At 66.0% G+C, this 111,840-nt stretch carries 110 protein-coding genes and 1 riboswitch (1 of these 111 only partly in view); of the genes, 45 read left to right on the top strand and 65 right to left on the bottom strand.

Annotation, left to right across the window (positions count from 1 at the left end; genetic code table 11):
- The 6 genes from A8950_RS00550 to A8950_RS00525 all read right to left on the bottom strand — a co-directional run.
- A protein-coding gene (locus tag A8950_RS00550; RefSeq protein WP_133611533.1) for an ASCH domain-containing protein crosses the window boundary here: on the bottom strand, positions 1–170 show its beginning. Its footprint begins 394 nt before the window's first position; the window shows 170 of its 564 coding nt (coding positions 1–170); its start codon is at positions 168–170; the stop codon falls past the left edge of the window.
- A 9-nt stretch (positions 171–179) separates the two neighbouring features.
- Entirely contained in the window at positions 180–1,010 is an 831-nt protein-coding gene (locus A8950_RS00545; RefSeq protein WP_133611532.1) for an ABC transporter permease, read from the bottom strand.
- Positions 1,010–1,882, bottom strand: coding sequence for an ABC transporter permease (locus A8950_RS00540; protein WP_133611531.1), 873 nt, complete (start codon positions 1,880–1,882; stop codon positions 1,010–1,012). The genes A8950_RS00545 and A8950_RS00540 overlap by 1 nt, the downstream gene beginning before the upstream one ends.
- Positions 1,879–2,988: an ABC transporter ATP-binding protein gene (locus A8950_RS00535; RefSeq protein WP_133611530.1), complete on the bottom strand. Its 1,110-nt coding sequence runs from the start codon at positions 2,986–2,988 to the stop codon at positions 1,879–1,881. Before A8950_RS00535 ends, A8950_RS00540 begins: the two co-directional genes overlap by 4 nt.
- Positions 2,989–3,202: 214 nt before the next feature.
- Positions 3,203–4,390: an ABC transporter substrate-binding protein gene (locus tag A8950_RS00530; RefSeq protein WP_166644919.1), complete on the bottom strand. Its 1,188-nt coding sequence runs from the start codon at positions 4,388–4,390 to the stop codon at positions 3,203–3,205.
- Positions 4,391–4,535: 145 nt separating this feature from the next.
- The gene (locus A8950_RS00525; protein ID WP_133611528.1) at positions 4,536–5,303 is read right to left on the bottom strand and encodes a helix-turn-helix transcriptional regulator; all 768 of its coding nucleotides are present in this window, start codon (positions 5,301–5,303) and stop codon (positions 4,536–4,538) included.
- A gap of 236 nt (positions 5,304–5,539) precedes the next feature.
- Here A8950_RS00525 and A8950_RS00520 point away from each other — a divergent pair, with 236 nt between their 5' ends.
- On the top strand, positions 5,540–6,562 hold the full coding sequence (locus A8950_RS00520) for a zinc-dependent alcohol dehydrogenase (protein ID WP_456073071.1): 1,023 nt from the start codon (positions 5,540–5,542) through the stop codon (positions 6,560–6,562).
- A gap of 23 nt (positions 6,563–6,585) precedes the next feature.
- Here the strand turns inward: A8950_RS00520 and A8950_RS00515 are convergent, their stop codons facing one another.
- The 5 genes from A8950_RS00515 to cobU all read right to left on the bottom strand — a co-directional run bounded on the left by A8950_RS00515 (position 6,586) and on the right by cobU (position 14,205).
- Positions 6,586–8,049 carry a cobyric acid synthase gene (locus tag A8950_RS00515; RefSeq protein ID WP_133611526.1) on the bottom strand — a complete coding sequence of 488 codons (1,464 nt, stop codon included), beginning with the start codon at positions 8,047–8,049 and terminating at the stop codon, positions 6,586–6,588.
- A gap of 171 nt (positions 8,050–8,220) precedes the next feature.
- Positions 8,221–8,835 (bottom strand): cob(I)yrinic acid a,c-diamide adenosyltransferase, encoded by a 615-nt coding sequence (gene cobO, locus A8950_RS00510; protein ID WP_133611525.1) that lies wholly within the window; start codon positions 8,833–8,835, stop codon positions 8,221–8,223.
- Entirely contained in the window at positions 8,832–12,572 is a 3,741-nt protein-coding gene (gene cobN, locus A8950_RS00505) for a cobaltochelatase subunit CobN (protein ID WP_133611524.1), read from the bottom strand. Before cobN ends, cobO begins: the two co-directional genes overlap by 4 nt.
- A 4-nt stretch (positions 12,573–12,576) precedes the next feature.
- Entirely contained in the window at positions 12,577–13,617 is a 1,041-nt protein-coding gene (gene cobW / locus A8950_RS00500) for a cobalamin biosynthesis protein CobW (protein ID WP_133611523.1), read from the bottom strand.
- 24 nt (positions 13,618–13,641) lie between these two features.
- Positions 13,642–14,205 carry a bifunctional adenosylcobinamide kinase/adenosylcobinamide-phosphate guanylyltransferase gene (cobU, locus tag A8950_RS00495; RefSeq protein WP_133611522.1) on the bottom strand — a complete coding sequence of 188 codons (564 nt, stop codon included), beginning with the start codon at positions 14,203–14,205 and terminating at the stop codon, positions 13,642–13,644.
- 34 nt (positions 14,206–14,239) lie between these two features.
- Positions 14,240–14,459: riboswitch (cobalamin riboswitch) on the bottom strand.
- 141 nt (positions 14,460–14,600) lie between these two features.
- Here cobU and A8950_RS00490 point away from each other — a divergent pair.
- On the top strand, positions 14,601–15,890 hold the full coding sequence (locus A8950_RS00490; protein ID WP_133611521.1) for a sensor histidine kinase: 1,290 nt from the start codon (positions 14,601–14,603) through the stop codon (positions 15,888–15,890).
- Here A8950_RS00490 and arsC read toward each other — a convergent pair.
- Positions 15,887–16,234, bottom strand: coding sequence for an arsenate reductase (glutaredoxin) (arsC, locus tag A8950_RS00485; protein WP_133611520.1), 348 nt, complete (start codon positions 16,232–16,234; stop codon positions 15,887–15,889). The genes A8950_RS00490 and arsC overlap by 4 nt on opposite strands.
- Before the next feature lie 86 nt (positions 16,235–16,320).
- Here arsC and A8950_RS00480 point away from each other — a divergent pair, with 86 nt between their 5' ends.
- The 3 genes from A8950_RS00480 to A8950_RS00470 are packed head-to-tail and all read left to right on the top strand — an operon-like array spanning position 16,321 to position 17,668.
- Positions 16,321–16,857, top strand: coding sequence for a PAS domain-containing protein (locus A8950_RS00480; protein ID WP_166644918.1), 537 nt, complete (start codon positions 16,321–16,323; stop codon positions 16,855–16,857).
- A 48-nt stretch (positions 16,858–16,905) separates the two neighbouring features.
- A complete protein-coding gene (gene moaD, locus A8950_RS00475) occupies positions 16,906–17,160 on the top strand; it encodes a molybdopterin converting factor subunit 1 (RefSeq protein ID WP_133611518.1) in 255 nt (84 codons plus the stop codon).
- 28 nt (positions 17,161–17,188) lie between these two features.
- Entirely contained in the window at positions 17,189–17,668 is a 480-nt protein-coding gene (locus tag A8950_RS00470; protein WP_133611615.1) for a molybdenum cofactor biosynthesis protein MoaE, read from the top strand.
- A 19-nt stretch (positions 17,669–17,687) separates the two neighbouring features.
- Here A8950_RS00470 and A8950_RS00465 read toward each other — a convergent pair whose 3' ends face one another.
- Both A8950_RS00465 and A8950_RS00460 read right to left on the bottom strand, forming a co-directional pair.
- Positions 17,688–18,023: a hypothetical protein gene (locus A8950_RS00465; RefSeq protein ID WP_133611517.1), complete on the bottom strand. Its 336-nt coding sequence runs from the start codon at positions 18,021–18,023 to the stop codon at positions 17,688–17,690.
- Between the two features lie 261 nt (positions 18,024–18,284).
- The gene (locus A8950_RS00460) at positions 18,285–18,494 is read right to left on the bottom strand and encodes a cold-shock protein (protein WP_133611516.1); all 210 of its coding nucleotides are present in this window, start codon (positions 18,492–18,494) and stop codon (positions 18,285–18,287) included.
- A gap of 453 nt (positions 18,495–18,947) precedes the next feature.
- Here A8950_RS00460 and A8950_RS00455 point away from each other — a divergent pair, with 453 nt between their 5' ends.
- The gene (locus tag A8950_RS00455) at positions 18,948–21,206 is read left to right on the top strand and encodes an esterase-like activity of phytase family protein (protein ID WP_133611515.1); all 2,259 of its coding nucleotides are present in this window, start codon (positions 18,948–18,950) and stop codon (positions 21,204–21,206) included.
- Between the two features lie 59 nt (positions 21,207–21,265).
- Here the strand turns inward: A8950_RS00455 and A8950_RS00450 are convergent, their stop codons facing one another.
- The 3 genes from A8950_RS00450 to A8950_RS00440 form a co-directional block, all read right to left on the bottom strand.
- On the bottom strand, positions 21,266–22,372 hold the full coding sequence (locus tag A8950_RS00450) for a DNA alkylation repair protein (RefSeq protein ID WP_133611514.1): 1,107 nt from the start codon (positions 22,370–22,372) through the stop codon (positions 21,266–21,268).
- A 105-nt stretch (positions 22,373–22,477) separates the two neighbouring features.
- Complete coding sequence (locus tag A8950_RS00445) at positions 22,478–23,254, bottom strand: enoyl-CoA hydratase (protein ID WP_133611513.1); 777 nt, start codon at positions 23,252–23,254, stop codon at positions 22,478–22,480.
- Positions 23,255–23,290: 36 nt separating this feature from the next.
- A complete protein-coding gene (locus A8950_RS00440; protein WP_133611512.1) occupies positions 23,291–23,656 on the bottom strand; it encodes a hypothetical protein in 366 nt (121 codons plus the stop codon).
- A 238-nt stretch (positions 23,657–23,894) separates the two neighbouring features.
- On the opposite strand from A8950_RS00440, the gene A8950_RS00435 reads away from it, so the two are divergent.
- The 7 genes from A8950_RS00435 to A8950_RS00405 all read left to right on the top strand — a co-directional run bounded on the left by A8950_RS00435 (position 23,895) and on the right by A8950_RS00405 (position 30,344).
- Complete coding sequence (locus tag A8950_RS00435) at positions 23,895–24,098, top strand: DUF1127 domain-containing protein (RefSeq protein WP_133611511.1); 204 nt, start codon at positions 23,895–23,897, stop codon at positions 24,096–24,098.
- Positions 24,099–24,183: 85 nt separating this feature from the next.
- A complete protein-coding gene (locus A8950_RS00430) occupies positions 24,184–24,795 on the top strand; it encodes an OsmC family protein (protein WP_133611510.1) in 612 nt (203 codons plus the stop codon).
- Positions 24,796–25,289: 494 nt separating this feature from the next.
- On the top strand, positions 25,290–26,225 hold the full coding sequence (locus tag A8950_RS00425; RefSeq protein WP_133611614.1) for a ribose-phosphate pyrophosphokinase: 936 nt from the start codon (positions 25,290–25,292) through the stop codon (positions 26,223–26,225).
- A 102-nt stretch (positions 26,226–26,327) separates the two neighbouring features.
- Positions 26,328–27,029 carry a 50S ribosomal protein L25/general stress protein Ctc gene (locus tag A8950_RS00420; protein ID WP_133611509.1) on the top strand — a complete coding sequence of 234 codons (702 nt, stop codon included), beginning with the start codon at positions 26,328–26,330 and terminating at the stop codon, positions 27,027–27,029.
- A gap of 30 nt (positions 27,030–27,059) precedes the next feature.
- Positions 27,060–27,695 (top strand): aminoacyl-tRNA hydrolase, encoded by a 636-nt coding sequence (pth, locus tag A8950_RS00415; RefSeq protein WP_133611508.1) that lies wholly within the window; start codon positions 27,060–27,062, stop codon positions 27,693–27,695.
- A gap of 13 nt (positions 27,696–27,708) precedes the next feature.
- A complete protein-coding gene (gene ychF, locus A8950_RS00410) occupies positions 27,709–28,812 on the top strand; it encodes a redox-regulated ATPase YchF (protein WP_133611507.1) in 1,104 nt (367 codons plus the stop codon).
- A 227-nt stretch (positions 28,813–29,039) separates the two neighbouring features.
- Complete coding sequence (locus A8950_RS00405; RefSeq protein ID WP_133611613.1) at positions 29,040–30,344, top strand: DUF3422 family protein; 1,305 nt, start codon at positions 29,040–29,042, stop codon at positions 30,342–30,344.
- A 6-nt stretch (positions 30,345–30,350) separates the two neighbouring features.
- Here A8950_RS00405 and A8950_RS00400 read toward each other — a convergent pair whose 3' ends face one another.
- The 5 genes from A8950_RS00400 to petA form a co-directional block, all read right to left on the bottom strand.
- Positions 30,351–31,118 carry a class I SAM-dependent methyltransferase gene (locus A8950_RS00400; protein WP_133611506.1) on the bottom strand — a complete coding sequence of 256 codons (768 nt, stop codon included), beginning with the start codon at positions 31,116–31,118 and terminating at the stop codon, positions 30,351–30,353.
- Positions 31,115–32,008, bottom strand: coding sequence for a VOC family protein (locus A8950_RS00395; RefSeq protein ID WP_166644917.1), 894 nt, complete (start codon positions 32,006–32,008; stop codon positions 31,115–31,117). Before A8950_RS00395 ends, A8950_RS00400 begins: the two co-directional genes overlap by 4 nt.
- Positions 32,009–32,169: 161 nt before the next feature.
- Complete coding sequence (locus tag A8950_RS00390) at positions 32,170–32,967, bottom strand: cytochrome c1 (RefSeq protein WP_133611504.1); 798 nt, start codon at positions 32,965–32,967, stop codon at positions 32,170–32,172.
- A complete protein-coding gene (locus tag A8950_RS00385; RefSeq protein WP_133611503.1) occupies positions 32,967–34,280 on the bottom strand; it encodes a cytochrome b in 1,314 nt (437 codons plus the stop codon). Before A8950_RS00385 ends, A8950_RS00390 begins: the two co-directional genes overlap by 1 nt.
- A gap of 17 nt (positions 34,281–34,297) precedes the next feature.
- Positions 34,298–34,858, bottom strand: a complete 561-nt coding sequence (petA, locus tag A8950_RS00380; protein ID WP_133611502.1) for a ubiquinol-cytochrome c reductase iron-sulfur subunit — start codon at positions 34,856–34,858, stop codon at positions 34,298–34,300.
- 320 nt (positions 34,859–35,178) lie between these two features.
- Between petA and A8950_RS00375 the strand changes: the two genes are divergently transcribed.
- A complete protein-coding gene (locus A8950_RS00375) occupies positions 35,179–35,649 on the top strand; it encodes a tRNA (cytidine(34)-2'-O)-methyltransferase (RefSeq protein ID WP_133611501.1) in 471 nt (156 codons plus the stop codon).
- Positions 35,646–36,524, top strand: coding sequence for an oxygen-dependent coproporphyrinogen oxidase (hemF, locus tag A8950_RS00370; protein ID WP_133611500.1), 879 nt, complete (start codon positions 35,646–35,648; stop codon positions 36,522–36,524). Before A8950_RS00375 ends, hemF begins: the two co-directional genes overlap by 4 nt.
- 24 nt (positions 36,525–36,548) lie before the next feature.
- Here hemF and A8950_RS00365 read toward each other — a convergent pair whose 3' ends face one another.
- On the bottom strand, positions 36,549–37,766 hold the full coding sequence (locus tag A8950_RS00365; RefSeq protein WP_166644916.1) for a CCA tRNA nucleotidyltransferase: 1,218 nt from the start codon (positions 37,764–37,766) through the stop codon (positions 36,549–36,551).
- Between the two features lie 111 nt (positions 37,767–37,877).
- On the opposite strand from A8950_RS00365, the gene A8950_RS00360 reads away from it, so the two are divergent.
- A complete protein-coding gene (locus A8950_RS00360) occupies positions 37,878–39,086 on the top strand; it encodes an acetate/propionate family kinase (protein WP_322090917.1) in 1,209 nt (402 codons plus the stop codon).
- Here A8950_RS00360 and A8950_RS00355 read toward each other — a convergent pair.
- The 3 genes from A8950_RS00355 to A8950_RS00345 all read right to left on the bottom strand — a co-directional run bounded on the left by A8950_RS00355 (position 39,083) and on the right by A8950_RS00345 (position 42,021).
- Positions 39,083–40,123 carry a glycosyltransferase family 4 protein gene (locus A8950_RS00355; RefSeq protein WP_133611497.1) on the bottom strand — a complete coding sequence of 347 codons (1,041 nt, stop codon included), beginning with the start codon at positions 40,121–40,123 and terminating at the stop codon, positions 39,083–39,085. The genes A8950_RS00360 and A8950_RS00355 overlap by 4 nt on opposite strands.
- Positions 40,120–40,968: a UDP-2,3-diacylglucosamine diphosphatase gene (locus A8950_RS00350; protein ID WP_208109682.1), complete on the bottom strand. Its 849-nt coding sequence runs from the start codon at positions 40,966–40,968 to the stop codon at positions 40,120–40,122. Before A8950_RS00350 ends, A8950_RS00355 begins: the two co-directional genes overlap by 4 nt.
- Positions 40,969–41,127: 159 nt before the next feature.
- The gene (locus A8950_RS00345; protein ID WP_133611495.1) at positions 41,128–42,021 is read right to left on the bottom strand and encodes a LysR family transcriptional regulator; all 894 of its coding nucleotides are present in this window, start codon (positions 42,019–42,021) and stop codon (positions 41,128–41,130) included.
- 166 nt (positions 42,022–42,187) lie between these two features.
- Here A8950_RS00345 and A8950_RS00340 point away from each other — a divergent pair, with 166 nt between their 5' ends.
- Together A8950_RS00340 and A8950_RS00335 are read left to right on the top strand one after the other, a co-directional pair.
- Positions 42,188–42,799 carry a glutathione S-transferase family protein gene (locus tag A8950_RS00340; protein WP_133611494.1) on the top strand — a complete coding sequence of 204 codons (612 nt, stop codon included), beginning with the start codon at positions 42,188–42,190 and terminating at the stop codon, positions 42,797–42,799.
- Between the two features lie 60 nt (positions 42,800–42,859).
- The gene (locus A8950_RS00335; RefSeq protein WP_133611493.1) at positions 42,860–43,840 is read left to right on the top strand and encodes a pyridoxamine 5'-phosphate oxidase family protein; all 981 of its coding nucleotides are present in this window, start codon (positions 42,860–42,862) and stop codon (positions 43,838–43,840) included.
- A 4-nt stretch (positions 43,841–43,844) separates the two neighbouring features.
- Here the strand turns inward: A8950_RS00335 and mutM are convergent, their stop codons facing one another.
- Positions 43,845–44,669: a bifunctional DNA-formamidopyrimidine glycosylase/DNA-(apurinic or apyrimidinic site) lyase gene (gene mutM, locus A8950_RS00330; RefSeq protein WP_133611492.1), complete on the bottom strand. Its 825-nt coding sequence runs from the start codon at positions 44,667–44,669 to the stop codon at positions 43,845–43,847.
- 124 nt (positions 44,670–44,793) lie between these two features.
- On the opposite strand from mutM, the gene ubiE reads away from it, so the two are divergent.
- The 9 genes from ubiE (at position 44,794) to moeB (ending at position 52,163) form a co-directional block, all read left to right on the top strand.
- Positions 44,794–45,573 (top strand): bifunctional demethylmenaquinone methyltransferase/2-methoxy-6-polyprenyl-1,4-benzoquinol methylase UbiE, encoded by a 780-nt coding sequence (gene ubiE / locus A8950_RS00325; protein WP_133611491.1) that lies wholly within the window; start codon positions 44,794–44,796, stop codon positions 45,571–45,573.
- Between the two features lie 2 nt (positions 45,574–45,575).
- The gene (ubiB, locus tag A8950_RS00320; protein ID WP_133611490.1) at positions 45,576–47,129 is read left to right on the top strand and encodes a 2-polyprenylphenol 6-hydroxylase; all 1,554 of its coding nucleotides are present in this window, start codon (positions 45,576–45,578) and stop codon (positions 47,127–47,129) included.
- 91 nt (positions 47,130–47,220) lie between these two features.
- Complete coding sequence (locus A8950_RS00315) at positions 47,221–47,577, top strand: hypothetical protein (RefSeq protein ID WP_133611489.1); 357 nt, start codon at positions 47,221–47,223, stop codon at positions 47,575–47,577.
- A 33-nt stretch (positions 47,578–47,610) separates the two neighbouring features.
- Positions 47,611–48,054: a YqaA family protein gene (locus tag A8950_RS00310; protein WP_133611488.1), complete on the top strand. Its 444-nt coding sequence runs from the start codon at positions 47,611–47,613 to the stop codon at positions 48,052–48,054.
- Positions 48,055–48,146: 92 nt separating this feature from the next.
- A complete protein-coding gene (gene coaBC / locus A8950_RS00305; protein WP_133611487.1) occupies positions 48,147–49,355 on the top strand; it encodes a bifunctional phosphopantothenoylcysteine decarboxylase/phosphopantothenate--cysteine ligase CoaBC in 1,209 nt (402 codons plus the stop codon).
- On the top strand, positions 49,352–49,834 hold the full coding sequence (gene dut, locus A8950_RS00300; RefSeq protein WP_133611486.1) for a dUTP diphosphatase: 483 nt from the start codon (positions 49,352–49,354) through the stop codon (positions 49,832–49,834). Before coaBC ends, dut begins: the two co-directional genes overlap by 4 nt.
- Positions 49,835–49,865: 31 nt before the next feature.
- Positions 49,866–50,321: an RrF2 family transcriptional regulator gene (locus A8950_RS00295; RefSeq protein WP_133611485.1), complete on the top strand. Its 456-nt coding sequence runs from the start codon at positions 49,866–49,868 to the stop codon at positions 50,319–50,321.
- A gap of 31 nt (positions 50,322–50,352) precedes the next feature.
- Positions 50,353–51,315 (top strand): cysteine synthase A, encoded by a 963-nt coding sequence (gene cysK / locus A8950_RS00290; protein ID WP_133611484.1) that lies wholly within the window; start codon positions 50,353–50,355, stop codon positions 51,313–51,315.
- Positions 51,316–51,401: 86 nt separating this feature from the next.
- On the top strand, positions 51,402–52,163 hold the full coding sequence (gene moeB / locus A8950_RS00285) for a molybdopterin-synthase adenylyltransferase MoeB (RefSeq protein WP_133611483.1): 762 nt from the start codon (positions 51,402–51,404) through the stop codon (positions 52,161–52,163).
- A gap of 37 nt (positions 52,164–52,200) precedes the next feature.
- Here moeB and A8950_RS00280 read toward each other — a convergent pair whose 3' ends face one another.
- Positions 52,201–53,187, bottom strand: a complete 987-nt coding sequence (locus A8950_RS00280; RefSeq protein ID WP_133611612.1) for a 2-hydroxyacid dehydrogenase — start codon at positions 53,185–53,187, stop codon at positions 52,201–52,203.
- 305 nt (positions 53,188–53,492) lie between these two features.
- Between A8950_RS00280 and A8950_RS00275 the strand changes: the two genes are divergently transcribed.
- Positions 53,493–54,041: an SH3 domain-containing protein gene (locus A8950_RS00275; protein WP_133611482.1), complete on the top strand. Its 549-nt coding sequence runs from the start codon at positions 53,493–53,495 to the stop codon at positions 54,039–54,041.
- A gap of 7 nt (positions 54,042–54,048) precedes the next feature.
- Here A8950_RS00275 and A8950_RS00270 read toward each other — a convergent pair whose 3' ends face one another.
- The 4 genes from A8950_RS00270 to irrA all read right to left on the bottom strand — a co-directional run bounded on the left by A8950_RS00270 (position 54,049) and on the right by irrA (position 57,202).
- On the bottom strand, positions 54,049–54,645 hold the full coding sequence (locus A8950_RS00270; protein ID WP_133611481.1) for a DUF3501 family protein: 597 nt from the start codon (positions 54,643–54,645) through the stop codon (positions 54,049–54,051).
- A 74-nt stretch (positions 54,646–54,719) separates the two neighbouring features.
- Positions 54,720–56,051 (bottom strand): (Fe-S)-binding protein, encoded by a 1,332-nt coding sequence (locus A8950_RS00265; protein ID WP_133611480.1) that lies wholly within the window; start codon positions 56,049–56,051, stop codon positions 54,720–54,722.
- Positions 56,052–56,157: 106 nt separating this feature from the next.
- On the bottom strand, positions 56,158–56,577 hold the full coding sequence (locus tag A8950_RS00260; RefSeq protein WP_133611479.1) for a rubrerythrin family protein: 420 nt from the start codon (positions 56,575–56,577) through the stop codon (positions 56,158–56,160).
- 205 nt (positions 56,578–56,782) lie between these two features.
- A complete protein-coding gene (gene irrA, locus A8950_RS00255) occupies positions 56,783–57,202 on the bottom strand; it encodes an iron response transcriptional regulator IrrA (protein WP_133611478.1) in 420 nt (139 codons plus the stop codon).
- Between the two features lie 238 nt (positions 57,203–57,440).
- Here irrA and A8950_RS00250 point away from each other — a divergent pair, with 238 nt between their 5' ends.
- The gene (locus A8950_RS00250) at positions 57,441–58,385 is read left to right on the top strand and encodes a DMT family transporter (RefSeq protein ID WP_133611477.1); all 945 of its coding nucleotides are present in this window, start codon (positions 57,441–57,443) and stop codon (positions 58,383–58,385) included.
- A gap of 110 nt (positions 58,386–58,495) precedes the next feature.
- Here A8950_RS00250 and gshB read toward each other — a convergent pair whose 3' ends face one another.
- From gshB to rsmI, 5 genes are all read right to left on the bottom strand, one after another.
- Positions 58,496–59,434, bottom strand: a complete 939-nt coding sequence (gene gshB / locus A8950_RS00245) for a glutathione synthase (protein ID WP_133611476.1) — start codon at positions 59,432–59,434, stop codon at positions 58,496–58,498.
- A 60-nt stretch (positions 59,435–59,494) separates the two neighbouring features.
- Entirely contained in the window at positions 59,495–60,346 is an 852-nt protein-coding gene (locus A8950_RS00240) for a SirB1 family protein (RefSeq protein WP_133611475.1), read from the bottom strand.
- Positions 60,347–60,365: 19 nt separating this feature from the next.
- Positions 60,366–61,352, bottom strand: coding sequence for a BON domain-containing protein (locus A8950_RS00235; protein ID WP_133611474.1), 987 nt, complete (start codon positions 61,350–61,352; stop codon positions 60,366–60,368).
- 71 nt (positions 61,353–61,423) lie between these two features.
- Positions 61,424–61,819 (bottom strand): YraN family protein, encoded by a 396-nt coding sequence (locus tag A8950_RS00230; RefSeq protein WP_133611473.1) that lies wholly within the window; start codon positions 61,817–61,819, stop codon positions 61,424–61,426.
- Positions 61,816–62,724, bottom strand: a complete 909-nt coding sequence (gene rsmI / locus A8950_RS00225; RefSeq protein WP_133611472.1) for a 16S rRNA (cytidine(1402)-2'-O)-methyltransferase — start codon at positions 62,722–62,724, stop codon at positions 61,816–61,818. Before rsmI ends, A8950_RS00230 begins: the two co-directional genes overlap by 4 nt.
- A gap of 27 nt (positions 62,725–62,751) precedes the next feature.
- Here rsmI and A8950_RS00220 point away from each other — a divergent pair, with 27 nt between their 5' ends.
- Both A8950_RS00220 and A8950_RS00215 read left to right on the top strand, forming a co-directional pair.
- Positions 62,752–63,969, top strand: a complete 1,218-nt coding sequence (locus tag A8950_RS00220) for a penicillin-binding protein activator (protein ID WP_133611471.1) — start codon at positions 62,752–62,754, stop codon at positions 63,967–63,969.
- 210 nt (positions 63,970–64,179) lie between these two features.
- Positions 64,180–65,856 carry a methyl-accepting chemotaxis protein gene (locus A8950_RS00215; RefSeq protein WP_166644915.1) on the top strand — a complete coding sequence of 559 codons (1,677 nt, stop codon included), beginning with the start codon at positions 64,180–64,182 and terminating at the stop codon, positions 65,854–65,856.
- A 3-nt stretch (positions 65,857–65,859) separates the two neighbouring features.
- Here A8950_RS00215 and hemW read toward each other — a convergent pair whose 3' ends face one another.
- The 7 genes from hemW to A8950_RS00180 form a co-directional block, all read right to left on the bottom strand.
- Entirely contained in the window at positions 65,860–67,035 is a 1,176-nt protein-coding gene (gene hemW, locus A8950_RS00210; RefSeq protein ID WP_243735479.1) for a radical SAM family heme chaperone HemW, read from the bottom strand.
- A 1-nt stretch (position 67,036) separates the two neighbouring features.
- Complete coding sequence (locus A8950_RS00205) at positions 67,037–69,097, bottom strand: ASKHA domain-containing protein (protein ID WP_133611468.1); 2,061 nt, start codon at positions 69,095–69,097, stop codon at positions 67,037–67,039.
- A gap of 149 nt (positions 69,098–69,246) precedes the next feature.
- Positions 69,247–70,185 carry a methyltetrahydrofolate cobalamin methyltransferase gene (locus A8950_RS00200; RefSeq protein ID WP_133611467.1) on the bottom strand — a complete coding sequence of 313 codons (939 nt, stop codon included), beginning with the start codon at positions 70,183–70,185 and terminating at the stop codon, positions 69,247–69,249.
- Positions 70,186–70,223: 38 nt separating this feature from the next.
- Positions 70,224–71,234 carry a methylenetetrahydrofolate reductase gene (locus A8950_RS00195; protein WP_133611466.1) on the bottom strand — a complete coding sequence of 337 codons (1,011 nt, stop codon included), beginning with the start codon at positions 71,232–71,234 and terminating at the stop codon, positions 70,224–70,226.
- The gene (locus A8950_RS00190; protein ID WP_133611465.1) at positions 71,231–71,773 is read right to left on the bottom strand and encodes a methylenetetrahydrofolate reductase C-terminal domain-containing protein; all 543 of its coding nucleotides are present in this window, start codon (positions 71,771–71,773) and stop codon (positions 71,231–71,233) included. Before A8950_RS00190 ends, A8950_RS00195 begins: the two co-directional genes overlap by 4 nt.
- 6 nt (positions 71,774–71,779) lie before the next feature.
- Positions 71,780–72,094, bottom strand: coding sequence for a virulence factor (locus A8950_RS00185; protein WP_133611464.1), 315 nt, complete (start codon positions 72,092–72,094; stop codon positions 71,780–71,782).
- Between the two features lie 7 nt (positions 72,095–72,101).
- Complete coding sequence (locus A8950_RS00180) at positions 72,102–72,725, bottom strand: DUF1638 domain-containing protein (protein WP_208109680.1); 624 nt, start codon at positions 72,723–72,725, stop codon at positions 72,102–72,104.
- 374 nt (positions 72,726–73,099) lie between these two features.
- Between A8950_RS00180 and A8950_RS00175 the strand changes: the two genes are divergently transcribed.
- Positions 73,100–73,309, top strand: coding sequence for a hypothetical protein (locus A8950_RS00175; RefSeq protein WP_133611462.1), 210 nt, complete (start codon positions 73,100–73,102; stop codon positions 73,307–73,309).
- A gap of 178 nt (positions 73,310–73,487) precedes the next feature.
- Positions 73,488–73,697, top strand: a complete 210-nt coding sequence (locus A8950_RS00170; RefSeq protein ID WP_133611461.1) for a hypothetical protein — start codon at positions 73,488–73,490, stop codon at positions 73,695–73,697.
- A gap of 167 nt (positions 73,698–73,864) precedes the next feature.
- Here A8950_RS00170 and A8950_RS00165 read toward each other — a convergent pair whose 3' ends face one another.
- The gene (locus tag A8950_RS00165) at positions 73,865–77,332 is read right to left on the bottom strand and encodes an FAD-dependent oxidoreductase (RefSeq protein ID WP_133611460.1); all 3,468 of its coding nucleotides are present in this window, start codon (positions 77,330–77,332) and stop codon (positions 73,865–73,867) included.
- 337 nt (positions 77,333–77,669) lie between these two features.
- On the opposite strand from A8950_RS00165, the gene A8950_RS00160 reads away from it, so the two are divergent.
- The gene (locus tag A8950_RS00160; RefSeq protein WP_166644914.1) at positions 77,670–78,149 is read left to right on the top strand and encodes a tetratricopeptide repeat protein; all 480 of its coding nucleotides are present in this window, start codon (positions 77,670–77,672) and stop codon (positions 78,147–78,149) included.
- A 6-nt stretch (positions 78,150–78,155) separates the two neighbouring features.
- Here A8950_RS00160 and A8950_RS00155 read toward each other — a convergent pair whose 3' ends face one another.
- Positions 78,156–78,842 (bottom strand): phytochelatin synthase family protein, encoded by a 687-nt coding sequence (locus A8950_RS00155; RefSeq protein ID WP_133611458.1) that lies wholly within the window; start codon positions 78,840–78,842, stop codon positions 78,156–78,158.
- 14 nt (positions 78,843–78,856) lie between these two features.
- Complete coding sequence (locus A8950_RS00150) at positions 78,857–80,620, bottom strand: adenylate/guanylate cyclase domain-containing protein (protein ID WP_166644913.1); 1,764 nt, start codon at positions 80,618–80,620, stop codon at positions 78,857–78,859.
- 88 nt (positions 80,621–80,708) lie between these two features.
- Between A8950_RS00150 and A8950_RS00145 the strand changes: the two genes are divergently transcribed.
- From A8950_RS00145 to A8950_RS00125, 5 genes are read left to right on the top strand one after another with little or no spacing between them, the layout of a single operon-like run.
- Positions 80,709–81,941, top strand: coding sequence for a diaminopropionate ammonia-lyase (locus A8950_RS00145; RefSeq protein WP_133611456.1), 1,233 nt, complete (start codon positions 80,709–80,711; stop codon positions 81,939–81,941).
- A complete protein-coding gene (locus tag A8950_RS00140; protein WP_243735478.1) occupies positions 81,938–82,213 on the top strand; it encodes a DUF1289 domain-containing protein in 276 nt (91 codons plus the stop codon). Before A8950_RS00145 ends, A8950_RS00140 begins: the two co-directional genes overlap by 4 nt.
- Complete coding sequence (locus A8950_RS00135) at positions 82,210–83,181, top strand: DMT family transporter (RefSeq protein WP_133611455.1); 972 nt, start codon at positions 82,210–82,212, stop codon at positions 83,179–83,181. Before A8950_RS00140 ends, A8950_RS00135 begins: the two co-directional genes overlap by 4 nt.
- On the top strand, positions 83,178–83,885 hold the full coding sequence (locus A8950_RS00130; protein ID WP_133611454.1) for a DUF599 domain-containing protein: 708 nt from the start codon (positions 83,178–83,180) through the stop codon (positions 83,883–83,885). The genes A8950_RS00135 and A8950_RS00130 overlap by 4 nt, the downstream gene beginning before the upstream one ends.
- Positions 83,882–84,514, top strand: coding sequence for a glutathione S-transferase family protein (locus tag A8950_RS00125; protein WP_133611453.1), 633 nt, complete (start codon positions 83,882–83,884; stop codon positions 84,512–84,514). Before A8950_RS00130 ends, A8950_RS00125 begins: the two co-directional genes overlap by 4 nt.
- Here A8950_RS00125 and A8950_RS00120 read toward each other — a convergent pair.
- The 13 genes from A8950_RS00120 to A8950_RS00060 form a co-directional block, all read right to left on the bottom strand.
- Positions 84,511–85,326 (bottom strand): ferritin family protein, encoded by an 816-nt coding sequence (locus A8950_RS00120; protein ID WP_208109679.1) that lies wholly within the window; start codon positions 85,324–85,326, stop codon positions 84,511–84,513. The two genes, A8950_RS00125 and A8950_RS00120, sit on opposite strands and share 4 nt — an antisense overlap.
- Before the next feature lie 77 nt (positions 85,327–85,403).
- Positions 85,404–85,820: a F0F1 ATP synthase subunit epsilon gene (locus A8950_RS00115; RefSeq protein ID WP_133611451.1), complete on the bottom strand. Its 417-nt coding sequence runs from the start codon at positions 85,818–85,820 to the stop codon at positions 85,404–85,406.
- Positions 85,821–85,838: 18 nt separating this feature from the next.
- Positions 85,839–86,273, bottom strand: coding sequence for an NUDIX hydrolase (locus A8950_RS00110; RefSeq protein WP_133611450.1), 435 nt, complete (start codon positions 86,271–86,273; stop codon positions 85,839–85,841).
- A 19-nt stretch (positions 86,274–86,292) separates the two neighbouring features.
- Entirely contained in the window at positions 86,293–87,714 is a 1,422-nt protein-coding gene (gene atpD, locus A8950_RS00105) for a F0F1 ATP synthase subunit beta (RefSeq protein WP_133611449.1), read from the bottom strand.
- Positions 87,715–87,753: 39 nt separating this feature from the next.
- Positions 87,754–88,635: a F0F1 ATP synthase subunit gamma gene (locus A8950_RS00100; protein ID WP_133611448.1), complete on the bottom strand. Its 882-nt coding sequence runs from the start codon at positions 88,633–88,635 to the stop codon at positions 87,754–87,756.
- A 38-nt stretch (positions 88,636–88,673) separates the two neighbouring features.
- Complete coding sequence (gene atpA / locus A8950_RS00095; protein WP_133611447.1) at positions 88,674–90,203, bottom strand: F0F1 ATP synthase subunit alpha; 1,530 nt, start codon at positions 90,201–90,203, stop codon at positions 88,674–88,676.
- A complete protein-coding gene (locus A8950_RS00090) occupies positions 90,203–90,763 on the bottom strand; it encodes a F0F1 ATP synthase subunit delta (protein ID WP_133611446.1) in 561 nt (186 codons plus the stop codon). The genes atpA and A8950_RS00090 overlap by 1 nt, the downstream gene beginning before the upstream one ends.
- Before the next feature lie 278 nt (positions 90,764–91,041).
- On the bottom strand, positions 91,042–91,728 hold the full coding sequence (locus tag A8950_RS00085; RefSeq protein WP_133611445.1) for a glutathione S-transferase family protein: 687 nt from the start codon (positions 91,726–91,728) through the stop codon (positions 91,042–91,044).
- 113 nt (positions 91,729–91,841) lie between these two features.
- On the bottom strand, positions 91,842–92,936 hold the full coding sequence (locus tag A8950_RS00080) for a GGDEF domain-containing protein (protein WP_133611444.1): 1,095 nt from the start codon (positions 92,934–92,936) through the stop codon (positions 91,842–91,844).
- 178 nt (positions 92,937–93,114) lie between these two features.
- Positions 93,115–93,951 carry a glycosyltransferase family 2 protein gene (locus tag A8950_RS00075; RefSeq protein ID WP_133611443.1) on the bottom strand — a complete coding sequence of 279 codons (837 nt, stop codon included), beginning with the start codon at positions 93,949–93,951 and terminating at the stop codon, positions 93,115–93,117.
- Between the two features lie 15 nt (positions 93,952–93,966).
- A complete protein-coding gene (gene ypfJ / locus A8950_RS00070) occupies positions 93,967–94,947 on the bottom strand; it encodes a KPN_02809 family neutral zinc metallopeptidase (RefSeq protein WP_133611442.1) in 981 nt (326 codons plus the stop codon).
- A 116-nt stretch (positions 94,948–95,063) separates the two neighbouring features.
- The gene (locus A8950_RS00065; RefSeq protein WP_133611441.1) at positions 95,064–97,322 is read right to left on the bottom strand and encodes a methyl-accepting chemotaxis protein; all 2,259 of its coding nucleotides are present in this window, start codon (positions 97,320–97,322) and stop codon (positions 95,064–95,066) included.
- A gap of 172 nt (positions 97,323–97,494) precedes the next feature.
- Positions 97,495–99,759, bottom strand: a complete 2,265-nt coding sequence (locus A8950_RS00060; RefSeq protein WP_133611440.1) for a primosomal protein N' — start codon at positions 99,757–99,759, stop codon at positions 97,495–97,497.
- Positions 99,760–99,880: 121 nt separating this feature from the next.
- On the opposite strand from A8950_RS00060, the gene fsa reads away from it, so the two are divergent.
- The 3 genes from fsa to A8950_RS00045 all read left to right on the top strand — a co-directional run bounded on the left by fsa (position 99,881) and on the right by A8950_RS00045 (position 102,377).
- Entirely contained in the window at positions 99,881–100,537 is a 657-nt protein-coding gene (gene fsa, locus A8950_RS00055; protein ID WP_133611439.1) for a fructose-6-phosphate aldolase, read from the top strand.
- Positions 100,538–100,623: 86 nt separating this feature from the next.
- Entirely contained in the window at positions 100,624–101,355 is a 732-nt protein-coding gene (locus A8950_RS00050; RefSeq protein ID WP_133611438.1) for a DUF484 family protein, read from the top strand.
- Complete coding sequence (locus tag A8950_RS00045) at positions 101,331–102,377, top strand: tyrosine recombinase XerC (protein ID WP_243735477.1); 1,047 nt, start codon at positions 101,331–101,333, stop codon at positions 102,375–102,377. Before A8950_RS00050 ends, A8950_RS00045 begins: the two co-directional genes overlap by 25 nt.
- Positions 102,378–102,486: 109 nt before the next feature.
- Here A8950_RS00045 and A8950_RS00040 read toward each other — a convergent pair whose 3' ends face one another.
- Together A8950_RS00040 and A8950_RS00035 are read right to left on the bottom strand one after the other, a co-directional pair.
- The gene (locus A8950_RS00040) at positions 102,487–103,509 is read right to left on the bottom strand and encodes a PstS family phosphate ABC transporter substrate-binding protein (protein WP_133611436.1); all 1,023 of its coding nucleotides are present in this window, start codon (positions 103,507–103,509) and stop codon (positions 102,487–102,489) included.
- A gap of 242 nt (positions 103,510–103,751) precedes the next feature.
- The gene (locus A8950_RS00035; protein ID WP_166644912.1) at positions 103,752–105,098 is read right to left on the bottom strand and encodes an ATP-binding protein; all 1,347 of its coding nucleotides are present in this window, start codon (positions 105,096–105,098) and stop codon (positions 103,752–103,754) included.
- A 103-nt stretch (positions 105,099–105,201) separates the two neighbouring features.
- Between A8950_RS00035 and A8950_RS00030 the strand changes: the two genes are divergently transcribed.
- A complete protein-coding gene (locus A8950_RS00030) occupies positions 105,202–106,191 on the top strand; it encodes a hypothetical protein (protein ID WP_166644911.1) in 990 nt (329 codons plus the stop codon).
- On the opposite strand, the gene A8950_RS00025 is transcribed toward A8950_RS00030, so the two are convergent.
- The 3 genes from A8950_RS00025 to ribA all read right to left on the bottom strand — a co-directional run bounded on the left by A8950_RS00025 (position 106,188) and on the right by ribA (position 109,596).
- Complete coding sequence (locus A8950_RS00025; protein WP_133611433.1) at positions 106,188–107,054, bottom strand: class I SAM-dependent methyltransferase; 867 nt, start codon at positions 107,052–107,054, stop codon at positions 106,188–106,190. The genes A8950_RS00030 and A8950_RS00025 overlap by 4 nt on opposite strands.
- A 126-nt stretch (positions 107,055–107,180) precedes the next feature.
- Positions 107,181–108,266: a hypothetical protein gene (locus A8950_RS00020; RefSeq protein ID WP_133611432.1), complete on the bottom strand. Its 1,086-nt coding sequence runs from the start codon at positions 108,264–108,266 to the stop codon at positions 107,181–107,183.
- Positions 108,267–108,369: 103 nt separating this feature from the next.
- Positions 108,370–109,596, bottom strand: a complete 1,227-nt coding sequence (gene ribA, locus A8950_RS00015; RefSeq protein WP_243735476.1) for a GTP cyclohydrolase II — start codon at positions 109,594–109,596, stop codon at positions 108,370–108,372.
- 291 nt (positions 109,597–109,887) lie between these two features.
- Between ribA and A8950_RS00010 the strand changes: the two genes are divergently transcribed.
- Positions 109,888–110,619 carry a response regulator transcription factor gene (locus A8950_RS00010; protein WP_243735475.1) on the top strand — a complete coding sequence of 244 codons (732 nt, stop codon included), beginning with the start codon at positions 109,888–109,890 and terminating at the stop codon, positions 110,617–110,619.
- Between the two features lie 325 nt (positions 110,620–110,944).
- On the top strand, positions 110,945–111,840 hold an 896-nt coding region (locus tag A8950_RS00005), incomplete at its 3' end, for a caspase family protein (RefSeq protein WP_208109678.1).

The following is a 111,840-nucleotide window of genomic DNA, read 5'->3' as shown; positions in this document are numbered from 1 at the left end:
CGGGGCGTCAATGCCGCCAGCGTGGTCTCCTCGATGGCGGTGACCTGCACGCGCCCTAGCGCCGTCATGATCTCGCCGCCCGCTTTGGCGCCCGGCTTCCGCCAGCGCCGGAAGGCGAGCGTGATCCTGCCTGCCTTGATGCCTTCCAGCGCGGCGCGCTTGAAAAGCATTGGGGTGTTCTACGCTGCCTTGCGCCGCATCCGGTCGGCCAGGATGACCAGCAGGATGCCGGGAATGAAGACCACGGTGGCGATGGCAGGATAAAGCGGCGAGGAACCGGTGGCGATGCCCGAGAAGACGAAGGTGGGCAGTGTCCGGGTCGAGCCGGCGAGGCTGTAGGTCAGGTAGAAATTGCCCCAGGACAGCAGGAAGGAGAAGATCGCCGCCGAAAAGATGCCGGGCCAGAGCAGCGGCAGGGTGACGTAGCGATAGACCTCCCAGGTGGAAGCGCCGCAATCCCGGGCGGCATCCTCCAGCGTGGCGTCGAAATTGAACACCTGCACCGCCACGATCACCATGGCGAAGGGGGCGATATAGACGACATGGCCGATGATGGCGGTGACAAGGCCGGTATTGAAGTTGAACTGCCGCCCCAGCACCGAGAACCACAGCAGCAGCACGATGCCCAGCAGCAATTGCGGGAAGGCCAGCGGCGCCGCGGCAAGGCCGGTGAAGGGAATGCGCAAGCGGAAGCGATAGCGCACGGCGACGATGGCGGCGAGTGTGCCGATCAGCGTCGCAAAGACCATGGCAAAGAGCGCGATCAGGGTCGAGTTCCACAGCGCATTGGCGGCATTGCTGTTGCGGAACAATTCGCCATACCAGCGCAGCGAGAAACCCTCGAAGGGCAGCGTCAGGAAGCGCCCTTCCTGGAACGAGAAGGCGATCAGGGTGAAGATCGGGACATAGAAGAAGACCAGCACCAGCGCCACCGACCCATAGAGGATCAGATTGGCAAGCCGCGCCTCGGCGGCGGCATTGAGCCAGGGTTTGACCGAAGGATACGCCATCAAGCCGGCCCCATGTGACGCTTCAGGCTGTAGACCCGGTTGAACAGCAGCACGACGAAGACCGCGACCGTCATCAGCACCATAGTCAGCGCCGCCCCCAGCGGCCAGTTCACCCGCGTCTCGAAGGTCTGGCGGATCAGCTCGGCCGACATCGGCGACTTGCCGCCACCCAGCACCTTGGGCTCGAGGAACACACCCACTGCCAGGAGGAAGATCAGCACGGCGCCCGCCCAGATGCCGGGCCGCGCCAGCGGCAGGGTCACCTCCCAGAAGGCGCGGAATTTCGAGGCGCCGGCATCATAGGCCGCGAGTATGAGCGAGCGGTCGATCTCGTCGATCGAGAGGTAGATGGTGAAGATGGCGAAGGCCAGCAGGTTGTAGACCATGCCCAGCATGGTCGCCCAATCAGTGAACAGGATATTGACCAGCTCACCCTCGAAGCCCAGCCCCTGCGCCAGGTAGTTGGCGGCGCCGTTCTTGTCGAGGAAGAGGACCCAACCGAAGGTCTTCAGCGTCGCATCGGTCAGGAATGCGAAGGTGATCAGCACCTTCACATGGTTCTGGAAGGAACGCAGCCTGGTCGCCAGGGCATAGGCCACGGGAAAGGCGATGGCCAGGCACAGCGCCACGCAGAGGATCGCCATGAACAGCGTGTGCCCCAGGATGGTCCAGTAATGCGGCTTGGTGAAGACATCGGTCCAGGTATAGAGCGACCAGGTCCAGTTGAGCTGGAAGTCGCGCGTGCGCTGGAAAGTGAGCGCAATGGTCATCAGCAGCGGCGCCAGGAAGCAGGTGGTCTGCAGCAGCACGGCCGGCAGGGCCTTCGCCAGCAATTCCGGATCGCGCCAGGACCGGTCGATCACGGCGCTCATCGGGATTGCCCGCCCGGGAACAGATAGATATCGCGGTTGGCGAAACCGAGGCGGATCACGTCGCCGATCTGGGCGGGCTGCGTCGACGAACCAGCCAGTTCGAAGATGAGCGGGCTGCCATCGGCAAGGATCGAACGATATTGCACCGTGCCGCCCTTGGAGAAGATCTCGCTGACCCGGGCCTCGAGCTCGAATTCGGCGCGCTGCCCGGCGGCGAGCGGCGCCAGCAATTCCGGCCGCACCATCAGATGCGCGGGACCTGCGGCGAGGCTGGGCGCCACCAGCGGGACCGGCAGGCGTGCCCGATCGAACAGTCCGGGCGCCGAGATGGCGGCACCGGCGCCGTCAACGCCTGTCACGGTGACCGGCAGCAGGTTGGTGTCACCGATGAAGCCGGCGACGAAGGCATCGGCCGGACGGTAATAGATGTCGTTGGGCTGGCCCACCTGCAGGATCTCGCCGGCGCGCATGACGCAGATGCGGTCCGCCAGCATCATCGCCTCCTCGAGGTCGTGGGTCACATGGACGAAGGTGACGCCGACGCTGCGGTGGAGGCGCTTCAGTTCCGCCTGCAGCACCTTTTTGAGCTTCACGTCGAGGGCCGAGAGCGGCTCGTCGAGCAGGAGCAGTTTCGGTTCAGAGATCATCGAGCGGGCCAGGGCCACGCGCTGCTGCTCGCCGCCCGAGAGCTGGCGGGGATAGCGCGCCAGAAATTCCGGCTTCAACTGCATCAGCTCGATCATGTCACGCACGCGCCGGGCGATGACGTCCGCCGCCACCTTCCGCAGCTTCAGCGGAAAGCCGATATTGTCGGCGACCGTCATGTGCGGAAAGAGGGCGAGTTTCTGGAACACCATCGAGGTCGGCCTGGCCGCCGCCGGGACGCCCAGCATGTCCTGGCCGTCGATCGACAGGCTGCCGGAATCCGGTGTCTCGAAGCCGGCGATCTGCTTCAGCAGCGTGGTCTTGCCGCAGCCGGAAGGCCCTACCAGCGCAATGAACTCGCCCTGCGCCACGGATAGCGAAACCCCCTTCAGGGCCTGATAGGCGCCGAAATTCTTCCGGATGTCGCGGATGTCGAGGATGGTGGCGGCCTGGCCGGTCATGCGTCAGATTTTCCGATGTCGCTTTACCGTGTCATCCCCCGCTTCAGGCGGGGAATCCAAAAGTTACTTTCTTCAGTATCGAATGAACTCGTGGATGGCCCGCCTTCGCGGGCCATGACAGCTAGATAAAAAATTCTCAAAAGATATTCACCCCCGGACCCCAGCCGGACAAGCGTGTTCTGCCGGGGTCGCGGAGGCGATGTATAGCGACCGCTTAGCCGGCGTTGGCCAGTTCTTCCTGCCAGATCGCCAGCATCTCGTCGATATTGGGGGCGATGCGGTGCATCTGGGAATTATCCCAGGCATGCCACATGTAATCGACCTGGAGGATGTCCTTCTCCTCCTGGGTATAGAGTTCCTCCACCGCCTTGTTGGTCACCACGTTGCAGGTGGTGTCCAGCAGCGAGAGGATGTGGCCGGATTCCTTCGAGACCACATGCTTCAGGAGCTTCTGCGCCAGTTCGGGCTGGTCGGTCTCCTTGAGGATCGCGGTGGCCTCGACCCAGATGATGCCCTGCTTGAGGCCGTTCTTCGGATCGGGCACCAGGCCGACGATGTTCTTGTGGCCCTGCTTGCGGACCGCCGAGGTAAGATAGGAACCGGCGCCGATGCAACCCACCAGCGAACCGTCCAGCAGGCCTTTCTGCGCCTGGGTCAGATCGGCCACCAGGGTACGGGTGTTCTTGAACATGGCGCGCAGCACTTTGCGTATTTCCTCGAGCTGCGCGGCATCCAGCTCCTGATAGGGATCGATGCCGGCATGCAGCGCCATGGGCAGGATCGGCCAGTCGCCCCAATCCATGACGCAGACCTTGTCCTTGTTCTTGGCGTCGAAGACCGGGTCATAGGACTTCCACTCGTCAGGATCGGTCATGTCGGTGTTGACGCAGGGACCGACCCAGCCCCAGCGCGTGGCGACGCCGATGGTCTTGCCGTCATGCAGCAGGGGCTCGAAAGGCGGCTTGAACTGGTCGTAGAAGCTGGCATAGACGTCGGCATAGTCGTCGGGGTTGAGTTCCATGGCGATGCCGGCCGGGCCCATGCGGGTGATCCAGGGCATGTCGGATGAAACCAGATCGACCTCGCGCGAGGCGCCGGCCTGCAGCTTGGCGAAGCCGCCCGGCGAGTCGACGATGAGGTCAAAGGCGATATCGGTGTCGTTGACCTGGTTGAAGGGATCGATGATGCGGGGGTCGTTGTAGCCCTCCCAGCACATATAGCTCATCGAGGTGGCGGCCCGCGCCGGCTTGCCGAAGGAAAGCCCACTAACTGCGGCGACACCCGCCGCGGCACCGGCCGCCTTGAGCATGCGGCGGCGGCTCATGCCGGCGTCATCGAGGCCCATCGCCGCAATCTGGCGCTGGTAGTATTTCGGTAGATCGCTGTACCAGGATTTCGACATCTCCCAAACCTCCCTCGGGTTTTGGCGGCCACCCGATCGGGGCGCGAAGTCGCGTCCCGCGGCCGCAGGATCAGAGGCTGCAATCATGGCGCAAGGATTTGCCGCTTGGCGATATCCCCGGGGTGATAGGGGGCGGATGCAGAAATCAGCCCACGAAACTGAGGAAGGCGGCGAACAGCTCCGCCTGGGTGGAGAGATTCAATTTCCGATAGATGTTTTTGCGGTGCACCTTCACCGTGCCGGGGCTGATGTCCAGGAGATGCGCCACCGAGCCGGTGGAATGGCCCTGGAGAATGAGCGAGACGATCTGGCGCTCCCGCTCCGAGAGATGCCCGGCGCCGAATTCCTGATAGGCGGCCTTTACCTGCGCCGCATCGCGGCCGCGCTGGACCTCTGCCTGATCGGCCTGCAGCACGGCGCCATAATGGCGCGCGCAGAGTCCGCCTACTGCCGGGGCGAGGGCCAGCAGCAGGTCCATATCGCCGCGGCCGAGGGCCGGGGCGCTCTCCCAGCGCGCGAAGGAGAGGACACCTGTCATCGGCGCCCCCGTAAGTGATCCCGCTTTCCGGGAAATGTCGATCGGGAAATAGAAGCCCACTTCCTCGCGGATGCCGGTAAGGCGGTAATGGCTGCGGAAATACTCCGATTGCCGGAACCGGTCGGGTGCTATGTCCCGCAGGCGGTAGCAGCCCTGCTGCACGCCCGCCGCCACGCGCTGGTAGAAGGGATCGAGCACATAGGGTGCCGCGCAATAGGCACGAATCACCACTTCGCGGCTCGCCTCGGGCAGCGTATCGCCGAGCGCCAGCGGCCGGGCGTCGCCCTGATAGGCAAAGGCCATGATGAAATCGAAATCGATGAGCCGCCGGACCGAGCGCAGCAGAACCGGCCCGAATGCCTCCTCGCCCAGCACCGCCAGCAGATCGGCCAGACCCCGGTTCCACTGCTCGAGGATCTGCGTCGAGCGCGTGAGCGGAATCTGCCGCGCCCGGTCCTTCGCAGAATCGGTCGCTATCGCTTTGGAGATATGGGGTCGGGCGATGTTCAGGGTCTATACTCCGGCAATCCTCGGCCCATACCTGTCAAAAGGCATGCGGCCTGTCAAATCGACGTGCTCCAGCAGACGAGGCTTGAAAAATGGAAGGCAAGATGAAGGCCGCCATCGTGCGGAAAACCGGGACCCCGCTGAAGATCGAGACGCTGCCTATTCCGCAGCCCAAGGCCGGCGAAATCCTGATCAAGGTGGCCGCCTGCGGCATCTGCCATTCCGACGTGCATGCGGTCGATGGCGACTGGAATCCGGGGCCCAACCTGCCCCTCATTCCGGGCCACGAAGTGGCCGGCCATGTGGCGGCGGTGGGCGCCGGCGTCAAGGGCTTCCGCCTCGGCGACGCCGTGGGCGTTCCCTGGATGTACAGCGCCTGCGGCCATTGCGAGTTCTGCCAGGCCGGCATGGAGACGATCTGCAAGGCGGCCGAGGCGACCGGCTACAGCAAGCCCGGCGGCTATGCCGAATACATGGTGGCCGATGCTGCCTTCGTTGCCCGCCTGCCGAAGAAGGCCGATCTCTACCAGATCGCGCCGATCCTCTGCGCCGGTGTCACCACTTATCGCGGCCTGAAGCGCACCAAGGTGCGACCCGGCCAGTGGATGGCGGTGGTCGGCATCGGCGGCCTCGGGCACATTGCCGTGCAATATGCCGTCGCCATGGGCATGCGCGTGGCGGCGGTCGATGTCGATGACGAGAAGCTGAAACTGGCGAAGAAGCTCGGCGCCGAATTCACCGTCAATGCGAAGAAGGCCGATCCGGTGGCCGAGATCCAGGCCAAGCTGAGCGGCACCCATGGTGCCGTCGTCACCGCCGTCGCCACCCAGGCCTTCGAGCAGGCGATCGGCATGCTGCGCCCCGCCGGCACGGTCGCCTATATCGGCCTGCCCGGCGGCAAGGCCGACCAGATCCGCACCTCGATCTCGGCCATCACCAATTGGGAGTTGACGGTGACTGGTTCCAATGTGGGGACGCGGCTCGACCTCAACGAGGCGGTCGATTTCGCCCTGCGCGGCGCGGTGAAGGCCAAGATCCAGAAGGTGCGGATAGGCCAGGTCAACAGCGTCTTCAACGCCATGCGCCGCGGCAAGATCGTCGGCCGCATGGTGCTGGACATGGCGTAACGCGACTGGCCCGCGCGCGCCATTCAGCGCGCGCGGGCCATTTCCAGAATCCGGTCGAGATCGGCGTATTGCTCGAGATGCGCGGCGAGGTCGTCGAGGGCCTGCTCGACACCGGCCTCATAGGCGACGCCGCTCTCCCCCCGCGCCTTCAGGGCATTCAGAAACGCGTGCCGAAACGGATCGGCGGCGAAAAGGCCGTGGACATAGCAGCCCAGCACGCGACCATCGGCCGAGATGGCGCCGTCGAAACGGTTGCCGAGTTTCAGCAGGGGCCGCGCGGTATCGGCGCCCTCGCTCTGCCCGACATGCATCTCGTAGCCCCTGATCGCGGCGGCGAATGACGGCGCCTCGCCGCTCACCTCGACCAGGGTCTTCGCGGGCGTGAGCGTGGTGACGATGTCGAGCAGGCCGAGGCCATCGATGCCGCCCTTCGGCCCCTCGATGCCGGTGGGGTCCTCGATGCGTTTCCCCAGCATCTGGTAGCCGCCGCACAGGCCCAGCACCTTGCCGCCGCGCCGGAGATGCGCGCGGATGTCGATGTCCCAGCCGGCCTCGTAGAGCACGCGAAGATCGGCGATGGTCGCCTTCGAGCCCGGCAGCAGGACGAGGTCGACGTCACCCGGCAGCGCCTGGCCCGGCCGCAGCAACTCGATGGTCACATCGGGTTCCGCGCGCAAGGGGTCGAGATCGTCGAAATTTGAGATGCGCGGCAAGTGCAGCACCGCGATCCTGATCGCCCGGCCATGCGCCGCCCGGAAATTGTCGAGGGCGACGCCGTCTTCCGGCGGCAAGCGCTCGGCACCCGCGAACCAGGGCACGAGGCCCAGGGACGGCTTGCCGCTCTTTTCCGCGATCAATTTCAGGCCCTCGGCAAACAGCACCGGGTCGCCGCGGAACTTGTTGATGAGGAAGCCCTTGATGCGCGCGGCTTCATTCGCCGGCAACAAGGCCAGCGTGCCGATGATGGAGGCAATGACGCCGCCCCGGTCGATATCGCCCACCAGCACCACCGGCAGATCGGCCGCCTCGGCAAAGCCCATATTGGCGATGTCGCCGGCCCGCAGGTTGATCTCGGCAGGGGAGCCCGCCCCTTCCACCAGGACCAGATCGGATTCCGCCTCCAGCCGGTGGAAGGAATCCAACACCGCCTGCATCAATCTCGGCTTGAGCGCGTGATAGTCCCGAGCCCGCGCATTGCCGTGGATGCGGCCCTGCACGATCACCTGCGACCCCACATCGCTCTGCGGCTTCAGGAGCACCGGGTTCATATGCACCGACAGCGGCACCCGCGCCGCGCGGGCCTGCAAGGCCTGCGCGCGCCCGATCTCGCCGCCATCCGCTGTCACCGCCGCGTTGTTCGACATGTTCTGCGGCTTGAACGGCCGCACCTTGAGACCCCGCGCCGTGAAGGCGCGGGCGAGCCCGGCCACGATCAGCGACTTCCCCACATCCGAGCCGGTGCCCTGGAACATGATGGCGGGGATCATCAGTGGTTCCCCCCCACCCTGACCCTCTCCCGCAAGGGGAGAGGGACGGAGGCTTCGACGGCGACGATCATCAAAACTGATGAATGTTGCACCCCACGCTCGTAGCCCCTCTCCCCTCGCGGGAGAGGGGTTGGGGTGAGGGGGTGCGGCAGCCCAAGAGGTTGCACGAGTTTAGAACTCCACCCCCGCCTGGGCCTTCACCCCGTCGCGGAAGGGGTGCTTCACCATCTCCATCTCGGTGACCAGATCGGCGATGGCGATGATCTCGTCCTTGGCATTGCGGCCGGTGAGGACGACATGGAGCGAGGGGCGCTTGGCCTTGAGGAATTCGACCACCTCCTCGACCGGCAGGTAGTCATAGCGCAGGGCGATGTTGATCTCGTCCAGCAGAACGAAATCGAAGCTGTCGTCATTCATCATGCGCTTCGATTCGTCCCAGGCGGCGCGGGCGAAGGCAATGTCGCGGGCTCGGTCCTGGGTTTCCCAGGTGAAGCCCTCGCCCAGCGCCTTGATCTCGATGAGATCGGGGAATTTTTCCAGGATGGTGCGCTCGCCGGTATCCCACTTGCCCTTGATGTACTGCACCACGCCCACCTTCAGCCCGTGGCCGAGGCAGCGCAGCACCATGCCGAAGGCTGCGGTCGACTTGCCCTTGCCCTTGCCGGTATGGACGATGACGAGGCCCTTCTCCTGGGTCTTCGAGGCCATCATGCGGTCACGCGCTTCCTTGCGGCGGGCGGCCTTTTCATTGGCCTTGGCGTTCAGGTCTTCGCTTTCGGTATTCATGCTGCTGCACTCCCTTCCGCCCAGGCCGCAAGATTGCGCCCGGCCGAGTTCGACCGTGCCTGCCAGAGGCCCCGGCTTTGCGCTTCCAGCAGCCTGGCTGCGATCTCGCGCAGGGCTGCCGGGTTGTGATCTTCCAGAAAGCCGCGCACCTCGTCGTCCTCGAGATAGGCGGCATAGACGGCATCGAAATGATGGGCGGCGACACAATTCGCCGTCGCCGCATAGGCAAAGAGATAGTCGACCGTCGCCGCCATTTCTGAGCCGCCCTTGTAGCCGTGGCGCATGACGCCGCCGATCCATTTCGGGTTGACGACGCGGGCGCGCACGACGCGCGCGATCTCCTCGTCGAGAGCGCGCACGCGCAGGGCCTCGGGCCGCGCATGGTCATTGTGCCAGACCACCGCCCTCTTGCCGCTCAGATGCGTCACCGCGGCGGCAAGCCCACCCTCGAACTGCCAGTAATTGTCGGAATCGAGCAGGTCATGCTCGGCATTGTCCTGGTTGTGGAGGACGGCCTCGACGCCGCCGAGACGGCGGGCAAAGCCCTGCTGCTCGGCCACCCCTGCCACCCCGGCGCCATAGGCATAGCCGCCCCAGGCGAGATAGGCGCGGGCGAGATCGCCGGTTTCCTGCCAGCCCTGCGCGTCGATGAGGGATTGCAGGCCGGCACCATAGGCGCCGGGGCGCGAGCCGAAGACGCGGTAGCCGGCGCGGCGGCTTGCCTCGCTCTCGGCGACGCCATCGGCCATGAGGGCGGCGCGCTCGGCGCGCACCCTTGCCGCCAGCGGATTCTGGTCGTCCGGCTCGTCGAGGTCGGCGACGGCACGCACGGCGGAATCGAAGAGATCGATCTGCGCCGGGAAAGCGTCGCGGAAGAAGCCGGAGACGCGCAGGGTGACATCGACCCGCGGCCGTCCCAGCACGGACAAGGGCATGACCTCGAAACCGTTGAGGCGGCCCGACCCGCCGGGATCCCAGGTCGGCCTGACACCCATCAGGGCGAGAGCCTGGGCAATGTCGTCGCCGCCGGTGCGCATGTTGGCCGTGCCCCAGGCGGAAAGCACGATCGCCCGCGGCCAGGCGCCGTGTTCCTGGCGGTGGCGCTCCAGCACCAGGAGGGCCGATTGCCAGCCCAGCGCCCAGGCGGTCTGGGTCGGCACGGAACGGGTATCGACCGAAAAGAAATTGCGCCCCGTGGGCAGCACATCGAGGCGCCCGCGGGTGGGTGCCCCCGAGGGGCCCGGCGGCACGAAGCGCCCGTCGAGACCGCGGAGCAGGTTGGCGATTTCGGCGGCGCCGCAGCCGCTCACCCTGGGCTTGAGATCGTCGGCGATGAAGGCAAGCACGGCCTGCGTGTTCGCCCAATCCGCTGCCGGCACCGTTTTGCCGGAGACAAGGGCAAGCGCCAGCAATTCCAGCCGCTCGACCGTGTCGCCGGCGAGGCGCCAGGAATCGGCGCTCACGGCTTGCAGCGCCGCCGGCCGCGGTCCTTGCCATTTTTCGCCAAGCGCCGCGTTGAGCGGATCGAAATCCAGCGCGAGATCACGGGAAAGCGCACGGATCAGCGATTGCCCGCCGCCCTCATCCTTGCCGCGCGGCAGGCGGGTGAGGGCCACCAGCAATTCGTCGAGCATGGCGCCACTGGGCGCCTCGCCGAACACATGCAGCCCGTCGCGGATCTGCGCCTCCTTGAGTTCGCACAGATGGTTGTCGAGCTTGGCCAGTGCGGTCTCGGTATCGTCCTCCGGCAGGACGCCGCAATCGGCGGCAAGGCCGCTCGATATGGCAAGGTCCAGGATCTGGCGTTTGAGATCGACGCAGCGCCGGGGATCGACCTGGGCCGCCTCGAAATATTCGTCCACCAGCCGCTCGAGATCGCGCAAGGGGCCATAACTCTCGGCGCGCGTCAGCGGGGGCGTCATGTGGTCGATGATGACGGCCTGGGCGCGGCGCTTGGCCTGGGCGCCCTCGCCGGGATCGTTGACGATGAAGGGATAGAGATGCGGCACCGGACCGAACACGGCCTCAGGGTAACAGGCGGCGGAAAGCGCCAGCGCCTTGCCCGGCAGCCATTCCATATTGCCGTGCTTACCCATATGGACGAAGGCATGGGCCCCGAAATGGCTGCGGAGATAGAGATAGAAGGCGAAGTAGTAATGCGGCGGCACCAGATCGGCATCGTGATAGGTCGCGACGGCATCGACGTCATAGCCGCGCGAAGGCTGGATGCCGACCAGCACATGGCCGAGATCGAGCAAGGAGATTTGGAAGGCGCCGTCGGCGACATGCGGGTCCTGGTCCGGCGCAGCCCAACGCGCGGTCACCTCGCGCTGCAGCTTCTCCGGCAGGGTCGCGAAGCAGCGGCGATATTCCTCAACCGGCAGCGCAAAGCGGGGTATGCGTTCAAGCAGGGCACGCATCAGCGCATCGCCATCCGCCGGGATATCGCGCAGCGCATAGCCGCTTGCGCGCATCGCCTGCAGCACGGCGATGGTGCCGGCCGGCGTGTCGAGGCCGACACCGGCACCGACACGGCCGTCCTTGTTGGGATAATTCGCCAGCACCAAGGCGACGCGCCGCTCCGGCGCCGGGGTGCGCCGCAGCCTGACCCAATGGGCGGCGAGATCGGCGACGAAGGCCACCCGATCGGCCCGCGGGCTGGGTGCCACGATGGTGCATTGTGTGGCGGCGTCATAGCGCGCGGCCGACTTCCAGGAAATGGCGCGGGCGAGAATACGCCCGTCGAGCTCGGGCAGCGCCACCTGCATGGCGAGGTCGCGCGGCGAGAGGCCGCGCGATCCTGACTGCCACGTCTCCTCGCTCTCGCTGGAAAGCGCCACCTGCAGGACCGGATGGTCCGCCCCGTCGAAGGGCGTCGAGAATGTCGCCGCCCCCGGCTGCGAAATCGCAAAGCCGGTGCAGTTCAGCGTCAGATCGGGCGCCGTTCCGGCATAAAGATCGCGGATGAGGTCGGCCGCCGCCGCCTCCTTCAGCGAATTGACGAAGACGGGCAGCGGGTTTAGGCCGCGTTCCAGCAGGGCGGCGATCAGCGCATCGATGGGCGCGGTGGTACCGGCCTGCAGCAGGGCGCGGTAGAACACGATGCCGGCCACCGGGCGACCGGGCAACCAGTGGCGCTGCAGGTCGGCACAGCTCAGCACATTGGCGCCGGGCCAGTAGAGCCCGGCGCGCAGCAGCGGGCGCGGCTCGTCCCAGGTTGAATTCCCGGCCGCTTCTTTTCCGACGAGATGCGCCGCATAGCGCAGGAAGTTCTCGGCATTCGCCTGGCCGCCATGGACCTGGTATTGCCACAGGCGATGCGCCGCGTCGGCCGGCAAGGTCGAATGCCGCGCCAGTTCCGGGTCCGGCTGGTCGTCGCCGGAGAGGCAGGCGAAATGGAAGCCGCGCGCCTGCGCGGCCAGTGCCAGCTGCTCGACGCCATAGGGCCAATAGCGCTGCCCGCCGATCAGGCGCAGCACCACCAGCCTGGCCGGTTTCACCTCGTCGGCAATCACCTGGTCGAGATAGAGGTCGACCGACATGTTGTGCTGCAGCTGGAGGAGATTGGCGAGGCGCAAACTGGGCTTTGGCTCCGGCAGGGCGGCATGGGCCGCGGCCAGGCAGGCCAGCTCGGTATCGGCCGCACTCAGCACCACGATCTCGGCCGGCGACTGGCCGAGATCGACGGCTTCGCCGCCATCGCTGATGGTTCCGGGCTTGGCGGCAAGGAGGTGCATGATGTCAGGCGGCGATCGCCGCCGTGATGGCAGCGCGGTCGAGGCCCTTGAGGCCGATGACGACGATCTGGCCGCGGCGGCCTTCGTGGCTTTCCCAGGGTCGGTCGTAGTAATGCTGCAGGCGGGAACCGACGCCCTGCAGCACCAGGCGCATCTCCTTGCCGGCCACCGCCAGGAAACCCTTCACGCGCAGGATATCATGGGCGGCGATGGCAGGGGCCAGCTTGCCCAGCAATTCCTGCGGCGAGCTCAGTTCCGGCACGTCGACATGAAAGCTCTCGAAATCGTCGTGATCGTGATCCTCGCCCTCGAGCTCGTGATGCGAGGGGCGCGCGGCGAGGTCGTCCTCGGCCTTGGCGTCGAGGCCCAGCAGCACGCGGGGGTCCACCTCGCCGAAGCGCGCCGTGATCATCTTCGCCGGGCGCTGCAATTCCTTGATGATATGGGCCTGCGCCGCCTCGTGCTCGACGCTCGACATCTGGTCCGCCTTGTTGACGATGATGAGGTCGGCGCAGTTGATCTGGTCCTCGAACAGTTCGGCCAAGGGGCTTTCGTGGTCGAGGCCGTCATCCTGCTTGCGCTGCGCATCCACCGCCGCCGGATTGTCGGCAAAGCGGCCGGCGGCGACGGCCGGGCCATCGACCACGGCGACGACACCGTCGACCGTGACGCGGGTGCGGATCTCCGGCCAGTTGAACGCCTTCACCAGCGGTTTGGGCAGCGCCAGGCCGGACGTCTCGATGACGATGTGGTCGGGCGGGAGCCCACGATCGATCAGCGCCTTCATGGTGGGCAGGAAATCGTCGGCGACGGTGCAGCAGATACAGCCATTGGCCAGTTCGACGATGTTCTCCTCGGGGCAGCCTTCGATCCTGCAGCCCTTGACGATCTCGCCATCGACACCAAGCTCGCCGAACTCGTTGATGATGAGGGCGAGGCGCTTGCCACCGGCATTCTTCAGCAGATGCTGGATGAGGCTGGTCTTGCCGGCGCCGAGGAAGCCGGTGACGATGGTGGCCGGGATTTTTCCGGTGCTTGCTGACATGCTGGATCCTTGCATTTTTCGTTTCTATCTCTTCAGCGCCAGCGGCAGGCCCGCGGCAATGAAGACGACATGATCGGCCCGCGCCGCCATGCGCTGGTTGAGGCGGCCGGCATGGTCGCGGAAATCGCGGGCGAGGCGGTTGTCCGGCACGATGCCGAGGCCGACCTCGTTGGCGACCAGGATGACCGGGCCGCCGCATTGGCCGAGTGCCGCGTCGAGATCGGCACATTCCCGGGCCACGTCCCGCTCCGCCAGCATTACATTGGTGAGCCAGAGGGTCAGGCAATCCACCAGAACCGCCGCTCCCTTCTCTGTTTCCGCCACCAGGCGGTCGGCCAGCGCCAGCGGTTCCTCGACCAGCCCCCAATCGGGATCGCGCCGCGCCTGGTGCAGTTTCACCCGCTCGGCCATCTCGTCATCGCGCACTTCGGCGGTGGCGACATAGACGCGGCGGCCGATATGCGAATCGAGGAGGGTTTCGGCATAGCTGCTCTTGCCGGAGCGCGCGCCACCCAGAACGAGGGTCACGGCCGGCAGCGGCGTGATCAATCCGGTCTGGCCGGCGCCATGTCCTTGTCTTCGAGCCATGATGGCGCGAACCCTCCCTCCGAGGTCGTTGCCGAAAATCCGCCCATCGCCGAGGTTTCCTGGCTCGACCCATATCGACCGGGCCGCCTTCCCGGCGCCTTGCGCCAGTGGCTTGTTGACCCGGCCCGCCGATCCCCACTATTTGGGATCGAGGTCCTACAGTTGCGGGGGCAGCGCCGGAATTGCCCGCCATTCGCTTACCCTGGCGGCCGCACCGGCTTCCCATCCTGCGATCGGGCGACAACCTAGCCAATGCGGTGCCGCAAAGCCAGCATCTTGCGGCCGGTCTTCTGCTTTCGCCGCGATCCCAATTTTTGAAATAGACACATTCATGTGTGTGTATGTGATCATGTGTTAACTGGTCTTGAAGGCAAAAGATTCTAGACTTGCCTGCCATGCACCCCCTTTCCGCAACCCGCCGGATCGATTTCAGCGATGGCCACCCCGAGGCGCCGCCGCCGGGTGGCCATGGCGCGGCAGCGATCGCAACGATCACACGCCAGAGTTCCGCCCTGCTCGAATGCGTGGCAACGCCGATCGTCATCACGGGGCGAGAAGACGGCGCCGTCCTTTTCGTCAACGCGGCAGCACGCCGGCTCTTCGCCCTGGGCTCGGAGGTGGATCTCGCCGGCTCGCCGGAAGCCCCGCATCTCAGCGCCCGCTATTACGCCGATCCGTCCGCCCGGCGCGATCTGCTGCGCGAGCTTGCGGCAACCGGCAGGGTAAGCAACCGCGAGATCGCCTTCGTCTCGGCCCGGGGCGAGCATTTCTGGGGCCTGCTCTCCGGCCAGCCGACCAGATTCGACGGCGTTCTCGCCCTGCTCTCCTCCATCGTCGACATTTCGGCGCAGAAGGCGCGCGAGAGCCAACTGGCGGAAGTCACCAACCAGCTGCGTGCCCAGGCGTCGGAGATGCTGCTGCTCAATCGCGAATTGCAGCGCCAGCAACAGATGGCGATCACCGCAAACCGCGCCAAGAGCGACTTCCTGGCCCGCATGAGCCACGAATTGCGTTCGCCCTTGAACGCCATCCTGGGCTTTTCCGAGATCATCGGCGACGATCTCTTCGGCGCCGCCGGACGCGAGCGCTACCAGCGCTATGCCGGCGACATCCATTCAGCCGGAAAGCATCTGCTGGCTCTCATCAACGACATCCTCGATCTGTCCAAGGTCGAGGCGGGGCGGCTGGAACTGAAATACGAAACCGTCGATGTCGGCGAATTGATCCGGGCTTGCCTGCCGATCGTGGCGCCGCTGGCGGACCGGCGCGGCGTCGAGGTGACCGCCCGGCTCGATCCGGCGCTGCGCATCGAGGCAGATCACCTGCGCCTGCGCCAGATGGTGCTGAACCTGCTCAGCAACGCCGTCAAGTTCACCCTGCGCGACGGCAAGGTCTCCATCCGGGCGGCGCTGCGCGAGGACGGCGTGGAAATTATCGTCGCCGACAATGGCATCGGCATGTCGCCGGAGCAGATCGAGGTGGCGCTGCAGCCCTTCGGCCAGGTAACGACGGAAAGCCCCTATGCCCAGGTCGGGACCGGGCTCGGCCTGCCCATCGTCATCTCGCTGGTGGAATTGCATGGCGGCGGGTTTGCGATCGATTCCGCGCCAAATAGGGGAACCACCGTCACCCTGATTCTGCCGCGTCGGCAGCCACCTTCCGGCTCAACAGCCCAACCGGCCTAACCCAGCAGATCCCAGACCCTTTCCGGCGGGCGGCACAGCACGGCGCCCTTTCCGCTCACCACGATCGGCCGTTCGATCAGGACCGGCTCCGCCACCATGCGCGCCAGCAGCGCCGCATCACCGAGCTTCTCTGCATCGCCCAGGGCCTCATAGGCCTCGCCCTTGCGCCGCAGGATGTCATGGGGCCGCGCCTTCATCTGCTTCAGGATCTTCTGCAGGGTGGCGCTGTCCGGCGGCGTCTTCAGATATTCGACCACCTGGGGCCTGAGCCCTTTCTCTTCGAGCCAGCCCAGCACCTTGCGCGAGGTGCTGCATTTGGGGTTGTGATAGATAATGACCGGCATGACTCTGGCTCCCGTGACGGAAAGTGGCACGTTAGCCAAGGGTCGGCTGGAACCGCAAGCAAGGTGGAAGCATGACGGGTAGTGGCATGGCGCAACCTGGCATGATGCGCCACGGCGAGATTCGGGACGCGGCGGATCTGCGCCGCCATCCCGGATTCGGCCGGCTGCTGGCCGTGGTCGAGGCTGCCCGCGGGCAGGAAAAATGGGCCAGCCGCGCCGCTTTCGATCCCTGCGACCTGCCGGGCCTGCTGCCCAATCTCTGGCTGATCGAAATCGGCGAGGCGCCGCGGCGGCTCAAGGTGCGCCTCGCGGGAACGCGGGTCGAGGCCGCCTATGGTCGCTCCCTCGCCGGCACCTATCTCGAGGATCTCGATTGGGGACCTCATTCGGCCCGCATCTTCGCCGCCCTCGGGCGCATGGCGGATGAGGGAATCGGGCATTTCCTGGACGTTGCCGCCTATATCAAGCCGCGCCTGGTGCGGCGGGTGCAGCGTCTCGGCCTGCCGCTTTCGGCGAATGGCAGGCGCGTCAGCCATCTCGTCCTGCTGGCCTATTACGAACTCGCCCAGGGCAGCCCGAGCAAGATCGGACCGGCGCATTTCCGCGAATTCTGGTTGCCGTGATCCGGCGCGGGCTGGACGAATGATCCCCGCCGGACTAAATGATGGCGCATGAAGATGCTTTATTTCGCCTGGATCCGCGCCCGGATCGGCATGGCCGAAGAAGTGGTTGCCCCGCCCGCCGAGGTCCGCAAGGTGTCCGACCTGCTGGACTGGCTGGAGCGGCGCGGCGACAATTTCGCCACCGCCCTCAAGGAGCGCCGCGTGGTCAAGGTCGCGGTCAACCAGGAATATGTCGATTTCGACCATCCGCTGGCGGCCGGTGACGAAGTGGCCCTGTTTCCGCCGGTAACGGGCGGCCATTGAGATGCCCGCCGCGGCAACCGCGCCCGCACTGACGATCCGGGTGCAGGAGGCGGATTTCGATGTCGGTGCCGAGCTGGCAGCACTCTCCGCCGGCAATACCGGAATCGGCGGCATCGCCAGCTTTGTCGGCCTGGTGCGCGATGTGGCGCCGCATGGCCGCGGCCAATCCAGCATGACGCTGGAGCATTATCCCGGCATGACCGAGAAGCAGCTGACCGCCATCGCCGAAGAGGCGATGCGGCGCTGGCCGCTCGAAACCTGCCTCGTCATCCACCGTTATGGACGCCTGCTGCCCGGCGACCGCATCGTGCTGGTGGGAACCGCCTCGGCACATCGGGCGGCGGCACTCGAATCCTGCGCCTTTCTCATCGACTGGCTGAAGACGCGGGCACCCTTCTGGAAGATCGAGGATGACGGCAATGCGCAGCGCTGGGTGGAAGCCCGGGACAGCGACGATGCCGCCGCCGCCAGATGGGCAAAGGCGCCGGGATCGACCGAGAGCCGGTGAGGCGAGCGCTGCCGCTGCGCTACTTCTGGCCGCGCGAATCCTCGGTCAGCAGCTTCATGAGGATGTTGCGCCAGGACGGCAGCGGCGGCGTATAGCGCACATCAAGGCCGGCGCTGTCGTTCTTTATCACCACGCCATAGGTCGGCAGCGAACGCTCCCAATCCTTCAGCGTGATGACGAAAGAGAATTCCAGCCGCTGGCCGGCTGCCATCCAGTCCGGCAGGCCGCCGATCAGCACTTCCTGGATGTTCATGTTGACGATCGGATGCGGCTTGCCGTCGACCATCACATGCATGTTGCGCAATGTGAAGCGTGGCGAAGCGGGCGCATTCTGAGCTGCCATCTGGGCCTGCATGTTGAACCTTCCCGGGACCGCCGGCCCCGGTTGCAGGCCACGATCCGACAGATTGCACCCTGCCGCAAGATCGTTAGCAATTGGTTTAAATAGGCACCCGCTCGGCTGCGGCAGAATAACCGGCTGGAGTGGGGCGCGGCCATGGGCCGTGAAACCGGGTGGAAGAAACGCCAGAAAGAGAAAGGGCGCCGGATGACCGGCGCCCCTTCCTGGAACCCAGAATTCTGGAATCCGGCGATCTGGAACCAGATCAGGTGGTCCTTAGACCGCCTTCAGGTTCTCAGCCGAGCTCTTGCCGCGCTTGGGATCGGTCTGGACCTCGTAGGAGACCTTCTGGCCGTCCTTCAGGGTACCGAGACCGGCGCGCTCGACCGCCGAAATGTGCACGAACACGTCCGCGCCACCGGCTTCCGGCTGAATGAAGCCATAACCCTTGGTGTTGTTGAACCATTTGACAGTGCCGACCGGCATTTCTGTCCTCCATCTTAACGTTGGGTGGCGCCACTCCCATGAGCAGCGCATCAGACTGAGTCTCGGAATGACGCGATCTGGGCACCCGGAGGGCGTAGCAGGTCGGCAAGCGCGGAGCAGAATGACCCCGACAGGATAGAAAATCCCTGAAAAGACGCAAGTAGAAAGGTGCAGCCCCAGGCAACATTGTCGCCCAATTCTGTGAAATAACTCGATAAAATACACATCCTCGCAGTGGCGAATATTGGCGCCGGTACTTGTTGCGGCGCAGCATCCGGCCCTTGGGCCCATATACAGCCGCTTCGGCACCGGCCGGCGACCGGCCTGCCATCACGGAAAATTCGCCGCCCCGACGCGAAACGGTCATCTCCGCAGCCTAAGCGTGACGGTCCATTCGCTGCCGGCCGCAGCCGGCAACGCCTTCAGACTCACACCAAATTCCGGGATTGCGATATGCGACACGCAGCGACAAGCAGCCGGCAGCCGGCGGGCCGTCTTCTCCGCCTCGCCACCGGCACGGCCATGATTTTGTGCCTTGCCCAGGGCGCCGCCCTGGCGGAAGACACATACTTCAGCCGCCAGGCGACCTTGCCGGTCTTCCTCAACCTGCCGGCAGGCACTGACCCCGCGACCGAGACGGCGGCCGAGATCATCGCGGCAACGGCGGACGGCATGGGCCTCGTCTATACGGACAGCCCAGGCAGGGCACTGGGCTTTGTCGATATTGCCGATCTGGCGGCACCCAAATTCACCGGGCGCCTCGACATGGGCGGCGAGCCGACCTCGGTCGCGGTGATCGGCAATATCGCCCTGGCCGGAATCAACACCAGCGAATCCTATGTGAAGCCTGGCGGACATGTCGCGGTGATTGATCTTGCCAGCCGCAGCATCAAGGCCAGCTGTGATGTGGGCGGCCAGCCGGATTCGGTCGCCATCAGCCCGGACAAGGCCTATCTCGCCGTCGTGGTCGAGAACGAGCGCGACGAGGAACTGAATGACGGCGCCCTGCCGCAGCTGCCGGCCGGGCATCTGGCGCTCTTCGCGCTGGGTGCCGACGGCATGCCGGCCAATTGCGACGCCGCCACGATCATCGACTTGACCGGTCTTGCCGCGACGGCGGGCGAGGACCCGGAGCCGGAATTCGTCGACATCAACGCCGACAATATCGCCGCGGTCACCCTGCAGGAGAACAACCACATCACCCTCATCGACCTGAAATCGGCCAAGGTCGTCACCCATTTCACGGCCGGCGCCGTGGACCTCGCCGGGATCGACGCCAACGATGACAAGGTGATTGCCGCCATCGACAGCAGGCAGGGCGTGCTGCGCGAGCCAGATGCGATCGGCTGGCTGGACAATGAGCGTTTCGTCACCGCCAATGAAGGCGATTACCAGGGCGGCTCGCGCAGCTTCACCATCTTCGACAAGAGCGGCAAGGTCCTGTTCGAATCCGGCAGCATGCTGGAACACCTTGCCATGGCCAATGGCCAGTTTCCGGTGAAGCGCGCCAAGAGCAAGGGCGTGGAGCCGGAAGGGCTGGAAATCGGCCGTTTCGGCGACGAGACGCTGATCTTCGTCCTGGCGGAGCGCGGCAACTTCGTCGCCGTCTATCGCGACAAGGGCGGCGCCGCAGCACCGGAATTCCTGCAGATGCTGCCGACCGCGGTGGGTCCCGAGGGTGCCGTGGCGATCCCGGGGCGCGGTCTCCTCGCCGTCGCCTCGGAAACCGACAGCGCCGAGGACAATGTGCGCGCCAGCGTCAGCCTCTATGCCCGCGATGCTGCCCGGCCTTTCGCCCCGGCAATCATCTCGGCCATCGATCCGGCGACGGATGCCCCGATCGGCTGGGGCGCCCTGTCCGGCCTTGCTGCCGATCCCGTGGCGGAGGGGAAGCTCTATGCGGTCAGCGACAGCATCTATGGCGTCAGCCGGATCTATGCGCTCGATGCCACCGCGACGCCGGCACGCATCACCCGCGCCATCGACATCAAAAAGGACGGCAAGCCCGTTGGCTACGACCTCGAAGGCATCGCGCTCGCAAAGGATGGCGGCTTCTGGCTGGCCTCCGAAGGCAATCCCGATAAGGAGATCAACAATTATCTGCTGAAGGTCGACGGCGCGGGCAATGTGCTGGAAGAGATCCAGCTGCCCGAGGCGCTGGTCGCGCAGGCGGTACGCTTCGGCCTGGAAGGCATTGCTGCCTGGGAAGAGAACGGCCGCGAGAAACTGATCCTCGCCGTGCAGCGCGAATGGAAGGACGACCCCAAGGGTCTGGTGAAACTCGCCATCCATGAGCCGGCCACGAAGAGCTGGTCCTATGTCCACTATCCGCTGGAGACGCCGAAATCGGGAAATGGCGGCTGGGTCGGCCTTTCGGAGATCACGCATCTCGGCGGCTTGCGCTTCGCCCTTATCGAGCGCGACAACCAGCCCGGCGTTCATGCCGCGCTCAAGCTGATCACCACCATCGACCTGGCCGGCGTCGACCCGAAGCCGCTGGGCGAGACCCTGCCGGTGGTTGGGAAGAAGGTGGTGCTGGATGCCCTGCCGCTGATGCTCGCCGGCAAGGGCTGGATCTCCGACAAGATCGAGGGCCTCACCGTCACCAGGGGCGGCCAGGTCTATGCCGTGATCGACAATGACGGCCTCTCGGATGCGCCGGGCGAAACGCAGTTCCTGCGCCTTGGTGCGCTCGACCAGCTGACGCAGTAGACCCTGTGTAGACCCAGTTCAGTGCCGAAGGACCCGGCGCCGGCAACGGCGCCGGGTTTTCATTTGCCGAGATGAAAGGCGGCTTCGGCCAGGATGCGACCGTTGACGCGGATGTCGAGCTTGTGGGCTCCCGGGTAATAGCGCCGCGTCGTCACCGGCTTCAGGCTGTGGCGGCGCTCGAGACGAATGCTGTCGCCGGGCGCCAGTTCCACCTCGCGCCATTTGAAAACCTTGGGCCGGAGTTCGCCGCGCGCGCCCAGGTGATGCACGGCGTAATCGAGGATGGCACGGGCCGTCGTTCTGCCCGCGTTGCGGAGCGTCAGCGATAGGCCGAGTGATTGGCCGATGCGGACGCGCCCGCGATCAAGCGCCAGATCGGCGACGGCAAAACGCGCCTTGCGATCAACGCCCATGAGTTGAAGCGCCCCGTCATGACCCTGCTTCACCAGATGCCGCAGCGCATGGCGGATGAGGGGCGCCCGCGATGCCGCGCCTTGCCAGGCGGCGATCAGCGCGACCGCGCGGTCGGGATGGTCCTTGGCGATGTCGTTGACCGAATTGGCGACCGAGCGCCGCACCGCCTCGATGGAATCGTCGCGCAGTGCCTCGAGGATGGGGAAGATCGGCGCCGGGTCCTGGACCAGGCCCTGCAGCCGCAGGCCCCAGGGGAGGCGCGGCCGCGAACCTTCGGAGGCGAGGCGCCGCACGCGCCAGTCCTTGTCATCGGCCCAATCCCGCATGACGCGGAGGACCTTCGCCTGGTCCCGCTGGATGAAGGGCCGGACATCGAATTCGCCCGAGAAATGCCGGGTCGCGTCGCGGAAATAGGCCAGCGCATGGTCCGGATGATCGAGCCCCGCCAGCGCCACGAAACGGTGGCAGGGCAGCACGCGGAAGGAACCGAAATCGGTGCCGTCACCGGGCGGCGATGGCTCGCCCAGCGCCGCTGCGACGATTTTCACCGCCTGCCTGAAATCATCGGGCAGGTGCCGGCGCATCTCGCCGGCGATGCGGTCGACCCGGGCGATGAGTTCAAGTGCCGGCAGATCGGCGACAATCGCCCGGACGAATTTTGCACGCGGGAATCCGGGTGCCGCCGCGGCGAGGCGTGCCGCCAGCCAGTCGACCGCCTGCCTGTTGAACATTTCCTTCAGCGGCTCGGCCATCGCCCGCCTCCCTTTCCGTGGAGGTCAAGCAGATAGCGGAAGCTGCGGCGTCTGAAAATGGCCAGGGATCCGGCTGCTGCCACACCGTTGGCAGCAGTTGCCGCCTCAGCGATGCCTGAAGGCGGGTTTCCGCTTCTCGACGAAGGCGGCCATGCCTTCCTTCTGGTCTTCGGTGGCGAAGGCGGCGTGGAACAGGCGGCGTTCGAACTTGATGCCCTCGGCCAAAGAGGATTCGAAGGCCCGGTTGACCGATTCCTTGGCCATGAGGACGATGGGGAGCGAGAAGCCGGCGATCCTGCTGGCCACCGCCAGCGCCTCCTCCATCAGTTTCTCCGCCGGAACGATGCGGGCGACGAGGCCCGACCGCTCGGCTTCGGCCGCATCCATCATGCGACCGGTGAGGACGAGGTCCATCGCCTTGGCCTTGCCGATGGCGCGGGTCAGGCGCTGCGTCCCGCCGGCACCGGGAATGATGCCGAGGGTGATTTCCGGCTGGCCGAATTTCGCATTCTCGGCGGCGATGATGATGTCGCACATCATCGCCATCTCGCAGCCGCCGCCCAGGGCAAAGCCGGCGACCGCCGCCACCACCGGCTTGCGGCAGGTGGCGACACGCTCCCAACCCTTGCTGATGAAATCCGTCACCAGCACGTCGACGAAACCGCGGGATTGCATTTCCTTGATGTCGGCGCCGGCGGCGAAGGCCTTCTCGGAACCGGTCAGGATGATGGCGCCGATATTCTCATCGGCCTCGAGATCGTCGAGCGCCGACCCCAATTCCGCCACCAGCTGGTCGCAAAGCGCATTCAGGGCCTGCGGCCGGTTGAGGCGGATGATGCCGACGCGCCCCTCGCGCGCAAGCTCGATGGTGGCGAAAGACATGAATGGAACTCCGCGATGGCTCGGTTGTCGGAAGGTTCAGTTGTCGGACGACAGCGTGTAGGTGACGGTGACCGGTCCCGCTTCCGGGCCGAGCACGTCGATCTTGAGGACCTGGTTCTCGCGCCGCCAATTGCCCTCGTCGGTCTCGTCCCAGCCCAGCTGCGGCAGGGTCGATTCGTAAAAATCATGCACGGAATCAGCGCTGCCCGGCCCCTTGGCATAGGCCGTGACGATGCGGCCGATGACGGAATCGAACACGGTCGATTTCTCGGCCTCCTCCTTGATGCCGTCCGGCAGCGGCAGGTCGCTGATCCCGGCCAGGTAATCGGTCGCGGCGGCCGGGACGGCATGGGCCGCCAGGACCAGGCCGGACGCAAGCAATGGGGCAAGAAATCGGCGCATGTCCGTCTCCGAAAAGGGAGCCATTTTCTACCCCGTCCGGGTGCGGGTCACAAGTCGCATGGCTGTGACAGAGTGGGCACAAACGAATGCCAAGAAACGCCAAGAATTCCGCCATGGCGACCCGCAAGAATCGGCAGCCGGAAGCGGATAGAAGGCGCTTCGACCAGCATCTAAGCATCCTGGACCGGGAAGCTGGCTCAATGGACCGGGACCCGAACCGAAAACCAGGAGACGAACCATGTTCACGATGTCGACCCCGGCGGGACGCAACACCGCCGCCTTGGCCATCCTCGCACGCATCTTCGCCCGCCTGCTGGCGATGCGCGAACGGGCGCGCCAGCGGCGCCAGCTGGCCGGTCTCAGCGATGCGCTGCTGAAGGATATCGGCATCAGCCGCGCCGATGCGGAACGCGAGGCAACGCAGCCCTTCTGGCGGGTGTGAAGTGCTTCACAGCGGCCAGGCGGGCCAAGGCGCTAGGGAAGCCGGACCGGCGACGAGCTCCGGTTTCACCACTTGAGGACATCAGATGAACACCAGCACCCTGACTACCGCGGGGACCGCCACGAAGACCGCCCGCAACCTGAACGGCCCCGTCATCAACGGCCTCGACCTGGCGGCGCTGTCCGTCAACCGGGCGCAGATCGCGGCGGATTCGAACAATGCGCAGGTCCGTTTTGCCGTCGCCACCGATTGGGTGAGCGGCACGCAGAGCCGCAGCCGGGTCACCGGCTATGACCTGGCGGGGCAGCGGATCCACCGCGACTTCACCATCCTCAGCGACGAGCCCGGCGAGTTGCTGGGCGGCAATACCGCACCCAACCCGCAGGAATTGCTGCTGGCAGCCCTCAATGCCTGCATGGGTGTGGGCTATGTCGCCGGTGCGGCACTCCGTGGCATCAACTTGCGCCACCTGCGGATCGAAAGCGAAGCGGCACTCGATCTCAGGGGCTTTTTCGGCGAGCCCGGCATTCCGGCCGGTGCCCCGGAAATCAACCTCAGGATCGAAATCGCGGGCGATGCCGATACCGCCGCCTTTCGCGAGATCCACGCCCAGGTGATGAAGACCTCGCCCAACTGGTTCCACCTGACCCAGCCGGTCCGGATCGCGGCCGTGCTGCATGTCAAAGGCGGCGGCTGAGGTCGAGCCAGATTGGCGTCACGCTATTTGGTCACTTGCCAGACCCGGCTCCAGCGCCTAGGCCTGGGGCCGGTTCCGGAGAGAGATCCATGCCCTATGTGACCGTGGTGATGGCCGGGCTGGCCATTGCCTTCATCATGATTTTGCTGGTGCTTTAGGGCGGAAATCCGCCGGCCCCTGCCATGCGCTGTCGCAGGGCTGCCATGTTCTGGATATTTTATTAGTTATTTCAAATAGATAAGTGGGTGACAACCAACCCCACGCCAGCCTTGCCGGGGCCGGGGGGCGCTGATACATTCCGCGCGCCTTTTGACCCCCCGCCCAGTTGACTGACGGCGGATCGGGGAGGGGTGATTTTGACTTTGGCAGGTTCCGCGAGCAGACGGCGCAAGACCGGATGCGGCATGCCGGGGGTCAGTCAGCAGATGGGATATGGGGCCGAGCGGCGCAAGGATGCCCGAGCGGCCGCAGGATGCGGGATGAACGGGCGCAGCATGAAGATCCTTACCGGCAACAGCAACCGGCCCCTGGCGGAGGCGATTTCGGCCTATCTCAACCTGCCGCTGGTCAATGCCAGCGTGCGGCGCTTCTCCGACATGGAAGTGTTCGTCGAGATCAACGAGAACGTCCGCGGCGAGGACGTCTTCATCGTCCAGCCGACCTCCTTCCCGACCAATGACAATCTGATGGAATTGCTGGTCTCGATCGATGCGTTGAAGCGCGGTTCCGCGCGCCGCATCACCGCCGTCATCCCCTATTACGGCTATGCCCGCCAGGACCGCAAATCCGGTCCCCGCACGCCGATCTCGGCCAAGCTGGTCGCCAACCTGATCACCACGGCGGGCGCCGATCGCGTCCTCACCGTCGATCTCCATGCCGGGCAGATCCAGGGCTTCTTCGACATCCCGACCGACAATCTGTTCGCCGCCCCCGTCCTCACCAAGGACATCAAGGAGCGCTTCGGTACCGGCAACAACCTCTGCATCGTCAGCCCGGATGTCGGCGGCGTGGTGCGCGCCCGCGCCTTCGCCAAGCGGCTCGATGCCGATCTCGCCATTGTCGACAAGAGGCGCGAGCGCGCCGGCGTTTCCGAGGTCATGAACATCATCGGCGATGTCGCGGGCAAGCGCTGCATCCTGGTCGACGATATCGTCGATTCCGCCGGTACGCTGTGCAACGCCGCCGTGGCGCTAAAGGAACAGGGGGCGCTCTCGGTCGCCGCCTATGTGACCCATGGCGTGCTCTCGGGCGGGGCAGTCGCCCGCGTCTCCGCCTCGCCGCTGGAGAGCCTGGTCATCACCGATTCCATCCAGGCCACCGAAGCCGTGCGCGTGTCGCAGACGGTGCGCCAGTTGACGATCGCGCCGCTTTTGGCCGAGGCCATGGCGCGCATCAGTGAAGAGAAGTCGGTCTCGTCGCTCTTCGACTGAAGAGGGATGCGATCTTCAAATCCGGTCCGGCACCCCTGGAGGCCGACCGGTCGACCGCCGGATGGTCCGGCGATCGGAAACTGCGAACGATAGGAGACAATAATGTCCGCAGTTCAGTCCGTCAGCGCGGAGCTTCGCGACCGCGCCGGGAAGGGGGCCGCCCGCGCCACACGTCGTGCCGGTCGAGTGCCCGCCGTTATCTATGGTGACAAGAAGGAACCGACCCTCATCACCCTCGATCCCAAGGAGATCGACCGCCACATCCACAAGAAGGGCTTCTTCGCGACCCTGCTCGACGTGGAAGTGGGCGGCACCAAGCATCGCGTCCTGCCGCGCGACGTGCAGTTCGACGTGGTCACCGACCGCACGCTGCATGTCGACTTCCAGCGCGTCAGCAAGGACACCAAGATCCACGTCAACGTGCCGGTCGTGGTGCGCAACGAGGCGGCCGCCCCGGGCCTGAAGCGCGGCGGCGTGCTCAACATCGTGCGCCACGAGATCGAGTTCATCTGCTCGCCGGATTCGATCCCGCAGATGATCGAGGTCGATCTGACCGGCCTGGAAGTGGGCGCCAGCGTCCATATCAGTTCGGTGAATGTGCCGGCCGGTGCGACGCCCGCGATCCGCGACCGCGATTTCACGGTCATCACCATTGCCGCACCCTCGGCGCTGAAGTCGGAGGCCGAAGAGGCCCAGTCGGCAGCGGCGACGGCGGCGGCAGCGCCGGCGGCCGGTGCCGCGGCTCCGGCCAAGGGTGCCGCCCCGGCGGCGGCCCCGGCCAAGGGCGGCGACAAGAAGAAGTAAGCCCAGTCGGCTCGATCAGCGGGGTCCGCGATGCGTCTCATCGTCGGCTTGGGCAATCCCGGGCCCCGCTATGCCGGCAACCGGCACAATATCGGCTTCATGGCGGTGGACGAGATCGTCCGCCGCTATTCTTTTGGCCCGGTGCGGGAACGCTTCCACGGCGGCGTCGCGGAAGGCAATATCGGCGGCGAGAAGGCGATCTGCCTCTGCCCCGCCACCTTCATGAACGAATCGGGCCGTGCCGTGCAGGCGGCGATGCAGTTCTACAAGCTCGCAGCCGACGACATCATCGTCATCCATGACGAGATCGATTTGCCCCTGGGCAAGGTCAAGGTGAAGAAGGGGGGCGGCGCCGGCGGCCATAACGGCCTGCGCTCGATCGACGCCCATATCGGGCCGGAATACTGGCGGGTGCGCCTCGGCGTCGGCCATCCCGGCGTGAAGCAACTGGTGAAGAACTTCGTGCTGATGGATTTTGGCAAGGAAGAACGCGCGCTGGTGGACGAGATCAACCAGGTTTGCGCCGAGAACCTGCCCTTGCTGATCGCGCATGAGGACAACAAGTTCATGACCCGGGTCAGCCTGGCGCTGAACCCGCCGCCGCCGAAGGATGAAGCGCTGAAAACGGATCGTCGGCCGACGGGCGACGATACCGAGAAGAACTAGAAGGTAGCATTCCATGGGTTTCAATTGCGGTATCGTCGGTCTGCCCAATGTCGGCAAATCGACCCTGTTCAACGCACTGACCGCGACCGCGGCGGCACAGGCCGCCAATTATCCGTTCTGCACCATCGAGCCCAATGTGGGCCGCGTCGAGGTGCCTGACGAGCGGCTGGAGAAATGCGCGGCGATCGCCAAATCCGCCAAGATCATTCCGACCCAGCTGGAATTCGTCGACATCGCCGGCCTGGTGCGCGGTGCCAGCAAGGGCGAGGGATTGGGCAACAAGTTCCTCGCCAATATCCGCGAGGTGGATGCCATCGTCCATGTGCTGCGCTGCTTCGAGGGCGAGGTGACCCATGTCGAGGGTTCGGTCGACCCGATCCGCGATGCCGAGACGGTCGAGACCGAGCTGATGCTGGCCGATCTGGAGAGCGTCGAAAAGCGGCTGGAGAACGCGCAGAAGCGCGCCAAGATCGGCGACAATGAGGGCAAGGCGCTGGCCGACCTGCTGGCGCCGATCGTGGCGGCCCTGCGCGAGGGGAAGGCGGCGCGCACGGTCCTCCCCAGCCTCACCGCCGAGCAGAAGCCGCTTTTCCGGCAATTGCAGCTGATGACCGGCAAGCCCGTGCTCTATGTCTGCAATGTCGAGGAAAGTGCCGCCGCCACGGGCAACGAGTGGTCGCGCAAGGTCGAGGCGATGGCCAAGGCGCAAGGGGCGGCCAGCGTCGTCATCTCCGCAGCGATCGAGGCCGAGGTGGCGCAACTGGGCAGCGAGGAAGAAAAGAGGGAGTTCCTGGAAACGCTGGGTCTCGAGGAAACCGGCCTCGCCCGCGTCATCCGCGCCGGCTACAAGCTCCTCGACCTCATCACCTTCTTCACCATCGGGCCGAAGGAGGCGCGCGCCTGGACCGTGCGCCATGGCGCCAAGGCGCCGGAAGCGGCCGGCGTCATCCACACCGATTTCGAACGCGGCTTCATCCGCGCCGAGACCATGTCGGTCGAGGATTTCATCGCGCTGGGCGGCGAGGCGGCGGTCAAGGAAGCCGGCAAGTTCCGCCAGGAGGGCAAGGATTACCTCGTCCAGGACGGCGACATCTTCAATTTCCGTTTCAACGTGTAAGGGAGCGGCCCGCCTCCCTCCCCCGCGCCCCGTTCCCTCCCTGCCGCTCCGCGGCAGTCGGCACCACGCATGCGACGGCAATCCGGTTCAGACCCGATCCAATCCCCCTTCCCCGGCGTAACCCAGGATTGACGGGCCCGGGGACGCGCCCTCTTTCGGCGCGGGCCAGCGCGGGCAGAAGCTGCTAGGCTGGCGGCTCGTCCAGGAGGGGAATCGAGACCTTGCCGATGTTCACCGAGCATCCCGTGCGGCGGGAGTTGAACGACGAGGTTCACGCGCGGCCGCCCCTGCGGATCGACGGACCGGTTCTCGTCCTGCACCTTGCCTGCCTCAGGGATCCCGGTGATCCCGGCGTCTCCACGGACCTCAAATTCATCGCCGACCTCGCCCGCCATCATGGCGCGCCGGCACCCGGGCCGGCCAGCCGCTACGGCATCCTGCCGCGCGGCGAAACCCAGGTGAAATGGGAACTGCACACGGAATTCACCAGCTACACCCTGGTCATGCCGCGACCCGATATCGCGCCCGGCGCACCGGCCTGGACCGCCTTGCCAGAGGACGCGCTGAAACTGGCGGCGCAATGTCCCGGGCAATGCGTGGTCGCCTTCATCCTGGAGATCCGTGGTGCCGGCGGGCCGGTCGAGACCGGCCAGCTGTTTCCGTCCGGCGACGTGGTGGCCTCCAGCGTGGGCGATGGTGCCGCCGATGTGTGGACCGATTTCCGCCTCGATTCGGCTGGCTTCGGACGCATGCTGATGGTGAACCGCGGCCTGACCGGCGGCCGCGCGGGGCGCATGGTGCAGCGTCTCCTCGAGATCGAGACCTATCGCCTGATGGCGCTGCTGGGATTGATGCTGACCCGCGCCCAGGGCGGCGCCCTGGCCGGGCTTGAGGGGCGCCTGCGGCAGCTGATCGAGCGCACCGCGGCACCGGGCGAGGCGGGGATTCCGGCCCCCGGCAGCGAGGATGGCGACCGCCGGCTGCTCAACGAACTGACGCGGCTTGCCGCCGAGGCGGCCAGCCTCGGCACGGCGACGCGCTATCGCCTCAGTGCCTCGGCAGCCTATGCGGAACTGGTGGCGCGGCGCCTCGAGGACATCCGCGAGGGGCGCGTTGACGGACTCTCGCGCCTCTCCAGCTTTCTCGAGCGCCGCTTCACGCCGGCGATGCGCACCTGCGAGGCCTTCGGCCGGCGATTGGACCAGCTTGAGATCGGCATCGACCGCGCCAGCGACATGCTGCGCACCAGGGTCGACGTCAATCTGCAGGCCCAGAACAGCGCGCTGCTGAAGGACATGGAAAGCCGCTCCCGCGTGCAGCTCAGGATCCAGGAGGCGGTCGAGGGCCTCTCGGTCTTTGCCATCAGCTATTACCTGATCGGCCTCCTCAAGGTGGTGACGGAAGGCTTGTTCCCGGGCGATCACGGCCACGCCCACAAGGTGCTGGCAGCCATCGCCGTGCCGATCGTGCTGGGCGCCGTCTGGCTTGGTGTCAAGCGCCTGCGCCGCGCCCTCAAGGGCAGCGGCGGTTGAGCATGATCAGGCGGCCCGCCCCAGCGGGATGATCTCCCTGGCGCCCGCATGCCAGGGGCCGCCTTGCCAGTCACCCAGCCAGTGATCGATCGCGAGGCCAGCCGCCGCGATATTGGCGGCGATCACGTCCTTCGGCGTGAAGCGGATGCGGGAATCGGCCGAAAACACCTTCCCCGTCGCCTCGATCCGGTAATAGGTCCAGTAGGTGACGATGCCGGTCGCCGCATCATGGGCGACATCGTTCCAGGCGGTGACGGCGCCGAAGCGGGGATGGTCGATGACGCGTTGCGATTCGTCGGGCAGCCATTCGCGCCATTCCGCGAGGGCGGGGTTGCGCGAATCGAAGATAAAGCGGCCCTGCGGCGTCAGGTGATGCGCGATGGTGGCGAGGAGGGCCTGCTGGTCGGCATCCGTCAGCAGGCATTGGAAGGCGTGACCGGTCATGACGATAAGATCGAAGCGGCGGTCGCAGCGGAAGGTGCGCGCATCCGCCTCGACCCAGGTGACATTGTCGCCGCCCGGCCGCGCCCGCGCCACGTCGAGCATGGCCGCGGCCGGATCGAGACCCACAACCTCGCGCCCCGCGCCGGCGAGGGCCGCCGCCAGCAATCCGGTGCCGCAGCCGAGGTCGAGCACGGCGCGTGCATCGGCGGCGAGCAAGCGGCAAAATTCCGTATCCGGCGCCCAGCCGTTCTCGAGGTCGTAGAAATCGGTAAGGTCGGGATCTCGATAGAGGCGGTCGTCGTCACCCGCGGTCGCTTCCGGTTGTCTCATTCTTCCACGAACTCGATGATGACGCCGTTGGCTTCCTCGGGCGGCACCAGGCAGCCCTTGCCGGTCTTGATGGTCAGCACATTCTCGAAGCGCAGGTGGTCGCGGCAGCGCGCCTTGTCGGCCACCGCGATCTTCATCGCGGCGATCCAGGGCGTCGGGAACGAGGGCAGCGGCTCGAGGGCGGGATAAAGCTGGGCGAGGCCGTCCGCCGTGGTGAAGCGGATATGGCCGTGGCCGGTATCGATGACGGTCACCTTGTTGGCGGTCTGCACCGCGTCGGCGCCGAAGAGCGGCAGCCAGTCGAAGGCGGTGTCGGCGGGATTGTCGACCACGACGGTCAGCGAGACGATGCCGCGCGCGCGATTGGCGTGATGCAGCCATTCCGGCCGCCGCACCAGTCCGGGTGTCAGGTGCTGGCAGATGAAGGCGGCAACACCCGGCGTCGCCGCCGGCGGCAGCATGACGAGGCCGAATTCGGGCAGCACCTCGCCCTCGGGCAGTTCGAGGACGCGCTTCAACTGCCGCGGCGGCTCCACCTGGAATCCGGCGCGGCGCAGATCGGCCGCACAGGACGCGGTATCCCCGGTCGCGAAGGCAAGGCCCATCAGCCCCTCGCGGGTATCCAGGAAGCGGTCGAGGTTGTTGGTGAATTGCGCTGGATCGACGATCCCCAGCAGCTCCAGGTAGTCGGCCTCGAACATGATGCAGTAATTGGCAGTACCCCAGCCGATATGGCGCCCGCGCGGCGTCAGTTGGAAGCCGAGGCGGCGCCATTGCCTCGCGGCATGCTCGAGGTCGCGCACGCCGATCAGCAGGTGGTCGATACCCGCAATGGCCGGCACGGGCTTGGCATTGTCGGCAATCGGCAACGGCAGCGCTCCGGTCGTCATTGTCGATTCCTGATTCATCCCGCCCTTCAGGATGAATCAGTCATAACCTGAATTGCGATAATGGTAAACGGTGGGGGTCAGGGGTCGAGGGGCGAGCAAAGAAAAACCGCCGCCGGGTGGCCCCGGACGGCGGTTGTTTCAGACGAGTATCGGCCGGGATCTCAGTGGATCTTGGCCCAGACCCGGCGCTTCACCGCATAGGCGATGAGGGTGAAGACGATCAGGAACAGCATCGCCTTCATGCCGGTATAGATGCGATTCTCGTAATTGGGTTCGCCCGCCCAGGTCAGGAACGCCGAAACGTCGCGGGCCTGCTGGTCGACCGTGGCCTCGGTGCCGTCGGCATAGGTGACGCCGCCATCCGAGAGCGGGTTGGGCATCGCAATCTGGAAGCCGAGGAAGCCCTCGTTGTACTGCATGCCGTCGGCCAGTTCGAAGCCGGCCGGCGGCTCCTGGTAACCGGTCAGCAGGCCATGGAGGTAATCCGCGCCCTCATGGGCGCCGAAGCCGGCGCCGGCGCGGGAGCGGGCGATCAGCGAAAGATCCGGCGGCAGGGCGCCGTTGTTCGAGGCACGCGCCGCCTGTTCGTTGGCGAAAGGCGCCTTGAACGGGTCGGAGGGCAGGCCCGGACGTTCGACCGGATCGCCATTCTCGTCGGGCATGGCGTCCACCACGGTGACGGCGGCCGCCACTTCCTTCACCTGGGCCTCGGTCAGGCCGATCTCGGTGAGGTTGCGGTAATGCACCAGGTCGAGCGAATGGCAGGCGGCGCAGACCTCGTTATAGACCTGGAAGCCGCGCTGCAGCTGGGCCTTGTCGAACTTGCCGAAGAAGCCCTGGAACGACCAGGATTCCTTCTCGACATGGACGCCGTGATGGGGTGTCGCCGCGACGAAGAGGACCGCGGTGATACCGACGAGCGCGGTGACACCCTTGAGAACGAGGGAACCGGCACTCATCAGAACTTCTCCATCTGCTGGGGAGCTTGGGCAATGGAGGCGTGAGCCCCACCAGCACCAAGAACCGGGCGAGAAATCGACAGGGGAACAGGCTTGGTCTTCTCGAAGATCGAGAGCAGCGGCAGGATCACCAGGAAGTAGGCGAAGTAATAGGTCGTCGCCAACTGACCCATGGAGATGATGCTGATGCCGGCCTGGCCCGTATCCGGTGCGATCGAGAACGAGAACGGCGACCAGATCCAGTCCGGGGCATGCTTGCCGCAGATGGTGAGGATCGCGCAGTCGAAGACCAGCATCCAGAAGAACAGCTTGAAGGCCGGGCGATAGGCGCCCGAGCGGACCGGCGAGCGGTCGAGCCAGGGCAGGATGAACAGCACCGCAATCGCCGCGAACATGGCGATGACGCCCATCAGCTTGTCCGGGATCGAGCGCAGGATCGCGTAGAACGGCAGGAAGTACCATTCCGGCACAATATGTTCCGGCGTCGACAGCGGGTTGGCGGGAACGAAGTTGACCGGATCACCCAGCGTCACCGGGGCATAGAACACCCAGTAGGCGTAGAAGATCAGGAATACGCCGAGGCCGAACAGATCCTTCACCGTGTAATAGGGGTGGAAGGGGATCGTGTCCTGCGGCCCCTTGGTATCGATGCCGATCGGATTGTTGGAGCCGAAGCGGTGCAGTGCCACGACGTGCAGCATGACCACGCCCAGGATCACGAAGGGCAGCAGATAGTGGAGCGAGAAAAAGCGGTTGAGGGTCGGGTTGTCGACCGAGAAACCGCCCCACAGCAGGGTGACGATGGAATCACCTACCCAGGGAATGGCCGAGAACAAATTGGTGATGACCGTGGCACCCCAGAAGCTCATCTGGCCCCAGGGCAGCACATAGCCCATGAAGGCGGTCGCCATCATGAGGAGCAGGATGACCACGCCGATCTGCCACAGCAATTCGCGCGGCGCCTTGTAGGATCCGTAATAGAGGCCGCGGAAGATGTGGATATAGACGACGATGAAGAACATCGACGCGCCGTTCATGTGGATGTAGCGCAGCAGCCAGCCGTAATTGACGTCGCGCATGATGCGCTCGACCGAGTTGAAGGCGTGGTCGACATGCGGCGTGTACTGCATGGCGAGGAAGATGCCGCTGACGATCATGACCAGCAGCATGAAGCCGGCGAGCGACCCGAAGTTCCACCAGTAGCTGAGGTTCTTCGGCGTCGGATATTCGTTGGCCTCGTGATGCAGGTACGAGAAGACCGGCAGGCGGTGATCGATCCAGCGGATCACCGGGTTCTTGAAATTGGCAGCCATGGCTATTTCCCCACCCCTCAGCCGATTCGGACGCGCGTGTCGCTCAGATACTGGTATTCCGGCACCGGCAGGTTGAGCGGCGCCGGGCCCTTGCGGATGCGGCCCGACGTGTCATAGGCCGAACCGTGGCAGGGGCAGTACCAGCCGCCGAACTCGCCCTTCGGCTCGACATCCTTCTGGCCCAGCGGGATGCAGCCGAGATGCGTGCAGACACCGACCAGGATCAGGAATTCCGGCTTCTGGGCGCGCGCCTCGTCGGCCTGCGGGTCCTTCATGTCGGCACTGTCATCGGCCTTGGCCTGTTCGATCTCGGCCGCCGTGCGGTGGCGGATGAAGACCGGCTTGCCGCGCCACATCACGGTGATGGCCTGGCCTTCGGCGATCTGGCTGATATCGACCTCGGTCGAGGACAGCGCCAGCACGTCCTTGGACGGGTTGAGGCTGCTGATGAACGGCCAAGCCACCGACGCCACGCCAAAGGCGGTCACCGATGCCGCGGTCAGATTGAGAAAGTCGCGCCGCGTGCCCTCTTCCCCCGAGGCATGCCCGTTTCCGGGCGATTGCGCGTGATCCGCCATAATGATTGTCCCTCCGGCAAGGCCGACCCGCCCGCGCCTATCACCTCCACCTTGCGGCGGCAGGCTCTGGGAACGCAGACAGGTCTTGAATACCCAGAATAATCCGGGGCTTATACCACGAGGTCACAAGCCGGTAGCGACCGAGAAATCGCGACAGAACGCCGCAGCCGGACCCCTCGGGCCCCATCCCGGTCGCCACGCCTAGCCCGTCGCGGCATTTCCCCCTGAACCGGGCCAAGGGTATAAACGATTTCCGTTAATTTGCAAGGCGGGGCGCCCGCCTTCCGCACAATCCGACCAAGAGAAAATCCAGATTTATCATGCGCTTGGCCCTGTTCGAGCCAGACATTCCCCAGAATACCGGTGCCGTGTTGCGCCTGGCCGCCTGTTTCGGGCTTGGCGTCGACATCATTTTCCCCTGCGGCTTCGTGTTTGACGATGCCAGGCTGCGCCGCGCCGGCATGGATTACATCGACCGGGTCGATCTGCGCCGGCACACGTCCTGGCCGGCCTATCTGGCGGCGGCGCGGACGAATTCGGGTGCGGGGCGCCTCGTTCTGCTGACCACCCGTGCGGCCGCGCCCTATCACACCTTTGGCTTCCAGCCCGGCGACACGCTGCTGCTGGGACGCGAATCGAGCGGCGTGCCCGACCATGTCCACGACGCCGCCGATCACCGCCTGGTCATTCCGTTGCGCCCCGGCATGCGATCGCTCAATGTAGCCATGGCGGCGGCCATCGTCGCCGCCGAAGCGCAACGCCAGTTTTCACTCTCCGTCGAGCTCCCATGATTCCGTATAGCGACAAGAACGGTTTTCCAGCCGATTACCGGGAAGAGGCCCGCCTCTGGTTCCGGACCCTGCGGGACCAGATCTGCGAACGCTTCGAACAGCTGGAGGATGAAGCGCCGGCGCAGCCCGGCCATGCGGCGGCACCCGGCCGCTTCCAGCGCCGGGATTGGGAACGGGATGGCGGTGGGGGCGGCACCATCTCGCTGATGAAGGGACGCCTGTTCGAGAAGGTCGGCGTCAACATCTCGACCGTCTTCGGCACCTTTTCACCCGAGTTCCGTCAGCAGATCCCGGGGGCGGCTGATGACGGCAGTTTCTGGGCGAGCGGCATCAGCCTGGTCGCCCATATGTGCTCGCCGCATGTGCCGGCGGTGCATATGAACACGCGCCTCATCGTCACGCGCAAGGCCTGGTTCGGCGGCGGGGCCGACCTCACCCCGATGTTTCCAGAGGCGCATGCGGAAGACGGCGCGCTGTTCCACGCCGCCTTCAAGGCGGCCTGCGACCGGACCGATGCCGCCTACTACCCGCGCTTCAAGAAGTGGTGCGACGAGTATTTCTATCTGCCGCACCGGCAGGAACCGCGCGGCCTCGGCGGCATCTTCTACGACCAGCTGAACACCGGCGACTGGGACCGGGATTTCGCCTTCACCCGCGATATCGGCGCCTGTTTCCGCGACATCTATCCCGAAATCGTCAGGCGCCACTGGTCCAGGGATTGGACGGCAGAAGAACGCCAGCGGCAATTGATCCGCCGCGGCCGCTATGTCGAGTTCAACCTGCTCTATGACCGCGGCACCACCTTCGGCCTGAAGACCGGCGGCAATACCGAAGCCATTCTGATGTCGCTGCCGCCGGAAGTGGCGTGGCCGTGAGTGCCTTGACCCTGGCCTGAACAGCTAGCCCATCATCTCTCTGGCCTTGGCGAGGCAGCCCTCTCTATCTGCGGCGAAATCGCCGGCGATCCACCAGGCTTCGAGTGCCGCGAGGCGCGCACCCAGATCCGGGCCCGCTTCGGCTCCCAGCTTGAGGAGGTCGCGGCCGGCGAGCGGAAATGTCGGCTTCGGCCAGGATTGGATGATGTCGAAGGCGCGGTGCCAATCGGCATCGGGCGCCGCGTCGTCCCAATCCACCAGCAGCAGGTCGCGCGCGTTGTCATTGCCAAGATCATGGATCTGGCGGCGCACCAGATGCGGGTCGGAGACGTTGATGAGTGGACGAGCGGCGCTCATTAGGTCAAGCCGCGCGCGCTCGGCATTGGAGAGCTTCAGCATCTCGCCGATCACGGGACCGCTCCCGGTGATGGCGAGCGCCGCGAGGCGGCGGATGGGGTCCGGCTTTAGGCCAAGTTCGCCTTCGAGCCGCGCCACCTTGGCCAGACGATCAAGCGAAGTGGCCTGGGGCAGATAGGCCTCGGCAAAGCCGAGGCGCAGCATCTCGCCCCAGACGCCGATACCGTTGCGCGCCACCAGCAGTTTCAGCGTCTCCTGGCGCAGGCGCTCGCCGGACAGGCGCTTCAACTCGAAGCGCCGCGCAGTCGCCGCCGCGATGGCATCGGCATCAAAGGGACCCGCCGCATAATCGGCATGGAAGCGGAAGAAGCGCAGGATGCGGAGGTAATCCTCATCCATGCGCTGGGCGGGATCGCCGACGAAACGCACGCGCCCCGCCAGGAGGTCGGCAACGCCGCCGAAATAATCGTGCACCTGGCCCGATGCATCGCAGAAAAGCGCGTTGATGGTGAGGTCGCGCCGCGCCGCGTCGGCGCGCCAGTCATCGGTGAAGGCGACCCGGGCATGGCGGCCGTCGGTCTCGACATCGTGGCGCAAAGTCGTCACCTCGAAACCGACATGATCGGCGATGGCCGTCACCGTGCCATGCTTCAGGCCGGTCGGAACCGAGCGGAGGCCGGAAGCCTCGAGGCCGGCCATCACCGCCTCGGGCGCAAGGTCGGTAGCGATATCGATATCCCTGACCGGGCGGCCGGCCAGGGCGTCGCGCACGGCGCCGCCGACCAAGCGCCCTTCGCCACCGGCCGCCTTGAGCGCGGCCAGTACCTTCATGGCACCCGCGGCATGGGGCCATGTCATGACATCGATGCGCGGCAGATCACTCATTGAAAGCCCGAACCTGATGGATCTGATGCAGGTAGCACGATTCGGCCCGGCCGCGACAGGGCGGGCTGGACCGCAAGGGGGCCCGATGCTGGCCCTTGCCAGCAGGCAGTGTTGACCGCCAGGATCGCCGCCATGCAGCGCCATCTCCTTGCCATCAATGCCGGCTCCTCCAGCATCAAGTTCCAGCTCTTCCGGGCGGACGGTTCCGGCCCGGATGCAAGGCTGGAGCGGCGCCTGGTCGGCCAACTCGACGGCATCGGCAGCCATCCGCGCCTGGTCATCAGGGACGGAGCCGCCGCCATGCTGGTCGATCGCGGCTTCGCAACCGGTGAGGTTGCCTCGGTCGAGGCGGCGCAGGAGATCGTCGCCGACTGGCTCTCGGCATCGGCAACACCGCTCGACGCGATCGGCCACCGGGTGGTCCATGGCGGGGCCGATTTCACCGGGCCGGTGCCGATCGACACAGCCATCCTCGCCCGCATCGCGGCACTGACGCCGCTCGCTCCGCTGCATCAGCCGAAGAATCTGGCACCGATCCACAGCTGGGTGAGGCGGCGGCCCGATTTGCCGCAGGTGGCAAGCTTCGATACCGCCTTCCATCGCAGTCACGGCGCCCTTGCCGATCGTTTTGCCATCCCCGAAGCGCTCTATGCCGAGGGTGTCCGGCGCTATGGCTTTCACGGCCTTTCCTATGAGTTCATCGCCGGCCGCCTGCGCGAGGCGGCACCCAGCCTGGCGTCTGGCCGCGTCATCGTCGCCCATCTCGGCAATGGCTGTTCGCTCTGTGCGCTCAAGGACGGGCGGAGCATCGATTCCAGCATGAGCTTCACCGCGCTGGACGGCGTCGCCATGGGGACGCGGCCGGGGTCGCTCGATCCCGGTGTCGTGCTCTATCTGATGCGCGAGAAGGGCATGGATGCCGCGCGCCTCGAGCGCTTCCTCTATCACGAGTGCGGCTTGAAGGGCATGTCGGGGATCAGCAACGACCTGCGCGTTCTGGAAAAGAGCGACGATCCCCAGGCGCGCTTGGCCCTCGATTTCTTCGTCCACCGCATCGGCAAGGAACTGGGCGCCCTCACCGCCGTGCTGGGTGGCCTCGACGCCCTCGTCTTCACAGCTGGAATCGGCGAGAACGCCGCCGACATCAGGGCCCGCATCGTCGCCATGAGCGCCTGGGCGGGCCTTGCCATCGACCCCGCGAAGAATGCGGCTCGCAGGATGGACATCTCGGCTCCGGAGGCAAAGGCGCGGACGCTGGTCCTGCCCACCGATGAGGAGCGCATGATCGCCCGGCACATGCTGGCCGTGCTGGGCGGCTAGCCGAAGAGGCGCGCCGGCACCAAAGCCAGATTGGCGAGAAACTGCTGTGTCGCCGCCTTCCAGGAAAAGCGCTCGGCCTCGGCGCGGCATTGCAGGCGCGAGAGGGCGCGTGCCCGGGCGATGGCGGCGGCAAGGTCGGCATCGAGGGCACCCGAGACACCCTCGCGGATGATGTCACGGGGGCCGGCCACCGGATAGGCGGCGACGGGAACGCCACTCGCCAGCGCTTCCAGGATGACAAGGCCGAAGGTGTCGGTGAGGCTGGGGAAGACGAAGACATCGGCCGCGGCATAGAGCTGCGCCAGGTCCTCGCCGATCTGCTTGCCGAAGAAATGCGCCTTGGGAAAGCGCGCCCGCAATTGGTCCTGGGCCGGGCCGTCGCCGATCACCACCTGACTGCCCGGCAGGTCCAGGGAAAGGAAAGCCTCGAGATTCTTTTCGACCGCAAGGCGGCCGACATAAAGATGCACCGGGCGCGGCAGGTCGCCGAGGGGCTGTTGCGCATTGGCCCGCGGCCGCGGGCGGAACAGCCTGGTATCGACCCCGCGCGACCAGCGCTTGATGCGCTGGAAACCCTTTTCGCGCAATTCCGCCTCGATCGAGGGCGTCGCCACCATGACGGCCTGGGCGGCGTTGTGAAAGCGCCGCAGCCAGGCATAGGAGAGCGAGATGGGCAGGCCGAAGCGCGCCGCGATGTATTCCGGAAAGCGGGTGTGATAGGCGGTGGTGAAGGGGAGATTTCGCTTCAGGCAATAGCGCCGCGCGGCATGGCCCAGCGGCCCCTCGGTCGCGATATGGATGGCATCCGGCCTGAGGGCCTCGAGCCGTGCGGCCAGGCGGCGATAGGGAAAGATGGCGAGGCGGATCTCGGGATAGGTCGGACAGGGTATCGAGCGGAAGCTTTGCGGCGAGAGGATGGTCGGGCGATGGCCGGCGGCAATGAGCTCGTCATGAGTGCGGCCGATGGTGTGCACGACGCCGTTCACCTGCGGTGCCCAGGCATCGGTGACGATGGCGATGCTGAGCGAGCGGGTCATTCGGCGGCCGTCGGCACGGCTGACGGCGCCGGAGCGGGAATCGCGGCCGGCGGGGCGAGTGCCGGCAGCATGGCGAGGTGGCGCGCCTTCGCCCAGTGCACGATTTCCAGCCTGCCATCGGGATGCTCGACCAGCGCGGTGCAGCTTTCCACCCAGTCTCCGTCATTGGCATAGAGCGTACCGTCGATCTCCTTCAGGGCCGCCTGGTGGATATGGCCGCAGACGATGCCGTCGAAGCCGCGCCGCTTGGCCTCGGCCGTCACCGTATGCTCGAAATCGGCGATGAACTTGACCGCATCCTTGACGCGCGACTTGAGCCAGGCCGAGAGCGACCAATAGGGATAGCCGAAAGCAACGCGCAGCCGGTTGAACCAGTGGTTTAGGGCAAGCGCCAGGGTATAGGCGGAATCGCCCAGTTTCGCGAGCCAGGGCGCATAGCGCACGATACCGTCGAAGGCATCGCCATGGATGATGAGCAGGCGCCTGCCATCGGCCGTCACGTGCTCGGCCTCGTTCATCACCTTGACGTCGCCGAAAGCGTGATCGTCGTAATCGCGCAAGGGTTCGTCGTGATTGCCCGGCACATAGATCACATGGGTGCCCTTGCGTGCCTTGCGGAGCAGCTTCTGCACCACGTCGTTATGGGCCTGGGGCCAGAACCATCCCTTGGAGAGGCGCCAGCAATCGATGATGTCGCCGATCAGGTAGATGTAATCGGCGTCGTTGTTTTTGAGGAAATCGAGCAGGTAATCGGCCTTGCAGCCGCGCGTGCCGAGATGCACGTCGGAGATGAAGATCGCGCGGTAGCGCGTTGCTGTTTCCGACATCTGCGCCATGGCGTTCATGAGGTCTTGCCGACTCGCCAGTGATTGCACTGGCCCGCTCATAGCGACAAATGCGTTGCAGGATGATGACGCGGTCAGCTTTGCCGCAAGGCAGCGCAGGATTTCATGCCGGCGTCATGCGGGTGACGCCAACCTGTCACGCAAGGCGCGCCGAACCCATTAGGCGAGCTTGGCGCGCAGGCGCGGTGTCGCGAAATCGAGGAAGGCGCGCATCTTGAGCGGCAGGGCGCCCTGGGCGACATGGACGAAATGGATCGGCCAGGCGGGTGGTTCGAATGCCTCGAGGACAGGCACGAGTGTGCCCGCGGCTACTGCCTTCGCCGCCTGGTAGGAGAGGACGCGGGTAATACCGGTGCCGGCGATGGCGGCATCGATGGCCGCCTCGGCCGTGGTGACGCTGAGCCGCGTGCGAACCGGGACGGCCATGTCACGCTTGCCGTCGTGAAACATCCAGAATTTCGATGGCGTCATGTTCTCGAAGCTGACGCAATCGTGGTGGATGAGATCGGCGAGCTTCGTCGGCGTACCGCAGCGCTTCAGATAATCGGGGCTGGCATAGGCCGAACGCCGTGTCGTGCCGAGGCGCGTCGCCACCAGATTGCTGTCGGGCAGATTGCCGATGCGCAAGGCGGCATCGATATGGTCGTCGATGAGGTTGGAGAGGCGATCGCCGAGGACGAGGCGCAGCGTGATCTCGGGGAAGGCCTGCAGGAACTCGGCAACCACCGGCAGCAGATGCAGCCGCCCGAAGACGATCGGCGCTGTCACCGTAAGCTCGCCCCTGGGCGTCAGATATTCGCCGGCCGCCTGCCGCTCGGCTTCCTCGACCCGGCCGAGGATTTCCCTGGCGGCGGCGAGATAGTCGCGGCCCGTTTCGGTGAGTTGCACCTGGCGATTGGTGCGGATGAGCAGGCGGGCATTCAGATGCGCTTCCAGTTCCGCCACCTTGCGGCTGACGGTGGCGAGCGGCGCCCGCAACTGACGGGCCGCGGCGGAGAGGCTGCCAGCCTCGGCCACCGCGACTAGGAGCGCCATCGCTTCCAGCCGATCCATGCAGCGCCTCCTGGGAAACTAGCCCTCGATTACCCTCTCATTAATTGGGAGGGTAATTCTCAAACTGGCATCCTACTGCAAATTCTCGGGAGGACATAGCTTCTGGGGCAGATCGCGCATTCGGATGCCCCAGCCTTTTCACCAGTTCTGTCGAGGAGTTGCCCGCATGAAGCTCTATCACCATCCCCTTTCCGGTCACGCGCACCGCGCCCGCCTGTTCCTCTCGCTGCTGGGCATTCCCCACGAACTGGTCCCGGTCGACCTCGCCGAGGGTGCCCACAAGGCGCCGGATTTCCTGAAGCTCAACCCGTTCGGCCAGGTGCCGGTGCTGGATGATGACGGCGTCATCGTCACCGATTCCAATGCCATCCTGGTCTATCTGGCGAAAAAGCATCGGCGCGGCGACTGGCTGCCGGAGGAACCCCTGGCCGCTGCCAGGGTGCAGAAATGGCTGTCGGTCGCCGCCGGAGAGATCGCATATGGACCGGCGGCGGCGCGACTCGTCGCCGTGTTTGGCGCCGGTTTCCAGCCGGAAGAGGTCCTTGCCCGCGCGCATCATGTGCTGAAGCTGATCGATGCCGAATTGAGCGCCCATCCCTTCATCGCCGGGACGGCGCCGACCATCGCCGATCTGGCGCTCTACAGCTACATCGCCGCCGCGCCGGAAGGGAATGTGGATCTCTTGGCCTATGCCCATGTGCGGGCCTGGCTGGTTCGGATCGAGGCCCTGCCGGGCTTCGTCGCGTTCCAGAAAACGCCCGCCGGCCTGGCGGCGTAGGTATCGAACCGGCACGGGAGACAGATCCGGCACCCCGTGCCGGGCTTGAAAGGACGATAGATGACCAACATCACGGCCACACCCGCATTGCCTTGGCATGAGGGCGAAATTTCCCTGCAGCGCGACGCCGGCGTTGCCGAACGCATGGCGGAAGTGGGGCGGCGGGTCATCCGCGACTGGATGCCGGACCAGCACCGCGCCTTCTTCGCGCAACTGCCCTTCGTCGTGCTGGGATCGGTGGATCCGGCCGGCGACGCATGGGCGACGTTGCGGGCGAATATGCCGGGCTTCATGCATTCACCGACACCGACTAGCCTTGAGGTCAATCTGGCGCGCGATCCGGGCGATCCGGCGGAAGCGGGCCTCGAAGACGGCGATGCCGTCGGGCTGCTGGGCATCGAATTGCACACAAGGCGACGCAACCGGGCAAACGGGACCGTGCGGCGGGTTGACGAGAACGGCTTTACCCTCGCCGTCGAACAGAGTTTCGGCAATTGCCCGCAATATATCCAGATGCGCCGGTTCGACTTCACCCGCGCGCCCGACCGGTTGCAGCCGACCGAGTCGGTTCAGCAGCTTGACCCCCGCGATGACCGCGCCCGGAAAATGATCGCCACCGCCGACACGTTCTTCGTCGCCTCCTATGCCGACCGGCCCGATGGCACGCGGCAGGTGGATGTGTCGCATCGCGGCGGCAAACCGGGCTTCGTGCATATAAGCGAGGCAGGTGTTCTCACCGTGCCGGATTTTGCCGGCAACCTGTTCTTCAACACGCTTGGCAATTTCCGCATCAATCCGCGTGCCGGACTGGTCTTTGTCGATTTTGCAACCGGTGATTTGCTGCAGATCACCGGAATTCCGGAGGTCATACTCGACGGGCCGGAGATCGCCGCCTTCCGGGGCGCCGAGCGCTTCTGGCGCGTGACCCCCACCCGCATCCTCTACCGCCCGGCCGCCTTGCCGTTGCGCTGGACGGATGAGCCGGACGGCGCCTCACCCAGATCGCTCGCCACCGGCGATTGGGCCGCCTTGACGCCGTGACCGGCTAGCGCTGGTCGGTGGGGCAATAGAAGGTCGAGCGCCCGCCCTGGGTGAGGCGCCTGATCGGGCCGCCGCAAATCCGGCAGGGCTCGCCCTCGCGGTCATAGACCTTCCAGCGGTGCTGAAAATAGCCAAGCTCGCCATTGGCTTGCACGTAATCGCGCAAAGAGGAGCCGCCGGCCTTGATGGCGTCCTTCAGTACCTGCTTGATGGCGGCGGCGAGTTTCGCCGCGCGCTCGCCCTGCACCGTGCCGGCCTGGCGCTTCGGGCTGATTCCGGCGCGGTGGAGGGCTTCGGATGCATAGATGTTGCCGACCCCCACCACCAGGCGCTGGTCCATGATGGCAAGCTTCACCGCGGTCTTGCGGCCCTTCAGCATGGCGGCCAGCGCCTTGCCGTCGAAGGCGGGGTCCAGGGGTTCCAGCCCGAGGCCGCGAATCAGCTTGTGGCCGGCGAAATCGGCGGCGGCGACGAGATCCATCATGCCGAAGCGGCGCGCATCATTGAAACGCACGCAGGTGCCGTCATCGATGTCGAAGACGACGTGGTCGTGACGGTCGAGCAGCGCGGGGCGCTTCTCGTTCACCACCATCGAGCCGGACATGCCGAGATGGACCAGCAGGATCTGCCCGTCATCGAGGTCGATGACGATGTATTTGGCGCGCCGGCGGATCGCCTCGACCCGCCGCCCGGCCAGCCGCGAAGCAAAATCCGCCGGAAAGGGAAAGCGCAGGTTCGCGCGGCGCTGCTCGACATGGACGAGGCGGCGGCCCAGCAATTTCAGCGCCAGGCCGCGGCAGACGGTTTCGACTTCGGGCAATTCGGGCATGGGTTCACCTGTGGTGCCGGCACCAGCGGTAGGATACCCGCCCCCCTGCGTCAAGACATCGCCTCGGCAGGCTGGCTTCCCCCGGCATCTGCCGCTAAAGTCCCGGCCAAACAGGAAAGATTCGATGCCCGCCGAGCGACCCCAGGACCCAACGCAAACTGCCGAATCGGACGCCACCTGGTTCGGCTATCGCCAGATCGGGATGGCGGAGAAGGCCGGCCTGGTGCAGGGCGTCTTTTCCTCGGTCGCCGGCAAATACGACCTGATGAACGATTTGATGTCGGGCGGCATCCATCGCCTGTGGAAGGCGGCGATGCTGGACTGGCTGAGCCCGCGCCCCAACTGGAACAGCCTGGACGTGGCCGGCGGTACCGGCGACATCGCCTTCCGCCTCCTCGCACGTCAGCCGACGGCCCATGTGACAATCTGCGATCTTACCCCGGCGATGCTGGAAGTGGGCCGCGACCGGGCGATCGACCGCGGCATCCTTTCCGGCCTCGACTGGGTCAGCGGCAATGCCGAGGATCTGCCCTTCGACGAGATGCAGTTCGATTCCTACACCATCGCCTTCGGCCTGCGGAATGTCGGGCGGCAGCAGCGGGCCCTTCAGGAGGCCTATCGCGTCTTGAAGCCGGGCGGGCGCTTCCTCTGTCTGGAATTCAGCCATGTGGCTCTGCCCGCTTTGGCCAAGCTCTATGACGTCTATTCCTTCCAGGTGCTGCCCTGGCTGGGCGAGATGGTGGCGAAGGACCGCGCTTCCTACCAGTACCTGGTCGAATCGATCCGCAAGTTCCCGACCCAGGACAATCTGGCCGCGATGATGACCAGGGCCGGCTTCCGCCAGGTCACCTATCGCAACCTGACCGGCGGCATCGCGGCGCTGCATTCCGGCTGGCGGATCTAGGCATGTTCCGCACGCTGCGCTCGCTCTATCGCCTTTCTGCCATCGCCATCTGCTTTGCACGGCATGGTGCGCTCAGTCCCTTCGAGGCCGCCCTTTCCAATGCCGGCATCGCCCCCGTCCTGCTGTTCGGGGCGCGCATCCTGTTCGGCCGGCCGATCGACGGCAGGCGCCCCGGCGAGCGCCTGGCAGCGGCCCTCTCGGAACTCGGCCCCGCCTTCATCAAGCTGGGCCAGGTGCTCTCCACCCGCTCGGACCTGCTGGGCGAACAGGTGGCGGCGGATCTCGCCAAACTGCAGGACCAGCTGCCGGCCTTCAGCGCCTTCGAGGCGAAAAGCCGGATCGAGGACGAACTGGGCGCGTCGCTATCCGAACTCTTCGCGCAATTCGACGACGAGCCGGTCTCGGCCGCCTCGATCAGCCAGGTGCATTTCGCCGTCACCGCCCCGGCGCCGGATTTTCCCGACGGCCAGCCGGTCGCGGTGAAGGTGCTGCGCCCCGGCATCGAGGAGCGCTTCCAGGCCGATATCGACCTGCTGCTCTGGGTTGCCGAGATGATCGAGCGCACGCAGCCGAAATTGCGGCGCCTGAAGCCGGTCGAGGTGGTGCGGACCTTCGCCGCCACGGTCCGGATCGAGATGGATCTGCGGCTCGAAGCCGCCTCGGCCTCCGAACTCCGCGACAATTTCGAGGGCGATCCCACCTATCGCGTGCCGGTGATCGACTGGTCGCGCACGGCGCGGCGGGTCATGACCCAGGAACGCATGATCGGCATCCCGATGGATGACGGCCCGGCCATGCGCGAGGCCGGCCTTGACGTAGACGAGGTGCTGACCAAGGCCGCCGCGATCTTCTTCAACCAGGCCTTCCGCGACGGCTATTTCCACGGCGACCAGCATCCCGGCAACATGACGGTGGGCTTTGACGGTGCCATCCAGGTGGTCGATTTCGGCATCATGGGAAGGCTTGATCGCAAGACGCGCTTCTATCTGGCCGACATGCTGCTGGGCTTCCTCGAGCGCGACTACATGCGTGTCGCCAAGGTGCATGTCGAGGCCGGCTATCTGCCGCAGACGCAATCCCTCGACGAATTCGCCCTCGCCCTGCGCTCGATCGGCGAGCCGATCCAGGGAAGGCCGCTGCACGAGATCAGTTTCGCCACCATGTTGGGCCAGCTGTTCTCGATCGCCGAAACCTTCGACATGGAGGTACAGCCGCAATTGCTGCTCCTCCAGAAGAACATGCTGATGGCCGAAGGCGTCTCGCGGCAATTGAACCCGACGCTCAACATCTGGACCCTTGCCCGGCCGCTGATCGAACAATGGATGATCGAGAACCGGGGGCCGAAGGCGCGCCTCGAGCAGGGCATCGTCGATTTCCTCGACGTGATCGAGCGCGGCCCCGCGGTCCTCAAGAATGTCGACCGGCTGGTGAGCCATCTGGCCGAAGGCGGGTTGAAGCTCGATCCCGAGGCCTTGCGCGTCATCAACCGCACCGGCTCCAATTGGTGGCTCTGGATCATCATCGCGGTGCTGACGGCGGCCTTGCTGTTCCGGTGAGCGGCTGTTCCGGTGGGCTGATCCTGGCCACCGGTCATCCAGGGCGATCCGAGTTGCGTACTGAGACCGCAACTTCACCCGGGAGACCCTGATGACCCTGAATAGACTGTTCCTGGCTGGCGCCTTCCTGCTGGCCAGCATGAATGCAACCCTTGCGGCACCGGCCAACGGCGCCGCCATCGAGGCGGCCATCAGCGGCAATACGGTCGCCGGCAATATGGATGCCAGCGGGCCGTACGCCGAATTCTACGAGGCCGGCGGCACCATCAGGGGCGACGGTTATACCGGCAAATGGTCGATCGAAGGCGATACCATGTGTTTCGAATATGAGGGTACGGCCAAGGATTGCTGGGCGGCCGAGATCAGCGGCGATCAGGTTCGCTGGCTGAAGGACGGCGCCAGCGGTGGTACCGGCACGATCCTCCCCGGAAACGCCAACAATTTCTGACAAGTCGATGCGACCGGCTATAGTGCCGGTCGCATGACTCCGCTCGCCTTTTTCACCCTCTTCCTCTCGGCCTTCGGCGCCGCCACCATCTTGCCGGGCTCGTCGGAAGTGGTCTTTTCCGCACTGCTGCTCGAACACCCGGATGCCCTTTGGCTGCTCCTCGCCGTGGCCACGATCGGCAACACCCTGGGCTCGGCGTTCAACTGGGTGCTGGGGCGTTTCCTGGTGCATTTCCAGGACCGGAAATGGTTTCCCGTTTCACCTCGCCGCCTCGACCAGGCCAGCAACCTGTTCCAGCGCTTCGGTTATCCCTTGCTGCTGCTGGCCTGGGTGCCGGTGATCGGCGATCCGCTGACCGTGGCGGCGGGCGTGCTGCGGGCACGGTTCCTGCCCTTCCTGATCCTCGTTTTCATCGGCAAGGCGGGCCGTTATGGCGTATTGGCCTCGTTCGTCTGGGCGGCATCGGCGCCTAGTTGAGCCGGCAAACCAGCCGCCCGCACCTTGAATTTCGTCACCAACGCCAGTAAATACCGTTATTCACTGTGGAATGGGCGATCAGGATCAGCGAAATGAGCGCCAGCAAGCGGGTTCTCCTCATCATTGCCGGCGGCATCGCGGCCTACAAGTCGCTGGATCTGATCCGGCGCGGGCGTGAGCGCGGGTTCTCCTTCCGCGTCATCCTGACCAAAGGCGGGGCGCAGTTCGTCACACCGCTCGCGGTCTCCTCGCTGGCCGGCGACCGGGTCTATTCGGATCTCTTTTCTCTCACCGACGAAGCCGAGATGGGTCATATCCGCCTGGTGCGCGAGGCCGATCTGATCGTCGTGGCGCCGGCCACGGCCGATCTCATCGCCAAGATGGCGCTGGGCCTCGCCGATGATCTCGCCTCCACCGCCCTGCTCGCCAATGACAAGCCGGTGCTGATTGCCCCTTCCATGAATGCCGTCATGTGGGCGAGCCCCGCGGTGCAGGCTAATGTCGCCACCCTGCGCGGGCGCGGCGTCCATGTCATCGGTCCCGGCGCCGGCGATCTTGCCTGCGGCGAGGTGGGCGACGGGCGCCTCGCCGATCCGCTCGAGATTCTGGCCGCCATGCTGCGGCTTGCAGCACCTGGACCGCTTGCCGGCATGAATGCGCTCGTCACCTCGGGCCCCACCTATGAGGCGATCGACCCGGTGCGCTTCATCGGCAACCGCTCGTCCGGCAAACAGGGCCATGCCATCGCGGCGGCCCTCGCCGCGGCCGGCGCCAGCACCACCCTGGTGAGCGGCCCCACCGCCGAGCCCGACCCCGCCGGCTGCAAGGTGATCCATATCGAAAGTGCCAGCGAGATGCTGGCGGCGGCGCAAGGCGCGCTGCCAGCCGACATCGCCATCTGTGCCGCGGCCGTTGCCGATTGGCGCCCGGCCCAGCTTGCCAACCAGAAGATGAAGAAGCGCGAGGGCGGCGAGCCGCCGCGGATCGAGCTTGCCACCAATCCGGACATCCTGGCGACCTTGTCTGCCCCCGGCCCGCAGCGGCCGCGCCTTGTCATCGGCTTCGCCGCCGAGACCGAGCGCGTCGCCGAATTCGCGCAAGCCAAGCGGCGCAAGAAGCAATGCGACTGGATCCTCGCCAATGACGTCTCGCCCGCCACCGGCACCTTCGGCGGCGCGGAGAACGAAGTTCATTTCATCACCGCATCCGGCGCGGAAAGCTGGCCGCGCCTCACTAAGCGCGCGCTGGCGACGCGCCTCGTGGATCGCATCGCGCAGCATTTCGGAAAGTCGGTCGCATGAGTGCCGCCAGCGTTCCCGTCAGCGCCCCCGTCAGCGTTGCCGTCAGGCGCCTTGCCCATGGCGCCGATCTGCCATTGCCGGACTATGCCACGGCGGGTGCGGCGGCGCTCGACCTGCTGGCGGCGGTGGCGGCCCCGGTGACGCTCCCGCCCCTCGGCCGCGCGCTCATTCCGACCGGCATCGCCATTGCCCTTCCCGCCGGTTACGAGGCGCAAGTACGGCCGCGTTCGGGGCTGGCGCTGAAGCAGGGAATCACCGTGCTCAATGCGCCGGGCACCATCGATGCCGATTACCGTGGCGAGCTGGGCGTCATCCTTATCAACCTGTCGGACGCACCCGTCACCATCCGGCGCGGCGACCGCATCGCCCAGCTTGTGCTGGCCGAGGTCGCGCGCCTCGCCTGGAACGAGGTGGCGGAACTGCCGGAAACGCCACGCGGCAGCGGCGGCTTCGGCTCGACCGGCGTCGCCGCGCGCTGAAGCAGTTCAATTCTGTTCGGGGAAGATCATCGTGCTGCATCCATCGAAACGACTGCTGTTTGCCATCGAGGCGGTACTCGACATCGCCTATTACGGCGGCTCGCAGCCGGTGCAATCGGGCGAGATTTCCGAGCGTCAGGGCATCCCGCGCCGCTATCTGGAACAGGTGCTGCAGCATCTGGTCCGGAGCGGCATCCTGGCCGGCCATCGCGGTCCCAAGGGCGGCTATGTGCTGGCGCGCGAGCGGCGGCGCATCAATCTGGGCGAGATCGTGCGCGCGGTGCGCCAGTTCGAGGGCCAGCCGGACCCGGTGCAGACCGCCGGCGGCTCGCGTGTCGCCCTCGAGATCGTGCGGCCGATCTGGCGCGAATTGCAGCAGGAGATGCTGGGACGTCTCGATTCGGTGACGCTGGAGGATCTCTGCCAGAAGGCGCAGGTCGCCGGCATCCAGACCGATGCCATGCACCGCCTCGATTTCAGCATCTGAACCGACCACCAATACGCAAGGATCACCCATCATGAGCAGCGCATCCGCCACCTTCCGCGGCAAGATCTACGACAACTTCCTCGCCACCATCGGGGCGACGCCGGTCGTCCGCCTGGCCAAGCTGGCGAAGGCGGAAGGCGTGTCGGCCGATCTTCTGGGCAAGCTGGAATTCTTCAATCCGCTCTCCTCGGTCAAGGATCGCATCGGCCTTGCCATGATCGAGGCGCTGGAGCAGAGCGGCAAGTTGCAGCCGGGCGGCACGCTGATCGAGCCCACTTCCGGCAATACCGGCATTGCCCTCGCCTTCGTGGCGGCGGCCAAGGGCTATCGCCTCATCCTCACCATGCCGGAAAGCATGTCGCTGGAGCGGCGCAAGATGCTGCGCCTCTTGGGCGCCGAACTGGAACTGACCCCGGCCGCGCGCGGCATGTCGGGCGCCATCCAGCGGGCCGAGGAACTGGCGGCGGCAACACCCGGCGCCGTCATCCCGCAGCAGTTCAAGAACCTCGCCAATCCCGAGATCCACCGCCGCACCACGGTGCAGGAGATCCTCGAGGATTGCGATGGCCGGCTCGATTATTTCGTTTCGGGCGTCGGCACCGGCGGCACCATCACCGGCGTGGGCGAGGTGCTGAAGAAGGAAATTCCCGGCGTGAAGATCGTGGCGGTGGAGCCGGAGGACAGCCCGGTGCTTTCCGGCGGCCAGCCCGGCCCGCACAAGATCCAGGGCATCGGCGCCGGCTTCGTCCCGGAAATCCTCAACAAGGGCATCATCGACGAGGTGCTGCGCATCTCCAACGCCAACGCCTTTGCCATGGCGCGCAAGGCGGCGAAACTGGAAGGCATGCCGGTCGGCATCTCGTCCGGGGCAGCTCTCACCGCCGGCATCGAGCTTGGCCAGCGGCCGGAAGCGGCGGGCAAGCGCATCCTCGTGGTCCTCCCCTCCTCGGCCGAGCGCTATCTCTCCACCGCCCTGTTCGAGGGGCTGGAGTGAGGAAAGAAGGCCCCACCCTCACCGCATCCTCTCTCCATTCGAGGAAGAGGTCAGGGTGAGTGGGTTCGCCGAATAGGATTCGTTTTATGACCGATCTGACCGACCGGCAGCTGGAACGTTACGCGCGCCATGTCATCCTCGACGAAGTGGGCGAAGAGGGCCAGGGCAAGCTCCTGGCGGCCAGGGTGCTGGTGGTGGGGGCCGGCGGACTTGGCGCCCCGCTGCTGCTCTATCTCGCCGCGGCCGGCATCGGCACGCTGGGGCTGATCGACGACGACGCGGTCGACCTTTCCAACCTGCAGCGCCAGGTGATCCATGACGAGGCCGCCATCGGGCAGCCGAAGGTGGAAAGTGCCGCCGCGCGCATCCGGGCGCTCAACCCCGACATCACACTCGAGGTGATGCGCGCGCGGCTTGATGCCGGCAATGCGGACGAGATCATCGCCCGCTTCGACATCGTCGCCGATGGCAGCGACAATTTCACCACGCGCTATCTGCTGAACGATGTCTGCTTCCGGCAGCAGAAGACCCTCGTCTCGGCGGCGCTGCTGCGCTTCGATGCACAGCTGTCGACCTTCAAGGCGCATCTCGGCGACCCGCATCCCTGCTATCGCTGCCTGTTCCCCGAACAGCCGCCGGAGGATTTCATCCCGCGCTGCGAGACTGCCGGCATATTGGGCTCGGTCGCCGGCGTCATGGGCGCCCTGCAGGCGACCGAGGTGCTGAAGGAGGTTCTGGGTCTCGGTGACAGCCTCTCCGGCCGCCTTCTCATGTATGACGCGCTGGGCCCGCAGTTCCGCGAAGTGCGCTTCAAGCGCGATCCCGGCTGCCCGACTTGTGGTCACTAAGCAAAACGGCCCCGTTCCACACGGGGCCGCTTCTTTGTCAGAGCAAGGCTTCCAGCACGCGGTCGGGCGGCTTGTGGCCGTCGACGAAGGTCTTGATGTTGATGATGACCTTTTCGCCCATGTCGACGCGGCCCTCGATCGTGGCCGAGCCCATATGCGGCAGCAGCACGACATTGTCGAGGCGCAGCAGTTTCGGGTTGAGCGCCGGTTCGTGCTCGAAGACGTCGAGCCCGGCGCCAGCGATTTCCTTCTTGTCGAGCATGCGGGTCAGCGCATTCTCGTCCACTACCTCGCCGCGCGCGGTGTTGACCAGATAGACATGCTTTTGCAGCAGCTTCAGGCGCCGTGCCGAGAGAAGATGATAGGTGGCCGGCGTGTGCGGGCAATTGACCGAGATGATGTCCATCCTGGCCAGCATCTGGTCGAGGCTTTCCCAATAGGTCGCCTCCAGTGCCTGCTCGACCGCCGGGGCGACGCGGCGGCGGTTGTGGTAATGCACCGAGAGGCCGAAGCCCCTGGCGCGGCGCGCCACCGCCTGGCCGATGCGGCCCATGCCGATGATGCCGAGGCGCTTGCCGTAGATGCGGTGGCCCAGCATGCTCATCGGGCCCCAGCCCTGCCACTTGCCGGAACGGATCAGGCGTTCGCCTTCCGACACGCGGCGGGATACCGCGAGGATGAGGGCCATGGTCATGTCGGCCGTGTCCTCGGTCAGGACACCCGGCGTGTTGGTGACGGTGATGCCGCGCTGGCGCGCGGTGGCGAGGTCGATATGGTCGACGCCGGTGCCGAAGGAGGCGATGAGGCGGAGCTGGGGACCCGCCTGGGACAGAACCGCGGCATCGATGTGATCGGTGACGGTGGGGACCAGGATGTCGGCGGCCTTCACCGCCTCGATCATCTCGGCCTGGGTCATCGGATGGTCGTCGAGATTGAGCCGGACGTTGAACAGCTCCATCATCCGCGTCTCGATGACGTCGGGCAGCTTGCGCGTCACCACCACCAGGGGCTTGTTGCTCATGATCGACCCAATCTCCTGCCCAATCTCCCGCACGGGGGCCGTTTCCGGCATCGGGTTCGCGATCCGTTTCCCCGCAACGCAATGTCCAGCCAGTGGTAGCAAGCGGGCAGCGGCCTTGTCGAGGGGCTGGTCCCGGACGACGCCGGAATAAGCGGCGGAGCGCCACCGCCCGCTCCAATCGCGACATGGGCCCGGCGGGTTCAGGCCAGCGCCCGGCGCACCTAGCCGCTGGCAGCGATGTCAACAAGTTGACGGCCGAGGCGGCGGCAGGGCTTGACCATCGGGAACACCGCCTATAATCCGCTGACATGCCCGCGACTCGGAAAATCCCGTCTGCCCGCCACCTGGCTACGGTTCTGGCGCCAATCCTGGCCCCGATCCTGGTTCTCATCCCGGTTCTGGCGGCGCTGGCATTCCTGGCAGGTCCGGTGACGGCCCAGGAAAAGCTGCCTCTGCCGCGCTTCGCCAGCCTGCAATCGGCCAAGGTCAACATGCGCACCGGCCCCGGCGAGGCCTATCCGATCCTGTGGACCTATCAGCGCGCCAATCTGCCGGTGGAGATCATCGAGGAGTTCGAGTTGTGGCGCCGCATCCGCGACCATGACGGCATCGTCGGCTGGGTCAAGGGCACGCTGCTCTCCGGCAAGCGCCACGCCATGGTGCGCGACCAGCGCCGAACCTTGCGCGCCGAGGCAAAGAACGACGCCCCGGCAGTCGCCTATCTCGAGCCCGGGGTCATCCTGCGCATCCTCGAATGCAGCGGCGAATGGTGCCGCCTCAAGGTTCAGGACCACAAGGGCTGGCTGATGAAGAACGAGTTCTGGGGCGTCTATGCGGAAGAGACGCTGAAGGAATAGGCGGCGTTCAGTCGAGATCGCCCGCCAGCGCCTGGCGCGACGCTTCGCTCATCATCGCCATATGGCCATAGGCCGGATGTTCAAAGCCGATGACGACCTGCTGGTCCTGCTGCTTGAAGAGGGCCGCCTGGGCATCCGACATCGGAAAATGGATGAACTGCACCGAGGAGGCCTTGCCGGATTCGTTGGTGCGATCCTGGTCGGCCTCCGGAACACCCTTCACGGTCTCGCCGGCGAACTTGAGGAAGGCGGTATGCTCGACACCGCCGAGGCGGGCGAGGAAGTTGGCGCGGCGCACGGGATCGTCGATCTCGAACATCACCGTCGCCACCAGTTCGCGCCCTTGCGGGATGAGCGGGTTGTAGGCCCGGAGTTCGTCGGCCACCTGCTCTTCGCCGCCCTTCTCGATATAGAGCATCTCCTGGACCTGCTGCAGCATGGTCTCGAAGCATTCGAAATAGAAGGTGGCGACCGGCCCGACCTCGAGGCGGCGCGGCTTCTTCAGGGCCACCACGGCTGACCGCAATTCGCGCCGCCTCGCCGCATATTCGGCCATGGGCAGGATGTCGGCCCGGGTGATCTCGCGCTTGCGGATCGCAGTCATGATGACTCCTGACGCTTCGTTATTCTTGTCTTCCCCCGCCTAGGGCAGGCGATGACAGCAAAGGTGAAATCCAGTCACGCCAATCCGTACGCACGCGCGAAGAGTTGGATCGGATGCGGCGCCTCGGCGCTGCCCGATTGATCGTTGCGGAGCGCGTCGATGCCCTGCTGGATATGGGCGCCGGCCAGCGGGCATTCGGAAGCGATATGGGCCTTTTCCGCCTTCATCGCCTGGCGCGCCACCGGTTTCCCCACCTTGAGGGCCACGTCGAAATTCCCCTTCATGACGCCCCAGGCGCCGCCATGGCCCGAGCAGCGCTCGATCACGGCGAGATCCGCCTGCGGAATCAGTTTCAGCATCTCGGTCGCCTTTTGGCCCATGTTCTGGGCGCGGGAATGACAGGCGATGTGCAGGGCGACACCGCCCTCCAGCGGCTGGAGGCCCGGCGCCAGGCCGTTCCTTTTCGCGATGTCGACGACATATTCCGAGATGTCGAAGGTCGCCTGGGCAAGGCGCTTCACCTTGTCCTCTTCCGGCAGGATGAGGGGCCATTCGAATTTCAGCATCAGTGCGCAGGACGGCACCAGGGCGATAACGTCATAGCCCGCATCGACATAGGGGAGAAGCGCGTCGGCGACGTCTGCCGCATGATCGGCCACCCGGGCGACATCGCCCTGCTCCAGCTGCGGCATGCCGCAGCAGCGCGGATAGACCACCTCGGTCTCGACGCCGTTCTTGGCCAGCACATTGATGGCCGCCATGCCGATTTCGGGATTGTTGTAATTGGCAAAGCAGGTGGCATAGATCACCGCCTTGCGGCCAAAGGCCGGGGCCTCCCGGTTCACCTCGGGCCGGTTCTCCATGGCACGCAGCACCAGGGTGCGGCCGTTGAATTTCGGCACATGGGCCCGGGCGTCGATTCCCGTCACGGCCTCCATCACCTGGCGCGCGGCGCTGCTTTCGGCAACGGCATTGGCAATCGGCGCCGCGAGTGCAGCCATCTTGCCGTTGCGGTCGGTCTCGGTCAGTTGCCGGTAGACCTTGTCGTTCTTCCCCTGTTTGAGCTCGGCCGCGCGGTAGCGCAGCATGAGATGCGGAAAGTCGAGCGCCCATTCATGCGGCGGCACATAGGGGCATTTGGTCATGAAACAGAGGTCGCAGAGCGTGCAGGCGTCGACCACCTGCTTGTAGTCCTTGGTGTCGACGCCGGCCATTTCGTCGGGACTGGCATCGACCAGATCGAACAGCCGCGGGAAGGAATCGCACAGATTGAAACAGCGGCGACAGCCATGGCAGATGTCGAAGACGCGGTGCATCTCCGCCTCGATCTTCGCCATGTCGTAGAAATCCGGGTTGCGCCAGTCGATCTTGTGGCGAACCGGTGCCTCCAGGCTGCCTTCGCGCATGGGTCGGCCCTCACACGTGGGTTGCAGGAGATAGCGCAGCGAAAGGGAACGCTGCCGCCGGAGCGAGTCCGGCGACAGCGATCAAGCGGAATTCGAAACCCGGGCCTCAGCCCAGCGTGTCGAGCGCCTTCTGGAAACGCCCGGCATGGGACTTCTCGGCCTTGGCGAGCGTCTCGAACCAGTCGGCGATCTCGTCGAAGCCTTCCTCGCGCGCCGTGCGCGCCATGCCCGGATACATGTCGGTATATTCGTGGGTCTCGCCCGCGATCGCCGCCTTCAGGTTCGGCGCCGTGCCGCCGATGGGCAGGCCGGTGGCCGGATCGCCGACTTCCTCGAGGAATTCAAGATGGCCATGGGCATGGCCGGTCTCGCCCTCGGCGGTCGAGCGAAACACCGCCGCCACGTCGTTGTAGCCCTCGACATCCGCCTTCTGGGCGAAATAGAGATAGCGTCGGTTAGCCTGGCTTTCGCCGGCGAAGGCTTCCTTCAGGTTGTTCTCGGTCTTCGAGCCTTTCAGAGCAGCCATTTCAGTCTCCCTAGCTAATCAGGTTGCACGGATTGAGAAGGTCTCCCGACGCGGCGGCAGGAGGGGGGCTGTCATGCAGTCCCGTGTTTTCCGTGACGCCGCGACAAGCTTTTGGCTGGCGGCCAGACTAGGCAGGCACCCAGCGCCTGTCAACACACTGGAACCGTTTTAATATTGCTTGTTACTAATTGATTACGCAGGCGAATTAATTGTCATTCGCAAGTCGGACAATGACATCGACGCGCGCCACCTTCATGCCCGCGGGAGGCGCGGGCAGGTGCGCAAGTGCCACGTCATCCGCCGGAATATCCATCAGGCGGCCGCTGCCCTCGACAAAGAAATGATGGTGCGGGCGCGTATTGGTATCGAAATAGGAGCGACCGGGCTCCACCACCACCTCGCGCAGCAGGCCGGCGGCGGTGAACTGGTGGAGGGTGTTGTAGATCGTCGCCAGCGAGACGGAGATGCGCTGGGCAACGGCGGCGGCGTGCAGATCCTCGGCCGAGACATGGCGGTCGCCGCCTTCGAACAGCAATTTGGCCAGCGACAGGCGCTGCCGCGTCGGGCGCAAGCCGGCCTCCTTGAGGCGGGCGAGGATGGTGGCATAGGGGCGCTGGTGATCCATGGACCTTAACATAAGATAAGCGCCACAAGGTGAAAAGGGCGTTTCTGTAATTGCTCAAGAGAGCATCGTCCGGGTCCTGAAGATAATCCTGAATGGCACGACCTGGCCTAATCCACGCATGGCCATCCCGGTTCCATGCATGGCCGTCCCGGTGGCCGAATCCCGGCACCATGGCTATTCTGGCCGCGCCCCGACTGCCCCACACCACCGGCCCCACCCCGCCCGATAGTCCAGATCGATGTCCCCGAGCACCAGCGCCGACCGACCGATCCAGGCCATCCTGCTGATGAACCTGGCCGTGTTCATCTTCACGGCCATGGACGGCATCATCAAATCCGTCTCGCAGATCTTCCCGACGGGCGAACTCATCTTCGCGCGCAATCTTTTCGCCTTCATTCCATTGCTCGCCTTCATGCTGTCGATCGAACGGCGCGTGCATCTCAAGACCGAGCGGCCATGGGGCCATGTCTGGCGCGGCCTCTTCGGCGTCCTCGCCATGTTCTGCTTTTTCCTCTCCTACAAGCTGCTGCCGCTCTCGGACGCCATCGCACTCGGCCTGTCGGGGCCGATCTTCCTTACCGTGCTGTCCGTGCCGCTGCTGGGCGAAGTGGTCGGCTGGCGGCGCTGGTCGGCGGTGATCGTCGGCTTCCTCGGCGTCCTCGTGATGACGCGGCCGGGTTCCGGCATTTTCGACCCCGCCGCCTTCGTGCCGCTGCTGGCCTCGGTCTTCTATGCCCTGGCCATGATCTCGATCCGGCGCCTTGCCCAGACCGAGCGGCCGACCACCATCGTCTTCTATTTCACGCTGTTCGCGACCCTGGCCTCGCTGGTCACCATCCCGCTGGGCAGCCTCGATCCGGCACTGGCCTGGCGCTGGCCGGCGAATGCCGAACAGATGGGGCTCCTGGTGCTGATCGGCCTGATGGGCGGCAGCGCGCAAATCGCCCTCACCATCGCCTTCCGGCGCGGCGCCGTCTCGCTGGTGGCGCCCTTCGACTACATGGCCCTGGTCTATGGCTTCCTGATCGGCTTCTTCGCCTTCGGCGAGGTGCCGGACGCCTATCTCATTGCCGGCGGCACGATCGTGGTCGGCAGCGGCATCTACATCATCCACCGCGAGGCGAAACTGGCGCGCGAGCGCCGGCGCCAGGCGACCGTGCCGGCAATGCCGGTGACGGAATAGGTTACTATCCGGTGATGCCCGGGCGAGGTCCTGGGCACAAGGTCTTTCCTCTGTGCTGGATCCCCGGGGCAAGCCCGGGAATGACGTGAAGACCAGACCGGAAATGCCCGCTACAGCTTCGCCTCGATCGCGTCCCAGATGCGGTCCTCGAGGCAGACCCCGTCGAAGCGGTTGATCTGCTGCAGCCCGGTCGGCGAGGTGACGTTGATCTCGGTCAGGTAGGAACCGATCACATCGATGCCGACGAAGATGAGGCCGCGGCGCTTCAGCTCGGGCCCGATGATCTCGCAGATCTCGCGGTCGCGCTTGCTGAGGTCGGATTTCACCGCCCGGCCGCCGACATGCATGTTGCTCCTCGCCTCGCCTTCGGCCGGGACGCGATTGATGGCGCCCACCGCCTCGCCGTCGATCAGGATGATGCGCTTGTCGCCTTCGCGCACGGCCGGCTCGTAGCGCTGGATCTGGATCGGCTCGCGATAGAACTGGGTGAACATCTCCAGCAACGAGGCAAGATTCTCGTCGTCGGGCTTGACATGGAAGACGCCGGCGCCGCCATTGCCGAACAGCGGCTTCAGGATGATGTCCTTGTGCTCGGCACGAAAGGCGAGGATCTCGTGCCGGTCGCTGGTGATGAGGGTCGGCGGCATCACGTTCCTGAATTCGGTAACCGACAGCTTCTCCGGCGCGTTGCGCACATGGGCGGGGTCGTTCACCACCAGCGTATTTGGATGGATGCGCTCCAGGATATGGGTCGCGGTGATATAGGCCATGTCGAAGGGCGGGTCCTGGCGCATCAGCACGACATCGAGCAGCGAAAGATCCAGCACCTCCTCGGCGCCCAGGCTGGCGTGATTGCCGCGCTCGCGGCGGAACTCCACGGGGCGCGCCCGAGCCGTTACCCGTCCATCGCGCCAAGTCAGCTGGCGCGGATGGTAGTGATAGAGGATGTGGCCGCGCCGCTGGGCGGCAAGCCCCAGCACGAAAGTGGAATCGCCGTCGATATCGATCGTCTCGACGGGGTCCATCTGGATGGCGACGCTGAGCTTCATCTGGGTTCCGTTCGGCCTCGGTTGCGGGCGCGCCGGCTTGCCGGCGCGGCGAGGCTAATGCTACTGCAAGCGCTGCGTCAATTCCTGCAGCAGGCGCGCGACCTGGTGCCGCTGGTTCTCGTTGTCGGAAATCTCGAGAAAGCGCAGGAAGGCCGCGCGCGCGGCAAGGAGATTGCCGAGACGCGACTGGATGAGGCCGCTCTCGCGCCAGAGCGGCGCCTGGGCGGGCGCCACCAGCAGCATGCGCGCCACCATCTCGGCCGCCCGCGCCAGGTCGCCGTCCTGGATGAGGCGCACCTTGATGTTGTTGACGAGGCGCAGGAGGATGTCGCGATTGCCGATGGCGGCATAATGGCTGGGCTGCAATTCCGCCTTGTCGCCGATCACCGATTTCAGGCGCTGGCGGAGATCGCCGATCTCCAGCACCGCGCCGCCCTCGAACGGGTCGAGGATCGCGGCACAGCCGTCGTGATAGAGACGGATCACGAAGTGACCCGGAAAGTTGACGCCCTCGATCACCCAGCCCTGGCTGCGCGCGGCGTGAATGTAAAGTATGGCGAGCGCCACGGGCAGGCCCTGCCGCCGCTCGATCACCCGCATCAGATCGGCATTCCGGAGATCGTCATAGGACACCCGGTCGCCGCGATAGGCGTATTCGCCGGTCATCACATCGGCCAGCACGCGGCAGCGCGCCTTGAGGCCGGTCTGCCCGGATGCCGTCAGGCCCGGCAGGATGGCGGCCAGGCGCATGCTGTCGGCGATGGCCGCGAGGTGCTGGCGATAGGGGTGGAGGCCAGCCTCCGGCCGGTCGAGGGCGGCAAGCACGAGGGCCGCCTCGGCCAGATCGATCGCCGCATCCGCCCGGGCGCCGATATCGGCAAGTTCGTGTTCGAGGATGGCGCGCGAGGTCATACTGGTCCGGCCGGCGGCGCTAGGGCAGCGGCGTTGCCTGCAACTCGGCAGCGCTGGCCTCGCTGGTGGAGGAGGGCGCCGGGACGAAGGGCTTGGCAAAAGGGGGTTGCGATGAGGTCGAAGTTGTCGCCGGGGGTTGCGGCTGGAAGGGAACGGCCTGGAACGGCCCTGGTTGTGCGGACACATTCTGCGCCACGAAGGGCTTGGCCGCCTGGGGAGTTGCTGCAGCGGCGGGGGTCGATTTCGGCAGGCCGCCCGCGCCCATTTCTTTTGCCAAAGGTGCCGGTGGCTGTGCTTCGACCAGCAGCGGTTCGCCGGCGATCGGCGAATCGCGGATGATCGGCGGCGCATCGGGAACCGGCGGCAGCGCTTCGTCCAGCAGCCGTACCCGCGCCACCACCGCATCGACATAGGGAATGTCGCGCGCATGGTCGATCACGCGCTGCAATTCGGCCTTGTCCTGGGCGACGCCGATCAGATAGACGGTCGAGCGGATGCAATCGATGCTGTAATTGTTGGCGCGCACCTGGCTGTCCGCCATCAGCTTCATGCGCAGGCGCGCGATCAGCCAGGCATCCTCGGCATAATCGTCGACCCCCAGGCTGTTGCCGATCTTGATCTGGTTGTCGACCTCGCGCACGCCATCGGCCTGCCAGGCCAGTTCGGTCGCCATGACGCGATGCTCGGGCTTTTGCACGAAGCCGGTCAGCAATACGCGCCCTTCATGCACCTGCAAGCTGACTTTCTGGAAGAGTTCCGCGTCCTTGCGGAACATCCGCTCGTTGATGCCGACCCAGATCAGGTTGTCATCGACGCCGGTGACGAGGCCGCGTTCCTGGGTGGCGAGGTTGATCGTGGTGGCGGCAACACCGACCGCGGTGCCGACCGGCGAACAGGCGCCGAGCAGGAGGACGAGGCCCCCGCCGGCCATCACCCCCATAAAGGCGCGCGTACCGGGGATATGTGCCGGCACCTTGCCGCAAAAGGGGATTCGGGCCCGATTCATGGGCGAATCATGCCTGAACCCGCGCCCTGCCTCAAGTCCACTCGGCTTCGGGGTCGTGCCGGCACCGCGTTTCACGGCCAATCCGGCCGCCAGGCATCGCGGATATGGACCGGCCAGCCGAAGCGCCCCAGCGCCAGCACGTCGCAGCGCAGATCGCAGCCGGCCAGGGAAGGCCGCGTTTTCAGATAATGGCCGAGGGCGCGCAGCAGGCGCCGGCGCTGATCGGTCATCAGCGCGCCGCCGGCCAGTGCGGCATCGGCGCGCGCCTTTACTTCGATGAGGACGAGGACCGGCCCCTTGCGCGCCAGGACATCGATCTCGCCCAGCTTCGAGCGCCAGTTGCGCTCGATGATGCGATATCCCTTGCAGCGCAGATAGAGGACGGCCAGCGCCTCGGCCATGCGGCCGCGCCGCCGCGCCCGGATGCCGCGTTGATGCCGCGCCTCGCTGCGCTGCGCCCGGGTCAATCGCCGCCTTCCTTGAGTTCCAGCGCGCGCTGATAGACCTGGCGCCTGGGCAGGCCGAGGGCGGCTGCCACCGCCTCGGCGGCTTCCTTGACGCGCATCTTGGCAAGAGCCGCCCCGAGCGCCGCATCCAGGTCGGCGGCATCGGCCGGCACCGCCGCAGCGGGCGGCCCGACCACCAGCACGATCTCGCCCCTGGGCGGGCCGGCCTCGCGGTAATGGGCGGCGAGTTCCGAGAGCGGGCCGCGCCGCACCTCCTCGAACATCTTGGTGAGTTCGCGCGCCACCGCCGCCGGCCGGTCGCCGAGGACCGCCAGCAGGTCCTCGAGCGCATCGACGAGGCGCGGCGCGGTCTCGAACAGGATCAGGCTGGCCCTGACCTGCGCCACTTCCGCCAATTCGCCGCGGCGGGCGGTCGATCTGGGCGGCAGGAAGCCGAGGAACAGGAAGCGGTCGCTGGGCAGGCCGGACAGGATCAGCGCCATGATCGGCGCCGAGGGTCCGGGAAGCGCGGTGACACGGATGCCCGCCGCAGCCGCCGCGCGCACCAGCTTGAAGCCGGGGTCGGAGATGAGCGGTGTCCCGGCATCGGACACCAGCGCCATCTTTTCGCCGCGTTGCAGGCGTTCCATCAGCTGCGGTCGCATCTCCTCGGCATTGTGGTCGTGATAGACGATGAGCGGCTTCTTCAGCCCGAGATGCTGCAGCAGGCGCAGCGTCACCCGGCTGTCCTCGCAGGCGATGCAATCGGCCGCCTGCAGATAATCGGCGGCGCGCCGGGTAAGATCGCCGAGATTGCCGATCGGTGTGGCGACCAGGGCAAGCTCGCCGCCTGTCGCCGGCGACGGCACGGTTTCGGCAGGGCTCGGTTTACTTGCTGCCGGGGGATCGCTAGGCTTCGGGCTCATTTGGCGCGTTCATCCAGTGGAGAGATCATGATGGGTTCCCGGCAATCCGGCATCCGTTTCATTCCTGCCCTTGCCGGCCTCGTCTTGTCGAGCCTGATCCTCGCCGCCTGTGCCCCCAGCGCGCCGCCGCCGAAGCCGGTGCAGCCGGCGCCCACCCCGGCGCCTGTCCCGGCGCCCAGCGTCCAGGCGCCGGCCCCGGCGCCCGAAACCGGCGCCCCCGGCGCCCAGGTCGGCCTGCTGCTGCCGCTCTCCGGCCAGCAGGCGGGCCTTGGCCGCGCCATGCTGCAGGCGGCCGAAATGGGCCTGTTCGACGTCGGCGCCGCGGATTTCGAGCTGCTGCCGCGCGATACCGCAGCGCTCAGCCCCGATGGGGCCGTCGCTAGCGCCGTCACCGCCAAGGCCGACATTATCCTGGGTCCCCTGTTCGGCGCCGACATCAAGCTGGCGGCACCCCCCGCCACCGCCGCCAGGGTGCCGATGGTCAGCTTCAGCAACGACATCAGCGCGGCGCAGCCCGGCGTCTATCTGCTGGGGGTGACGCCGGAGGTGCAGGTCGAGCGCGTGGTCGCCTATGCCGCCGCCCAGGGTCTCAAGCGTTTTGCCATCATGGTGCCCAATTCCGGCTATGGCCGGGCCGTGCTCGGCGCCTATCAGGATTCGGTCGTGCGCCATGGCGGCAACATCGCGCAGATCACCTTCTATGATCCGCAGAGCGCCGACATTTCGATTCCGGCGCGCGAGACCGGCGAGGCCTACAAGCGCCAGCCCTTCGACGCGCTGATGATACCCGAGGGCGGGCAGCGCCTGCGCGCCATCGCCGCCATGCTGCCGGCCTTCGACCTGCCGCCGGGTGTCGTGCGCCTGCTCGGCACCGCCCTGTGGCAGGATGGCGGAACCCTGAGCGAAGGTGCGCTTATCGGCGGCTGGTTCGCCGCCACGCCGCCGGATCGCTGGCAGAATTTCGCCCAGCGTTACGCCGCCCTTTATGGCAGCCAGCCGGATCCGCGCGCCGGCATCGTTTATGACGCGGTCACCCTGGCGGTGGCCCTCGCGCAATCCAAGCCTGGCGGCGATTTCTCGACCGCGCGCCTCACCGACCCGTCCGGCTTTGCCGGCGTCACGGGCGTCTTCCGCCTGCTGCCCGACGGGCGGACCGAGCGCAGCCTGGCCGTGCTGGAAGTGGTGCCGGGCGGATTCACCCTGAAGGACCCTGCCGCAAGCAGCTTCGCCGCCGCCATCAATTGAGCTTCGTTTGACGCGCGCTTCGATGAAACGCATCTCGATGTATGCGTTTTCCGACTGGTGTCCTAGGACGCTGCGGGTCGCCGGGTGTGGCAATAACCAGTTGTTAGCATAACTGAGCGCAATACTTGGGTATGTAGCCGGTGACCGCGGGGACCAATCCCCATGGGGTCGACCGGCTGTTCCGCTATGCCACACAGGATTCGCTCCAACATGTTCAACCGCATCTCGATCGCCGGTCGCGTGACCTTGGCCACAACCGCATTCCTCATTCTGCTTGCCGGCGTGCTGATCTTCACCGCCTATCAACTGGTCGCCCAGGAGATGGAGAACCAGGCCGTCAAGGCGCAGGAAACCAGCATGCGCGTCGCCTGGAACGTGCTCCATCAGGCCGGCACGACCTTCACCATCCGCGATGGCAAGATGTATGCCGACGATGTGCTGCTGAACGAGAACTACGCCATCGTCGACAAGGTCAAGGAACTGGTGGGCGGCACGGCCACCATCTTCCAGGGCGACACCCGCATCGCCACCAATGTGATGAAACCCGACGGTTCGGGCCGCGCCATCGGCACGCAGCTTGCCAAGAACGCCGCCCATGACGCGGTGCTGGGGCGCGGGCAATCCTTCACCGGCACGGTCGACATCCTGGGCCAGACCTTCTTCACCGGCTACGACCCGATCAAGAATCCGGCGGGCGAGACCATCGGCATCCTCTATGTCGGCGTCAAGAAAAGCGACTACTTTGCCGTGGTGGAAGCGCTGTTGTGGCGCTTCGGCCTGGTCACGCTGGGTGTCACCGTGGTGCTGGTGCTGCTCGGCCTCTTCGTCACCAAGCGCCTGCTGCGACCGCTCGCCGAGCTGCGCACCGATCTCGGCGCGCTGGGCGAGGGCAATCTTGCCGTCGAGGTGCGTCACACCGGTCGCCGCGACGAGATCGGCGTGATGGCCCGCACGGTCGCCATCTTCAAGACCGGCATGGAAGAGCGCAACCGCCTGCAGGCGGCGCAGGCCGAGGCCGAGAAGGCGGCCCAGGCCGAACGCCAGGCTACCCTGCACAATGTTGCCGAACAGTTTCGGCAATCGGTGCTGGGCGTCATCGACCGCGTCGCGGGCGCCGCCGGCACGCTGAGCGCAGGCGCCGATACGGTGGCGCATCAGGCGGAAGAAACCAGTGGCGATGTCGGCTCGTCCAATGAGGCGGCAGGTCGCGTCGCGCGCAATGTCGAGGCAGTGGCGGCCGCGACCGAGGAGCTGACCGCGTCGATCGCCGATATTTCGCGCCAGGTGGCCGAGACCTCAAGCGCCGCCGAACGCGCCGTCTCCGAAGCCAATGAAACCAGCGCCATCATGCAGAACCTGGCCGATTCAGCGAACCGCATCGGCGAGGTCGTGCGCCTTATCAACGAGATCGCCAGCCAGACGAACCTGCTCGCCCTCAACGCCACGATCGAGGCTGCAAGAGCCGGTGAAATGGGCAAGGGCTTTGCCGTAGTGGCGTCGGAAGTGAAGAATCTGGCCACCCAGACCGCCAAGGCGACCGACGAGATCCAGGCCCAGATCCAGAGCATCCAGGGCGAGACGCAGAAGGCGGTCGGCGCCATCGGCGGCATCGCCACCTCGATCGGCGACATCAACCAGAAGGCCCATGTGGTGAGCGAGGCGGTGGCACAGCAGCAGGAGGCGACCGGCGAAATCGCCCGCAATGTGCAACAGGCCTCGAGTGAAACGGAAACCGTCAGCCAGCGCATCGCGGCCGCGGCGGCGGCGGCCGGTCATTCCGGCGACGGCGCTTCGAAACTGCGGTCCGAAGCGGCCGATCTGGCCGGCGATGTCGACCAGTTGCGCATGCTCTCCGGCGAATTCATCGACAAGATCGCCGAGGTTTGACCGCTACCCCAGCAACTCGCCGAGCACCGCATCGAGGCGCTGGCGACCGGCGGCGGTCGCCAGCAATCGGTCTTCGCTGATCGCAAGGAAGCCGCCTTTCGCCAGGCGTTCGTAGCGGACGGGGTCGATGCTGGCCGCGAACGGCCGCCCCGATTCCGCCTGGAAACGGTCGAGCGGGATGCCTTCGGCAAGACGCAGGCCCATCATCACCATCTCGGCGATACGCGCATCGGCATCAACTTCATCGAACTGGCGCGTGGCATGGCCGCCTGCCGCCACCATTTCCAGCCAGCGTTCCGGTGCCCGGTGCTGGCGTGTCGCGATCTTGCGGCCCCCGGGCTGCTCACCGGCCAGGGTAAGCCGGCCATGGGCACCCGGGCCGATGCCGACATAATCGCCATAGCGCCAATAGGTGAGGTTGTGGCGCGACTCCGAACCCGGCCTCGCATAATTCGAAATCTCGTAGGGCAGCAGGCCGGCGCCTTCCAGCCTGGCCCCGGTCATCTCATAGAGCTCGGCCTGGATCTCCTCCGGCGGCAGGCGGAAATCGCCGCGCGCGTGAGATTGCTCGAATGCCGTGCCGGGCTCGATGGTAAGCTGATAGAGCGAGAGGTGATCGGCGGCAAAGGCCAGGGCGCGGTCGAGTTCCCGCCGCCACGTTTCCGGCGTCTGGCCGGGCCGCGCATAGATGAGGTCGAAGCTGAAGCGCGCGAAGATGCCGGCGGCGAGTTCAAGCGCCGCCAGTGCCTCTCCGGCGCTGTGCTGGCGGCCAAGGAATTTGAGATCCCGATCATCGAGCGCCTGGATGCCGAGGGAGACGCGGTTGATGCCGGCCGCGCGGAAGTCGCGCAGCTTGCCGGCCTCGACCGAGGTCGGGTTGGCCTCCAGCGTCACCTCGATGTCGTTGGCGATGCGCCAATGCCGCGCGATCGCATCGATCACGGTTGCGGCGGTCGCCGGGTTCATCAGCGAGGGCGTGCCGCCGCCGAAGAAAATGCTGGTGACCATGCGCTCCGGCACCATGGCAGCGAAATGCGCCAGCTCGCTGAGATAGGCTTCCCGCCAGTCATCCTCCGCGATCCGCTCCCGCACATGGGAGTTGAAATCGCAATAGGGGCATTTGGCCTTGCAGAACGGCCAGTGGATGTAGATGCCGAAGCCGCGCGGGTCGGCGGTCACGTCACCCCCGCCGGCGGTTGCGGCGGCGGCCGCCATCCTCGCCGGTGCCGTCGGGCTGGGCGGCAAGTTTCGGCTCCGGCAGCTTCACCGCCTTGGCGAGATGCGGATAGGGCGAAGTCTTGTGCGGGAGCGCCATCGCCTCGATGAAATGCTCCTGGAACTTGGCCTCGACCGCGGTCTCGATCTTCTCGACCTGTTTCACTACGCGCGCGATCTCGTCCCGCGCCCCGCGGTTGAGAAGCGCAATGCGAGCCCCGGTACCGGCGGCATTGCCAGCCGAGGTCACCTTGGCGAGGTCGCAATCCGGGATCATGCCGAGGACCATGGCGTATTTGACGTCGATATGACTGCCAAAGGCGCCGGCCAGCGTGATGCGGTCCACCTTCTCGATGCCGAGCTTGTCCATCAGCAGCCTGGCGCCGGCATAGAGTGCGGCCTTGGCCAGCTGGATGGCGCGGATGTCGTTCTGCGTGATCTTCAGTTGCGGCTGGCCGTCATGCAGCAGGTAAAGGAAAGTCCGTCCCTCGGCCTGGATGCGCGGGCTTTTCGCGGCCATGGCACCGTCGATGACGCCGTCCTGGGTCAGGATGCCGGAGAGGAACATCTCGGCCAGTGCCTCGATGATGCCGGAGCCGCAGACACCGGTGACGCCGAAGGCCTCGGTCTGTTTGGCGAAATCCGGATGGTCCGACCAGAGGTCGCAGCCGATCACCTTGAAGCGCGGCTCCAGCGTCTCGCGGTCGATGCGCACGCGCTCGATGGCGCCGGGCGCGGCGCGCTGGCCGCAGGAGATCTGCGCACCCTCGAAGGCGGGCCCCGTGGGCGAGGAGGCCGCCACCAGGCGGTTCTTGTTGCCGAGCACGATCTCGGCATTGGTGCCGACATCGACGATGAGGGTCATCTCGTCGCTTTCATAGGGCGTCTCGGACAGGATGACGCCCGCCGTGTCGGCGCCGACATGGCCGGCGATGCAGGGCAGCACATAAATGCGCGCGTTGGGATGGACCTTCAGGTCGATCTCGCTGGCCCAGATCTGGACCGGTCCGTCGGTCGCCAGCGCGAAGGGCGCCCAGCCCAGCTCGATGGGGTTAATGCCCAGGAGCAGGTGATGCATGATCGGATTGCCGACGAAGGTGCATTCGAGGATGTCCTCGACCGTGCAGCCGGCCTCCCTTGCCACCGCCTGGGCCAGATCATTGAGGGCCTCGCGCACCGCCCGGGTCATGTCCTGGTCGCCGCCCGGATTCATCATGACATAGGAGACGCGGCTCATCAGATCCTCGCCGAAGCGGATCTGCGGGTTCATCAGGCCGGAGGAAGCGACGACCTCGCCGGTCTGCAGGTCGCACAGATGCCCGGCGATGGTGGTGGAGCCGACATCCACCGCAAAGCCATATATTTTTTCCTGGAAGCCGGGCCAGACCGCCGTGATCTGCTTGCCCATATGGACGGCGACAGTGACCTTCCACTCGCCTTTCCTGAGCGCCTGCTGCAGGCCCTGGATCGCGCGCACGTCGCAATCGAGCCCTTCCAGGCTCCACTGGTTCTTGAGCGCTTCCTCGAGGCGCTGCAGATCGCCGGTCGGGTCATGCATGTCCGGCTCGCGCACTTCGACGTAATGCAGCTTGATCACCGGATCGAGGATGATCTCGCGCATCTCGGCGCGCTTGCGGACCACCTGCTTGTGCACCTGGCTGTCGGCCGGCACGTCGATGACGAGATCGCCCAGCAGCACAGCCTGGCAGGAGAGCCGCCGCCCCGGCTTCAGGCCGCGTTTGTCGGCGTAACGCTGCTCGACGCTGGAGAAATCGGAGAGGTGATGGGTATCCGAGGTGACGCCGAGCTTGGCGAACTCGCCCTCGGAAACGACCACCTGGCAGCGACCGCAGATGCCGCGCCCGCCGCAGACGGAATCGATGTCGACGCCCAGCTGCCGCGCCGCGGCCAGGATCGGGGTGCCCTTGGGGAAATAGCCGCGCCGACCTGACGGCATGAAGACCAGCAACGGGTCACCCGTGGCGCTCTTCCCCGTGTCGATGGTTTCCGTGCCGATATCCGCCATGATCCTGATCCCGCGACTCGATTATGGTCTTTCCGGGCCCCTTAAACACCAAACCCCATCCTCGGGCCAAGGATGGGGACACTTGCTTGAATTGTTACCCCCTCCCTGCCCTCCCCTTCAAAGGGGAGAGGCAGAGAAGGGAGCATCGCTTAAGCGTTCGCCGCTTCCGGCGTGCCGCCGCCGCCGCCACCACGACGGCCGGTGCGTTCGCGGCGGCCACGGGCGCCGGCTTCGCCTTCCGCCGCAGGCTCGCGGAAACGCTTGATCCAGTGGGCGCAATGCGCGTCGGTGCCCATCAGCACATCCGCCCCCCAGATGCCGGTCATCTCCTCGATATGGAGCGGGTTCATGATGGCCGAGGTCATGCCGGCGCCGATCGCCATGGAGAGGAAGGCCTGGTTGAGGCCGTGGCGGTTGGGCAGGCCGAAGGAGATGTTGGAGGCGCCGCAGGTGGTGTTGACCTTCAATTCCTCGCGCAGGCGGCGGATGAGGCTGAAGGCGGCCTTGCCGGCATTGCCGAGCGCACCGATCGGCATGACCAGCGGATCGACCACGATGTCGGCATGGGAGATGCCGAAATCGGCGGCGCGGTGCACGATCTTCTTCGCCACCTCGAAGCGCACATCGGGATCCTCCGAGATACCGGTCTCGTCATTGGAGATGGCAACCACGGCGGCACCGTATTTCTTCACCAGCGGCAGCACGCTTTCCAGGCGCTCCTCCTCGCCGGTGACCGAGTTGACCAGCGCCTTGCCCTTGTAGACGGCAAGGCCGGCTTCGAGTGCCGCCACGATCGAGCTGTCGATCGAGAGCGGGGTGTCGGTCAGCGACTGTACCAGCTGGATCGATTCGGCCAGGATCCGCGGCTCGTCGGCCAGCGGGATGCCGGCATTAACGTCGAGCATATGCGCACCCGCCGCCACCTGGGCGAGGGCATCCGACTTCACGCGCGAATAGTCGCCGGCGGCCATCTCGGCAGCCAGCAGCTTGCGCCCCGTGGGATTGATGCGCTCGCCGATGACGCAGAAGGGGCGATCGAAGCCGATCACGACTTCCTTGGTGGCTGAGCTGACGACGGTATCGGTCATTGGTCAAAGGTCCTTTCTGAACACGGGATGTTGCTGGCTCATGCCGAGATGCTGATGGGCGTTTCCGGACGCGGCGCCCGGCTCGGCTGGCGATTCTTCATCACGCCAGAGGCGTGGATGATCTCGTTGACGAATTCCTCCTGGCGATAGGCCATGACATGGATGCCGTGGACGCCCTCGATCTCCTTGATCTCCTGGATCAGGTCGATGGCAAGCTGCTTGCCCTCGGCCTTCTCGTTCTTGGATTTCTCCATCCGCTCGATCACGGCATCCGGGATATGCACGCCCGGCACATTGCTGCGCATCCAGCGCGCGGTCTTCGAGGAGGGCAGCGGCCCCACGCCGATCAGGAAGAAGGCCTTCTCATGGAGGCCCTGCTCGCGCACCTTCGCCATGAATTTCCTGAGCATCGGCACGTCGTAGCAATACTGGGTCTGGATGAACTGGGCGCCGGCCGCGATCTTCTTGCCGATATGAATGGCGCGGTGATCCAGCGGCGGCACGAAGGGATTGGCAGCGCCGCCGAGGAAGACACGCGGCGGCACCGTGATCTTGCGCCCCGAAAGGAACTTGCCCTCGTCGCGCATGCCGCGGATGCATTTGAGGAGCGAGGTGGAATCGAAATCGAAGACCGGCTTGGCTTCCGGCTGGTCGCCGGCCTGCACGCCGTCGCCGGTCAGGCACAGGATGTTCTGCACCCCCATGGCAGCGGCGCCCAGCACATCGCCCTGGATGGCGATGCGGTTCCGGTCGCGGCAGGAGATCTGCATGATGACAGCATAGCCGGCGCGAGTCAGCAGCGAGCAGATGCCGACCGACGACATGTGGCAATTGGCGCCCGAGGCGTCGGTGGCGTTGATCGCGTCGCAGACTTCGGAGAGCACCAGCGCGCGGTCATAGACGTCGCGCGGATCGGCGGAATCGGGCGGGTTGAGTTCGGCCGTCACGGCGAACTTGCCGGCGCGCAGGATGCGCTCCAGCCGCCCGCCGGAGGAATGGCCAGGCAGATGCGGCAGCGGTGCGGCGGGGTCGAAATGCAGCTCGCTCATGCCGCCTTCCCCTCGCCGGCCGGCTTCGGCGCGGCAGCTGCGTCCGCTTTCTTGGCGGGCGGTGCTTTTGGCGGCTTGGGCGCGAACTCGCCGACCTTCTTTTCCATGCGGACGACGCGCAGCCAGGAGGACTTGCCCTTGAGGCGATTGTCGACCTGGACCTGCACGTCCTTGATTTTGGAAAGATCGCCCATGTTCTCGGCGCCCATCCAGCCCTGCACCCAGACGCATTTCATCTCAGGCTTCACTTCGCAATGGCCGTTGGGGCGCACACCGCCGCAAGGTCCGTTACGCAGGGTCTTTGGGCAATTCATCGGGCAGGACATGCCGGTCGAGGAGAGGGCGCATTGCCCGCACATCTGGCAATCGAACAGGAAGCCCTTGGTCGCCTGCTCCATCACCTGGAACGGCCGCTCGACCTTGTCGTAGCCGATCCTGTTCCAGAGCGGGTGCAGCGCCACGAGCACGCGCTCGAACGCCTTGTAGAAGCGGTTGAGGCCCTTTGCGTGGCGCACCGACCAGAGGCGCACTGCGTACATGGGTTTTCAGCCTTCGTTGGCGGCGGCCTTGAGGCCGCCATTTTCGACGAACACCTTCAGCGCCTCTTCCGGGAAGGCGGCTTCGAGATCGGCCTTGGCCTTTTCCGCCTCGGCTTCGATGTCATCGCTGACCTCGACCGGTGCCGCACGGCGCCATTCGGCCAGATACGAATCCGTGTCGCGCAATTTGGCGCGCATGGCGGCGCGGTCGATCGCCTTCTCGAAGCGCTCGTCCAATTGCCGCTTGGCACTTTCGCGGCCCTTTTTGACGATCACCTGGGCCGGAATATCGCGCCAGTAGACCACGGTCAGCTGCGCCATCCTCAATTCATCCTTTGCTCTGTTGGGCGGCCTTCTCGAGGAAGGTCGCCAGCCCGCCATAACCCGTCAGCCGCCTTTCGAAGGCAAGGCCCAGTCTCCGGGCCGCCGCCTCGGCCTTTTCGGTCAGTACCGGGTCATCGATCTGTGCCAGATAGACGACGCGCCGGTAATGGCCGAAATAGGCATCGCGCAATTCCGGATGCCGGTCGAGCCCCATGCCCTGCCAGATGATCCGGTCGAAATGCCGGGCGATGTAATCGGTCAGGAAGAAGCTGCCCAGTTCCTCTTCCATCAGCCGGTCGAACTCGGCCCGGCCCGCATAAAAATCGTAGCAATGCGGCCCCTCGATCCGTTCGACCCCCTCTTCCCGCAGCACCTCGTCCAGCTGGCCGCCGGTGCCGCAATCGCCATAGAGCACGAAGATCGAGCGATAGCCCTTCTTCCGGCCGCCGCGGATCTTCGACCGCACGCCCGCCGGGATTTTCTCCGGGCGGTTATGCCAGATCGCCGGCAGGCAGGTCACCGCCATTTGCGCCTCGTCCCAGCCATTGGCGTCGCGGACCGCCAGGATCTCTCTGGCGAGCGCGCCGCAGGCGATGATGAGGCAACCGGCTGGTGCGTGTTCCGTCACCCGAATCTCCATTCCGGGCCATTGGTAGGCCCTCCCCATCCGCCCGGCTGCAATGCCGGCGACCGCAGATAGTCGATTAACGACCCGCTTTCATGTCGCAAACTGAACTTTTCTCACAGGCCGGTGAAACCGCGTCATGGCGGCATAGCGGATTTGCCGGGGGGCCCCGCAGGTGCTGGCGATCGCCCCGGTACGCTCCAGGTTAACTGATTGAAAACATTAATCCACCAGGATAGTCCCGGGTAGATGCAGCGGTGCGGCGATGCCGGCAGGTGGCATCGAGCGGGCCATGCGCCGCTATGTCCCATTGGTGAACCGGGAATCCGGCATCATCTCTGCCCGAGCAAAATCTCATGCCGGATGGAAGAGCTAGAATGACCGAGACCGGGAAGAACGCCCCTTTTCCGCAATACCTTGTCCGCACCCTGCGCAATCTGCGCGATCTCGCGGTCGGTTTCCTGCTTGACCTCGACGCCGCCCGCGCCGCCGCCGCCGCTATCCGGGTCCGGGCCCAGCCGCGCGGTGCCGATCTGCGCCGTCTCGGCATTGATGCCGCAGCCTTCCGACGGATTCGGCGCTTTTGAAACGCCCCCGCCGGCACAAATGGCAGCCGGGTTTCGATCGCCAACGCCAACTCATCCGACCGGGACTTCCCGGGCCAAGCCGTGCAGGGAACGCAGATTAGGTGTGCCGATCTGACCTATTGCTGCGCCGCAGCATTGCCCCCATATTCCCGGTACCAGGGGATGGAGGATGGATTAAATGACTGACATAACTTCACAATCTTTCGGCACAACCGGAATCGCCAGCCTTCTGCCCCGTTTCGGCCGCGCATTGCTTGATCTGGGGCGCGCTTTCGCAGCCGCCCGCGCCTGTGCAGCCGCCGTCGAAAACCGGGAACAGCCGCAAGCCCAGCACCTGCGCACCCTGGGAATTGACCCGGAAGCCTTCGCCAAGGTTCGGCTGGTCTGAGGGACCGCGCCGGCTTTGCTGCCCGGATCGGTCCCCGCTTGAAATCCGACGGCGCCGGCACCAGATAGACTGCAAGTCCTTCGGCGCCAAGCGCCGAACCTGCCGCCCGCCTTTGCCTGAGCACGGATGTACTGTGAGGTGAAGTGACGGGGCGGCGGGACGCTTCCCTACTCCGCCGCCTTTTCCCGATCCAGTTGCCCAAGTGCATGGGCAATCCAGGCCTTGGTGAGTTTTTCCTGCACCGCATTCTGGCCGAGGCGCTGGCGCAACGCGCCGAAATCAACCCGGTCCAGTTCCTGGTCCTGGTTGAAGCAGGAAAAGACCACACTCTCCTTGCCCGTCACCGGATCCTTGTGCGGCTGCAGGCACTGCGCGCAGATTTCCTTCATCATGCATTGCATGGGCGAGTTGATCGAGCCCAGCGCACAGTGTTTTTCCTTCAAATAGGGCTTCAGCACCTCGTGGCGCGCCCGCGCCACGGCCGCCATCATGCCGTCGGAGCCGATGGCGATGATGCGGTCGACATCCTGGAGCCTGATCGAGGTGTCGCCGAGGCGGCCATCGGCATAGGCCAGGATACTGTCCACGATATTGCCGGTATGCGATTTGTCCTGCGGCCTGGTCGGCGTGAAACCGGGCGCTTCGTCCGAGGACCAGATGACGATATCGGCCGCCGCCTCGATCTCGGCCACCTTGTAGCGGTCGGCGAGTTTCTTGTAGCCGGCAAAGTAGAGCACGCGGCAACCGGCGGCGCGCAGCGCCCGGCCGATCGAGAAGAGAACCGCATTGCCGAGTCCGCCGCCCGCCAGCAGGACGGTCTCGCCCTTCGGGATCTCGGTCGGCGCCCCGGTCGGGCCCATCAGGATCACCGGCTCGCCGATCTCGAGACGCGCGCAGAGGTCGGACGAGCCGCCCATCTCCAGCACGATGAGGCCAACGAGGCCATGATCGAGATCGGTCCAGGCGCCGGTCAGCGCCAGGCCTTCCATGGCGAGGCGCGTATCGGCGGCACGCGGCGCCAGCGTCTCGAAATTCTGCAGGCGGTAGAACTCGCCGGGCTGGAAATTGGCCGCGGCCTGGGGCGCCTCCACCACCACCTCGACGATGTTGGGTGTGAGGCGGTTGACCGCGCGCACCCGGGCCCGCAGGCGCCGGTTGAGATCGGCCAGGAAGGCGGCCGGATCGGCAGCGGAAGCAGGGCGGCGCGCCAGAGCCGCCGATACTTTCGGCCAGCCCTGCTTGGCACTGCCCATCGCCTTCACCACATTGCCGGCGAAGCTGGGATGGAGATCGCCGAAGAAGCTGACGGCGCGGCCGTCCATTTCCGCCATCGTGATGACACGCACGTCATTGGGCTTGGCGAGTTTTTCCGGCGTCACCACCTGACCCGCCGCGTCGAGGGCGCGGAAATACTGGCCGTCGAGGGCGAAATGGTCGGCATCCTCGCGCGCCAGCACGGTATTGGGCCGCGTGCCCGCCGCCACCAGGATGGCGCGCGCCGGCAGGATGTGAGCGGCGCCCGCTGCATCGCTGAGGTGGATGGCGCTGGCAAAGCCGTCTTCATCCGTGTCGATGCGGGTCGGCGTCAGATTCTCGGCAAAGCGGATGTTCTCCTCGAGCGCCTTCTCGACCTCCTCGTGGTTGAGGGTATAGGAAGGCGAGTCGATGAGGCGTCGGCGATAGGCGATGGTGACGCCACCCCATTCCTGCAGCATCGCCGAAATGCGCGGTGCCTCGCCAGCCTTGGCGGCGCGCGCGCGTTCGGCGCGGATCGCCCGGGCATGGGCAAGGAATTCGTCGACGATCACCAGTTCCGACGGATTCCAGGCGGCACGCAACGAGACCTCGCCCTTTTCCGCCGCCAGCGTTTCATAGCGGGTGAGGAATTTCTCGACCTGGAGCGGGTAATAGGCCATCGCCTCGGTCGCGGTGTCGATCGCGGTAAGGCCGCCGCCGATCACCACGGCCGGCAGGCGCAATTGCAGATTGGCGATGGAATCGGTCTTGGCCGCCCCGGTCAATTGCAGCGCCATCAGGAAATCCGAGGCCATGCGGACACCCTTGGCGAGGCCGCCCGGCATGTCGAGCAGCGTCGGCTTGCCGGCCCCCATGGCCAGCGCCACATGGTCGAAGCCCATTTCCCAGGCTTGGGTCAAGGTGACGGTACCGCCGAAGCGCACGCCACCCAGCATGGCAAAGCGCTGGCGCCGTTCCAGCAACAGGCGGATGACCTTGAGGAAATTCTTGTCCCAGCGCACGGTGATGCCGTATTCGGCGACACCGCCGAACCCGGCCATGACGCGCGAGCCCAGATCCTCGGTCAGTTCGGCAAGATCGCGGATGGGATGGAAGGGCACGCGCGATCCATCCGGTGCCACGCCGGAGATCGCGGCATCGAGCGGCTCGATCTTGAGGCCGTCGATGGCGACCACCGTATGGCCGTCATTGAGAAGGTAATGCGCCAGCGTATAACCGGCGGGACCCAATCCCACCACCAGCACCTTGCGGCCCGAATCCGGCTTCGCCACGGGCTGGCGGAAATTGAGCGGGTTCCAGCGAGTGAGCAGCGAATAGATCTCGAAGCCCCAGGGCAGCGCCAGCACATCCTTCAGCGTGCGCGTTTCCGCCTGTGGAATGTCGACCGGTTCCTGCTTCTGGTAGATGCAGGCTTTCATGCAATCGTTGCAGATGCGGTGGCCCGTGGCCGCCGCCATCGGATTGTCGATAGCGATGATGGCGAGCGCCGCCAGCGGCTGCGCATTTGCCTTGGCCACATGCATCTCGGAGATCTTCTCCTCGAGCGGGCAGCCGGCCAGCGTCACGCCGAATACGCTCTTCTTGTAGCTGCCATCCTTCTCGTGCAGGCCCTTGGCACAGGAATCCTTGCCCTGGTTATGGCACCAGATGCAGTAATTGGCCTGGTCGAGGGCGCCCCTGAGATCGGTGCCGGCATCGGTCAGCGCAAAGCCCTCGCGGGGCCGTAATCTCTCCGGCGGGAATTTGTAGGCCGGCACGCCATGGCGCGTCTCGGTCTCGGCATGGACCAGATGCTCGGCCTCAAGCTTGCGCGGCGCCTTGAAGAGAATCCCGGCGCGGTGCTGCGCGCGTCCCGCCTCGGTCAGCGTCGCCCAGGCGGCGTATTGCGCCGCGAGGTCGAGCTGCGCGGCATGGGCCGCCTCGTCCTGTTGCCATGATTCCACCGCGCGGGCAAAGGCAAGCTCGTCGAAACCGGTGCCGAGATGGGGTTCAAGGGCGGCGCGGAGCACGGCGCCATCGAGACCTGAGGCCTTCTCGCCGCCATAAGCCTTGAGCGCCCGGCGCTGCACGAAGAGCCGCTTGCAGGTATAGAGCGGGGCAAGGTCGTTATGCCGCGCCCGCAGGTCGTTGAGCGCGGCGGTGACGCCAAAGAGATCGCCGATGAAATCCTCGACGGCACCGGCGAGATCGAGGATCAGTTGCGATTCGGCCTTGGGATCCAGCGCCGCGGGATCCGTTCGCGCGGCCTGCAGCCGTGCTGCCAGCGCCGCATCGCCGGCGGCCAATTGGTCGAGAAAAATTCCATCCAGCCGGGCAAGGCCGGCGGGCGCGTAGAGATCTTCCAGAACCAGGCCGTGGGCCAGTTTGAGCTCGGACATTGGGCTTCCTTCTTTATCCGCGGCCCCGACGGAACAGAAGCCAGGCACGGTATCCGGTGGCAACCAATGGCAATATTATTCGTGTACAAATGAACTCCCGCAAGGCGGAATCGATTCCGCACCTGCGAGAAAACCGGTAACACCCGCCTCGCTGCAACGAAATCGTGCTTGGACAGGGGCTGCCGGCTTGACGATAGTTTGGCTGACCCTGTGATCCGCTTCACTGCGACCGGGCCGGCACCGGTTCATATGTTTTCCCGGTTCATTTGTTTGCAGGCCGGCATGGCGTCAAATGCCGGTATGTTGTGGAAAGCCCCGTTTTGCCAGGAGAGACCAGATGAAGACCCCCCTCGTTGCGTTGCTCACCGTTTTGTGCCTCGGCCTCGGCGGTGCCGGATTTGCCGGCCAGGCGCGCGCCATGGGTTCCGACAGCACGGCACCCGCCGCCAAGGTCGATTCCTACAAGGAAGCGGTCAAGCTGATCGACAAGGAGCAATACGCCAAGGCGATCCCACTGCTGCAGGCCTCGATCAAGGAGAAGGGCGAATACGCCGATGCGCTCAATCAGCTGGGCTACGCCAACAGGAAGCTCGGCAATTGGGTGCCGGCCATGGAGTATTACCTGAAGGCCCTGAAGCTGGAGCCGGACCATCTCGGCGCCAATGAATATCTTGGCGAGCTCTATCTCGACCAGAAGGACCTCGCCGGTGCCGAAGGGCAGCTCGCCAAGCTGAAGGCCGCCTGCGGCGATTGCGACGAGTTCGAGGAGCTCGAGGAATCGATCGCGGATTACAAGCAGGAGAACGCGATCAATTGAGCCGCGTCACCGCCGCCTGACCACCAGATAGCCGCGCTGCTTGCCGTCGTCACAGGGTTTCGCCATGGCGGCGAGCAGGCGCGCGACCGGGGCCCAGTGCGGCTCGTAATCCGCCTTGTAGCAATCCAGCACCAGGACCCGGTCGCTGGCCGAGTCATAGGCACCCAAGGGCGAAAAGTGGCCGATGTCGCTGCCATCGCCATAGAAGAGATCAAGGTGGAAATTGGCGATGATGAAATGCCCGGGCCAGGCCTCCAGCGCGGCGAGGTTCCGGCGCAGCATATCCCCAGCGGCGGCATCCGCTGCAGCCACGGGAAATCCCTCCACCATCCAGCTCGCGAGGCCGTAGAGGCCGAGCGCCTCGTCGAGATGTTCGGCCAGCCGCATGAGCTTGCGCCCGCCGCCATCCGGGGCGATGCCGGACGGCCAGTCGGTATGGACGAACCGCTCGATCAGCCGCTTCTCGCTCAACAGTTCGCCCACCCGGTTCATGCCCTCCATCCCGCGGGCGGCATTGAGCACCATGACGGAACTGGCAAGCGAACAGGCGGAATCGGTGTGCTGATGAATCTGGTGCGGCATCAGCGCCCAGAAATTCGGGCAAGGGTTCCGGCGGACATGCGCGTTGTCGCGCGCCAGCGGCGTCAAGGCGATCTGTTCAGTACTGGCTTGCAGGGTGCCGATATCGTTCAAGGATCGATCTCCAATCAAGGCTCCCGGCCAAGCGCCGCGCCAAGTTCCTGGCCAAGCGCCTGGGCATCGCGGATGGCGAGAACCGGCAGGGCCGCCTCGCGCCCCCGGATTTGCAGATGATGCAGCTCGGGGCCTTGATGCTGTCCCGCCTGCTGCGGCATGGCAAGCGCCATTCCTGCCCCGCGCCAGACCTGTTCCGAGATCACCAGTTGCACCTGCAATTCCTTGGTGGCGGCCTCGAGCCGGCTCGCGGTATTGACCGTGTCGCCGATGGCGGTCAGGTGCTGGTTGGCGCCGAACCCCATGTCGCCGACGATGGCCGGCCCGAAATGGATGCCGATGCCGATGCGCAAGGGTGATTTGAGATCGGCCGCCAGATGCTGGTTGAGCTCGGCCAGTTTCAGGCTCATGCGCCTGGCGGCGTCGAGCGCCTGGCGGCAGGCGGTCTCGGCCCCCATGGCGCCCACCCCTTCCTTGATGCCGAAAAGGGCCATGACGCCGTCGCCGATGAACTTGTCGAGATAGCCGCCGGATTCGGCCACCGCCTCGCCCATCGCCTTGAAATAGCGGTTGAGAAGAAAGACCACGTCGTAGGGCAGGCGCCGCTCCGAGAGCCGCGTGAAATCCCTGAGATCGGCAAAGAGGATGGCGATCTCCATCTCGCGCCCGGCATGGAAATCGGGCCGGGCGCGGGCCATGCGCGCATCCGCCTGGGCCGGCAGCAGCGGCGCGATCGTCACCGGCGCAATGGGGCGAAGCTGGCAGGCAAGCCGCGTATCGGGGGCGGCACCGACGCGGGCCAGCACGCGCTTCTCGTCCTCGCCCGGCGGCGGCAGATGCTCGGCGCCGGCAATGATGCGCACGCGGCAGGTGGAGCAGCGGCCGCGCCCGCCGCAGACCGACGCATGGGGAATGCCGGACATGCGGCTGGCCTCGAGCAGCGAGGTCCCCGCCTGGATCCGCACCGCCTTGCCATTGTCATAGTTGACGAGGATGGCCCGCCGCCGGTCGACCTGCTGCCGGATCGCCCGCGCCGCCAGCACCGCCGCGAGGAGCAGGCCGAAAAGCACGATGCCGCGCTGCTGCAGGGCATGCACTTCCGCCGCCACGTCACCGCCGGGCCAGTTCTGCTCGGCGGCAATGGAGGGCAGCCAGGCGGGGTCGGCCAGCCGCGCCGCCGCCTCGCGCGCGCCATCGACAAAGCCGATCAGGGCCAGCACCGGCAGGATCACGGCGCCGGCGAAGAGATAGGCCCGCGCCCGCGGATACCAGCTCTTGAGCCGCAGCCAATAGGCCATGCCGATGCAGCCATGGATCCAGGTGACGATCACGGCCAGTGCCTGCAGCAGACCGTAATGCGGCAGGAAGACCCAGAAGCTCAGCAGCACGAAGGTATAGGAATCGGTGAAGTCATAGACCTCGCTGGCATAGGCGGTGGCCAGCACATGCAGCATCAGCATGGGCGGCGTGGCGAGACCGAGGATGAGCTGTGCCCCCTCCCAGAACGGCATGCGCAGGGAATGGCGCCGATAGAGGGCGATGAGGGCGACGGCGATATGCAGGAAGGCGCTGGCATAGAGGGCTGCCTCCAGGGGTGCGAAGCGCCAGAAGGCGAGGAACACCTGCCGCCCCGCCTCGAGTGCCGCCAGCGAATGGATGCCGAGCGCATGATTGAGGTTGTGGGTCAGCACATAGCTGAAAAGTACCAGGCCCGTGACGAGGCGCACCCGGCCCAGCAGCGCGCGGTCGCCCAGACGCCCGAACAGCGGATGGATCACGGGAATGCGGTTTTGGCGGGGGGTTGCGCGAAAATCGCCGGTCTCCCTGGTTTGCCTCGGTTCGAGCCGTTTGATAATAGTCGCAGCCATGAACGAATGGAATCCGCCGCCTTTCCGGGCGGAATGTTTCATCAACCCGAATTTGGCGCCGGCCGAGGCAGACCTCGCCGCGGTCGCCCCGGGCGTGGTCGATGCCGATGGCTTTGCCCGGGCGCTGGCCGAGATCCGGTCCTGGCCGGGCTATGCCCCGACCCCGCTGGTCGACCTGCCCGGCCTGGCGCGGCACCTCGGCCTCGGCGGCATCCATTACAAGGACGAGGGCGGACGCTTCGGCCTCGGCGCCTTCAAGGCGGTGGGCGGCGCCTATGCCGTGCTGCGGCACCTGCAGGATCGATTGGGCAACGAAGCGAGCGTTGCCGACCTCATCGCCGGCAAGTACCGCGACCTGACCCGGGACATCACCGTCTGCACCGCGACCGACGGCAATCACGGCAAGTCGGTCGCCTGGGGGGCACGCCTCTTCGGCTGCCGCGCCGTGATCTATATCCATGAGGGTGTCAGTATCGGGCGCGAGCAGGCGATCGCGGCCTTCGGCGCCGAGATGCGGCGCATCCCCGACAATTACGACGCCAGCGTCCGCGCCTGCGCCGCCGATGCGGCGGCGAATGGTTGGCAGGTGATTTCCGACACCACTTGGGAAGGCTACCAGGAAATCCCGCGCCATGTCATGCACGGCTATGGCGTGATGCTGCGCGAGGCGATGGAGCAATGGCCGGCTGGCGAAACCTTGAGCCACGTGTTCATCCAGGCGGGTGTCGGCGGCCTGCCGGCGGCAGTCGCCGGCTTCCTGTGGCTGGAGCTGGATGCGCTGCGGCCCAAGATCATCGTGGTCGAGCCGGATAAGGCCGCCTGCCATTTCGCGAGTGCCCGCGCCGGCACGCCCACCGCCGTCACCGGCAAGCTGGATACCCTGATGGCGGGCCTCGCCTGCGGCGAGGTTTCGCCGCTGGCCTGGGAACTGCTCGACAAGGCAGGTTTCGCCTTCATGAAGATACCGGACGCGGCGGCGGTGTTCGCGATGAAATCGCTGGCCGCCGGCATCGATGGTGACCCGCGAATCGTCGGCGGCGAGGCTGGTGTCGGCGGCCTCGCCGGCCTCATCGTGGCGGCGAACGACCAGGCCATGCGCGATGCCCTGCTGCTGGACGCTGCGTCCCGCGTCCTCATCATCGGCAGCGAAGGGGCGACGGACCCGGCGCTCTATCGGCAATTGGTGGGCATGAGCCCGGAAGACGTCTTGGCGGGCAAGGCAGCGGCATGAGCGATCACGATCCCGCCCGGATGGGCCAGATGGAGGCCCGGCGCCTGATGCGCCAGCAGATGTCGCGCGAGGAACGCCGCGCCGAGCGCCTGCGTCTCCTCAATTCCGGCCCGCCCTCGCCCTGCATCAGCGTCTGCCAGATGGATCCCCTGACCGGATATTGCGTCGGCTGCACGCGCACCATCGACGAGATCCGCGACTGGATCATCTCGACGCCCGACGAACGCCACGCGATCCTCAAGAAGATCGCCGAACGGCGCGCGGCGAAATGAGCAGCGTCGCGGAAGCCGAGGCGCGCTCGAACCGGAATCGTCAGGACAGGACGGGTCAGGACCGGACCGGCCTCTGGCTGCTGTTGGCGATCACGATCTTCTGGGGCATCAACTGGCCGGCGATCAAGCTCTCGGTCAACGAGGTGCCGGTCTGGGCCTTTCGTGCCATCTGCCTTGCAGCCGGCGCCGGCGGCCTCTTTGCCATTGCCCGCGCCGCCGGCCTGCCGCTTCGCATCCCGCGCCAGGATTTCGGCTGGCTGATCCTTGCCAGCCTCGGCAACATCACCGGCTGGCACTTGTTCTCGGCGATCGGCGTCGATCACATGCTGCCCGGCCGGGCCTCGATCCTTGCCTTCACCATGCCCCTCTGGGCAGCCCCCATTGCCGCAATCTGGGTGGGCGAGCGGCTCGGCTGGCTGAAGCTGCTGGGCCTGGGTGTCGGGGCGCTCGGCCTCGCCGTACTGGTGGTGCCGGATTGGCAGAATCTGGTGGCAGCCCCGCTTGGTCCCATTTTCATGCTGCTGGCCGCCATTTCCTGGGCCTTCGGCACGGTCGCCCTGAAGGCGCATAGTTTCTCGATGCCCACCACCAGCCTGGTCGCCTGGCAGATGGTGATCGGCGGTGCGCCGATCTTCCTGGGTGCCTTCATCTTCGATCACGGCTTTGAGCCCGGCTCGGTCTCTGCGCTTGGCTGGTGGGCGGTCGCCTATGCCGCTCTCATCCCGATGGTCTTCTGCCACTGGGCCTGGTTCCGCGTGGTGGCGATCTATCCCGCCGTGGTGGCGGCGATCGGCACGCTGGCCATCCCGGTGGTCGGCGTCATCTCCTCGGCACTCATCACCAACGATCCCGTGGGCTGGGCCGAGATCCTGTCGCTGCTCCTCATCATCTTCGCCCTCTTCCTCGTGCTGGTGGTGCCGATGCTGCAGCAGAGGCGGGCAGCGGCGGCGCAGGGGATGACGCCATGACGCCGCTCGACTGGGCGGCACTCGCCGTCTTTGCCGTCTGCTTCTTCGGCTATGCGCGCATCGCGCATTTGGCCGGGCGCGGGCGCAACCTCAACGCCATGATGCACGAGGTGCGCCGCGCCTGGATGCAGCGCCTGATGATTCGCACCGACCGCATCGTCGACTCGGCCCTGACCGGCCACACGGTCAATTCCATGTCGTTCTTCAGTTCGGCCACCATCCTGATCGTGGCCGGCCTCATCGGCGTGCTGGCCCAGGCCGATGCGGCCCTTGCCCTCATCCGCCGCTGGCATTTCATCGATGCGGGCAGCGCCGGCCTCTTCCAGCTGAAACTTCTCGGCATGGTGATCCTGCTGGTGCTGGCCTTCTTCCGCTTCACCTGGGCGCTCCGGCAATACAATTACTGCTGCGCGCTGGTGGGGGCCGCACCGCTGGCGCTCAACGATTATCCGCACCGCACCGAGCTCGCCGAACAGGTGGCAATGGTCTATACCAGCGCCCTCGACAGCTTCAACAGCGGCATCCGCTGCTACTACTTCGCGGTGGCCTGGATCGCCTGGATCACCGGGCCCATCCCCTTCCTCGGCGGCCTCGTGCTGGTGATGGGCGTGCTGCTGCGCCGCCAGGCGATCAGCCGCGCCGCCAGGGCGATCCAGCGTTATGTCGAGCTCAACCCACCCGACAATTGGCCGCCACGGGAATGAAGCCGATCCTCTATGGCGCGGCCTATAGTGTCTATGTGCGGGCGGCGCGGCTCGCCCTGATCGAGAAGGGCGTCGATCACGACCGGGTGGAGGTCGATATCTTCGCCGCGGACGGGCCACCGCCGGATTATCTCGCAAGGCATCCCTTTGGCCGCATCCCGGCGCTGCAGCATGGCGCGATGTCGCTCTATGAAACCTCGGCTATCGTCCGCTATGTCGACGACGCATTTCCCGGCCCTGCCCTGCAGCCACGCGATCCGGTCCACCGTGCGCGGATGAATCAAACTATCTCCGTGCTGGACAACTACCTCTACCGGCCGCTGGTCTGGGGTGTCTATGTGGCACGCAGCGAGAAGGGCGGCGCGTGCGACGAGGCGCTGGTCGCCGCTGCGGCGGCAAAGGCACGGCATTGCCTCGGCGTGATCGAGCGCGACCTCGATCGGCCCTTTCTCGCCGGCGACGCAATCACCCTGGCCGATCTCTATGCCGTGCCGATGCTGGCCTATGGCCTGATGACCGGGGAAGGCCGCGCGATGCTGGCGGAATGCCCGCAACTCTCCGCGTGGTGGCGGCGCATGAAGGCACGGCCCAGTGTGGCGGAAAGCCGATTTGCGGGGGAAGCGGCCTAGGCGCCGCTGGCGGCGAGGCGCTTCACGCGGCGGCGCATGAACCAGGAGGCGAAGGCCGCGAGCGGGCGGTGCAGCGGGCCCTGCGGGTTGAGGCCGGCGGCCTTCAGCACCATGGCGATGCCGCGCGCGATATGCGGCGGCCGGTAATGGGCATAGGCACGCCTGGCATAGGCGGCCGAGAAGCGCTTGCGCTCATAGGGCTCGGCCGCATGGTTGGCAGCGTAATAGGCATAGGCGAGTTCGTCGTCTTCGCTCTCGGTGATGCGCGAGAGGGCGACGCGCACGCGGCCCCAGGGGCCCAGGCCTTCCTTCTCGAGATAGCGGTTGAGATGGGTGTAGAAGAGCTTGTAGTGCCTGAGCTCGTCGGCGGCGATCTTGCGGCAGATCGCCTTCAGCACCGGTTCCTGCGCCGCCTCGGCCAGCGCCGTGTAATAGGAGGAGGTACCGGTCTCGACGATGCAGCGCGCCACCAGCTCGCCCGAGCGGCTGCCGCGCACCGAGGCATTGACGTCGAGCGGGATGCGGTAACCATCGAGAAAACGCTGGAAGGCGGTGTCGAAATCGAAAGCGGGATCGGCCAGCTTGGCCCAGCGGGCCAAGGCTGCTCCATGCTGGACTTCCTCCAGCGCCCATTCGTCGGCGACGGCGCGGAAGCCGTCATCATCGTGAAACACGTTGTTGAGATAAGTCGCGTAGTCGCCGCCATTGTATTCGACCAGCGCGGCGGCCTTGACCAGCTTGACGATGTCGGAATCGACCAGGGCGGGATCGAAGCGGTCCCAGGGAATCTGGTCGAGCGTCCAATGCGCCATGCGCACTCAACCTCTCGTCATTTCAACCGCTATCCGTGGCGGGCACCGGCCGAACCCCCGCCGGTGCCAGCTGGAGTTTAGTAGGTCGAGGTGCCCAGGGCGGCAATCCGGGCCTCGGCGATTTCGACGAGCTGGGCCGCCGCCGCGCGGTCGATTTCGCTCTTGGCGTCCTGCAAATCCTCGCGCGCATCGGCAAGGGCCTGCTCGGCCTTGTTGCGGTCGATATCGGCGACGCGCGCCGCGCGCTCGGCCAGGACCGTGCAGCCCTCGGCATTCACCTCGGCGAAACCGCCTTCGACGAAGATACGATCGGTCACTTGGGCGCCGGTCTCCAGGATGTGGATGACACCCGGCCGCAGGGTGGAAATGAGGTTGCTGTGCCCAGCCAGTACGGCGAAATCGCCCTCCACCCCGGGGATCACGATCTCGGCGACATTGGCCGAGAACAGCAGCCGCTCCGGCGAGACGAGTTCGAAATGCACCTGATCGGCCATGATCCCAACCTCTGTTTCCTAATGGCCGCAGCGGGCCGCCCAGTGGCGGATGCTGCGCCGGTAACCTTCCGGCATGGGCAGCGCCGCGATGTCGTCGAGCGCAAAGCCACCCAAGCCCGTGTGTTCGTGGCTGAGGCGCAGATCCGCCTGCGACAGCGGCTGCACCCCGAACGTGACGATGAGGACCTCTTTTGCCGGCAGCACCGGATAGCGCCAGCAATCGAGCAGATCCGCAACCGTCACGTCGACCCCCAGCTCCTCCGAGATCTCCCGATGGAGGCAGGAACCCGGCTCCTCCCCGGCTTCCAGCCGGCCGCCCGGAAGCTCCCATTCGTCGCGCTCGTTCCGCAGAAGAACGACCTTGCGCTCGACGAAGAGAACCCCCTTGACGGAGACCGGCCAGACGGGGCCGGCGCCCTGGAGTTCAACGGGGGCGCTGCTGGACCGTTCCATCAGCGCCCCCGGGCAGTCATCAGGCGGCTTCCGCCATCTTCTTGGCCTTGGCGACCGCTTCCTCGATCGTGCCGACCATGTAGAAGGCCGACTCGGGAAGGTCGTCATACTGGCCTTCCACGATGCCCTTGAAGCCCTTGATGGTGTCTTCGAGCTTCACCAGCACGCCCGGCGTGCCGGTGAAGACTTCGGCGACGTGGAAGGGCTGGCTGAGGAAGCGCTGGATCTTGCGGGCGCGGGCGACGGTCAGCTTGTCCTCTTCCGACAGCTCGTCCATGCCGAGGATGGCGATGATGTCCTGCAGCGCCTTGTAGCCCTGCAGCACTTCCTGCACGCGGCGGGCGACGGTGTAGTGCTCCTCGCCGATGACGCGCGGGTCGAGCATGCGCGAGGTCGAATCGAGCGGGTCGACCGCGGGGAAGATGCCGAGCTCGGCGATCTGGCGGGAAAGCACCGTGGTCGCATCCAGATGGCTGAACGAGGTCGCCGGCGCCGGGTCGGTCAGATCGTCGGCCGGCACGTAGATGGCCTGCACCGAGGTGATCGAGCCCTTCTTGGTCGAGGTGATGCGCTCCTGCAGGGCGCCCATGTCGGTGGCGAGCGTCGGCTGGTAGCCGACCGCCGAGGGGATGCGGCCGAGGAGCGCCGACACTTCCGAACCCGCCTGGGTGAAGCGGAAGATGTTGTCGACGAAGAACAGCACGTCCTGGCCCTCGGCGTCGCGGAAGTATTCGGCGACGGTGAGGCCGGACAGGGCGACGCGGGCGCGGGCTCCCGGCGGCTCGTTCATCTGGCCATAGACCAGGGCGCATTTCGAACCCGGGCCGTCCAGCTTGATGACGCCCGATTCGATCATCTCGTGATAGAGGTCGTTGCCCTCGCGGGTGCGCTCGCCGACGCCGGCGAAGACGGAGTAGCCGCCATGCGCCTTGGCGACGTTATTGATCAGTTCCATGATGGTGACGGTCTTGCCGACGCCGGCGCCGCCGAACAGGCCGATCTTGCCGCCCTTGGCATAGGGCGCCAGCAGGTCGATGACCTTGATGCCGGTGATGAGGATCTGCGCCTCGGTCGACTGCTCGGAAAATTCCGGGGCGGAACGGTGGATCGGCAGGGTCTGCTTGTTGCCGATGGGCCCGCGCTCGTCGATCGGCTCGCCGATCACGTTGATGATGCGGCCCAGCGTCTCGGGGCCGACCGGCATCGAGATGGGGCCGCCGGTATCGGAAACCTCGGCGCCGCGCACCAGACCGTCGGTCGAGTCCATGGCGATCGCGCGCACGGTGTTCTCGCCGAGATGCTGCGCCACCTCGAGCACCAGGAGCTTGCCCTGGTTCTGCACGTGCAGCGCGTTCAAGATCGCGGGCAGGGCATCACCGAACTGCACGTCGACGACGGCGCCCATGACCTGCGTGATCTTGCCGACGATGTTCTTCGACATATTGGTTGCTCCTCTGGAACGAACTCTGGACGGACCTGATCAGACGGCTTCGGCACCGGAGATGATCTCGATCAGCTCCTTGGTGATGTTGGCCTGACGGGTCCGGTTGTAATTGATGGTCAGCTTGTTGATCATGTCGCCGGCATTGCGGGTCGCATTGTCCATCGCGGTCATGCGCGCACCCTGCTCCGAGGCGGCATTCTCCAGCAGCGCGCGATAGACCTGCATGGAGAGGTTGCGCGGCAGCAAATCGGCCAGGATCGCTTCCTCGTCCGGCTCGTATTCATAGATCGCCGCATTGGCATCGGCGTTCTCGTTGGCGCTGGACAGCGCGAACGGGATCAGCTGCTGCGGGGTCACGATCTGGGTGATGGCCGACTTGAACTTGTTGTAGACGACCGTGCAGACGTCGAATTCGCCGGCCTCGAACATGTGGCTGATGCGCTGGGCGATCTTGGCCGCGGAATCGAAGGTGAGGCGCGGCTTGCCCACATCCTCGATCGTGGCGATGATCTCGTTCAGGAATTCGCGCTTCATCTGGTCGCGCGCCTTGCGGCCGACGGCGAGGATCTTGACCTGCTTGCCGTTCGCCTTCAGATCGCGCGCCATCTTGCGCGCCTGGCGGGTGATCGACGAGTTGAACGCGCCGCAGAGGCCGCGGTCGGAGGTCATGACGACCAAAAGATGCACCTGGTCGCGGCCCGTGCCGGCGAGGAGGGCCGGCGCGTTGTCCTTGCCGGCCATCGAGACGGCGAGCGAGCGCAGCACCTTCTCCATGCGTTCGGCATAGGGCCGTGCCGCTTCCGCCTGTTCCTGCGCACGCCGCAGCTTGGCCGCCGAGACCATCTTCATGGCCGAGGTGATCTTCTGCGTGTTCTTCGTGCTGTTGATGCGGACCTTGAGGTCCTTCAAGCTAGGCATCGCTGCCCCTTCTCAACCTGGTCGAACTGCGCTGCTTATCAGACGAAAGACTTCGTAAAGGCGTTGAGGATCTCGGTCAGCTTGTCCTCGGTCACCTTGGAAATCTCGCGTTCGTTGCGGATCGCCTCGAGCACGTCGGTGTGCTTGGCCTTCACCTCGCTCATCAGCGCCGCCTCGAAGCGATTGACGTCCTTCACGGCGACGCCGTCGAGGAAGCCGCGGACACCGGCGAAGATGGCGACCACCTGCTCCTCGACCGGCATCGGCTGGTACTGGCCCTGCTTGAGGAGTTCGGTCAGGCGCGCACCGCGCGCCAGCAGCTTCTGCGTGGCGGCGTCGAGGTCTGAGGCGAACTGCGCGAAGGCCGCCATCTCGCGATACTGCGCCAGTTCCAGCTTGATGCGGCCGGCGACCTGCTTCATCGCCTTGATCTGGGCGGCGGAGCCGACGCGGCTGACCGAGAGGCCGACATTGATGGCGGGACGGATGCCTTTGTAGAACAGGCCGGTTTCGAGGAAGATCTGGCCGTCGGTGATCGAGATCACGTTGGTCGGAATATAGGCCGAGACGTCGCCGGCCTGGGTTTCGATTACGGGCAGGGCGGTCAGCGAGCCGGCGCCGTTCTTGTCGTTGAGCTTCGCCGCGCGCTCGAGCAGGCGGCTGTGCAGGTAGAAGACGTCGCCCGGATAGGCTTCGCGGCCCGGCGGACGGCGCAGCAGCAGCGACATCTGGCGATAGGCGACAGCCTGCTTCGAGAGATCGTCATAGAAGATGACGGCGTGCATGCCGTTGTCGCGGAAGTACTCGCCCATGGCGCAGCCCGTATAGGGCGCCAGGAACTGCAGCGGGGCCGGTTCCGAGGCGGTGGCAGCGACCACGATTGAATATTCGAGGGCACCGTTGTCTTCCAGCGTCTTGACGATCTGGGCGACGGTCGAGCGCTTCTGGCCGACGGCGACATAGACGCAATAGAGCTTCTTCGACTCGTCCGTGCCGGCGTTGATGGCCTTCTGGTTGAGGATGGTATCGATGATGACGGCGGTCTTGCCGGTCTGGCGGTCGCCGATGATCAGCTCGCGCTGGCCGCGGCCGACCGGCACCAGGCTGTCGATCGCCTTCAGGCCGGTCTGCATCGGCTCGTGCACCGATTTCCGCGGGATGATGCCGGGCGCCTTCACCTCGACGCGGGTGCGCGTCACATTGGTGAGCGGGCCCTTGCCGTCGATCGGGTTGCCGAGGCCGTCGACCACGCGGCCGAGCAGGCCCTTGCCCACCGGCACGTCGACGATGGCGCCGGTGCGCTTCACCGTATCGCCTTCCTTGATGTCGCGGTCGTCGCCGAAGATGACGACGCCGACATTGTCGGTCTCGAGGTTGAGCGCCATGCCGCGGATGCCACCCGGGAACTCGACCATCTCGCCCGCCTGGACGTTGTCGAGCCCGTGGACGCGGGCGACGCCGTCGCCGACGCTCAGCACCTGGCCGACTTCGGTGACATCAGCCTCGTTGCCGAAATTTTCGATCTGCTGCTTCAGGATGGCAGAGATTTCGGCGGCGCGGATTTCCATTATCCAACCCCTTTCATGGCGAGCTGCAGTTTCTGCAGCTTGGTTCGAATAGACGAATCGATCATGCGGCTGCCCACCTTGACGACGAGGCCGCCGAGGAGCGCCGGATCCTGGCGCACCTCCATACTGACCTTGGCGCCGTGGGCGCGTTTGATGGCATCGGCGAGGGCCGCCTGCTGCTCGGCCGAGAGCGGCCGGGCCGCCCAAACTTCGGCGGTCATCTCGCCGCGACGCGTGGCGAGAATCTTGCGGAAGGCGCCGATGATAGCCGGCAGCGCAAAGAGGCGCCGGTTCTTGGCAAGCAGGCCGAGGAATTTCGCGGTGAGGGTATTGAGCCCGGCCTTCTCGGCGAGGGCGGCCACGGCCTTGCCCTGATCGGCGCGCGAGAGGACCGGCGAATTGATCAGGCGGCGGAAATCGGCGGATTCAGCGACCATCCCGGCAATGCTGCCGAGATCGGCGGCAACGGCGTCGAGCTGGTGCTTCGTATCGGCGAGTTCGAACAGCGCCGCGGCGTAACGCTGCGCGAGTGAACCGGTCTCCGTTACCTGGGCTGCCAATTCCTGCCCCCATCCCTGGTCTTAACAAATTGATTTTTCGGGAGAAATCTTGTTGGCGCCAGGCGCCGGCACAAACCCTACCGGCCCCTGCGCAGACAATGTCGCCGCGCAGCGGGCGGCGGGTTAGTAACACATGGTTTCCGGGTAATCAACCGCCCCAGACCGGGGCCTGGATGCTTTTATCAAGCTATTGGAAAATATGTATATTTTGGTGAAATATCGTGGTTAATGCGCGGCACGGGATCTGGTCCTGCGACAGCCTGGAAGGATGGCTGCGATCAGGCACCAAGGGCGGGGGAAAGCCGCCGGTCGGCAGCGGCGATCGCTGCCGCCGCCTGGGCGAAGGCCGGGCGATCCAGCAGGCGCCGGTACCAACCGGCGAGCGGTACATAGGGAGCGAGATCGGGCCCCCGCAGGCGCTGGGTGAAAAGGACGGTCATGAAGGTCGCGATGTCGGCCACGGTGAGCGCGCCGCCGCAGATGAATGGGCCGCCGCCCGATGCCCCATCGAGCCGCGCCGCCAATGCGGCGAAGCGCCCGGCGATCTCGCCCTCGGCCGCCTTGCCGTCGGCGAGGCGGCGCGCGTGGATCGCGGCATCGGCATGGGGCGGCTCGGTCCGGAACAGCAGGTGCCGCACCGGGGCGAAGAGGACCTCGTCGGCATCGAGTTCGGCCAAGCGGCAGCGGGCACGGGCAGCAGGCTCCGCGGGGTAAAGCGGCGGTTCCGGATAGCGATCCTCGAGATATTCGAGGATCGCGGTGGAATCGAAGAGGCCGAGATCGCCGTCGACGAGCACCGGCACCTGGCGCTTCGGATTCACTGCCAGCACTACGGGATGGCGAGGTTCGTAACCCCTTTCCTGGCTGAAGGCGACGAATTCGCGCTCATGCGGGATGCCCTTCTCGTCGAGGGCGATCGCCACTTTCCACGAGAACAGGCTCAAGGGCCCGAGATAGAGTTTCACCGCATTCCCTCCAGCGAGGCAGATTGCCAAACCGGCTGGAACATTATGGGAACATCGTGGGAGATGCAAGAACCCGCCGGTCTTGCCCTCCGGATATCAACTCACCCCGGTCTTCAACTCACCATCGAGAGCGGCCCGCGGCGGCCCTGTTTGTCGGCATACATGGCGCGGTCGGCGGCGGCCAGCAGGTGGTCGAGGTCGCGCCCGTCATCCGGCGGGATCACCGTGGCGCCGAGGCTGAGCGAAAGCGGCTGCAGCCCGCGCGCCGCCAGGTTGAAGTCGAGCAGCCCATGGCGCAGGCGCTGCAGCGCCTCTGCCCCGCCATCGCTTCGACCATCCGTCGAACCGGCTTCCCTGGCGCTGGATGGGCACAGCACGGCGAATTCGTCGCCGCCGAGGCGCGCCACGATATCGGTCGCCCGGAACACGCGGGTGAGCAGCCGCGCCGTGTCGATGATGAGCTGGTCGCCGGCGGCATGGCCGAAGCGGTCGTTGGTCAGCTTCAGAAAATCGACATCGACCGAGATCAGCATCGAGGGGATGCCGAGGCGCCGCGCCAGCGCCAGTTCGCGTTCGGCCAGCATGCGGAAACCGCGCCGGTTGTAGATGCCGGTGAGGTCGTCGGTGATGGCGATCTGGTGCACGGCGGCCTGTGCCCGTTCGCGCTCCGCCACCTCGGCCCGCAGGCGCCCGTTGGCGGCGGCCAGTTCCTCGGTCCGCTGGCGCACGCGCTCTTCCAGCTCGGCATAGACCTGCACGTTTTCCAGCGCGACCGAGGTGGAATCGGCCAGCGCCTGCAGCATCTGCACCTCGGCCGCATTGGCGCGGTAGGGCCGCGCCCAATAGGTACCGATGGCGCCGATCGGCGCGCGCGTGCGGATCGGCACCATGACGAGGCTTTTCACGAAAGTGGGGCGATAGACCTCGTCCGGTACGCGCTCATCGGCATAGATGTCGGGGATCACGGCCGGTTCGCGATTGAGCATGGCCCAGCCGCTGACACAGAGCTCGAGCGGAAACTTGCGGCCCTTCCACAGCGGCTCGATCGCATCCTCGTCCTTGTAATAGCAATGCTCGCCCTCGCGCAGCACGAAGGTGGCGCCATCGGCGCCGACCAGATCGCGCGCGGCACTCCGCACCACCGCCGCGACATCGTCGAGATGCCGCGCCAGAGAGAGATCCTGAATGGCCCCGATCAACCGATCCATCAGACGGTCCCCGCGTCCGATTTCGCCCAATCCCACGCTGTCGCAGAACAGTTAGCGCGGGGGTTTGATCGATTATTATGCGTCAGTTGGCGGGCGAGATGCACCCATTTCCTGCGGAATCACCGATCCGCGTGTGCCAGTCAGGCTGTTGTTCCCGCAAACGATGGGAATAACGACTCTATGCCAGGAAGGTTTTCACGAATTGCTGATAGGTGAGGCTGGAATTCCCTCTGCCCGGCTTCTGCCGCGCCGCCTCGAAGCGGGCATTCATCCTGGCCCATGCGCGAAACACCGCGGCCACATCGGCGCGTTGATCGGGCGGCACCAGCGTGCCACCGGATTCGACCAGGGATATCAGCCGGTCATAGGCCGTCGCGATATCGCCGATGAAGGCATCGCCCTGGGTCACCGAGCCTGGCCGCTGGCGCAGATGATAGATGGCCGTGTCGTCATAGGGCGCGCTGCCGCCTGCCAGCGCCAGGCTCTCCAGATCGAACAGCACATCCTCGGCCGGCACATCCTGCCAATGCCGCGCCCCGCAACGCTCACCGGGATCGCGCCGCACCACGCCATGGAACGAGGCGAAGGCCGTGCTGAAGGTGGCGTAATCGGCGCGGCCCGAGGCAGGCCGCACCTCACGGATCACCCGGCCCTCCCATGTCGCGATCGCCGTGCGGCCGAAGGCAACACCCGCCGCTTCCGCCAGCGGCACGAGCCGCGCCAGATAATCCGGCGACCACAGATCATCGGCATCGAGCAGGGCGATGAAGCGACCGCGCGCCACTGCCAGCGCCCGGTTGCGCGCAGGTCCGGCCCCCGTCGGCCTTGCCACCGGCTCGAGCACGCGGATGCGGGGATCCAGCGCGGCGAGATCGGCGTAATCATGCGGCTCGTCCGGCGCCACGATGATCTCCATCGGCACGCCCTGCATCAGCGCGCTGGCGATCGCCTCATGGATGAACTCCCGCGCCTGGTGCGCGGCGATGATGATGGAGGCAAGGATCGGATGGCGCATGAGCGAAGTTGCGCGTCAGGGTGTCGCCACGCCGAACGTATCGCAATCGTCGGGGTTGCCGCTGTCGAAGCCCTTTTTGAACCAGCGCATGCGCTGCTCCGAGGTACCGTGGGTAAAGCTGTCGGGGACGACGCGGCCCGAGGATTGCCGTTGCAGTCGATCATCGCCGATGGCCGAGGCGGCATTGAGCCCTTCGGCGATATCGCCATCTTCCAGCTGCACCTCGGCATTCGCCGCCGCCAGGTGATACGCCCAGATGCCGGCGAAGCAATCGGCCTGCAGTTCGACGCGCACGGAAAGGGCATTGGCGTCAGCCTCGGAAAGGCGCTGCCGCTCGCGCCGCGCCATCTCCTCGACGCCCACCAGATTCTGCACGTGATGGCCCACTTCATGGGCGATGACATAGGCCTGGGCGAAATCACCCGGCGCCTGCAAATGCCGTTCGAGATCGCGATAGAAGGAGAGGTCGATATAGACCTTGGCATCCGCCGGGCAATAGAACGGGCCCATGGCCGATTGCGCGTGGCCGCAGGCGGATTGCACGGCGCCGGAGAACATCACCAGCGTGGGGTCGCGATAGGTCTCGCCCGCTTCGGCGAAGATGCGGCGCCAGGTGTCCTCGGTCGAGGCGAGGACCACGGAGGTGAAATCGGCCAGTTCGTCTTCGGCCCGGTTGCCGGTCTGCGTGACGCCCTGGCCGGCCCTCTCGACGGCGGGCGCGAAGATGTCGCCCTGCCGCGACCCGCTGCCCAACGTGCCATTGAGGAGCGCCATGGGATCGATGCCCATGAAGCTCAGCATCACGAAGATCGCAATGACAATCAGGATGCCCTTCAGACCGAAGCGCCTGCCGATGAGGCCGCCCAATCCGCCGCCACCCAGGCCACCCCCACCCAGGCCACCGAGACCGCCCAGCCCACCGCCAAATCCGCCGCCCGGGCGCGCCCCGCGCCGGTCACTGACATTGTCGCTGCGCCGGCCCATGCGCCATTTCATGATGTGGCTCTCTCGCTTGAAGCTGCCTGACCCGATGATCGCATACTTGTGTCAGACCAACAAATGGGGCCAGGCCTGGATCGCTTCGCGATGCGCCAATGGCGAAGCCATCTTCCCTACCCTGCCCGTACACTGGCGAGGAATCCGTCTATACGGCCCTTGAGGTCGCCAAATCGGCCCTGCAGCTGACCGACCGCCGCCACCATCGAGTCCGCGGCAACACCCGCATTCTGCGCGGAATCCGATACAAGGGAGATCTGCTGTTGCAGATCGGACGTCCCTGTCGCTGCTTCAGCGACGGCGCGGCTGATTTCGTTGGTTGCAGAATCCTGCTCGGTTACGGCAGCGGCGATCGAACTATTGACCTGTGCGATCTCCTCAATTGTCCGTGCAACCGCGTTGATCTCCTCCGCCGCCGCGCCCGTCGACCGCTGTATGGCATTTATCTGGGCTGAGATCTCTTCCGTCGCCCTGGCCGTCTGGCTGGCCAGGCTCTTCACCTCATTCGCGACCACTGCAAAACCCTTGCCGGCATCACCGGCTCGAGCTGCTTCGATGGTTGCGTTCAACGCAAGCAAATTGGTCTGGCCGGCGATATCGTTGATCAGCGTCACGACGGATCCAATCTGGTCGGCAGCCGAAACAAGCGCATTCACAAGCCTTGCCGCGTCGCCGGCCTTTCCGGCGGCCTGCGTGGCAGAGGTGCTCGAATTGTTGGCCTGCTGGCTGATCTCGCGTATCGAAGCCGCGAGTTCTTCCACTGCGGCCGCAACCGAAGAGACATTTTCCGCAACATGTCCGGCGGTTCTGCTGACCGAGCGGCTGCGATTGACATTGTCGGCACTGACCTGCGCCATGGTATGGGCCGACCGGTCCATTTCCTGCGAGGTCGCCGCCATCTGGGCGATCGCTTCGGAAACCTGCCCTTCGAACCCGTCCGCAAGACTGAGGCGCGCTTGCGCCTGATCGACTTCGGCACGGCGCTTCAGCGCCTCCTGTTCTGCCACCAGGGCGCGGTTCTCGGTTGCATTCTGGCGGAAGGTTTCGACCGCGGCAGCCATATGGCCGAGTTCGTCCCGGCGGCCAAGACCTGGAATGGTGATGTCAAGCTGGCCTTGCGCCAGCCTTTGCATTGTCGCCGTCATGCCGACCACGGGGCGCGCGATGCTTCGTCCGACCAGCCACGCCAGCAGGATGCACAGGATGATTGCCCCGATTCCGATCATGATGGCGAGATCGCGCATCTCGGCCACGCGCGCCAGCACAAGCGATTTTGGCACGCTGATCTTGACGCTCCAGCGTACCGGCGAGTCGTCAAGCGTAAGCGGCACCAGCACCGAATAGGCGGCGATTCCCGGGAGCCCGAAATTGTCGCCCGCCGCTTCGGCCGCGGCCGATGCAGCTGCCGAATCTGCCTCCTCTGGAGATTGCCCATCTGCAAGGGCGGCTTTGCGTGCGGCTTCTGCCGCTTGCGCCTTGGCCGCCCGCGCCTGCCCAGCCATGGCTTCGACGTCGATCAGCAAGTTGCTCGAATCCTCGCCAACCACGATCTCGCCGGCCCGCATGCGGTCGGCATTGGTGGCATAGAAGGCATCCTCGGTCCTGGCCCCGACCATGTCGATACCGGCCGGATGTGCCGCCCAATGGCCGCTGTTATCGATCAGCGCAGCGCGTCCCTCGCCCCAGGGACGGAGCTCGGCAATCTGTCCGATAAGTTCGTTGAGGCGGATGTCAATGGCGCCGACTCCGATTGTCTGGCTACCATCGACGATCGGCGCGAGGATGGAGACCAGCCAGAAGATCTCGGGCTTCTCTGCCGTGCCGAACACCCAGGCTTCGGGATCGGTCAAATGCGGCAGACCGCTCGACATCGGCACGTCATAGAAGGCCAGCGAGTTGGTGGGTTCGTCGAAATCATAGGCCTTGTCGAAAGTTATCTCGCCGAACTCCCGATAGGCATATGGCACGTAGCGACCGCTGCTGGTGATTGCGGTCGGACTGTCCGCATGAGCGAAGTCGGCGTCGCGCCCATCGAAAGCATCCGGCTCGAACATCGCCCAAGTGGCCAGCCAGTTCCGCTCGATCGCAAGGGTCGAGGCTAGCATCGCTTCGAAGCGCTGTCGGTCGGCGATCGCCAGTTGGCGCCAGCCAAGTGCCGTGGCGGCAATGCCGCGGGCGGTGGAGAGTCCACGGCCGAATTCCTGCGCAATCTCCGCAGCCGTCGCCTTGCCAAGGTTCTCCATGACACGCGCTGCCTGGTCCTCCAGTTGTCTGCTGGCCTGGAGAGTAAGTGCGACGGCAACGACGGTGACCGCGACCCCGGAGAGCAGTGCGCCAGCCAGAATGATACGACCCCTGATTCCGAGCGTGAACATGTTGGCCTCCCCAGCGCTTGCCATTGGCGTACGTGGGGAAATCCTGGCGCAGTACCGGAGGAGCGTCTGTCCAGAATGCGACGATCAGGCGATGAAGACGATCAGGCGGTGAACGGGTGTCAGATAATGCGCGCGGTGGTGGTACGCAGAATTTCCACTGGGATGGATGTCGCTACATGAAGCTGTAGGGATCAATGTCTATCTGCAGGCGCAGATCGCCGGGGAATTTCTGGCCGCGGAGCCAGTGGCGCAGCACACCCTGCGGCGCGATTTCGCGCCGGGTCTTCAGCAGGAAGCGCAGGCGGTGGCGGCCGCGCAGCAGCGCCAAAGGTGCCGGCGCCGGGCCCAGCACGGTGATGCCCGCGCGATGCGGCGCCGCCCTGGCCAGTTCGCGCGCCTTCTGCTGCACGGCAGCCTCGTCGCGGCCGGAGAGGATGAGGGCCGCCAGCCGGCCGAAGGGTGGCATCCCGGCAGCGCGCCGGTCCTCGGCCTCGGCCGCCATGAAGGCGTCGCGGTCACCCGATTTCAGCGCCTGCATGACATGGCGGTCGGGATCGTGGGTCTGCAGCAGCACATGGCCGGGCTTCATTCCGCGCCCGGCGCGGCCCGCCACCTGGCTCATCAACTGGAAGGTCCGCTCGGCGGCGCGCAGATCGCCGCCATGGAGGCCGAGATCGGCATCGACCACGCCGACCAGCGTCAGATGCGGGAAGTTATGGCCCTTGGCGATGATCTGCGTGCCGATGACCAGATCGACCTCGCGCGCCGCCACCATCTTCATGAGCTGGTCGGCGCGGGCGGGGCCGGTCACCGTATCGCTGGTGAGGACCAGGCGCCGCGCCTCGGGGAAAAGTGCGGCCGCCTCTTCCGCCAGGCGCTCGACGCCGGGACCGCAGGCGGCGAAGCTGCCCTCGCTGAGACAGGCCGGGCAGCTGGGCGGCATCATCTGCTCGAAGCCGCAATGATGGCACATCAGTTTTTGATGAAAGCGGTGTTCCACCAGCCAGGCGGTGCAGCGCGGGCATTGCAGGCGGTGCCCGCAGGTGCGGCAGAGGGTCAAGGGCGCATAGCCGCGGCGATTGAGGAAGAGCAGCGCCTGGTCACCCGTGGCCAGGGTCGCCGCCAGCTCGGCCCTGAGGCTGGGCGCGATCCAGCTCTGGCGCGGCGGCTTGTCCACCCGGAGATCGATTAGCCCGATTTCCGGCAATTGCGCGCCGCCATGGCGCGCCGGCAGATGCACCGCGCCATAGCGCCCGCCCTCGACATTGACCATGGTTTCCAGCGAGGGCGTCGCCGAAGCGAGAATGACCGGGATCTTCGCCAGATGACCGCGCACCACCGCCATGTCGCGCGCCTGATAGATGACGCCGTCCTCCTGCTTGAAGGCGCTTTCGTGCTCCTCGTCGACGATGATGAGGCCGAGATCGCGATAGGGCAGGAAGAGGGCCGAGCGCGCGCCTACCACGACGCGGGCCGAGCCGTCATGCACCCCGCGCCAGGTGAGGCGGCGCGCGAGGCCGGTGAGTTCCGAATGCCATTGCGCCGGCGGGGCACCGAAGCGCGCCTCGAAGCGGGTCAGCCATTGCGGCGTGAGCGCGATTTCCGGTACCAGCACCAGCACCTGCCGGCCGGCGCGCAGCGTGGCGGCGATGGCCTCGAAATAGACCTCGGTCTTGCCGGAACCGGTGACGCCGTCGATGAGGGTGACACCGGGCTGGAGCCGCGCCAGCGCCGCCGCCGCGTCGGCCTGCGCGGATGAGAGGTTGGGACCCGCCGCATCGGCATCGGGCCGGCCATAGGGTCGCGGCAGCGGCAGCGGTACCTGTTTCAGCAGGCCCAGCTTGCCCATGGCGGCAATCACGGCGGTGGTGACGCCGGTGGCGCGCGCCAGTTCCGTCGCCGGCAGGGGCGGCTGGTCAGCCACGAATTGCAGCACCTTCGCGCGCTGCGGCGTCAGCTTGCGGGAAGCGGGATCGGCATCGCCCGGCGCCCAGGCCTTCTGCTGGCGCTCGGGCTGCAACGCCTCTGGCACGCTCATCGCCATGCGCAGCACGGCGCCCAGCGGCGCCATGCAATACTGTGCCACCCAATCGATGAAGTCGCAGGTGATGGCGGGCAGCGGCGCCACCGGCAGGCGCTGCGCCACCGCTTTCAATTTTTCGCGCGGCACATCGCCGGCACCCTCTCCCCAGACGACACCCGTCACCAGGCGCCGGCCCAGCGGCACTGTGACGAAATCGCCACGGCGCAGGGCGAAATCGCCGGGCACCAGATAGTCATAGGGCTGGAACAGCGCCAGCGGCAGCAGCACGCCGAGGATCTGCTCGGCCGCGGCGGCCGTCGAATTCCTTGCGCCAGAATCCCTTGCGGCATTGTCTTGCGATGCCGGATCGCCTGCCGCCGCCGCCGAATCCGCGCGTTTGGTTTCAGTTGGCATGGTGTCGCTCGGCGGCTAGACTCGGGTTCATCTGATTCGTGGTCGGCAGAAGGAACGGCGCCCGTTCTCTTCCCGCATCCTTCTTATGTCTTATGTCAGTTTTCTTCCGGGACCTAGTCACATGAAGTTCTTCGTCGATACCGCCGACGTCAAGGAAATCCAGGATCTGGCCGCGACCGGCCTCCTCGATGGCGTCACCACCAATCCCTCGCTGATCGCGAAATCCGGCCGACCGATTCTCGACGTGATCAAGGAGATCTGCGCCATTGTCGATGGCCCGGTCAGTGCCGAGGTGACGGCGACCGAACACAAGGCGATGCTGGAGGAAGGCCGCAAGCTGGCCAAGCTCGCCAAGAATGTCTGCGTCAAGGTGCCCCTGACAGTCGACGGCCTGAAGACCTGCAAGGTGCTTTCTTCCGACGGCATCCCCGTCAACGTGACCTTGTGCTTCTCGGCGGCGCAGGCGCTGCTGGCGGCCAAGGCCGGCGCCACCTTCATTTCGCCCTTCGTCGGCCGCCTCGACGATATCGGCCAGGACGGCATGGAACTGATCGCCGACATCTGCCAGATCTACGAGAACTATGCCGCGCTGAAGACCGAGGTGCTGGTCGCTTCCGTGCGCCACCCGGTCCATGTCGTGGCCGCGGCCAAGATGGGCGCCCATGTCGCGACGCTGCCGCCCAATGTGCTGAAGCAGATGTTCAACCACCCGCTGACCGACAAGGGCCTGGCGGCCTTCCTGGCCGATTGGGCCAAGACCGGTCAGTCGATTCTCTAACCGCCACATGATGCGCCGGGCGCATCGCGGCATCGCCACATTCCTTCGCTAGACTTCTTAACCGGGACAACAGATCAGCAGGCGCCATGGCGGATCCGGTCGACAATGTGAAGGCGAAGGCGCGCAGCACCGGCGGCAGCGTGACGGCAGCTCAGGTCGCGGCCTATTTGAAGCGCCACCCCGACTTCCTGGCGCGGCACCCCGAACTGCTCGACGCGCAGGTCAGTCCCGGCCGCCACAAGGGCGACGGTGTCGTCGATCTGCAGCAATTCATGATGGAGCGCCTCAAGGGCGACGTCGCCAAGCTGCGCGCCGACCAGGACGAGATCATCGCCAACAGCCGCGACAACCTCAACACCACCGAGCGCATCCACAATTCGGTGCTGGCGCTGCTCGAGGCCGAGACCTTTGAAAGCTTCATCGACATCGTCACCGGCGATCTCGCCTTCCTGCTCGAAGTCGACGTGGTCAGCCTCTGCGTCGAACTGACCGACGTCACCACGCGGCGGCCGAAGCATGACGGCATCCAGTTCCTCGACCGCGGCGCCGTCGACCGGCTGATGGGCCGCAACCGCAAGGTCTGGCTGCGCGACGATATCGAGGGCGATCCCGAGATCTATGGGGGGGCGGCCGACCTCGTCCGCTCGGACGCATTGCTGCGTCTCAGTATCAGCGGCATGGCGCCGGCCGGCCTGATTGCCTTCGGCACGCGCCATCCCGGCTATTTCCATGCCGGCCAGGGGACCGAGTTGATGAGCTTCCTTGGGCGCATCATCGAATTCGGCGTCCGCTCGTGGCTGGACCTGCCAAAGCCCTGAGCAAAGCCCCGCAGCGGGGCGCAGCCAAACCCAGCCCGGCGCTTGCGAAAAGCGATCCCGGGCTTTCCGAAAGCGATCTGGCAGCCGATCCGCTGCTGCTCGCCGCGCCTGATCTCATGGCAGCGATGCGCGACTGGCTCGACTATCTCGGTCGCGAGCGACGGGTCGCAGCTGCGACCAGCGAGGCCTATGCCCGCGATGTCGGCGATTTCCTGCGCTTCCTGGCGCATTACCGGGGCGAACCGGCCAGCCTTGCCACCCTGGCCACCCTGGCCAAGGCGGACCTGCGTGCCTGGTTGTCGGCACGGCAGAGCCGCGGCCTCATCGCGGCCAGCAATGCCCGCGCCCTTTCCGCGGTGAAAAGCCTGGCCCGGCGCCTGGCCCGCGACGGGCGCCTCGAGATCGGCGCGCTGGCCACCCAGCGGGGTCCGCGCCTGCCGCGCCATGTGCCGAAACCCCTCAACGCCGCCGAGGCCGAGGCCACCCTCGACCAGGTGGCGGCACTGCATGACGAGCCCTGGCTGCAGAAGCGCGACCTCGCCATCCTGCTGCTGCTCTATGGCTGCGGCCTGCGCATCTCGGAAGCCCTCGGCCTGACGGCCGGCGCGGCGCCACAAGCCGGGGCCATGCTGCGCGTCACCGGCAAGGGCAACAAGACGCGCGTCGTCCCGGTGTTGCCCATCGTGGCCGAGGCGATTGCCGATTACCGCGCGCATTGCCCGTGGAAGCTCGCCGCCGATGGCCCGCTCTTCCGCGGTGTCAGGGGCGGCCCCCTCAATCCCCGCCTCGTGCAGCGGGCGATGCAGGCCTTGCGCGCGCAGCTCGGCCTCCCCCAGACGGCGACGCCGCACGCGCTCAGGCATTCCTTCGCGACGCATCTTCTGGCCGGCGGCGGCGATCTCCGCGCCATCCAGGAACTGCTCGGCCATGCCTCGCTCTCGACCACCCAGCGCTATACCGAGATCGACGCGGCCCAGCTTCTCGGCGTCTACCAGGCGGCACATCCAAGGGCCAAGGGATAGTCCGTCACGCAGCCAGCCGACCTGCTACGATCATGAGACGAAAGAACCCCTCCGCCGTCACCGGCGGAGGGGTTGCAGTCGCGATAGTCGAGATAGGTCTTTGGCAGGCTTACATCATCGGCTTCAGGGCGCCGGCGCTCATCTGCACTTCCTTCAGCTTCTCCGTCGGGAAGGGGATCATGCCCTTGTCGGCGAGATAGCCTTCCTCGCCCGCGGCCTTGTCGCTGGTGAATTCGGCGACGAATTCGCGGATGCCGGGGATGACGCCCTCATGCTGGTTCTTCACATAGAAGTACATGGTGCGCGAGACCGGGTATTCGCCCGAGACGATGTGGTCGAAATCCGGCGCAATGCCGTCGACATTGGCACCCTGCAGCTTGTCGGTATTCTCCTCGAGGAAGGAGTAGCCGAAGATGCCGACCGCCTGCGGGTTGGCGTCGAGCTTCTGCACGATGAGGTTGTCGTTCTCGCCGGCATCGACATAGGCGCCGTCCTCGCGGATCGCGGCGCAAGCACCGGCCTTGGCCTTCGAATCCTCGATCGCCTCGATTTCGGGAACGCCCTTGCAGCCCGAATCCATGACGAGTTCGATGAAGGCGTCGCGGGTGCCGGAGGTCGGCGGCGGGCCGAGCACTTCGATCTTCTCGGCCGGGAGGGCGGCGTTCACTTCGTTCCAGCTTTTGTAGAAGTTCGGCACCAGCTTGCCGTCCTGCGGCACTTCCTTGGCCAGCGCCAGCCAGAGTTCCTTGCGGGTGATGCTGAAGGCCGGGCCCTTCTTCGAGTTGGCGATGACGATGCCGTCATAGCCGATCGGCACCTCGGTGATCGAGGTGACGCCGTTCGACTTGCAGGTCTCGATCTCGCCGTCCTTGATCTTGCGGCTGGCATTGGCGATATCGGGGGTGCCTTCGCCGACACCAGCGCAGAACAGCTTGAGACCGCCGCCGGTGCCGGTCGATTCGACGATCGGCGTCTTGAACTTGCCGGCCTTGCCGAATTCCTCGGCAACGGCGGTCGAAAACGGATAGACGGTCGAGGAGCCGACGATGTGGAGCTGGTCGCGGGCTTCGGCCGCACCGGCGATCAGCACGGTGACGCCGGCGGCGGCGAGAGCAAGGGGAAGACGCTTCATGGCATAAAACCTTTGTTGGGTGGATCCAAGCGAAGCCGTTCTAGGTCGCTTGCGTGACATGCCCTTTGCGATTTGATGACGATTATATGACAAGGGTCGCGACGCCGGACGGCGGCGGGGCCGGGAGTTGGCTCCGCTTCGGCCAGTCCCTTGGCCCGATATGTTTCCTGCCGAAAGATGACAGAACCGGGTCAGGCCCGGTGGCGGCAGGCGGCAGGCAGGCGGCAGCAGGCGGGCGGCGCTCAGGAAGCAACCGGCGCCGGTGCGGCGGGCAGCGAGTCCATCGGCAGATAGATGGTAAAGACGCTGCCCTGGCCCAGCACCGACTGGATCTCCAGCCTGCCGCGATGGCGGTTGATGATATGCTTGACGATGGCAAGGCCGAGGCCGGTTCCCCCCATCTCGCGCGAGCGGGCATTGTCGACCCGGTAGAAGCGCTCGGTCAGGCGCGGGATATGTTCGCGCGCGATGCCGGGGCCCTGGTCGCGGACCGAGAGGGCGATGGCGGCGGGCGCGCCGCGCTGCTGCGGCAGGTTGAGGCGCAGCAGCGCGGGCTCGGTGATGAGCGACAGCTCGACCGTCACCAGGGCCTGGTCGCGGCTGTATTTGAGTGCGTTGTCGACGAGGTTCTGCAGCACCTGGGTCAGTTCGTCGGCATCGCCCGGGATGTCCGGCACGCTGTCCGGCGCCGACAGGCGCAGGACGATGCCCCGCTCCTTCGCCTTGAGGCCGAGGCCGTCGATGACCGAGCCGGCGATGCGCTTCAGATTGGCGCGCCCCTCCGGCGGCTGAAACTCGTTGAGCTCGATGCGTGAGAGCGAGAGCAAATCGGCGACGATGCGGCTCATGCGCTGGGCTTCCGCCAGCATGATGTCGATGAAGCGCGCCCTGGCCTGCTCGTCATTGCGGGCCGGCCCCTTCAGCGTTTCCAGGAAGCCGATCAGGGTGGCGAGCGGCGTCTTCAGTTCGTGGCTGACATTGGCGACGAAATCGCTGCGCAGGCTTTCCGCCCGCTTGAGGCCGGAGACGTCGTGGAACACGATCAGGCTGGCGGCGCGACCCGGGCCGAGTGATGGCTGCCCCTCGACCGGCACCAGTTCGGCGGCGAGCGCGTGGCCGTTGATTTCGGCAAGGTCGAAGGGTGCCGACCGCTCGCCGCTGCCGAGAATCTCGAGCGCCGCCAGGAGCGGCGGCTGGCGCAGGACGGAGAGCAGGCTGCGCGATTCGATCTCGGGGCCGAGCAGATCGCGCGCCGCAAGATTGGCGAGGAGGATGCGCCGATCCTCGTCCAGCACCAGGACCGGCGCGGAAAGGGCATCGAGCACCGCCCGCGGCGCTGCCGCCAGGACGGCATCGGTCTCCACCATGGCGGCCGGACCATCCGCGAGCGCAGCCGGGGCCGGCTGGCGCGGCGGCAGGTGGCGCAGGATGACAAAAGTGGCAGCGCTGACCGCCAGCGCTGCGGTCACTGCCAGGAACGGCCAGTCCCAGCTATCCGCCAGAAGCAGCATGCCGGCCGTGCCCGCCGCGACCAGGGCAAGATCGCGGCCGAGGGCCACCCGGTCCCATCGCTGCGGAAAATCTGCCAATCCGATTCTGCCCGAAACTGTGTCACAATTGATGCAATGCGCTGGGTCGCGCGACTCGCTCCGCGATCCTAGAACCAAAACCGCGAACATTGGGAGGTTTGTCATGAACATTTCACGGGCGATCGGCGCACGGGAAGGCGAGGTGCGGGAAAGTGGTCCCAGCCGGCGGCAGGGCAGCCGGCGGTTTGGCGTGGGGGTTGGCTGGCGGGCGGCGCTGCTGGCGGGCGCGGCGCTGGCCGGGCTGGCGGCTTCCGGGGTACTTGTCGTGCCGCCGGCTGCGGCCCAGTCGGGCACCCAGCAATACCAGCCCTGGACCGGCGCGCAGCAGGGCCAGGCCACGCAGAAGATGCTGACCGACCTGAAGGCGATCATCGCCCAGGGCGAGAAGGACAAGGCCGCCTCGCCGGATTTCCTGGCCGACCTCAAGAAGACGATCGCCGCCTATGAGGCGGCCGTGACCCCGTCCCAGGCCAAGCCCTTCTTCGACGATTTTGCCGATGGCGAGTTTGCCAGCAATCCCGCCTGGAAGGTCAGTGCCGGCAGTTGGACGATCGATCGCGGCGGCAGCAATTTCGGCCTCGTCAGCAAGATGCGCCGGCAGGAGAACCTGGAGACGCTGCTGGGCGGCATCCTCAATCCGCAGGGCAATCAGGGCCAGGGCGGCCAGAACGGCTATGCCTCGATCTATGCCAAGGCCAAGCTGCCGGCTGCCTTCACTTTCACCACCAGCTTCACCTCGAAGGACCGCTATGGCGGCCTGCATTTGACGCTCTATCAGGGCGCCTCGGCGCAGAACCAGTATCGCGTCAGCTATCAGCCCGGCAACCAGACCAGCCTGCAGCTGCAGCGCGTCTCGGCCCAGGGGGCGGTGGCGCTGGGCTCGCTCAACGGCGTGCTCAATCTCGAGAACGGCAAGCCGCATGACATCACGCTGACGCGCGACGCCGCCGGCAAGATGACGGTGCTGATCGACGGCAAGGTCGCCATCACCGCCACCGATACGACGCTGCAGGGCGATTTCGACGGCGTTCTCTTCACCAATGTCGGCGGCAGCTACTGGATCCGCCAGGTCTCGGTGCAGCCGAAGGGCTAGTCCCGCCCCGCGCGCTGCATCCAGAACGAGGTGGCAGGTGCGGCCGAGATATCGGGCGGCAGTGCGCCAAGGGGTGTCGCCGCGATCTCGGCGGCGAGATTGCGCGCCGCGAAATGGCTCCCAAAGAGCAGGCGGAAACCGCCGCCGGTGAGCAGTGGCAGCAGGGCGGATTGCTCGTTGTAGCCGCGCCAGTGCCAGGCCGGCGGGTAATCCTCCGGCAGGAAGATGTCGTGGACATGGACGATTACGCCCGGCGCCAGGCGCGGCAGCACGCGGTTGAAGAGCTGGTCGACATCGCTGCCCGGCATCAGGATATGGCTGGAATCGATGAACAGGATGTCGCCGGAGCCGAGCCCGTCGGTGAGGGCCGGATCGGTGTCGGCGAGCAGCTTTCGATGGAGCTCCACTGGCAAGGCGGCGATATCGGCCCGGGGTGCCGGGTCGATCGCCACGTGGCGGGTCGTCAGGCCACAATCGGCAATGGCGCGGGCGGCAAAGCGGGTGGAGTGGCCGGAGCCGACCTCGATCAAGACGCGCGGCCGGTGGCGGTGGATGAAGCCATGGAGCATGGCGGCGTCCAGCGGGGCGAACCAATCCTGCCGCCAGCGCGGCGCCGGCGGCGCGGCATCGCTGCCGATCGACAGCAGCGCGTCGCGATGACGGCCCAGATCGGCCAGGGCCTCGCGCATCGCCGGCAGCGCCGCGCGGCAGAGATCGTCAGCCGCCGCATAGGGTCCCGGCACGGCGACGTTGGCCGCATAGCGATAGGGAATGAAGAAGCCCATCGGCCGGCGCCCGAAGAGCGTGCGCAGGCCAAGGATGAGGCGACGGCGGCCGGGTCGTGAAAGGAATGCGTGGATCATGGCGCCTGACTGCAGGGTCATCCGGCTGGATGGCCGCGGGAAGAGACCGCGCGAAGATGGCCCCCAGCCGGCGCCGGTTCAAGATCGCATTTGCGGGTCGGTGAGGTTCTGCGGACCGGAAGGGCCTCAGCCCGCACCACCCGGCAGCCCCGCCGATTCCCGCGTCCAGGCGGCAAAGCCCGCCGGCAGGGCGGCCTGCTGCAGCTGATCGCCGCCTTGTGGTTCCGGCATTGCTGCAAGATCGCGCGATGGCGGCGCCACCAGATGCAGGTTGGCTTCTTCCGGGGTGCGGTTGTCGACGCCCAGGATGCTGGCGGCAAGATCGGTCCCGGCATCGCGCCCGGTCTGGGCGCGCAGCGTCGTGTCGATCACGGCGCTGGCGACCGAGATCGGGCCGAAGGGCAGCGCGCCGACGAATTGCGACAGGGCATAGGCCTGGTCGCCGGTCACCGCGCGATAGATCTGGGCGACGACCGGGATGTGCTGCAGCGGATTGATGAGATCAATGAAATCGTCCCAGCCGAAGCTGCCATCCGGTCCCAGGAACAATTCGCGGGCGCCCGGCGTCTCGCTCAGGCGCACCTTCTTGCCCTGACCCTCCAGCCTGCGGCGATCATCGCGGTCGGGCATGGTATCGAACCAGACGACGCGCGGATCCGTCGCCTCCCCGGCGCCGTCTTCCGTGCGTCCATCCGCCTCTATCGGTCCGGCAGCGGCCGCGATCGCACCGGGATCACCAGCCGGATCGATGGCCAAGGCGCCATCCGCTTCGCTGTCCGCATCGGGCGGGAGTCCCGCCGCGGCAAGCTGCGGCGAAACCGTCGGCGCCGCCGGTGTCTGACTGGCGGCGGATGCCGCCGGGCTTTGGCTGGCGGCATCCGCCGCCGGGGCCATGCCGGTAAGCACGGCAAATTGTTCCGGGGTCAGGTTGGGAATGCCGTCCGAAGCAACAAGGGGGGCAGGCGGCGTCGGGGGTGCCGCCTGGCTCGCCGGCATGGGACCGGCCAGCTTGCGGTAATCGGCCAGGGTCATGCCGGGCTGCGCGGCGGCGGCCTCGCCGGCGATGCGCTGTGCCTCGAGAAGCTGGCGGAATTGCGCCTGATTGATGGCACCGGGGCGGTCCATGCCGCCCTCGATGGCACCCAGCCGTGTGCCGCCCGGAACCGGCTGGTTCGGCGCTCCTGGCAGCATGATGTTGGCGGTGCCGGCCATTTGACCTCGATCTCGCATGTCCGGCCGGGCTTTGCCGCGGCCATTCGGGACTCATTCCCGGCCATGGCCCTGCAATGGCCGTGCCAGGAAGGGCTATTCGGGGTCAGAACATATGGCCGAAGCGGATCGCCTTGGTGCTGAGATAGCGCTCGTTATGGTCGTTTGCCTGGAACACGTGCGGAACGCGCTCGATAACCGCGATCCCGCATTGGGCGAGGCCTGCGACCTTTTCCGGATTGTTGGTGAGGAGGCGCACCGCCCCCACCCCCAATTGCCGCAGCATCTCGGCCGCCGGCTCGTACAGGCGTTCGTCGGCGCCATAGCCCAGTTGCAGATTGGCATCCAGCGTATCGGCCCCGGCATCCTGCAGGCGATAGGCCCGCAGCTTGTTGACCAGGCCGATGCCGCGCCCTTCCTGGGCGAGATAGAGCAGCACGCCGCTGCCGGCCTTTTCGATGGCGGCGATGGCACCGCGCAATTGCGGGCCGCAATCGCAGCGCAGGCTTCCGAGCAGGTCGCCGGTGTAGCATTCCGAATGCAACCGCACGAGGACCGGCTGGCTGGTATCCGGCCGGCCGATGACGATGGCAAGATGCTCCTTGCCGCCATCCGAGGGACGGAACGCGACGATCTCGCAACTCTCGGCGCCGTCGAGCGGCACCGGGGCCGAGCCGACGCGGCGCAGATTGGCGGCGGCGTTGCGGCGGAAGGCCGGCAGATCGGCGGCTTCGAGGCGGAAGGCGGGATCGACCCAACGCTCGAGCGCCGAATGCGGCACCAGAACAATAAGGGCCGCCGGCAGCAGCCGCGCCAGCTTGGTCAGTTCGATCGCCCCCTGGCAGAGCGCCGGTGCCACATCGGCGACGGGCACGATGCCGGCTGCCAGCCAGGCGACGGGTTCGACCGTCGGGTCGGCGATCTGGCGGATGGCTTCGGCCGCCAGGGCACCGGAGAGGGCCAGCAGGCGATGACTATCATCGGCCGCCGTCGCGGCCGCAGGTGCGGGCACAAGGCCGCGCCGGACCAGCGCATTGGCGCGCTCGGCTGTGACCACTAGGCGAATGCCGCGCCCGGTCCCGCCCTGCCCGGCATTGTTCGCCGCCAGCAGGGTGGCGAGCGCCGGCTGTTCCAGCATCTCGGCCGCGATCACCAGGGCGGCGTGCCGATGCGCCGGTTGCTGCCCATCCATTTGCTGGCCATCCATTTGCTGGCCGTCCAGCAGTGCCACGATGCCGCCGCGGCGCAGTTCCGCCATCGCGCGCTCCACCTGGGCGAGGCAGGTCGCAGTCCAGACGGTCGGATCGGGCGCAGATTTGTCAGCAGCAGTCATGGTCCGGATTCGTGCTCATGAGGTCACAAACAGGTGCAGTCACACCCTTGTTACCGAGGCTGGCCGCAGGATCGGGCAGGCTTCCCGCGTGTAAGCATGCGGGGCATATGGGGATTTTTCCGAGGTCCGGTCAAGCCCAGCCCCGGATTATGCCGGATCGCCCGGCGCCGGACCGAGAACGGAAGTATCCCGCTTTGCGAGGCCATCTTGAGCAATAATCTTGCCGGTTCCCTTGTTTCCACCCAGGTCGAGTGTTATCTGAACCCCAGCAACCGGGGAGTTCCAGTACCCATGAGCCAATTGCCGAAGATGGGCCAAGGCGGGACATCGAGCCAGGCCCATCAGCGCCGCATCCTGCTGGTCGATGACGACGAAGGCCTGCGTTCCACCCTGGCCGAGCAATTGTCCCTGGAAGGCGAGTTCACCTGCGTCGAGGCCGGGAGCGGCGCCGAGGCGCTGAAGATGGCGCTGGCCGAGCGGCCGGACGCGATCCTCCTGGACGTGGGCCTGCCCGATGACGATGGCCGCCAGGTCTGTGCCAGCCTGCGCAAGGCCGGCGTCAGCGTGCCGATCATCATGGTGACGGCATCGAGTGGCGAAGCCGATACCATTCACGGCCTCGACATGGGCGCCAACGACTACATCGCCAAGCCCTTCCGCCTCGGCGAATTGCTGGCGCGGCTGCGCGCGCATCTGCGGCAGCACGCCCATAGCGAGGACGCGCTGCTGGCCATCGGCCCCTATGTCTTCAAGCCCAATGTGAAGATGCTGGTGGACGAAAAGGCCGGCAAGAAGATCCGCCTGACCGAGAAGGAAACCGCGATCCTCAAATACCTCTATCGCGCCGGGCAGAAAGCGGTCAGCCGCGAAACCCTGCTGGGCGAGGTCTGGGGCTACAATGCCGGGGTCACCACCCATACGCTGGAGACCCATGTCTACCGCCTGCGCCAGAAGATCGAGAAGGATCCGGCCAGGGCGCAGATCCTGCTGACCGATTCCGGCGGTTACAAGCTGGTCCCCTGAATTCCGGCGCCGGACCGAAATCCAGGCCCGGGGTGGCGGCGGCACCCGGAAGGTGCTGCCGGGACATACCCAAACATAGTGAATCCAGCGCCTTAGGGTATAAAAACTGACTAACGCCCCACCCCAAGGTGGGGCGTTTGCGTTGCGGTCGCCTGCTGCGGGCGCCGCAGCCATGTTATGCTGAGGGGCCACAATCGGGGACAAAGCTGTGACAGGCGTCATTTCGCGATGCGCCGCACCGGCTTAGTCAGGGCAGCGTGGCAGGGGCTTTTCCCACGCGACCGGCGCCGGCTGCCACCACCGATCAGAATGAGGGTCTATCGCCATGTTGCCTCGACACGGCCTCGGTTTTGATGGCCGCCACATCCCGGGAAGCATTGCCGCCTGGTTCCTTGTCACCTTGGTCGCCTGTCTCGCTCAGTTGGTTCAAGGCGGGCTGTCGGCGGCAGCAGCACAGGGGGAGGCACAGGGTGCGCGGGTGGCGCTGGTGATGGGCAATGGCGCCTATGACAGCAGCATCGGCCGGCTGAAGAACCCGGTCAACGATGCCGAGCTGATGGCCGACACCCTGCGTGCGCTCGGCTTCAAGGTGCGCCTGGTGACCGATGCCGACCAGAAGGAGATGAAGAAGGCGGTGCGCGATTTCGGTGCCGATCTGATGGCCGCCGGCAGCGACGCCATCGGCCTGTTCTATTACGCCGGCCATGGCGTGCAGGTCGACGGCGTCAACTATCTGCTGCCGGTCGGCGCCCAGATCGAGAAGGAGGGCGATGTCGAGATCGAGGCCGTCTCGGCACAGAGCATCCTGGCGCAGATGGAGCACGCCCCCAACAACATCGACCTCGTCTTCCTCGACGCCTGCCGCAACAACCCGATGACGCGCAGCTTCCGCTCGGGTTCGCGCGGCCTTGCCCGCGTCGACGCGCCGCGCGGCTCCTTCGTCGGCTATTCGACCGCACCCGGCGATGTCTCGGTCGACGGCAATGGCGACAACTCGCCCTATACCCTGGCGCTCGCCGCCGAGATGCGCCGCCCCGGCGCCTCGATCGAGGAGGTGCACCGCTCGGTCCGCATCCGCGTGCTCGCCGAAACCAACAACGCCCAGACCCCCTGGGATTCCTCCTCCCTCACCGCCAATGTCGTGCTGATGCCAGCCGCTTCCGCGCCAAGCGCCACAGCCGCGCCGGCGCCAACCGCCGCCCCGCAACCCGCACAGCAGCC

This window comes from Dongia mobilis (genome assembly GCF_004363235.1).
Lineage (GTDB): Bacteria > Pseudomonadota > Alphaproteobacteria > Dongiales > Dongiaceae > Dongia > Dongia mobilis.
This window is presented reverse-complemented; position numbering and strand designations above follow the sequence as displayed.

What these genes read in the sequence shown, in the direction of transcription:
- A8950_RS00545 (WP_133611532.1), bottom strand. Translation starts at nt 1,010, where the DNA reads ATGGCGTATCCTTCGGTCAAACCCTGGCTCAATGCCGCCGCCGAGGCG.
- A8950_RS00540 (WP_133611531.1), bottom strand. Translation starts at nt 1,882, where the DNA reads ATGAGCGCCGTGATCGACCGGTCCTGGCGCGATCCGGAATTGCTGGCG.
- A8950_RS00535 (WP_133611530.1), bottom strand. Translation starts at nt 2,988, where the DNA reads ATGACCGGCCAGGCCGCCACCATCCTCGACATCCGCGACATCCGGAAG.
- A8950_RS00530 (WP_166644919.1), bottom strand. Translation starts at nt 4,390, where the DNA reads ATGTCGAAATCCTGGTACAGCGATCTACCGAAATACTACCAGCGCCAG.
- A8950_RS00520 (WP_456073071.1), top strand. Translation starts at nt 5,540, where the DNA reads ATGAAGGCCGCCATCGTGCGGAAAACCGGGACCCCGCTGAAGATCGAG.
- A8950_RS00515 (WP_133611526.1), bottom strand. Translation starts at nt 8,049, where the DNA reads ATGATCCCCGCCATCATGTTCCAGGGCACCGGCTCGGATGTGGGGAAG.
- cobO (WP_133611525.1), bottom strand. Translation starts at nt 8,835, where the DNA reads ATGAATACCGAAAGCGAAGACCTGAACGCCAAGGCCAATGAAAAGGCC.
- cobN (WP_133611524.1), bottom strand. Translation starts at nt 12,572, where the DNA reads ATGCACCTCCTTGCCGCCAAGCCCGGAACCATCAGCGATGGCGGCGAA.
- cobW (WP_133611523.1), bottom strand. Translation starts at nt 13,617, where the DNA reads ATGTCAGCAAGCACCGGAAAAATCCCGGCCACCATCGTCACCGGCTTC.
- cobU (WP_133611522.1), bottom strand. Translation starts at nt 14,205, where the DNA reads ATGGCTCGAAGACAAGGACATGGCGCCGGCCAGACCGGATTGATCACG.
- A8950_RS00490 (WP_133611521.1), top strand. Translation starts at nt 14,601, where the DNA reads ATGCACCCCCTTTCCGCAACCCGCCGGATCGATTTCAGCGATGGCCAC.
- arsC (WP_133611520.1), bottom strand. Translation starts at nt 16,234, where the DNA reads ATGCCGGTCATTATCTATCACAACCCCAAATGCAGCACCTCGCGCAAG.
- A8950_RS00480 (WP_166644918.1), top strand. Translation starts at nt 16,321, where the DNA reads ATGGCGCAACCTGGCATGATGCGCCACGGCGAGATTCGGGACGCGGCG.
- moaD (WP_133611518.1), top strand. Translation starts at nt 16,906, where the DNA reads ATGAAGATGCTTTATTTCGCCTGGATCCGCGCCCGGATCGGCATGGCC.
- A8950_RS00465 (WP_133611517.1), bottom strand. Translation starts at nt 18,023, where the DNA reads ATGCAGGCCCAGATGGCAGCTCAGAATGCGCCCGCTTCGCCACGCTTC.
- A8950_RS00460 (WP_133611516.1), bottom strand. Translation starts at nt 18,494, where the DNA reads ATGCCGGTCGGCACTGTCAAATGGTTCAACAACACCAAGGGTTATGGC.
- A8950_RS00455 (WP_133611515.1), top strand. Translation starts at nt 18,948, where the DNA reads ATGCGACACGCAGCGACAAGCAGCCGGCAGCCGGCGGGCCGTCTTCTC.
- A8950_RS00450 (WP_133611514.1), bottom strand. Translation starts at nt 22,372, where the DNA reads ATGGCCGAGCCGCTGAAGGAAATGTTCAACAGGCAGGCGGTCGACTGG.
- A8950_RS00445 (WP_133611513.1), bottom strand. Translation starts at nt 23,254, where the DNA reads ATGTCTTTCGCCACCATCGAGCTTGCGCGCGAGGGGCGCGTCGGCATC.
- A8950_RS00440 (WP_133611512.1), bottom strand. Translation starts at nt 23,656, where the DNA reads ATGCGCCGATTTCTTGCCCCATTGCTTGCGTCCGGCCTGGTCCTGGCG.
- A8950_RS00435 (WP_133611511.1), top strand. Translation starts at nt 23,895, where the DNA reads ATGTTCACGATGTCGACCCCGGCGGGACGCAACACCGCCGCCTTGGCC.
- A8950_RS00430 (WP_133611510.1), top strand. Translation starts at nt 24,184, where the DNA reads ATGAACACCAGCACCCTGACTACCGCGGGGACCGCCACGAAGACCGCC.
- A8950_RS00425 (WP_133611614.1), top strand. Translation starts at nt 25,290, where the DNA reads ATGAAGATCCTTACCGGCAACAGCAACCGGCCCCTGGCGGAGGCGATT.
- A8950_RS00420 (WP_133611509.1), top strand. Translation starts at nt 26,328, where the DNA reads ATGTCCGCAGTTCAGTCCGTCAGCGCGGAGCTTCGCGACCGCGCCGGG.
- pth (WP_133611508.1), top strand. Translation starts at nt 27,060, where the DNA reads ATGCGTCTCATCGTCGGCTTGGGCAATCCCGGGCCCCGCTATGCCGGC.
- ychF (WP_133611507.1), top strand. Translation starts at nt 27,709, where the DNA reads ATGGGTTTCAATTGCGGTATCGTCGGTCTGCCCAATGTCGGCAAATCG.
- A8950_RS00405 (WP_133611613.1), top strand. Translation starts at nt 29,040, where the DNA reads ATGTTCACCGAGCATCCCGTGCGGCGGGAGTTGAACGACGAGGTTCAC.
- A8950_RS00400 (WP_133611506.1), bottom strand. Translation starts at nt 31,118, where the DNA reads ATGAGACAACCGGAAGCGACCGCGGGTGACGACGACCGCCTCTATCGA.
- A8950_RS00395 (WP_166644917.1), bottom strand. Translation starts at nt 32,008, where the DNA reads ATGACGACCGGAGCGCTGCCGTTGCCGATTGCCGACAATGCCAAGCCC.
- A8950_RS00390 (WP_133611504.1), bottom strand. Translation starts at nt 32,967, where the DNA reads ATGAGTGCCGGTTCCCTCGTTCTCAAGGGTGTCACCGCGCTCGTCGGT.
- A8950_RS00385 (WP_133611503.1), bottom strand. Translation starts at nt 34,280, where the DNA reads ATGGCTGCCAATTTCAAGAACCCGGTGATCCGCTGGATCGATCACCGC.
- petA (WP_133611502.1), bottom strand. Translation starts at nt 34,858, where the DNA reads ATGGCGGATCACGCGCAATCGCCCGGAAACGGGCATGCCTCGGGGGAA.
- A8950_RS00375 (WP_133611501.1), top strand. Translation starts at nt 35,179, where the DNA reads ATGCGCTTGGCCCTGTTCGAGCCAGACATTCCCCAGAATACCGGTGCC.
- hemF (WP_133611500.1), top strand. Translation starts at nt 35,646, where the DNA reads ATGATTCCGTATAGCGACAAGAACGGTTTTCCAGCCGATTACCGGGAA.
- A8950_RS00365 (WP_166644916.1), bottom strand. Translation starts at nt 37,766, where the DNA reads ATGAGTGATCTGCCGCGCATCGATGTCATGACATGGCCCCATGCCGCG.
- A8950_RS00355 (WP_133611497.1), bottom strand. Translation starts at nt 40,123, where the DNA reads ATGACCCGCTCGCTCAGCATCGCCATCGTCACCGATGCCTGGGCACCG.
- A8950_RS00350 (WP_208109682.1), bottom strand. Translation starts at nt 40,968, where the DNA reads ATGAACGCCATGGCGCAGATGTCGGAAACAGCAACGCGCTACCGCGCG.
- A8950_RS00345 (WP_133611495.1), bottom strand. Translation starts at nt 42,021, where the DNA reads ATGGATCGGCTGGAAGCGATGGCGCTCCTAGTCGCGGTGGCCGAGGCT.
- A8950_RS00340 (WP_133611494.1), top strand. Translation starts at nt 42,188, where the DNA reads ATGAAGCTCTATCACCATCCCCTTTCCGGTCACGCGCACCGCGCCCGC.
- A8950_RS00335 (WP_133611493.1), top strand. Translation starts at nt 42,860, where the DNA reads ATGACCAACATCACGGCCACACCCGCATTGCCTTGGCATGAGGGCGAA.
- mutM (WP_133611492.1), bottom strand. Translation starts at nt 44,669, where the DNA reads ATGCCCGAATTGCCCGAAGTCGAAACCGTCTGCCGCGGCCTGGCGCTG.
- ubiE (WP_133611491.1), top strand. Translation starts at nt 44,794, where the DNA reads ATGCCCGCCGAGCGACCCCAGGACCCAACGCAAACTGCCGAATCGGAC.
- ubiB (WP_133611490.1), top strand. Translation starts at nt 45,576, where the DNA reads ATGTTCCGCACGCTGCGCTCGCTCTATCGCCTTTCTGCCATCGCCATC.
- A8950_RS00315 (WP_133611489.1), top strand. Translation starts at nt 47,221, where the DNA reads ATGACCCTGAATAGACTGTTCCTGGCTGGCGCCTTCCTGCTGGCCAGC.
- A8950_RS00310 (WP_133611488.1), top strand. Translation starts at nt 47,611, where the DNA reads ATGACTCCGCTCGCCTTTTTCACCCTCTTCCTCTCGGCCTTCGGCGCC.
- coaBC (WP_133611487.1), top strand. Translation starts at nt 48,147, where the DNA reads ATGAGCGCCAGCAAGCGGGTTCTCCTCATCATTGCCGGCGGCATCGCG.
- dut (WP_133611486.1), top strand. Translation starts at nt 49,352, where the DNA reads ATGAGTGCCGCCAGCGTTCCCGTCAGCGCCCCCGTCAGCGTTGCCGTC.
- cysK (WP_133611484.1), top strand. Translation starts at nt 50,353, where the DNA reads ATGAGCAGCGCATCCGCCACCTTCCGCGGCAAGATCTACGACAACTTC.
- moeB (WP_133611483.1), top strand. Translation starts at nt 51,402, where the DNA reads ATGACCGATCTGACCGACCGGCAGCTGGAACGTTACGCGCGCCATGTC.
- A8950_RS00275 (WP_133611482.1), top strand. Translation starts at nt 53,493, where the DNA reads ATGCCCGCGACTCGGAAAATCCCGTCTGCCCGCCACCTGGCTACGGTT.
- A8950_RS00270 (WP_133611481.1), bottom strand. Translation starts at nt 54,645, where the DNA reads ATGACTGCGATCCGCAAGCGCGAGATCACCCGGGCCGACATCCTGCCC.
- A8950_RS00265 (WP_133611480.1), bottom strand. Translation starts at nt 56,051, where the DNA reads ATGCGCGAAGGCAGCCTGGAGGCACCGGTTCGCCACAAGATCGACTGG.
- A8950_RS00260 (WP_133611479.1), bottom strand. Translation starts at nt 56,577, where the DNA reads ATGGCTGCTCTGAAAGGCTCGAAGACCGAGAACAACCTGAAGGAAGCC.
- irrA (WP_133611478.1), bottom strand. Translation starts at nt 57,202, where the DNA reads ATGGATCACCAGCGCCCCTATGCCACCATCCTCGCCCGCCTCAAGGAG.
- A8950_RS00250 (WP_133611477.1), top strand. Translation starts at nt 57,441, where the DNA reads ATGTCCCCGAGCACCAGCGCCGACCGACCGATCCAGGCCATCCTGCTG.
- gshB (WP_133611476.1), bottom strand. Translation starts at nt 59,434, where the DNA reads ATGAAGCTCAGCGTCGCCATCCAGATGGACCCCGTCGAGACGATCGAT.
- A8950_RS00240 (WP_133611475.1), bottom strand. Translation starts at nt 60,346, where the DNA reads ATGACCTCGCGCGCCATCCTCGAACACGAACTTGCCGATATCGGCGCC.
- A8950_RS00235 (WP_133611474.1), bottom strand. Translation starts at nt 61,352, where the DNA reads ATGAATCGGGCCCGAATCCCCTTTTGCGGCAAGGTGCCGGCACATATC.
- rsmI (WP_133611472.1), bottom strand. Translation starts at nt 62,724, where the DNA reads ATGAGCCCGAAGCCTAGCGATCCCCCGGCAGCAAGTAAACCGAGCCCT.
- A8950_RS00220 (WP_133611471.1), top strand. Translation starts at nt 62,752, where the DNA reads ATGATGGGTTCCCGGCAATCCGGCATCCGTTTCATTCCTGCCCTTGCC.
- A8950_RS00215 (WP_166644915.1), top strand. Translation starts at nt 64,180, where the DNA reads ATGTTCAACCGCATCTCGATCGCCGGTCGCGTGACCTTGGCCACAACC.
- A8950_RS00205 (WP_133611468.1), bottom strand. Translation starts at nt 69,097, where the DNA reads ATGGCGGATATCGGCACGGAAACCATCGACACGGGGAAGAGCGCCACG.
- A8950_RS00200 (WP_133611467.1), bottom strand. Translation starts at nt 70,185, where the DNA reads ATGACCGATACCGTCGTCAGCTCAGCCACCAAGGAAGTCGTGATCGGC.
- A8950_RS00195 (WP_133611466.1), bottom strand. Translation starts at nt 71,234, where the DNA reads ATGAGCGAGCTGCATTTCGACCCCGCCGCACCGCTGCCGCATCTGCCT.
- A8950_RS00190 (WP_133611465.1), bottom strand. Translation starts at nt 71,773, where the DNA reads ATGTACGCAGTGCGCCTCTGGTCGGTGCGCCACGCAAAGGGCCTCAAC.
- A8950_RS00185 (WP_133611464.1), bottom strand. Translation starts at nt 72,094, where the DNA reads ATGGCGCAGCTGACCGTGGTCTACTGGCGCGATATTCCGGCCCAGGTG.
- A8950_RS00175 (WP_133611462.1), top strand. Translation starts at nt 73,100, where the DNA reads ATGACCGAGACCGGGAAGAACGCCCCTTTTCCGCAATACCTTGTCCGC.
- A8950_RS00170 (WP_133611461.1), top strand. Translation starts at nt 73,488, where the DNA reads ATGACTGACATAACTTCACAATCTTTCGGCACAACCGGAATCGCCAGC.
- A8950_RS00165 (WP_133611460.1), bottom strand. Translation starts at nt 77,332, where the DNA reads ATGTCCGAGCTCAAACTGGCCCACGGCCTGGTTCTGGAAGATCTCTAC.
- A8950_RS00160 (WP_166644914.1), top strand. Translation starts at nt 77,670, where the DNA reads ATGAAGACCCCCCTCGTTGCGTTGCTCACCGTTTTGTGCCTCGGCCTC.
- A8950_RS00145 (WP_133611456.1), top strand. Translation starts at nt 80,709, where the DNA reads ATGAACGAATGGAATCCGCCGCCTTTCCGGGCGGAATGTTTCATCAAC.
- A8950_RS00140 (WP_243735478.1), top strand. Translation starts at nt 81,938, where the DNA reads ATGAGCGATCACGATCCCGCCCGGATGGGCCAGATGGAGGCCCGGCGC.
- A8950_RS00135 (WP_133611455.1), top strand. Translation starts at nt 82,210, where the DNA reads ATGAGCAGCGTCGCGGAAGCCGAGGCGCGCTCGAACCGGAATCGTCAG.
- A8950_RS00130 (WP_133611454.1), top strand. Translation starts at nt 83,178, where the DNA reads ATGACGCCGCTCGACTGGGCGGCACTCGCCGTCTTTGCCGTCTGCTTC.
- A8950_RS00125 (WP_133611453.1), top strand. Translation starts at nt 83,882, where the DNA reads ATGAAGCCGATCCTCTATGGCGCGGCCTATAGTGTCTATGTGCGGGCG.
- A8950_RS00120 (WP_208109679.1), bottom strand. Translation starts at nt 85,326, where the DNA reads ATGGCGCATTGGACGCTCGACCAGATTCCCTGGGACCGCTTCGATCCC.
- A8950_RS00115 (WP_133611451.1), bottom strand. Translation starts at nt 85,820, where the DNA reads ATGGCCGATCAGGTGCATTTCGAACTCGTCTCGCCGGAGCGGCTGCTG.
- A8950_RS00110 (WP_133611450.1), bottom strand. Translation starts at nt 86,273, where the DNA reads ATGGAACGGTCCAGCAGCGCCCCCGTTGAACTCCAGGGCGCCGGCCCC.
- atpD (WP_133611449.1), bottom strand. Translation starts at nt 87,714, where the DNA reads ATGTCGAAGAACATCGTCGGCAAGATCACGCAGGTCATGGGCGCCGTC.
- A8950_RS00100 (WP_133611448.1), bottom strand. Translation starts at nt 88,635, where the DNA reads ATGCCTAGCTTGAAGGACCTCAAGGTCCGCATCAACAGCACGAAGAAC.
- atpA (WP_133611447.1), bottom strand. Translation starts at nt 90,203, where the DNA reads ATGGAAATCCGCGCCGCCGAAATCTCTGCCATCCTGAAGCAGCAGATC.
- A8950_RS00080 (WP_133611444.1), bottom strand. Translation starts at nt 92,936, where the DNA reads ATGGATCGGTTGATCGGGGCCATTCAGGATCTCTCTCTGGCGCGGCAT.
- A8950_RS00075 (WP_133611443.1), bottom strand. Translation starts at nt 93,951, where the DNA reads ATGCGCCATCCGATCCTTGCCTCCATCATCATCGCCGCGCACCAGGCG.
- ypfJ (WP_133611442.1), bottom strand. Translation starts at nt 94,947, where the DNA reads ATGAAATGGCGCATGGGCCGGCGCAGCGACAATGTCAGTGACCGGCGC.
- A8950_RS00065 (WP_133611441.1), bottom strand. Translation starts at nt 97,322, where the DNA reads ATGTTCACGCTCGGAATCAGGGGTCGTATCATTCTGGCTGGCGCACTG.
- A8950_RS00060 (WP_133611440.1), bottom strand. Translation starts at nt 99,759, where the DNA reads ATGCCAACTGAAACCAAACGCGCGGATTCGGCGGCGGCGGCAGGCGAT.
- fsa (WP_133611439.1), top strand. Translation starts at nt 99,881, where the DNA reads ATGAAGTTCTTCGTCGATACCGCCGACGTCAAGGAAATCCAGGATCTG.
- A8950_RS00050 (WP_133611438.1), top strand. Translation starts at nt 100,624, where the DNA reads ATGGCGGATCCGGTCGACAATGTGAAGGCGAAGGCGCGCAGCACCGGC.
- A8950_RS00040 (WP_133611436.1), bottom strand. Translation starts at nt 103,509, where the DNA reads ATGAAGCGTCTTCCCCTTGCTCTCGCCGCCGCCGGCGTCACCGTGCTG.
- A8950_RS00030 (WP_166644911.1), top strand. Translation starts at nt 105,202, where the DNA reads ATGAACATTTCACGGGCGATCGGCGCACGGGAAGGCGAGGTGCGGGAA.
- A8950_RS00025 (WP_133611433.1), bottom strand. Translation starts at nt 107,054, where the DNA reads ATGATCCACGCATTCCTTTCACGACCCGGCCGCCGTCGCCTCATCCTT.
- A8950_RS00020 (WP_133611432.1), bottom strand. Translation starts at nt 108,266, where the DNA reads ATGGCCGGCACCGCCAACATCATGCTGCCAGGAGCGCCGAACCAGCCG.
- ribA (WP_243735476.1), bottom strand. Translation starts at nt 109,596, where the DNA reads ATGACTGCTGCTGACAAATCTGCGCCCGATCCGACCGTCTGGACTGCG.
- A8950_RS00010 (WP_243735475.1), top strand. Translation starts at nt 109,888, where the DNA reads ATGAGCCAATTGCCGAAGATGGGCCAAGGCGGGACATCGAGCCAGGCC.